We start from the raw sequence: 115,343 nt of genomic DNA, 5'->3' as shown, positions 1-115,343 counted from the left end.
TCTCCGGACGGTCAACCGGCTCGATTTCGTTCTCTCTTACCGCAGCCGTATAAGCTTCCGGAAGAAGAATGTCGATCGCGTCTTGATACAGGCTCTCCACGCCGAAACGGGATTCAAAAATGCCGCGCGGCACTTTGCCTTTACGGAAGCCCGGAACGTTTACCTTCGCGGAAACCTTCTTAAAGGCTTGATCCAAGGCGGACGCGACTTTGTCGGCGTCAACCTCTACATCGATGGATACGATGTTCTTGTCTATTTTTTCCCAAGTAGCTTTCATTTTATGCCTTCCCCTCCAAAAATGCGCTTAACTACACATGTTTTCACGTTCATAAACCATTCCATTATAATCAAGTTGGACAAGCATTTCAAGGCTCGCTTTCGCCGCCGCCCGTTTGCAGCAGCATCGCCACGCTTCTAAGCGTCCTGCAAGCTTGTTCATAACGGAATCTCATGCTGTCGGTAATGCCGTATGTATCGCGGATATCATCGTCGTTCGCCGAGCCGTAGACGGTCAGATGGAGCGTCAAATGGAGCGCGGCGGCGAAGCAATCCACGGTCTCTTCGCTGTCGTCCAGCATCCAGCGATAGGCCGAGGTTCCGTACAGAAACTGCAGACTTTCCTTCCAAAGCTCCCTTGCGAAATGAGGCAATGTAGGGTCGTCCACCTCGGCGACGGATTCGGTCCTCTCTTGGATGCGTCCGATCGGCTCCGGAAAGTCGTCCATCGTAAGAGGCGTCTGCTCGATGTCGAGCACGACCTGCTCGTCCAGGCGATTCAAGGCAACGGCACCTACAGCCCCCCGCTTACGCAGGCATTGAAGAGCTTTGAACTGCACGATGGGATGCACCGAATCCCGCTCCAGCCACTCCAGGATCATTTGCGTCACGCGGCCGTCCTCGATGTACGCCGCCCTCTCGAGCGCCAGCATCTGCTGATCCAGCATCGGATGATGCTGCATGATGTACATGACTTGGCTGATATACGCATCGTCTTGATTCGGCGGACGCAGCAGCTGCTCGCGAATCGCTTCTTCGTCGTCGGATTCTTCCTCCGCGCCTTCCAAAGCGCCTTCGCCATCCGGGAACGCCATCTCCAGCCAGCCAAGCAGGCTATCCCATTCCTCGTAGTGGCGCTTCTCCTGGCCTTGGCACTGAAGCAGGAATCGCAGCAATTGCTTTGCTTCCCGGTATTGCTCCGCTTCCAGCATCCGCGTCAGCTGAATCTGATACTGGTCCAGCATGTTCGGGAATAAATATACGTTGTCCCTGCCCTCTCCATGAGGGTCTTGGGGTTCTTGAGGAGTTGTAATGTTCTCACCGCCTTCGTGGTACTCCGCAAAAATAAACCAGAAGCTTGCATTCTTGCGTCCGATTATACCACGCGCAGTCCCGAGAAAAAAATACCGCCTATTTTTTGAATAACAGCTTGCAAAGACATACTACCTCATGCTATAGTATCAATTACGCGTCCCAGTAGCTCAGTCGGATAGAGCACTCGCCTTCTAAGCGAGTTGTCGGGGGTTCGAATCCCTCCTGGGACGCCATATACCTTCCAATGATTCCGTGATGAACCGATACATAAAACCTCCAACCCCTTGATACGAAAGGGATTGGAGTTTTTTTTCGTTCGTACGATGTTGTCGGGAAGCGAATGATATTCTTAATGTAAAAACCGTTCCTGTCCTGTTTTACGAGTACCGAATTATAATGCCTGCATAGTCGCGAATGGAAGGATACACCATAATGCTAGTGATTCGATCGGCAAAGACTGACGAAGTAAACCATCTCGCTCGAATTGGTCTTGCGGCATGGAGTAAAGGAATTAAGCCGCATGTGCCTGAGCATGTTTCAAGAGAAATCGAAAAAGAAAATCCGTTTCTGCCTTTTCTTCATGAAATGGGATCGAGAGTGCTGGTAGCCGAAATAGATGGGGAGGCTGCTGGCATCGGAGCTTGTGAACGCGCCGATGATACCATTAGCGACATATGGATAGACCCCGCCTTCGAAGGACGCGGCGCCGGAAGTGCTCTTATTAAAGCTCTCGAAGCAGAAATATCCGATCGGGGATATGCGCAAGCTCAGATTCATGTTGCGGCTGTTAATGAGCGCGCCCTCGGACTCTATGAACATCTGGGCTACCGCCAGATATGGAGAAAAACACAGTTCGACCCCATTCTTGAAACAGCACTAGAGAAAATCGGTTTGTCAAAGAACCTTCGATAACGCCAATATAACCTGATGAAATGAGGGTTATCACATCCTCTTCCGCTCTTGCGTCGCAGTATCCCGGCTGGTACGGGTTTCTGCGAACTACGACGCAAGTACAGGGGCCCCTCTTAGCCCCTGTACTTGCGTGACGCGGCGGCTTCCCCCTGCTTTAATCCGTTTTCCGGGCAACTCTCACCTTTTTGGCAGCATGAGAAGCACGATTTGCCGGGTCGTCGGCCGGAGGCTCCCGCCTTGCGGTTCTGCGCTGAGAGCGATGTTCTCCGCCGCCGGCAATATATCCGCTTTTATGTGCAAATAGCCCCTGTCCTCCGAAAGCTTCACCAGCCCCAGCGAATCGCTTCTAGTCCCTTGCACCGCCCAAGCCTGGTAATCCGAATTCGCTCGGCCGTTCAAATGCTCCAGGATGAGAAACGCTTCCTTGCTGTCTCCGCTTAGCCAGAGGAATCCCGATTCCTGACGATTGCCTTGCGGCAAAATGCTATAACGCGACGTATCGGCAGCCTGCATCATCCGTAAAGCGGCAGGCTCCATCTGCTCCACATACGAGATGAGATGCGTGTCCGGCTCCACGACCGGGCCCCTGTTCAACAGAGCGACGGCAATCATGACGGCGGCGGCGGCGGCGGATGCCCCCGCGAGCAAGCTTTTCTTGAGGCGCTTCCCCGCGCGGATGCGCCTTACCTGCCGTTCGAGCGACGAACGTCGTTTCGCCGGCAGCTCAAGCGGCTCTTCCATTCCGCAGGCGCCGGCAGCATCTGCGATCAGAAGCTTGCTCCACTCGTCATGCGCGGCCCGGCAATGCCCGCAGACGTCCAAATGATTCAGCAGCGTCGCCTGACGGCTCCTATCCGTCCGGCCGAGCGCCAGGTCAATCCAATGCTGCTCCGCGTAGCCCGCCTCGCATGACCGGCTCACATCCCCAGGCTTGCTCCATTCCCTCTTCATCCTTCCCGCTCCTCCCTTCCATAGCCTTCGGCGGCCCAGCCTCTTCGCGACAACGCCTTCCGAAGATTTTGGGTGCCGTAACGGATCCACGATTTGACCGTTCCAAGCGGAACCTGCCATTCCTCGGCCAGCTCCCGGTGGGTGCGGTTGCCGAAATAAGCCGTCACCAGCGCGTTGCGCTGCGCTTCCGGCAGCTCTCCGAGCGCTTCCTTGACGGCCCTTTTCTCCAGCGTGGCCAGCGCCTTCTCTTCCGGGCCGGCATCGACCCTCAGCTTATCCTCGCTCTCCTCCGGAGCGATGAAGACGGTTCGGCTTCTCTTCCTGAGCCTGTCCATGCAGCGGCTTTTGGTCATCACGGCCAGCCAGGAATCGACCGAGCCTCTCGCCGCTTCATATCGATGTCCCTTCCGGATCGCCTCCAGGAAAATATCGTGACAGACATCCTCCGCCTCCATCCGGTCCCCGAGCATCCGGCACGCGATGCGCAGCACCAGCGGCGCGTAGCTGCTGTAGAACAGATTGAAGGCTTCGCTCGAGCCCTCGCACATCTCCCGAAGCGCCGCAGCCATCCCTTCCTGATCCCGTTCCAGCCAAGCGTCGGACTCCACTTGACGCACCTTGCATCTCCCTCCCGACATGTTCTTATTTTTTTATTTATCAAAAAATCGTTCGGTTGAAAACTCCAAAAAAATTTTTTTCGGCTATAAATCCAAACGGCTTCCTGGGGCGTACTCCAGATGAAGGGCGCCTAAAAGCCCGACAAAGACTAATTCGGAGGTTGATTGCCATGCGCAAAGCATGCCGCCAGGCGTCGATCCTGGCTCTAGTTGCCGTCATTCTTTGGACGGGAGGGTTGTTTATTTCTCCCCAATCGGCGCGTGCCGCGAGCGCGCTCGAGCTCTATACGCCGTATACGGCCGTGGACGCCGCCCCGGGGGAATCCGTGAGCTACGCGATCGAGCTGCTTAACCGCGGAGGGGAGACGATGAAGGCGGATATCGGGTTTCAAAATGAGACGAACGGCTGGACCTACGAGCTGACGGCCGGCGGGCGGGTCATCAAGCAGCTCGCCGTCAAAGCGGGCGGCTCGGAGTCCCTCAGCCTGAGACTCGACGTCCCCCTCGAAATCGACAAAGGGGAATATCGCTTCACGGTTACCGCAGGGGACGCCCAGCTGCCGCTGCGCGTTTTCGTCGCGGAGAAAGGCACCTTCACCTCGAAGCTGGAGGTGGAGCAAGCCAATATAGAAGGGCATGCGGATTCGAGCTTCACCTTCTCGGCCAAGCTGACCAACCAAACCGCCGAGGAGCAAACATACGCTCTTGCCGCGGCCGCAGATAACGGCTGGGAAGCACGGTTCACCTCCGGCGGCAACGGCGTAACTTCGGTAACCGTCGATCCGAACGCCTCCCAAACGATATCGGTCGAGCTTCTGCCGCCCGATCAAGTGAAAGCCGGCACGTACAGCATTCCGATCATGGCCGCGAACAGCGCGACCAAAGCGGAGACGACGCTGGAGGCCGTCATTACCGGAACATACGGCATCGGGCTCAACACGGCCGACGAACGGTTGAACGCGACGGTGAAGGCCGGCGGCACCCGCTCGCTGCAGCTTATCGTCACCAATACGGGCACCGCCAAGCTGGAGGATATCAGCTTGACCGCGCAGACGCCTACCGACTGGGAAGTGACCTTCGAGCCGAAAACCATCCGTTCGCTCGAGCCGGGCAAGACGGCAAGCGTCCAGGCCGTCATCGAGTCCGCCGAGCAGTCCCTGCCGGGCGACTACGCGCTTAACCTGAGCGCGAACACCTCGCAAAAGTCGGCCGACGCCGCGATCAGGGTCGCCGTCAAGTCGTCCTCGCTTTGGGGCTGGATCGGCATCTTGATCATCGCGGCCGTGGCCGGCGGCATCTATTGGTTATTCCGCACATACGGGAGGCGTTGACAGTGGATCGGGAAATCGCAAATCCTGACGTCGCCGTGGAGCTGAAGGGTCTGACCAAAGCCTACGGCAGCCATCTTGCCGTAAATCGTTTGGACTTGGCCATCCGGAGAGGGGAAGTATTCGGCCTGCTCGGACCGAATGGCGCCGGCAAAACGACAACGATTCTTATGATGCTCGGGCTGACGGAGCCGAGCGGCGGAACGGTACGCGTGTTCGGGCTCGATCCGGCGCGCAACGCCCTGGAGATTAAGCGCCGGATTGGCTACATGCCCGACGATCTGGGCTTCTACGAGGATCGGACCGCCCTCGACAACCTGGTCTATACCGCCAGGCTGAACGGATTTTCGGAGCAAGAGGCCATCTCGAACGCGGCAGACTTGCTTGAGCGCGTGGGTCTCGCGGCGTCCGGAAGGAAGAAGGTCGGGACGTTCTCCCGGGGGATGCGACAGCGGCTCGGTTTGGCGGATGTATTGATTAAGCGCCCCGAGATGATCATTCTCGACGAACCGACCCTCGGCATCGACCCGAAGGGGGTCACCGAGCTTCTGGAGCTGATAACGGCGCTCAGCAAGGAGGAAGGGCTGACCGTGCTGCTCTCGTCGCATCACCTTCAGCAGGTCCAACAAATTTGCGATCGGGTCGGCTTGTTCGTCGGCGGCAGGCTGGTCGCCTGCGGCGGACTTGAGCAGCTCTCGCGGTCGCTCGAAGAAGAAGACGCGATCGTCGTCGAGCTTGAGGTGGCGGATTGGAGCGACCGGCTGCGACAATCGCTGCTGAACGTTGAAGGCGTGACGGCTATACGGGAAGCCGAGGGAGGCCCGAACGGCCTTGCGGCTGCGACAGCCGTGGAAGTCGTTTGCGAGGCGGACGTGACGGGCTTAATCGCTCGCGTAGCGGCCGCCGAATCGATTCTCGTGTCGATTCGCAAGCGGACGTACAGTTTGGACGACGTATACCGGCGTTTTTTTGAAGGAGGCGAAGCAAGTGGAGCGTAGTTGGGTTTGGAGCCGGCTTCCCCGGCTATCGATTTCCAGGAGTCCCGCGTCTGAGAAGCCGGCCGCATCCTCGGCCTTCTGGGTCATGGTTCGCAAGGAGGTCGGGGATCACGTGCGAAGCTGGCGCTTCGCGATTCTGATGGGCATCATTCTGCTCGCCTGCATCGGCTCGGTCTATTCGGCGGTCACCGCGCTGCGCGGCGGAAGCGGCGACGAACAAGGCGCGGCCTTCCTGCAGATGTTCACCTTATCGGACGGAACGCTGCCTAACTTTATCGCGTTCGTCTCCTTTCTGGGGCCGCTTATGGGGATCGCTCTTGGGTTTGACGCCGTGAACACGGAACGGAGCAAAGGCACGCTCAGCAGGCTGATCTCCCAGCCGATCTACAGGGACGATTTCCTGAAGGCGAAGTTCGTCTCCACTTTACTCGTCATCACGGCCGCCATCTTCTCGCTCGGATTTCTTGTGATGGGTCTAGGCTTGATCGTCATTGGCTACCCGCCTACTTCGGAGGAATTCCTAAGAGTGCTGCTGTTCCTGCTGACGGCCGTCGTTTATATCGGGTTCTGGCTCAATCTGTCTATTTTGTTCTCGGTCCGGTTCCGGCAAGCGACGACATCGGCCCTGGCTGGCCTCGCGGTGTGGATCTTCTTCTCCGTCTTCTATGGAATGATCCTGAACCTGATCGCCAAGGGAACGGCGCCGTCCGCGGAATCCGGGGCGTCCGATGTAATGGGCTACCAGAAGCTGATGCTGGCGCTGAACCGCTTGTCGCCCTCCGAGCTCTTTAACGAAGCGAACACGACGCTTCTTATGCCGAGCGTACGCTCGCTCGGCCCGCTCACCATGGAGCAGGTCGTCGGCGCGCTGCCAAGCCCTCTGCCGCTTGGTCAAAGCCTGCTGCTTGTTTGGCCGCAGCTGACAGGCATGCTTTCTGCGACCATGATTTGCTTCGGTCTGTCGTACCTGCTCTTCATGCGGCAGGAAATCCGGTCGCGCTCATAAGAAACAAGAAAGCCGACTCGGCCGAGCACGCTCGGGACCGGGTCGGCCGTTTTCTCTTTTTGGGGTCCATGCAGTCCTTAGCTCAATACGAAAGATCGAAGCCGTTCAACCTTCTCTTCCGTCATTTCGCCGCTGTTGTCGAAAACCATGATGCTGCCGGCCGGGATGTCCCAATTGATTACGGGCACGAAATCCCCTCTGCTTTGAAAGTCGCCCCAATGGGCAAGCTTCCATTGGTCGCGCTCGGTTTGTCTGCCGACGATTCGCTCGCGCTGCAGCTCCTTATTTTGAAGCGTTACAACGATCACTTTTATATCGAGCTGCTCCCTAGTTAGTCCGGCAGCGTTAATCACGTCCTCGATCCACGCTTTGTTTTGCAGCTCCGACGTAAACGGAGAGATCATAAAGACGTTCTGGCCGGCCGCCAAATTCTCGATGCAGACGTCCTTCGTCGTATCATATTCCAAATCGCGCAAGTTCGCCTTGTAAAACGCGGAATCACGGTCGTTTTTGTCCAACCCCTTCATCTCCAGCACCGCTTCCACGAAGCGGCCGCCGATCGTATCCCGGTCGAGGAAGGCAGCCGGCAAGCATTTGCTTAGCTCTCTCGCGACCGTCGTTTTTCCGGTTCCGGCCATCCCTACAAAAAATATAAGCTTCTGCATTCTGGATGCTCCTACTCTCAGTGTCGGACACATTATATCATGGTTCGACATCGGAATAATATTTGCTGAAAGCACAAAAAAGACCGGCTCCAGCCCCTTATAGAGCCGCGCCGATCCCCTCTATCCGAATTTGATCCGAACTAGACCCCTTCCGATAACCGATTCCGGATATCGTCGCGCGCCATCGCAAGCACCTGATCGCCGAACCGCTTCCACTTTTCCGGGCCGTTACCGCTCCCACTCTCTTGGGATACGATGCTAGTCAAGTCAGTGAACGCTTGATGCATATTATTATCGAACCAGTCCAACTCGGTATCCGCGTCGTTCAGCAGCACTTCCTTAAGCTCCGGCTCGGCGCCGCCCCGCGAATAATAAGCCAGGACGACCGGTGACGCGGGGTCATTCGTCTGCACTTCCACTTCGGCGCATGCCTCGCCGCGCCGGTTAACGATCCCCCTAACGCGCGCTTCCAATGGCTCCATAAAACTCCACCTTCCTTATCTTCTCTTTATAAAATGCCCATCGTTTCGATATGCCGTTTTGTTTCCTTGGTGCCGCAGTCATGCAGGACCTTGTAAATTCGGCTGATGATTTCGTCCGACGCGCTATTCATCGCCCCGTCGCCGCTGTCCTCGTATGGAGTCAAACCGAAGTGCGCAACCTCCGCCTCGTCCATCGAAGCCAGCTCCTCGAATAGCTCCCGCAGACGCGCGACCTCCTCGTCATTCGCGTTTATCTCCAGTTCATAGGCTGCGGCTTCGCGATCCGCCAAGATTTGACCGGCCTGAACCGATACGTAAAAGGTTTTCCGGCCTTCATGTCCTTCGTTAAGATGATGATGGTCCACCTGCGCTCAACCCTTCCTTCGTCTTGAAAATGGCTTTCAAGGGATTCAACCTCCAACTAGCATCCCCCTTCGGACAGACATTTTATGCCTTTTTTCAGCATATAACTGTTATTATCGCTACTGGAGTCCAGCATAGAGAGGAATGAGAAGGATGTGCGGAATAACCGGCTGGATTGATTGGAACAGTGATTTAACCAAAGAAAGCGTCAATCTGGAAAGAATGACCGACACGCTTGCCCCTCGCGGCCCCGATGCCGCGGGTACTTGGATATCGGCGCACTGCGCGCTCGGACACCGCAGGTTATCGGTCATGGACCCGGAGAACGGGGCCCAGCCCATGATTCGTTATACGGGAGATGACAAATACGTCGTTGTCTACAACGGAGAGCTGTACAACGCCCCCGAGCTTAAGAAGGAGCTCGAGAGCAGAGGAAGATCCTTCACGACGACTTGCGACACCGAGGTGCTGCTCGTCGCGTTTATGGAGTGGGGCCGTGCCTGCGTGGAACGATTTAACGGCATATTCGCTTTCGCGATTTGGGACGTAACGGCGCAGGAGCTGTTCCTGGCGCGCGACCGTCTCGGCGTTAAGCCGCTGTTCTTCCGGAGAAGAGACGGCTTATTTATTTTCGGCTCCGAACCGAAATGCATTCTGGAGCATTCCGCCGTCAAAGCGGAGGTCGGCGCGGACGGACTCGCCGAAATATTCGTCATCGGCCCCGCGCGGACGCCCGGTCACGGCGTGTACAAAGATATCGAAGAGCTTCGTCCGGGCAAGTGCATGGTCGTCAACCGCGCGGGCATAAAGACGATCACGTATTGGCAGCTGCGAAGCGCTCCCCATACACATAGCGTAGAGGAAACCGCGGAGCATGTCGGCGCTTTGCTCAAGGATACGGTGGAGCGCCAGCTGATTTCCGACGTGCCGGTGTGCACGCTGCTCTCCGGCGGCCTTGACTCGAGTGCCCTAACGACATTGGCTGTCCAATATTACGCCGCGAACGGCCAGGGCAACGTTCATACCTTTTCGGTCGATTACCGCGACAACGACAAGCATTTTCAGGCTCACGCGTTCCAGCCGAACAGCGACGCCCCGTGGATCGAGCGGATGACGAAGCATCTGGGCACCGTTCATCACCCGATTCAATTCGACACGCCCGAGCTGGTAGCCGCGCTGCATGACGCGACGCTCGCGCGTGATTTACCCGGCATGGCCGATGTGGACGCCTCCCTTCTCCTCTTCTGCCATGAAATCAAGAAAGGCGCCACCGTGGCCATCTCTGGCGAGGCGGCTGACGAAATTTTCGGCGGCTACCCGTGGTTCCATCGCGAGGAGGCGCTGGGGGCCGATACGTTCCCTTGGTCTCTGGCAACCGCCATGCGTGCGGAGCTGCTCTCTCCGGAAGTCGCGGCTATGATCAAGCCCGAGGAGTATATCGGAGACAGGTACGCGGACGCCGTGGCGGAGGTTCCGCACTTGGACGGCGAAGACGAGTTGCGCCGGAGGATGCGCCGCATGTCGTATTTGAATATCACCCGATTCATGCCGACGCTGCTCGACCGCAAGGACCGGATGAGCATGGCGGCCGGCCTAGAGGTTCGGGTTCCCTTCTGCGACCATCGACTTGTCGAATACGTGTTCAATATTCCGTGGGAGATCAAAACGGCCGGCGACCGGGAGAAGGGCATCCTGCGCAAATCGCTGCAAGGCGTGCTGCCGGACGACGTCCTCTGGCGGAAGAAGAGCCCATACCCGAAGACGCATAACCCGAATTACCTGACCGCGGTTAAGGGACTTCTGCTGGAGGTGCTGAACGACCCAAGCTCCCCGCTTCTGCCTCTCATCAACGTCAAGAAGGTGCGAGAGCTGGCGGAATCCGATTCGGCCAAATCGAATATCCCTTGGTTCGGTCAGCTGATGTCGGGACCACAGCTGTTCGCCTATCTCTATCAGGTCAATCTTTGGCTGAAGAAGTATAAGGTTTCGGTCGGTTAATCGGCGGACAAAAAAGAGGTTGAAGCAGGCGCATTGCCAGCTTCAACCTCTTTTGGCTTTCGTTATCCGTTCAGCTTCGCGAGGAGCGCCTTCAGCGCTTCGCCTCGATGGCTGATCGCGCCTTTCTCCTCTTTGCTCAGCTCCGCCATCCCCCGGCCGAGGCCAGGCAGCCAGAACAATGGATCATAACCGAAGCCTCCGTCCCCATGCGGCCTGTCCGTAATGATGCCGTCCACTGTCCCTTCCGCTTCCACGAATTCGCCTGTGCGAGGATCGTACAGCGCTAACGCGCATACGAATTGCGCGCGGCTGAGCAGCTTCGAACCGTCCTGCGGCGCGGCTGCCGCGGCTTCGGGCAACGCGCTTCCGAGCGCCTTCAGCTCCGCGAGCAGCTTCGCGTTATTGTCGGCGTCCGTCGCGCCCTCGCCCGCATAACGCGCGGAATAGACGCCCGGCTCGCCGCCGAGCGCTTCCACCCGCAGTCCTGAATCGTCAGCCAACGCGGGAACGCCGAGCGCGTCGCCCGTCGCTTTCGCTTTGATGCGGGCGTTCTCGGCGAACGTGACGCCCGTCTCCGGAATATCCGGAATCGCTGGGTAGTCGTGGAGGCTCTGTACGCCTTTGCCCAGCTTCTCCAGCGCATGCGCGAATTCCTTTACTTTGCCGGCGTTTTTGGTTGCTACCACAATAACGGCTTGATCCGATAACAGATGACGGGACATGGATTTACCTCCCAATGCGGTCCGCGAGCTCGCCGAGCGCTTCCCGCTGCTTCTCAATTAGCTCCGCGATGCCGGCTTCGGCAAGGGCCAGCAACTGATTCATCTCTTCCCTGGAGAACGGGGCTTCCTCCCCCGTACCTTGCACTTCGACGAACTTCCCTTCGCCGGTCATAACGACGTTCATGTCGACCTTCGCCTTGGAGTCTTCTTCGTAATTCAAGTCCAAAAGCGCCTTCTCTTGGATGACACCCACGCTGACGGATGCCAAAAAATCGCGGATAGGATATTTGGAGAACGAGGCCGTTTTGCCGATATGAGCTACCGCAAGCGAGAGCGCCACGAAAGCACCGGTGATGGACGTTGTGCGGGTACCGCCGTCCGCTTGAATCACGTCGCAGTCCAGCGTGATCGTCCGTTCGCCCAGCGCGCTGAGATCGACGACGGAACGAAGCGCCCTGCCGATCAAACGCTGAATTTCCATCGTGCGCCCCGTTAGCTTCCCTCTTGCCGCTTCCCGTTGGTTGCGGGAATGTGTCGCGCGCGGAAGCATCGCGTATTCCGCAGTAATCCAGCCTTTACCTTGTCCCTTCATGAACGGGGGAACGCGTTCCTCCACGCTTGCCGTGCAGATGACCTTCGTGTCCCCGACTTCGATTAGAACGGAGCCTTCCGCGTGTTTGTTTATATTCGTCGTTATTTGTACCGGCCGAAGCTGATTCGGCTCGCGACTGTCATTTCTCATTTCCATGGCCTCCTGAGCATATCTTCCAATTTGAACCCCTCCTATTTTAACAAAGTAACCCGTGAATTGCACCTATGCAAGTATCCATCCCGCAAGCTTCGACTAACTATCCCCTCTGCTCAGTAGTAACGCAGGAACCATGTGCTTTCATGTTCTTTCAATTACGTTATCTTCACTAACCCCCCCTTACTCTACTCCCCTCACCTCTTTAACACCCAATCTCTTGTCTAAGTTAGGCATTTTAGGCATTTGCTCAACAACACATTTACCGACTCAGATTAGTTCTTTTAACTAGTTCCTTTAATTAGTTTTTTTATTAGTTCTTTTAACGAACCGCCTCATGTAGATCCCTTTACACGACTTAGGCTAGTCCATCCTTCCATACCAACATCATCTGCCTCCCCGTTAAACCAATCACACTACTTGATCATCCTTTGAAACCACTTCGGCTAGCTCTCCCTTCAGCTCAGTTAAACCTTCTCTTTGGCTGAACTTTTTTGGATTGAATATGAGTCTTGATTTTGAGTTATTTGATTTAAATTGTTGGATTTGAGTAATTGAATTTGAGTAGTTGAATTTGAGTAATTGAATATGAGTAATTGAATTGAGTTGTTGGGTTTGAGTAGTTTTGGGTTTGAGTAGTTTTGGGTTTGAGTAGTTTTGGGTTTGAGTAGTTTTGGGTTTGAGTTGTTGGGTTTGAGTAGTTTTGGGTTTGAGTTGTTGGATTGCGTTGTTGGATTGCGTTGTTGGATTGCGTTGTTGGATTGCGTTGTTGGATTGCGTTGTTGGATTGCGTTGTTGGATTGCGTTGTTGGATTGAGTTGTTGGATTGCGATTGCGAAATGCGAAGCTTGAAGTTGTCTGTATCGTGCTATTCCCTTATTGGAGCGACCCACAGGAAGCACACTACTTCAACTGGCAAGCTTTAGGCTGGCTCCGCTCATAGTATTTACTCTATTGGAGAGCCCCACAGGAAGCGTTTCGAAAGTACATTGCAGCAAACGGTGAAAAGCTTCACCACTTTTCCCTGCAGCATAGTTCAGTCTGAAACACCCTTCATCCATATAGTGCTGCGCATACTTTAACCCGACCCCATGAAAGGTTTGATTCATCCATTGGAAGACGCCATCGACGATTCTGGATAACGGATACCGCGCGTCCCCTCCATTAAAAGGGACATGCTCCCAGCGGGTAGTCCCGTCTTGCTCCGTTACTGCCACGTATTCTTGTTTTCTGAATCGCTGAAAGCGAGGATTCATTTGGAGCTGCAATAGCTTCTGCTCGCAATGAACGCTCGTGAAATCACGTTGCTCGGCATCGGTTAACGCCACTCTTGCTTCTTTCTGGCGAGAGATAATCTTAATCTTATAATAATCGGAATCAGTAGTCCCGTGTTGCCGGGCAACAATGACGGAGCGTTCCTTCTTCAAACGCTTGTCCGTGAGTATTTCTTGCTTGCCAAAAATCTCATGCTTGGCCTCGACAAGCCCAGAGAGCAGATTGTACTTGTTGTCGGCGCATGAGATCGATAGACGAATGAGGTTGAGCATTCTCCATGCCGTCTTGTATGTGATCTGAAGCAGCTCGCTTAATTGAACTGCATTCACGCTGTTCGTATGATTCGACACCAAATAAATGGCTAATAGCCACTTCCGGAGCGGAGTTCTACTCTTATGCATAATAGTTCCAGAGGTTAACGATATTTGGGTAAGGCAATCCCGGCATTCATACAACGGCATTCTCCTCGTTGTTATGCGGCTAGCGGATCTTCCTCCGCAGTGAGGGCAAACAAATCCACTGGACCATCTCATCCGCTCAACGAACAAGATGCATGAGAGCTCGTCTGTATATGCTTCATTGAACTTTTCCACGACTTTCTCCATTAAATCGCCCCCACAAAAAAAAGAACATACGTTCGTATATCTATATTAGCATTTTTCCCATTCATTAGCAAGCCAATCCTATTAAAAAGTTGGACAAGGATCAAGGAAGCGATTGCGATTACGAAGGGATTGCGTTCCAGACAAGGGTAGAGCCAGCCTAGGATCACCATAGAGATAGGATCCGTTCAAACAGTTCTGCTGAGCTAGGGGGGGGGGAGCAATCGAGGGCACTCATTAAACGAATCCGTTTAATGATTCTACTGAGCTACGGGGAGAGCCGACCAAGGGACACAATCAAATGATTCCATAAAATGATTCTACTGAGCTGAAGGGAGAGCCAACCGAGGCATTAATTATGAAAGGGGATCCTTCGAAACGGTTCTACTGGTCTCAAGGGAAAGCCAGCTAAGGTCTAAGGGGCGCCCTTAAATAAACTCGTTTAAATGATTCAACTGAGCTCAGGGGAGAGCTAACCGAGGGCGCAAATTAAAATAGAAGTCCATCCAAAAACGGTTCTGTTGGTCCCAAGTGAGAGTTAGCTAAGGCACTCCATAGAAGGGATTCGTTAAATGATTCTACTGAGCTCAAGGGAGAACCAATTGAGGCGCACCCTGCTTAGTAAGGATACGTTCATAGCAATCTTCCGAGCCTAGGGGGGAGTTAAGCGCAGCGCAAACAAACCCGCCAATATAAATAAGAACGAACCGGGCAAGTGCCGGCTCGTTCTGATTGTCAAATATTCGATATTCGCTCATCGCGACGTTGACTACAACGCGCCTCTTACGATTCCAGTGCGTTCAGATGATGCGGCCTAGTTGCCGGCGCGCTTTCGCTGTATGTGTTGTTGGAATCGTCGACGAGGTTCGTTTCGCCGTTGATGCTGATTTGAACGGAAGTCGCGCCCGTATTTTCGGTCAGGGAGAGCACGATAGACTGAAGCATTTCCGTCGGAATCGGCTGACCCGATTCGTACGCTTCGTCCTTCAGATCGATTTTGACGAGACCGCCGTCCTGCATCTCCAAGTTCTCCACTTCGACGTTCGGCAGAATCACGCTGGATAGCGTCTTCGAATCAAGCGGTCCTTGGATCAGCTGCTCCATCGCGGCATGCTCCTTAGAATCGGAACGCTCGATCAAACGCGTGACCGGAACATAGTATTCCTCGTTGTTCATCGATTGAGCCGAGAAATAAAGGATGACCGAAGAGGAATTCGCCGGATTGACGCCTTCCGCCGTCTCGATGTTGATGCCGATTTTGCGAGTCAGCTCGCCTTGAATCGGGAATGCCGCGACAGGCATTTCGGTGAGAGGCTCTCCCTCAACAGAAAGCTCTACGCCTTCGATGCCTGGCATCGCTGTCAGCGTCCATGTTATGGATTCAACGATGTCGCGCTCGTCCTGCGAGTTGTACTCAAGGAAGGCGCCCGACAAATTAACCTTCGCGACCTTGCGTTCCTGGTCGTATTCGTATTTCAATACCTGCGTGCCTTGCGGGATCATTGCACGGAAATCTTCCGGAATAAGCGACGCGTAAGCCCCGTTGTCCACCATGATCTCCAGCGCCTTCTGCGCGGCGGTCTCGTTCTCGCCAAGCGTGAGCGGCACGGCGATCGGAGCGAGATAACCGTTCGAATCCTGCAGGTACACCGTCATTCTCGACGACTCTTCGCCTTCAGGCAGAGCCTGTCCGGTTGGATCGCTGTTCAGGTCGCCTGTTTCCTCTACTGGCGGCGGGTCGATCGATTTGCTGGTTTGCTGCGAGAACAGTCCGCATCCCGCGGTTATGACGGGCAGCGCGAGAAGCGCGACGTATGCGGAACGGCGAATCCATTTTTTTTGAATCATGACGATAATTCCTCCCCAATCGATTTTGGCCTGTCGGCTTTGTACAACTCCTCATTTGTAGTAATATGTATACGAGCCCTTCCCTGTTTTAGACCAGTTTTGTCCAAAAATCACGAGGGGGAAATCCTATGAGCAACATGCCCGAAAAATACAGCCTAAATAGCAGCAAGGTCGCTGCGGCTACAAAAGAATGGCTCGCCAAACGAGGCGTCACGAACGAAGCGATCGCGGAGCTGGTCCACTTCCTGCAGAAGGATTATTACCCGGACCTGACACCGGAGGAATGTGTCGTGCACGTGGAGGCCGTCTTGTCCAAGCGGGAGGTTCAGAACGCCGTACTGACGGGCATCCAGCTCGACATTTTGGCCGAGGAAGGCAAGCTTATGGCGCCGCTGCAGGACATGATCAAGCATGACGAGGGGTTATACGGCTGCGACGAAATTTTGGCGTTGTCCATCGTCAACGTATACGGAAGCATCGGCTTTACGAACTTTGGATATGTGGACAAGCTTAAGCCCGGCATTCTCGTTCATCTGAACGACAAAAACGACGGCGAGATTCATACGTTCCTTGACGATATCGTCGGCGCGATCGCCGCATCCGCGGCAAGCCGCATTGCGCATCGCAAGCAGGCGGAACGCGAAGGAGTTACGACGCCCCCGCTCGATTAACGGAACAACATGCAAGAAGCCTCACGGATAACGTCATATCCGTGAGGCTTCTTATTTTTTAGGCCGTTTGGTCCGCCGCGGCTCTTTCCTCCATCGCCGACTGGTGCAGAAGCGGCTTGTTTGGCAAATAATGAAGGGAGCGCACAAAGCGGATGGTTTTCGTCTTTGCCCGCATGACGATAGATTCCGTCTCGGCCCGCTCGTCCGGGAAATATCGGACTCCGCTTAGAAATTCTCCCGGCGTTACGCCTGTCGCGGCAAAAATGACATCCTCTGTTCCTACCATATCATCCATGGTCAGTACCCGGTATGGATCCTCGATCCCCATCTCCAAGCAGCGCGCGTATTCCGCCGCATCCGCCGGCATTAGCCTGCCCTGCAGCTCCCCGCCCAGGCACTTGAGCGCCGCGGCGGCCAGGACGCCTTCCGGAGCTCCTCCGGAGCCTACGTACAAGTCGATTCCGGCTTCGGGGAACGCTGGCGCCATCGCGCCGGCAACGTCACCGTCGGAGAGGAATTTGATCCGCACGCCAACCTTGCGGAGCGTCTTGATGATCGACTCGTGGCGGACACGGTCCAGAATCATTACGGTGAGATCGGACACTTTTTTGCCCAGGGCGTCCGCCGCTTTCGTCAGGGTCGTCTCGATCGGGTCGGTGATGGAGATTTTGCCGACGAGCGCTGGGCCGTAAGCCAGCTTCTCCATATACATGTCCGGTGCATGCAGCAGTTGGCCTTTGCCCGCTACCGCGATGACGGACAACGCGTTGTTCAGCCCCTTCGCGACGATCTCCGTTCCTTCCAGCGGATCAACCGCGACGTCGACCTCGGGCCCCTGCATGTCTCCGACCTGCTCGCCAATGTACAGCATAGGCGCTTCATCCATCTCGCCTTCCCCGATGACAACCGTGCCACGTATCGATACGGAATCAAACATCGCCCGCATGGCCGATGTCGCCGCCCCGTCGGCGCTGTTCTTGTCCCCGCGTCCCATCCATGGCGCCGATGCAAGCGCCGCAAGCTCCGTCACGCGCACAATTTCGAGTGCAAGCTCTCTCTCCATTTTATCCACCCTTTCGAATCGTGGTCTTCTCTATTGATGTGTATTATTGTATTTAATATGTATCATATATTTAATTGTGACGCAATAATTAATGGAGGAGAAGCAAAAGAAATAGGCATCAATATATCCGCACCCTCTTCTTCTCCTCGTCTATACCAGCACAAAAAAGGCGGTGCAAGGGAAATAGTCCTCGCATCGCCTCTTTATTATGACATCATATATCGACTCTAGATCAATGGTACGCTATAGATGAATAGGGAAGCAGAGCGGAAGGTCATAGTTCGTGATCCGATTCGAAACTCGAACCGGATTCCGCCCCTTGATCACTCTCGCTTCCTCCTTCGACTTGGGTGCCGTAAATCTCGAACTCCCACAAGGAGTAGCCGTAAGGCGTTCCGCGTACCGTTCCCACAATGCGAACATGCCGCGCTTCCTGGCCGCCGAGCACAATCGTATCCAATCCGCCGTTACCGTTCGCTTCGGCGAAGACATCGGTCCAATCGCTCTCGCCCGGCACCTCCTCGGTCGAAATTTGCAGCTTGAAGCTTTTGCCGTAGGCGCCTTCCCAGTTCAGAATCACTTCCTCCAGTGTATAGACGCCTCCTAGATCAACGGAGAGCCACTGCGGATCGGAGAAGTTAGACTCCCATCTCGTCCCGCCGTTCCCGTCGAAGGCAAGACCGGCCGTTCCGCTGGAGGCGGCCGCAACGCGGCCTTGCGCGACATTGTCCGCGGCGGTCTTCACCTGCTGAGAAACTTCGCTGATTCCGTAGCCTGCGGCCTCGATCGCGATTTCATACGTTCCTTTGACCGGAAACAGACCGGCTGACAGCGTCAGAGCTCCTTCGCTCCAGGCGTACATCTCTTCGCTCGCTGTCACTCCATTGACCTTCACCGCTTGAACGGCGGAACGCCAAACAGCGGAATCCGGGAAGGTTACCGTGATCGCCTCGCCTACTTTGTTGCCGCTGTCGTCCGCTGACAAGGCTGGAGGGGTGAACACCTCACGCACCATCACGTTATCGATATAAATCGTATGCTCGGCATCCGGCGTCTTGAGCTCGCCGTTCACCACGTTGCCGAGAAGAAACCGAAGCACGAGAGGAACTTGGCCTCCAGGGCGAAGCACGGTTTTGTGAACGCCCGCGCTATCCCCAGTCAAGTTAAATAAGACGGACTGATTGTTGTTATAGCCTCCAAGCTCCACCGCGACGGGACGGTCCGCCGTGCTCCACGCATTGAAGCTGAGCTCGTACGTTTTGCCGCCTTCCAGCTGAATGCCCGACTGGAAAAACTGCGTGGACCAGCCGATCGGAATATTCCATTCCGGATGCAAGCCTCCGTGCCAATGGATGACCGCCTTGGCAGCGCCGTTCTCGACCGTCACCGTCGAGTCGCCGCCCTCGCCTTCCCAACGCTCCCAGCTAGCAAGCCCCTGGTTCATGCCGCCGTTCAGCACCAAATTGCCGTCTCCGGCGAGCATAAGCTGGCGCACCGTCACGTCCGCGTAGCCGGCCGCCTGCACCTTAATAACGTAGCTGCCTTCTTCCGCGAACGCCGCGGCGTCAATGACGACCGCCTCGCCAGTCATCTCGTATGCGCCTTCTTCGAGCGCGTTACCGTTCACGCTAACGCTCGTTACGGCAGCGACCCAGTCGTCGCTTCCGGAATGCTTAAGCGTAACGTCTTCACCTACCCTATTATCCTCGTCGTCCGTCATCATCGTCGGCGGACGAAGCACCGGCGGATATTGGACGTTCAGCTCTACATTGTCGATGATGATATCATGCGCGACGGCCGTGCTCTGAGCTGTTTTGCCAATCATGAATTTCAATGCCGTCAGCTCGTCTATCGGCATGCCGAACGTGAACGAATAACGCTTGGTTTCCGGCGAGACCGCAAGGGAGCCGGAGAAAAATCTCCGCGTGTAGGCCCCGTTCTCGATTGACACTTCGATATCCCGGGCGACGCTCGAGGAGACATCGAACGAAAGCTCATACGTAAGACCGCCGGTCAGCTGGAGGTTCGACTGATTCAGCATAACGTTCCAGCCCGCCGAGCCCACATTCGTCACATGAACCTTCGCCGCTCCATTCTCGGAGCCGAATACGGCGTTGCCTCCCTGCGTGAAAGGCTCCCAGCCGTTCAGGGCAAAGTGGAAGTCGCCGTTCCGAAGCGGATACAGATCGACTCCGGAGTAATCGACGTTCCGGTTCGACGTTCGGATCAGCTCCACGTTATCGAGCTGTACGTCGCCGGAATGCCCGCCAAACAGGAATTGCAGCTGTGACTCAGCATCGGTAACGCCGGTTGGCATCTCAAACGTAAAGGTATAGCGTTCCCGCTCCCCGTCAAGCTCCGCTTCGAACGGTCCCGCATATATGGTCGCGCCGTTTTTGCTTGCCAGACGTACTTCAACAGGCATGCCGTCGGCGCTCCGCGCGTCGAAGCTCAAACGGTAAGAATCGCTCTGAAGCAGCTGCACCCCCTTCTGCGTCAGCATGACGTCGCTCGCGCCAGCTCCGCCGTTCGTTACGTCCACGGCGAGCCAGCGATCCCCTGGATCAACCGACGCATCCGCCGCTCCCGCTCCCGATTCGGTCACGCCCCAGTACTTCATGCGGTCCATCGCGCCGAGATCGAATGTGCCGTTATAGATATGATTGCCGCCAGCTAGCGGCGTCTTCGGGTCATCCGGCGAGCTGAGCATGTCGACCGTCTCGACTCTCACGTTGCCGATCCACACGTCGCTCGTGTTCTGTCCCATATTGAATTCGAGGCGCGCCAGCGGATTGGTGTCGCCCGTCATCTGGAAGCGGTACTCGTAATGGCCGACCGACTCCTTGAGTCCTACGTCGAAATTGTCGGAGTAAATCGCCCAATTGCTGCTGGCGTCCCCGCCGAATTTGACGCTCATATTCCGCTTAGTCTCGGCTTTCGCGTCGAACGAAAGCTTGTAGTAGTGGCCTTTGGTCAGCGTCAAATATTGAATCAGCTGCAGCGCGTAATTCGCGTTGCCGCCGGCCTCGAGCTCAAACCTCGCCATGTCGGTGCCGTCGACCGTCTCGACCGTTGCCGCGCCGGAACCGCCGAATTCATTATCGTGCAGGAAGTTCCAGTACGTCAGATCCATCTCGGGATCAGCGGTCGTTACATCGTTAATGCCTTCTTCGAACGAAACGTCGTAAATCAGATTGCCGTTCACCGGTTCTTTGCCGTTCGCAGGGAACTCTTCTTTGACGAGCGCCGGTTCGACCGGCTCCTTGTACTCCCTTCCCGTCAGTTCGTAGACGCGCACGTAATCGACTTCCATCGTCGCGGGAATGGCTCCAGCCTCCGGCGTCCGGCCGCCATCGTAATTGCCGCCGACCGCAAGGTTCATGATGATATAGAACGGCTTGTCGAACGGAGCCGGGTACGCGTATTTGTCCGGCTGCCCCGCCCCCCAGCTGTGCCAATCGTTAAGCGTCTGGAACAGCTGTCCGTCCACGTACCATCTCAGCTCTCCCGGCTCCCACTCCAGAGAATACGTGTGATAGCCCGTAAAATCCTGGCCTTCGGGGAATTGATATTTCGAGCCGGTCGCTTTGTTGTTCGGGGCGTTCTTGCCGAAATGGATCGTGCCGTCTACTTCAAGCGGAAGCCGTCCGCGCGCCTCCATAATATCGATCTCGCCGGATGAAGCCCAGCCGCCGTATTCCGAATCCTTCGGCATAAGCCAGAACGCCGGCCATAGCCCGGTGCCTTCCGGCAGCTTCATCCTCGCTTCGAACTTCCCGTAAGCTTTGGCGAATGTCGGCGACGTCCACAGCCTGCCCGACGTGTACGACTTGCCGCCCATGCTCTCGTTCTTCGCTTCAATCCGAAGCTTGCCGTCATCGACGGCAATATTGTCCTTCGTATAATACTGCAGCTCGTTGTTGCCCCAGCTGTCGAGTCCAAATTCGCTGCCCGTGCCTTGCTGGTACGCCCACTTGTCGAGATCAACGCCGTTCGCGTCGAGATTATCGCCCGAGCCGTCGAACTCGTCGTTCCAGACGAGCGTCCACTCGGATTCGCTGAGCACCTCTTGCGTCACATACGCCGGCTCGAAGCCCGTTGCCCGAATGACGATGTCATACGTCCCCGCAGCCGCAAAAACAGAAGAGTCAATCGTCAGCTTACCGCTCGACGCCTCATACGCTCCCGCATCAAGCAGGGCTTCGCCTACGTACACCTTCGTGATGGCGGATTGCCATCCCGCGTTCGGCGCGAAGGTGAGCTCGAGAGGCTGGCCGAGAATGTTGCCCGAAGCGTCCGGCGAGACGGCCGGCGGAGCCGCGAGTCCAATATCATGGCCGCTTCTTGCCTTCTCGCCTGTCGCTTCCCGCGCGCCCTTCAGCTCGAAGCGGACGTTATCAATGAAAATATCGTGGGCTGACGTTCCTTCTTCAGGCATTTTGCCGAGCAGGAACTTGAGTGCGGCCGTATCGTCATTCATCATCTTGAACTCGAAGCTATACGACCGCGTATAATCCTCGACCTGGATTCTTTTGTCCAGATAGCGGAAAAACGTGCCGTTCTCCACGGACAAATCGATTGACCGCGGTGTCGTCGCTCTCGCGGCGAACGAAACGGTATACGTATTGCCTTTCTTAAGCTCTACGGCATCCTGGAATAGGACGACATCCCATGGATTCACGCCCGGATGCTCGACAGACGCCTTCGCTCCTCCTCCCGCGGCTGCAAAGCTTGCGCTGGAAGGCGTGTCATCGTGGTCTCCCTGCACATGGGTCGACCAGCCGCTCATGCCGTCGTCGAAATAGCCGTTCTCGGCAAGGAAGGCTGTTGCCCGCGCATCCTTGACCTCGACCCTGACATTGTCGACGGTGACCGTATGAGCGCCGAGCTCCGCGGCATTCTCCAGCTTGCCGAGCAGCAGCTTGAACGATGCCGTAACGTCCGCGTTCACGGGCAGCTCGTAGCTGAACGTCTGCCAGCCCGTCGTAAGCGCTTCCCGCTCGGACAGCAACCGATTATTGGGGATATCAATGACGATTTCCGTCTCGCGAGGAACGGAGGACTTCGCGTCTAGCGTAACCGTATAGGTCTGGCCCTTCTTCAGAGCGAAATCAGTCTGCATCAGCATGACATCCCAAGCGTTGTTGCCGACACTCGAGATCGTACCGACCATCGCTTCGTCCTGAACGGCGAATCTTGTGACCTGATCCCAATTGTCGTACCGTCCCTGGACATGCTCGCTCCATTCCGTCATGCCGTTCGAGAAATCGCCGTTTTGGAGCGGGAATTGATCGGCAAGAGGCAGGTCCCCGACATTGTTGTCCGTCAAGCGCGTCAAGACGATATCGTCCAGATACACGTCTCCGGCAACCCCGCCGAGAAGGAATGCGAGCTGGCTCGATGCGCCCTGCCCTCCTTCAATCCAGAAGGTGAGCTCATGCTCCTCCATCTCGGTGCCCAGAGTGACCGATTTCGAAGCCCCATATGCCGAGCCATTCGGCTTCCGTAATCCCGCGGCGATCATTCTGGATTGCTCTGCTTTGGCGCTGAACGTCAGCTTATACTCGTTACCGTCGATCAGCGTTAATCCCTTCTGCACGAGAACGATATCTTCCGCATTCGCCCCAGGCGCCGTGACCTGCACTTCCAGCTCTCTCGCTTCCGGGCCGACAGAGGCGTCCGCCGCCGCCGCGCCGGTTTCGATAAGCTGCCAGTACGTCATCCGGTCCATGCGCCCAAGGTCGAAGCTTCCATTATAGATATGGTTGCCGTTATCGAGCGGCTCCTTAACGGCATTCTCCGAATACGGATCCGGCGCCGTCGTCTCCTCCAGCCGGACGTTGCCGATCCATACCGGCGCCGTGCTTAGTCCCATATTGAACTCAAGCCGGGCAAGCGTATCGGTGTCGTTCGTCATCTGGAAGGTCATGGCGTAGCTTTGCACCGTGCCCGCCAATCTTGCTTCCAAGCTGTCGGAATAAACGGACCAGCCTCTGCTTTCACCGCCGCCCAGCTTGACGGTCATCGTTCGGTTCGCGTCCGATTTGGCATCGAAGCTTAGTTTATACCATCTGCCTTTGCCCAGCGTCACGTTCTGGATCAGCTGAACGGCATGCGCCGCGTTGCCCCCGGACGTAATCGAAGCTTTGGCGAACCGCTCTCCGTCCAGCGTCTCCACGCTTGCAGAGCCTGCTCCGGCGAACGTGTCCACATGCACAAAGTTCCAATATTCCGGATCAAGAGCTTGCCCGGCAGCCGAGACGTCCGTGAAACCCTCCTCGTAATTCGCATCGTAGACAAAATTCCCGTCAACGGGTTCTTTATAGTCGGATGGGTACGGCTCCGCCTCCACCGCAGGTTCCGCCGGCGTCCGGTACGGCTGGCCGTCCAGCTCATACACGCGGACGTAGTCCACCTGCATCTGTGCCGGCATCAGGTCAGACGGCGGTTTTCTCCCGCCGTCGTAGTTGCCGCCGACCGCCAGGTTCAGAATCATATAGAAGGGTTTGTCGAACGGCGCGGGATATGCGTATTTCGCCGGCTGCCCGGCTCCCCAGCTGTCCCAATTGTTGACCGTCTGGTAGAGTTCGCCGTCGACGTACCATCTCAGCTCGCCCGGCTCCCATTCCAGTCCGTATACATGGAAGCCGGTTATATCGTCATTGCCTTCAAAATGATATTCGTCGCCCGTCGATTTGTTATTCGGCCAGTTGCGGCCGAAATGGATCGTGCCGCCAACTTCCTTCGGCAGCCGGCCTCTCGCCTCCATAATGTCGATCTCGCCGGATGCGGCCCAGGCTCCATACTCGCTATCCTCCGGCATCATCCAGAACGCCGGCCACAAGCCTTCGCCGGCCGGGAGCTTCATTCTCGCCTCGAATTTGCCGTAGGTTTGCGTGAAGGTCGGCTCCGTGAACAACCGGCCGGACGTGTACGGCTTGCCTTGGTGCGTCTCTTCTTTCGCGGTAATCGTCAGCAGCCCGCCTGCGACGGCGATATTCTCGGCGCGGTAATACTGCTCCTCGTTGTTGCCCCAGCCGTCAAGGCCATACTGCGAGCCCGTGCCAAGCTGATAATCCCACTTATCCAGGTTGACGCCGTTATCGTCCAAATTCTCGCCTTCGCCGTCGAATTCATCGTTCCAGACCAGCTTCCAGCCCTCGTCCCTTGGCAAATCCGTCGGGGACGGGCTAACCGTCGGGGATGGCGACGGCGTGCTGACCGGTCCGCCGACAGCCGGGGACGGGCTTGGAGTCGGCTTAATGACCTCGATCCCTTCATCGCCCTTCAACTCCCCGATCTTGCCTTTCGACTGCAGCTTGCTGCCTTCCGCGCCCGGCTGGAACGCAAGCCGGCCAACCGAGGCGCCTTCCTCTACCTCGATGACGGCCTCGTTCTCCACGCTCATCTCCTCTACTTCCGTATCGCCTTCAAGAACGACGCGAACCGGTCCTTCCAGCCTGTCCACGACCACCATCCCGACGTTCGAATCCTCGATATGGACGCTGTTCGCGCCTCCGCCGCCTACATGCAGGACGCCTTCGATGTCCGCGCCGGAGATCGTGACGTCTCCGTCGCCGATTCCCGCGGTCAAATAGACGTTGCCCTCCACCTTGGCGCCCGCAAGAGTGATCCCTTCGGCGTTCACGACGATATGGCCGTCCGTAACCCGATCTTCGTAAATACCCGCCTTCTGCACGACCTCTCCCGACAACGCCCCGAGCATGGCAACCGCTTCGGCGCGCGTCACGCTGCGGCCCGGCCTTGACGTGCCGTCCGGATAGCCCTTCAGCACGCCGTCATCCGTCAGCTTGGCGAACGCAGCCGCCGCGTAATCGCCGACGTCCTCTCCATCCGCGTAAGCCAATAGCGTCTCCTCCGCTTCCGCTCCCGACGGAAGAGGCAGCTTGAATGCCGCGGCCGCTATTTTCGCGGCGTCCTGTCTGCTCACGGGATCATCCGGCTTGAAGCTGCCGTCCGGATAGCCCGCAATGATGCCAGCGGCGGCGGCCTTGGCAATATCCGCGGCAAACCATTCCTCGCCGGTCACGTCGGTGAAGCCCGCTTCCGCGCTTGCGCCGTAACGGAAAACGCCGCCGAGAAGCTTGGCGAACTGCGCCCTCGTCACCGGAGCATCCGGCCGGAGCGAGCCGTCCGGATAACCCGTCATTAGCCCCTGATCCACCCATGCCTTCATATCCGAAAATCCCCAATGCGCCTCCTCCATGCCACGAGCCGGCTTGGCTTCCGCCCCGTATGCCCAGCCCGTCGGCAGCATAGCGGCCAGCATCGACGTCACGAGAAGCATGGAGAGTCCTTTTCTCCTCCGCATTCCAATAAACCCCTTTCGAGATGTAATCGTTTTCATTCGCATAAGAAAAGCGGCCCGCCGCTAAGAGTCCAGTGTTGAAACTTTCAGGGTGGCAGGCCGCTCTCGAACTGTCGTTCTTATATCATCATGCTCTTGAAATGGTTATTGCGCTTTCTCGTACCACTCGTTTACTTCTTGCGTAATTTGTTCGCCGCCGGATTTCATCCAGTTGTCGACCATCGTATCGAAGGAATCAAGCGGCTGCTGGCCGTAAACGATTTTGCTGTACGTTTCGTTCAGAAGCTTGTTCAGAAGCTCGTTTTTGCTTTGCATGGTTTCGGTCAGAGGACCCATGTAGTAGTTCTTCATCCGGATGTCCTTCTGATCGACGACGACCTTCATCGCGTCGATGTTCTCTTTCGTGCGGGTATTGAATTCCTGCTTTTCGTAAGGCGTTTCCGGCTGAGCGCCGCCCGCCAGCTTCACATGCGTATCGGCGTAGAGCGTCGGAATGCGCGCGCCTTCGTATGTCAGCGAGTAGAACAGCGGCGGCGCCGTTTTGTCCTTCAGACCAGGGAACAACTCCGGATATTTGGCGATATCCGCCGTCAAAGTGCCGTCTTCCAGAAGCGCATAATCGTAGCCTTCCGCGAAGCCGTTCGCGAATTCGCTGCCCGGCTGCGGGTTCGCCGTGTTCTCGAAGAACCAGTTGTAGTAATGCAGGACCGCCTCCGGATGCTCGGCGTCTTTGTTAATGAAGAGATAGCCGTTGGACGGCGGGTTGCCGCCGGCGGAGCCGATTTTGCCGTCGTTGCCGGCCGGTACGGGATACGCCTTGAAGCTTGCGCCCGGTACGTTCGTTTTCAAATCCGGGAATGGCCATGCAGGCAGCCAGTTCGGGCCGAACATAATACCGGCTTCTCCTTTGGTGAACAGCTCGGAGCCAGCCACTTCGTCGAAGAGCGCAGCGTCCTGGGAGATGTAGCCTTTCTCCATCCATTCCTTCAGCTTAGCAAGCGCATCTTTGGCAGCCGGATTCACGGAGCCGTGCTCCAGCTTGCCTTCCGCATTCAGATTCCATTGTCCGGGCATCGTGCCGAACGCGCCGAACACGAAGCCGATGTCCGTCATCCAGTTGTTAAAGCCGTTCTTGAAGCCGGTAGCAAGACCGATCGTGTCCGCCGTACCGTTGCCGTCCGGATCCTTGTTGACGAAGGCGTCCATGACGGCTTCCAGCTCGCCGATCGTCTTAGGCGCCTGCAGACCCAGCTTTTCCAGCCAGTCCTGGCGGATCCACATGACATGATCGCCGTTGTACGCGTAGTCGAGAATCGGCAGCGCCATCTTCTCGCCGTCGCGGGTAATCGGCAGCCAGATCGCCGGATCATGCTCGAGACCTTGCTTGTACGTCTCGTTGGCGTATTGGTCCACCAGCTCGCCCACCGGCATGAATTGACCGGAGTCGATCAGCATGTTCACCGTCTCCAAATCGCCGCGGTATGCCACGACGTCCGGCATATCCTCTCCGGAGGAGAGCATTAAGCGAAGCTTCGTCTTATAAGCGTCATTCGTATTCGTGACCACCCAATTATATTTCAGTTCGATGCCGAGGCGTTCTTTGATCAGACGGGTATGAACGTTATCTTCGATGCTTTCGCCTTCCTTGAATACCGATCCGTTCTCGTTGAGGCCCCAAACGGTCGTAAGCGTAATAGGCGTCGTGTACTTGCCGTTCACGAACCCTTCTTCGCCGCCCGCGTCGGCGGTAGCGGTTGCGCCTCCGTTCGAGCCTGCGTTGTTGCTTGGAGCCGCCGAGTTGTTGCCGTTATTGTTGCCCGAGCAGGCCGCGATCGTGACCGCGAACGAAAGCGTGAGCAGCACTGACAGCCACTTTTTCATTCTGATTACCCCCAGTAAGTTAAATAATGTTATTAATAACGAATTTTTCAATATCGTTATGAATTAATCATAATAGCAGGCTTGCAAGCGTGAAAGACCACTTTTTTGTCATTGATGCCATTTTGTCGCCTATTCTTTGACGGCCCCGAGAATAATGCCTTTGACGAAATAGCGCTGCAGGAACGGATAAACAAGCAGGATCGGCAGCGTTCCGATAAAGATCTGGGCCGATTTGACGGTACGCTGGGATATGTTCTTCAGCTCGTTGACGTCGGGATTGATTTTGTTGAAGTCCTGCTGCACGATAATCGTTTGCAAAAAGGTAGATAACGGATATTTACGATAATCGGTAATAAATAATAGTCCGTCAAACCATGAGTTCCAATGCATGACCATCGTGAACAAGGAGATCGTCGCGATCGCCGGCATGGACACCGGCAAATAAATGCTGACGAGCGTCCGGAATTGCCCGGCGCCGTCGATAAGCGAAGCCTCCTCCAGCTCCTTCGGCACGGCGCGGAAGAAGTTCATCATCAGCACCATGTTGAAGACGTTGATCGCGAGCGGGAGCACGAGCGCCCAAATCGAGTTCATCATGTCCAGGTTGCGGATCAGCATGTAGGACGGCACGATGCCGCCGCTGAACAGCATGGTGAACAAGAAGAACCACATATAGATGGAACGGCTCCGGAAGCCCGCGCTATCCTTGGATAACGCATAGCCCGCTAGCGTCATCAGCCCCATGCCCACGGCGGTGCCGAGCAAGGTCCGCTCCACTCCGACGAGAAGCGCGTTGTGGAAGTTGTCGTTGTTCAGCGTTTTCGTGTACGCCTCGAAGTTAAAGCCGATCGGCACCAGGCCGACCAGATTGGAGTTCGCCGGCGCGCTTGCGCTGAAGCTGACCGCGAGAATGTGAATCAGCGGCAGAACGCAAGTCAAGCATATCACGCCGAGGAGCAAATAATTGCAAGCCGAAAAGAATTTGTAGCCCTTCGTTTTATAGTACATGCTTTCCCATCCTTTTTCTCTAGCGTCTCTGGCGTAAACTTAAAAAATGCGATAGCCGGCGTATTTGTAGGCCAGTCGATAAGCGAACACGATCAGAATGAGGCCGATCACCGACTTGAACAGTCCGACGGCCGTGCCGAAGCTGTACTGCCCGTTCAATATCGCCGTCCGGTAGACGAACGTGTCGATAATGTCGCCTTTGTCGTACACGAGAGAGTTGTAGAGATTGAAGATCTGGTCGAAGCCGCCGTTCAGAATGTTGCCTAGCGACAGCGTCCCGACGACGACGGCGATCGGGATCATTGCCGGCACCGTGATATGAACCGTCTGCTTCCAGCGGTTCGCCCCGTCCACTTCCGCCGCTTCGTACAGCGAAGGATTCACTCCGGCGAGCGCGGCCAGGAATACGATCGTGTTGAAGCCGAAATTTTGCCAGATGTCGCTGACGACAACGGTGAACCGGAACCAGTCTCCGTCCGCGAGCCACGGAATCGTCTCCATGCCGAGCGCGTTCAGCGTCGTGTTCACGATGCCTTTGCTGCCGAGCATATCGGTCAGTATGGCGCCGAGAATAACCCAGGATATAAAATGCGGCAGATAGACCAAAGTCTGAACGACCCGCTTAAAAAGCATTTTCCGAATCTCGTTCAGCAGTATCGCGAATACAAACGGCACGATAAGCCCGAATATAATTTTCAACCCGGAAATGATCAGCGTGTTCCAGATGACCTCCTTGCTGTCCGGGTATTCGAACATAAACCGGAAATGCTCGAGTCCGATGAACTCGGAGCCGAATATGCCGTCCTTCGGCTTGAAATCCTGGAACGCCATGACAAGCCCGCCCATCGGCACGTACGCGAATATAAGCGTCACAATGGCTGCCGGCAGGAGCATAAGATGCAGAGGCCAGGTTCGGCTCAGCTTCTCTTTGCTGCGCTGTGCTTGCTTAATTTTCGTATGCGGCTGCAGCGGTTCGTTGATCGCGCTTTCCACTGTGTATCCGCCCCCTTTCAAAAAAATGCAGTTGTAATTTCAGTTCTCTCCTGTATCATGATTTTATCAGCACTCTCTCCTGTGCTTATAGACCACGTTCTTTGGAAGCATGCCAATTTCTTTGTTTTCTGCTTCCTTTTCATCCCTATCCGAGAGCGAGGAGCCCCATGCGGTTAAGAGAAAACACTTTTGCGAAAATCATGACACTGATCATTTTGCTATTAATTCCCATTATTTTATTGTATACGCTTTCAATTCGTACGAGCATTCAAGTCATCAAGGAAGAGATGCATTCGCTCAAACAGAAGGACATTACCTATCTGGCCAGCGAAATCGACAAAAGCGTCACGACGCTCTCCTCCCTCGGCTTCCTGCTCAGCGAGGATATCCATATCCAGCAGCTGCAGACGCTGCATCTGATCGAAAGCGCCTACGAACGGAATGACGAGAGACTCCGCATTATGGAGCGTCTCCGCCTTCTGAACGTATCCCAGCGCTGGGACACGCAGTACAGCATTCTCGCGCCGGAGAACCAAGAGTTCGTGTCCACGAATACATATCTGACCTACAACCTCGACACGGTCAAGAGCCTTCTCGCTCCGACTTGGAGATACGAGGAAATGACGATCCAGAACTTCAAGCAGCAGCGCTTCGTCCGTCATATCGTGAAGCCGAAGAGCAAGCTGGCGAATCTCGAGAAGGCCGGCATCATCGTCGAAATTTCGTTTCCGGAGGAGCATATCATCAAGGATCTCGACGCCTTCAAGGAAACGGGCAAAGGCGACCCGTTCCTGATGGATCCCGAAGGGCGCACGATCCGCAACAAAAACGCGGACAAAGAAATGATCGCCGCTATCGGCGGCTTGATCCAATCCTCCGAGCTGCATCCGAAATCGAGCAACCAAATCGTCAAAATCGACGACAGCGACTATCTGGTCACGTTCGCGCACATCGAAACGCTGAACTGGTATCTCGTCGATTACATGCCGATCGAAGACGTGCTTCAGCCCATCGTGAAAAGCCAGGTGCTGTTCTACGGCTCGGTGGCCCTGCTCCTTATCATGAGCCTGCTCGCGGGCTACCTGCTGTACCGGAACGTGCAGCGGCCGATCGGTCTGCTGATTCGCAACGTCAAGCGGCTTCAGGAAGGGAATTACGCGGCGCGGATTACCGTGAATCCGAAAAACGAATTCGGATATCTGTTCGAACGCTTCAACGACATGGCGGCGGAAACCGAGCGGCTCATCGGCAAAGTGTACGTGGAGGAGCTTAGACGCCGCGAAGCGAACGTCAAGCAGCTGCAATCGCAGATTAATCCCCACTTCCTGTACAACTGCTTCGCCTTGATCCGAAGCCTGGCGAGACTCGATAAGAAGGAATCCGTCATGACGATGAGCATGCATCTGTCCAAATATTACCGCTATACGACGCGGGTCGAGAAGCTGACAGCCACGCTGAAGGAGGAGCTGCAGCTGCTCGAGAGCTATCTCGAAATTCAACGCTTTCACATTCAGCATTTGAATTACGCCATCGACGTGCCGGAGGCCATGCTCGAGCTCGAGATCCCCCGGCTGCTGCTGCAGCCGATCGCCGAAAACGCCGTCCTGCACGGCATTGAACGCTTTGATGGAGACGGTCTTATTACCATTACGGGGACTATGGCGGGAGGCTGGAATACGCTCGTCATCGAGGACAACGGCGTAGGAATGACCGATGAGGCGCTGCAGAAGCTGGAACGCGACCTCATGAATACGCCGGACGACAACACGGGCTGCGCGCTGTGGAATATTCGGCAGCGCATGCTGTTCCAGTTCGGACCGGAGGCGTCTATAAGGTTCCGCTTGCGCCCCGAGGGCGGCGTGAGCGTGCAGCTGGAGTGGCCCGATTCGGACCAAAATCAACCAAGAGGAGCTGAATAATCATGTATCAGTTGTTAATCGTGGATGACCAGCCGGATCTCGTGCTCGATCTGGCCACGATGCTGCCGTGGAGCAGCATCGGAATCGATGCCGTCTACCAGGCGGGCTCCGGTCCCGAAGCGCTGGACATCATGAGATCCACGCCGATCGACGTCGTCATTACCGACATCCGCATGCCGGGCTTGTCCGGTCTTGATCTGATCGAGGCGATTCGGGAAACCTGGAGCCACGTCAAGTGTATACTGCTATCCGGTTACAACGATTTCGAATACGCGCAGCGCGCGCTCAAAAGCCAGGCAACCGATTATTTGCTGAAGCCGGTGGAGGACGAAGAACTGCTCGCGGCCGTCCGGAAGGCGATATCGGAGCTGGAGGCAAGGTGGCGGGAGGTCAGCTCCCATCAAAGCGCGATTGCATCGATTCGCGAGAACCTCCCGATTCTTCGTTCGCATCTTCTTCATGCTTTGCTTCAGGGGGAGTCCATGAGCAGGAGGCAGCTCGAGGAACGGCTCGCCATGGTCGAGCTGCCCATCGGCTGCGATACGCCGTTCTGCATGATGCTGCTACGAATGGAGGATTACTTCTACGAGCAGAACGAAAGAGACAGCTCTCTGCTGGAATTCGCGGTATGCAACATTGCGGAGGAAATATTCGGGGAGGAGCACCGGCTCTGGTACGCGAAGGATGGCTTCGGTTATTATGTCTTCCTTATTTTCCCGAAAAGGCCGACGACTCTTCAGGCGCTTCCGTCTGCCGTGAGCATCGAGACGATCGAGCAGAAGGCGGCCCATCTTCAGCATTACGTCAAGCTTTATTTGAAGGGGACGATCTCGCTGGCCCTCAGCAGGCCAAGCCTGTTCTCCGAGCGGCTGTCCGCCGTGTATGAAGGCCTGGTCGGCAGCTTCCGCCAACGTATCGGCGGAGAGCGGGATTTCCTGCTGACGCTCAGCGAACACGTCCAGCCAAGCGAAGGAGAGGCCAACTCGCTCTCCCAGCTGTATCAGCCGCCGCAGATGAGCCACTTGCTGGAGGCCGGGCAGTGGGAGGCGGCCGAGCAGAAGCTGGCGCTCATATTCGAGGAGCTCGAAGAGAAGCGCGGGGATTCCCACGAGCATATCCTGGAGGCGTACTTCGCTCTCGTCAGCTCGTTAACGTACGCCATCCACAAAAACAAGCTATGGTTAGCGGAATGCCTGGGCGGCGAATTCAATCAACTGCTTGCCGGTCCCCACTTCCATACGATCGCGCAGCTCCGTTCATGGATAGACGAAGCGGTTAGCTCCTATCGCGGCCGCATGACCGATCGCGTGCAGGATTCGCGCACGGGATTGATCCAGAAGGTGCAGGAATACGCGGCCGGCCATCTCGCTGACGCCTCCTTGCAATCCATCGCGGATCATGTGTATCTGAACCCTTCCTATCTGTCCAAGGTCTATAAGCTGGAGACGGGCGAAGGGATCAGCGAATATCTATCCCGACTGAAGATGGAAGCCGCCGCGCATCTTCTCCGTTCCTCGCCGGACAAAATTTACGAGATCGCGTCGAAGGTCGGCTACCAGAAAACCAGCTATTTCATTAAAGTGTTCAAGGAGCGCTACGGCATCACTCCGCAGGAATTTCGGGACAAGTGACCTTCACCGCGGCGAATTCATATACGCCTTGCTCCGTCTTGGAAGAGTCGATAATCCCTTTCAGCTCCAGATGGTAGAGGTGGGCGAGCGTCTCTGACATCGCGAATCTGAGATTATGCGGATTCTCCCTCAGCCTTGCCCCGAACAGCTTCTCGCAGAGCGAGAAGGCGGTTTGGGGCTCTTCCGCCAGTTGGCCCGCCATCGCGTTCAGTCTTCTGGCATGATGGCTTTGCAGCTCCACAATCCGCCCCCGGAAATCGGCGAAAGGGTCCCGGTGTCCGGGCAGCGCAAACTCGACGTCGTACGCCTTCAGCTGCTCCAAGCTGCGAAGGAAATCCGCCAGCGGATCGCGCTCCTCGTCCGGAATGGCGCTGACGTTCGGCGTTATATGCGGCAGCACTTGATCCCCACAGACCATCCATTTCATAGCCGGTTGATAGAAACATACCGCTCCGTATGCATGGCCGGGCGCGTCGATCAGCTCCCAGCGGCGGTCGCCGAGCATAATCGTCTCTCCAGGCTCCATATACTGGACGACCGGCTGCGGCGACACGAGGGCAACAAACCCGTCCAAATTGTCCGCGATGGCGTCCATCACCTCTTCCGGCATGCCATGCGCCATATAAAGCGCGCGCAAATCATCGGGAAAGCGGCTATCTTCGCCCCAGAGGCGGAGCGCATAATCATGCGAGCGCTTCGTCATCCATACGGAAGCGCCGCTCATCTCCTGCACATATCCGGCCAGGCCGTAATGATCGGGATGCTGATGCGTGAGGACGACGCGCCGGATATCCGACCAATCCAGACCCTTCCATTCGAGCACGCCTTCCCACAGCGTCTTCGCCTCCTCGGTGCCAAGGCCCGGGTCGATCAGCGTATAGCCTTCTTCCTCCGGCACGAGATAGCTGTTCACCCATTTCAGCGAAAACGGGAGAGGTACCTTCACCTGCACCCAGCCGTTCGTTAATTCCACTATCGTTTCGTTCATGCTATCGCCTTCCCCGTCATAATCCTTTCTCAGCATATTCATGAGATGGATTATTGCTTTCTAACCAGTCGGTTGGTACCCCGCAGCTTGTCGATGGTCGCAGCGCCGATTCCGAACATCGCGGCGCGAAGCTCGAATTCTATGCGCTCGAATTGCCCAAGCAACCGTTCTACGGATAAATCCATGTCCTGCCCTGCCGCCCGCGGCAGCAAGATTCGTCCGAAGCCCGCGAGCCCGGCGCCCAAGGCTATAGCCTTCGCGGCATCGACGCCGCTCCGCAGACCTCCGCTAGCGATCAGAGATACGCCGGGCAGCCGGTCTCTGATGTCAACGATGCTGTCCGCTGTCGGTATTCCCCAGTCCGCGAACGCCTCCGCCGCTTCCCGTCTAATCGCGTCTTGGACGCGGAATTTCTCTACTTGGCTCCAGGATGTCCCACCTGCTCCGGCGGCGTCAATGAAAGCGACTCCCGCTTCGCTAAGCTTGGCCGCAGTTTCGCCATCGATGCCCCAGCCGACCTCCTTCACCCCAACGGGTACCGGCAGACTCGCGCATACCGCTTCGATACGCGACAGCAGACCCGAGAAATTCGTATCCCCTTCAGGCTGGAATACTTCCTGCATCGCGTTCAAATGAAGAACAAGCGCATCCGCTTCCGCGAGCTCCATCGCCCTCCGGCACGACTCCGCGCCGAAGCCGTAATTCAGCTGCACCGCGCCGATATTGGCGATAACGGGAATCGTCGGCGCTTCCTTCCTAATGCGGAAGGTCGCCGCAAGCTCCTCCTGTTCGATTGCGGCGCGCATCGAGCCGAGTCCCAAGGTCCACCCCCGCTCCTCCGCCGCGACAGCCAATCTCTTGTTGATCGCTCCCGCTTCATCCGTTCCTCCCGTCATGGAACTGACGAGGAGCGGAGTCCGGACGGGCCGTCCCAGCCACTCGGTAGTAAGCTGTATATCCTGGAACGACAATTCCGGAAGAGCGTTATGGATGAATCGGTATTGCTCGAATCCGGTATACACGTCCTTGCCGTTCACATCCTCTTCCAGACAGATTCGGATATGCTCTCCTTTTCGCTTTGCGGTTCCTCCCGCTAGTTCTTGCTGCTGGCTCAATGCGCTACCTCCCATTAATGGATCCGGACCGTTTCTTGTATGGTCAAAGCATAACATAATTTCCCTCAAATTGCTCATGCGCGCCATCGCGGACATGGGGCCCTATAGAACACCGCTTATGTCAAACTAAATTTATGATTTTTTCGATCATTTATTTGAAATGAGCAATCAAAATCATTGTGCAAAATTCCTTTTTCATATACACTTAAATCAGAAGCTATGCAATCCGAACAATCAGGAGGCAGCCATGGAGATTAAAATTTTTGAGACGTCGGAACAGCTTGACAGTTACGCGGCGGAGTTGTTCACGCAGCTGCTTAACGAGAAACCGAACGCGGTTCTGGGCCTGGCCACGGGATCGACACCTATCGGCATTTATGACAAAATAGTAGAGAACTTCAATCATAACAAAGTGAGCTTCAGCGGCGCGACGACGTATAACCTCGACGAGTACGTCGGCCTGACGCCGGAGAACGATCAAAGCTATGCCTATTATATGAACCGTCACCTCTTCTCCCGAATCGACATTCCCTCGAGCCAGACGCATCTGCCGAACGGAATGGCGGAGAATCCGGAGGAAGAATGCACGCGCTACGACGCCCTGCTGAACGCGCATCCCGCGGACATTCAACTGCTCGGTCTCGGGCATAACGGCCACATCGGCTTTAACGAGCCCGACGGGGAGCTGTCGGCCGGCACGCATGTCGTCAAGCTGAAGGAAGAGACTCGGGAGGCGAACGCCCGCTTCTTCGCGTCTATGGACGAAGTGCCGAAGGAAGCGTACACGATGGGCGTGGGCTCCATATTGAAGGCCAATACGATTCTGCTCGTCGTGCGAGGCTCCGACAAAGCCCGTATCGTCAAGGAAGCGTTGACGGGTCCGATTACGACTCAGGTGCCCGCTTCCCTGCTGCAGACGCATCCGCGGGTCATCGTATTGCTTGATCGAGAAGCGGGAAGGATGCTGGAATAGATGATGGAGAAAGCTTCGACATGGACCGTTCATAATGTTCATATCGTTTTGGAGGACCGGGTTGTCAGAGGAAGCGTGAGCGTTGTGGACGGACGCATCGAGAGCATCGCGGAAGCGGGCCTGGATCAGGCGGCCCCTTCTGGAAGCATCGACGGCAACGGGGGCTGGCTGCTGCCGGGCTTCATCGATCTTCATGTCCACGGCGGCTTCGGCGGGGACTTTATGTATGCGAACCATGAAAGCTTCGACCGGATCACGGGCTTTCACGCGTCCCAAGGCACGACCGGCATGCTGGCTACGACGATGACGGCTTCCAGGGAAGCGATCGAAGCCGTGCTTGACGCCGTCACTTCCTATCAGCAAGACGGCATGCCTTACGCAACGCTGCTCGGCGTGCATCTGGAAGGTCCGTTTATTAGCGAGAAATGGCCAGGCGCCCAAAATCCGGCCTACATCCGCGACCCGCAGCTGGACTGGTTGAAGGCATGGACCGAACGTTATCCCGGACTTATTAAACTTCTGACAATGGCACCCGAGAGACCCGGCTCCATCGAAGCGATCGAATGGATGGCGGAGAACGGCATCGTTGCCGCGGCCGGACATACGGATGCTTACTACGAAGATATGAAGAAAGCGGCGGACGCCGGCCTTACGCATGCCGTTCATACGTATAACGCCATGCGCGGCTTGCATCACCGCGAGCCCGGCACGCTCGGCGCCGTATTGACCGACGACCGAATCTACGCGGAGATTATCGCGGACGGCGAGCACGTGCACCCCGCGGCAATTGCTCTGCTCCTTGCCGCCAAGCCGCTGGACAAAGTCGTCATCGTGACGGACGCCATCGAAGCGGCAGGAATGCCGGACGGCGCGTACGAGCTCGGCGGCCTCGCCGTCGTCGTGAAGAACGGCACGGCGCGGCTTCGCGAGGGCAATGCGCTGGCAGGCAGCAGCCTGACCATGATTCGCGCAGTACGTTATCTCCTATCGGCAACGAAGCTGAGCATCGTCGACGTCAGCCGTATGGCAAGCGGCAATCCGGCGAGAGAGCTTGGCCTGTTCGGCCATACCGGATCCATTGCCGCCGGCAAGGCGGCGGACCTCGTCTTAACGGATGCCGACCTGAACGTCGAACGGACTTGGGTTGCCGGACGCTCCGTTTATAGCAACCGTGATTCTTAAGATTTAGATTAGAAAGGGCAGTTCCATGTCGATTTCGACCTCTGGGACTGCCCTTTCTACAGGAAAAAAAAAGCCGGCCAGGAACGTTCTCCTGACCGGCGTCAATCTTTATTTTCCAAGTTAGCTTCATCTAGTCCGTTACATACACGGCAACTTGCTCACGCTGCAATTGGTCCCCCAGCTCGCCATCAAGCTCGGAGTCCGTAATGACGGCCTTAAGCTCGGACAGCGAAGCCACCGAGAATAACGACGTTCTGTTCGTCTTCGTGTGATCGAATACGGCATACGTCTCTTGCGAGCGCTTGATAAGCGCTTTGGCGATCTGGGCCTCCTGCTCGGAATAGCTGGAGATGCCTCCTGAGGCCGATATTCCGTCGACGCCGATGAACATCTTGCCGATATGGAGCTGAGCCACCATTCCTTCGCCGAGCGGACCGCACAGCTCGAAGCTGTTATGGCGCATAATGCCGCCGGTTACGACGACTTGGATCGGGCTGCCCGCCAGCTCCATGGCGATATTCACGGCGTTCGTCACCACCGTAATGCCTTTGCGCGACTTCAGCAGCTTAGCGAGCAGGAAATTGGTCGTACCGCCCGATAATCCGATGACGTCGCCCTCTACGATCAACGTCGACGCTAGCTGGGCGATCTTCTCCTTCTCCAGGATCGACAGCCCTTCCTTCTCGGCGAAGTGCAGCTCTCGCATCGTGCTCATGCCGTCGTACATGGCGCCGCCTATCGTGCGGATGACCGGATACGTACCCTCCATTTGCTCCAAATCCCGACGCGCCGTCGCCTCCGAGCAGCCGAATCGTTCTACCATTTCGGTTATCGTAATGCGCCCTTGCTGCTTCAGCAGCTGGAGAATCGCTTCGCGTCTGCGCTGGCCCTTGGATCCGCTCCCATCCATCATCATTAGCGTTCCACCCACGCTTTGGCCGACATCCGCTGCTCCACGACTTCCCACTCCGGCAGCGCCTCCCAATCGCCGCGCATCTGCACGACAAGCGAGCCGTTAATGCTGGCAAGTCGCACCGCTTCCTCAGGCGACATGCCTTTCATGATGCCAGCCAGGAAGCCTGCGCAGAAGCCGTCGCCCGCTCCTACGGTATCCACCACTTGCTCCGCGGGGTAGAATGGGACCGATGTCTCCTGATCCTTGTCGAGAACGACGGTAGCGTCTCCCATTCCTTTGATGACGGTAATCGCTTTAAGCTCATTCAAGCGGCTCTTGACCACGGCGTAATCATCCCTTTCATAGAGCAGCTTCAGCTCGTCCCAGCCCGGCAGGAAATAGTCCGCGTCCGCCGCCAGAGGCAGAAGCGTTTCTCTGGCCTGCTCGATCGACCACAGCTTCAGCCTCAAATTCGGGTCAAAGCTGACCAGAACGCCCGCTTCCTTCGCGATATCCACCGCCCGGCGGACCGTTCTCCGGCCTTCCTCGCTGATCGCGCAAGTTATGCCCGTCACATGAAGAAGCTTTGCCCCTCTTATGTACTCTTCATCGAGATCTTCGGGCTTCATCCGGCTGGCTGCCGAGCCCTTGCGGAAATAATGGACGGCGAGACGTCCCGCCACATGCTCGCGGAACATCATGCCCGTAGGCGCTTCGACGCTCAGCTTAGCGCGAGAGACGTCGACGCCTTCTCCGCGAAGCGTTTTCAAGACGAGCTTGCCGAACGGGTCGTCGCCAAGCGCGCCGAACCAGCCGACAGACGAGCCGAGTCTCGCGAGACCGATGGCCACGTTGCTCTCCGCCCCGCCGAAGCTTTGCTCCAGCTTGGAAGCCCGTTCAATGGATTTATGCTCCTCCGGCATGAAGAGCGCCATGGATTCGCCGAACGTTATGATTTGAGGTGAAACGTCTCGCACAACTTAGTCCCCCTAATACGTTCTCTTATTTATAAATAGGATCGACCATGAAATAAATGATCGCCACGTATAGAACAAGAATGATCATGCTCATCACTTTGGCTTTGTTGATGAACGAAGTCGCGCTTTGACCCGCTTCGATCGAATTCACGACTTGCTTGAGCGGCTTGGTCATGATGCCGCCGAGCGCTGCGATAGCCAAGAACAGAAGCGTTACGATCACCATCCAGATGACGGCGTATTCGCCTTGCGACATTAAGTAGCCCCCTGTCAGAAGCTGCAGCACGAGGAAATATTGCGCAATCCGGTTAGCGGACAATAAACCTTTGGCGAGGCCGGCTTGTCCAGAACCATCCGCCTTGCTAGCCCCTCCGAGCATAATGGGCAGAACGATATAAAACCCCATCCCCACCGCGCCAAGCACGTGTAATAACATCATAGCTCCGTACATTTCTATTCCTCCTGTATCATTTTTCCTATAATCAGTAGTTTATCAGAAACTTCGCTATTTTCAAATGAACAAAAACGCAACAAACCGCCCTGCCGTATATGCCGGCAAAGCGGTATACGTTAATTGAGCCGAAGCGTTGAAAAATGAATGCCTCCGCGGATGGGTTAGCTGCTACGAATCCCGTGTTTGCATAAAACGCCGTGAATCGCAAAGTATGTCACTTCCGGAGGAAGCTCGTCCTTGATCGGACGGAGCTTCTCCGCGCCGACCTTCTCGATCGCGGCCATAATGAGCTCCTCCTGACCGTCCGGGATGATCCGTTCCCAATCTACAGGATGGCCTTCTCCCGCGCCGCGGATAATATGGCCTTCAACCGTCACTTGGCCGAAGCCTCTTGCCTTCGCGATCTCGCCCGGCTCCATGCCTTGGTTGAACAGCTCGAGCGACTGCAGATGGCTGGGCTGCTCCGAGTCTGAAGCCGGTCTCGCCGCAGACGTCGAAACCGGTCTCGGCGTTCGGGAGGAACGCTCGGCGCTTGGAGACTGATCGCCGGCATGCTCCGTTACGATTGCCGTTATTTGCTCGCCGTATTTCTGCGCTTTGGCTAGGCCAATGCCTTTGACGGCGAGAAGATCGTCCACAGACGTCGGCATCGCGTTCGCGATGTCTCTTAACGTCGCGTCGAAGAAAATCATGAACGGAGGCACCCCTTCCTTGGAAGCGGCATCCCTGCGCCATTGCTTCAGAGCTTCGAACAGCGGCGAAGACGCGGCCGGCGAATCGCCGCCGGCTTGTCTGACGGCGGCTCTCACCCGCTGCGAGATCATCTCCTTGCCTTCCAGCACGGGCAGCGCGCTCGCCGTAAGCGAAACCGTCGGGTACTGGCCTTCGCTAAGCCTCATATACCCTTCCGCCACAAGCCAGTACAGCCAGTCCGCAATTTCCTTCTCCGGCAGATTCCGCATTAAGCCATACGTGGACAACCGGTCCAAACCGAATTCGAGCAGCCGTTTATCTCTTGAACCCTTCAATACCTTCGCCACCATCGTGACGCCGAACCGTCCTTTCATCCGACCTACGCAGGACAGCGCCATTTTGGCGTCTTGCGTGCGGTCGACGGATTCGCTTTTGTCCAGGCAGCTGCTGCATTTGCCGCATGCCGGGACGTCTGATTCGCCGAAATAATCAACAATAAACTGCTGCAGGCACCGCTGCGTCCGGCTGTAATTCATCATCATATGAAGCTTGGACATCTGAATCGACTTCCGATCGGCATCTCCAGCGCCCTGCTCGATCAAAAATCGCTGCACCTGCATGTCCGCCGGCTCGAATAGAAGAACGCAGTCGCTCTCCTCCCCGTCGCGCCCGGCTCTTCCCGCCTCCTGGTAATACGATTCGAGATCGCCCGGCATCTGCCAATGCAGGACGAACCGGACATTCGGCTTGTCAATCCCCATGCCGAAAGCGTTAGTAGCCACCATTACGCGGATTTGGTCGAACCGGAACCGTTCCTGCGTTTCCGCTCGTTCGCTGTCGGACAATCCGCCATGATATTTGCCGGCTTCGACGCCGAGCTGCTGAAGCTTCGAGCATACGTCCTCCACTTCCTTCCGCGTCGCCGCGTATACGATGCCGGACTGCTGCTCCCGCTCCTTCAGAAACCGCTGAAGGAACCGTTTCTTATCCACCCCGCTGACAACGGAGAGGGATAGATTCGGCCTTGCGAATCCCGTGACATAGCGGCGAGGATCGTTCAGCTTCAGCATCGCCGTAATATCGTCCGCTACTTCCTCGGTCGCTGTCGCCGTAAACGCGGCCACAAGCGGACGGTTCGACATCCTCCCGATCCAGCCCGCCAGCTGCCGGTAGCTCGGCCTGAAATCATGGCCCCACTGCGATACGCAGTGGGCCTCGTCGATGGCGATAAGCGGAATATGAAGCTGCTCCGACAACGATTGGAACATAGGCGCGTCCAGACGCTCAGGCGCCACGTAGAGCAGCTTATACTCTCCTTGCATCGCGCTTCGAAGCACGTCGCGGTATTCGGCCGCGCTCAGGGAGCTGTTCAGAAACGCGGCTCGCACGCCGACCCGGCTCAAGCTGTCGACCTGGTCTTTCATCAGCGAAATAAGCGGCGAAATGACAAGGGTCGTTCCCGGAAGCAGAAGCGCCGGAATTTGATAACAAATCGATTTGCCTCCGCCCGTGGGGAGTATCGCCAATGTGTCATGTCCATCTACTATGCCGGCTATTATCTCTTCCTGTCCTTTCCGGAAAGAATCATAACCGTATATCTCCTTCAGGAGTTGTCTTGCTTTCTCCATACGCGGAGCAGCCTCCTTCCCATTGGAACGGAAAAGACCCTGGCAGTGATTCTGTCAGGGTCCTCCCGAATTTCTATCTATTGCGGTCCGCTTGCTTGCTTGATCAGCCGGCTGTTACGACTTGGATAACGCTGCGGACGGATTCGGCGGACTTATCGAGCGCCGCTTTCTCTTCCGGCGTCAGCTCCAGCTCGATCACCTTCTCTATGCCATCGCCGCCGATAATCGCCGGAATGCCCATAAAGAGGTTGTCATAGCCGTATTCGCCCTCAAGATAAGCGATAACCGGAATGATCCGTTTCTTGTCCTTCAGAATAGCCTCGGTCATCTGGACAAGGGAAGCAGCAGGCGCATAATACGCGCTGCCGTTGCCCAGCAGGTTCACGATTTCTCCGCCGCCGACGCGGGCGCGCTGCACGATCGCCTCGATGCGGTCCGCCGGGATCAGCTTCTCGATCGGAATACCCGCCACGTTGGAATAACGTACGAGAGGGACCATATCATCGCCGTGTCCGCCGAGCACGAAGCCGCGAACATCCTCGACCGATACGTTCAGCTCTTGGGCTATGAACGTACAGTAACGAGCCGTATCCAGCACGCCGGACTGGCCAATGACGCGATTTTTCGGGAAACCGAGCGTCTGGTAGGCCGCGTATGTCATGGCGTCTACCGGGTTGCTCAGGATAATGACGTAAGCGTTAGGACTAGTCGCCTTCACGCTCTCGCAGACCGACCGGACGATGCCGGCATTCGTGTTCACGAGATCGTCCCGGCTCATGCCGGGCTTCCGTGCGACGCCTGCCGTGATGATAACGACGTCGGAATTTCTCGTATCTTCATAGCTTGACGTACCGATGATATTGGAATCCACGCCCATCACCGGAGTCGCCTCCAGCATATCGAGCGCTTTTCCTTTCGTCGGGTTCTCCAGCGGCGCGATATCCACCAGCACGATGTCCCCAAGCTCCTTCTGCGCGAGCATCAGCGCCGTAGTCGCCCCCGTAAAGCCTGCCCCGACGACCGTAATCTTCTTACGCGTAATAGCCATTCCAATTGCCTCCCATCGAATAAATACTCATTCAACGCACGAAGCCAACTCGACCGCCATACCAAACATCCGGTTTCTCTGCCCATTAAGTCGTTTTAATCCGTATCGCTTATTTCACTCCAAAAGCTCGCTTGCTCAATTGATCGCTTTTGAACTCCTCCCAACCAAACTCGGCCAGTTGTCCCTCCAGGGACAACCGCCCACAAAAACGAGAAGCCGCGCTCCTCTGTAACTCCGACGTTCTTCAGGCGGGTGTCCAGAGGGCGCAGCGCCTCGGGGCCCTCCCTTGGAAGGGAGGGTTTGGGTGGGTTTGAAAAGCCCTTAATAAGGGTTTCGGTTACTACATGTTTTTAATGATTTCGTCAGCAAACGCCGAGCACTTCACTTCGGTTGCGCCTTCCATCAGGCGTGCGAAGTCGTAAGTAACGGTTTTGTTGTTGATCGATGTTTCCATGCCTTTGTAGATCAGGTCAGCCGCTTCTTGCCAGCCCAGATGCTCGAGCATCATAACGCCGGACAGGATAACGGAACCAGGGTTCACGACGTCTTTGTCCGCGTATTTCGGAGCCGTACCATGAGTAGCTTCGAAGATCGCATGGCCAGTCAGGTAGTTGATGTTAGCGCCCGGAGCAATACCGATGCCGCCTACTTGAGCAGCCAGAGCATCAGACAGGTAGTCGCCGTTCAGGTTCAATGTCGCGATAACGTCGAAATCGGTTGGACGAGTCAGAACTTGCTGCAGCGCGATGTCCGCGATAGCATCCTTCACGATGATTTTGCCGGCTGCTTCCGCCTCAGCTTGCGCTTTGTTCGCAGCGTCTACGCCTTCCGCTTCTTTGATGCGGTCGTATTGGCCCCAAGTGAACGTTTGCTCCGCGAATTCTTGCTCGGCAACTTCGTAGCCCCAGTTTTTGAACGCGCCTTCGGTGAATTTCATGATGTTGCCTTTGTGTACCAAAGTAACCGATTTTCTGCCGTGCTTGATCGCGTATTCGATCGCTGCGCGAGCAAGGCGTTTCGATCCTTCAGCGGAAACAGGCTTGATGCCGATGCCGGAAGTTTCCGGGAAACGGATTTTGTTAACGCCCATTTCATTTTGCAGGAATTGGATCACTTTTTTCACTTCCGCCGAACCTTCCGCGTACTCGATGCCCGCATAGATGTCTTCCGTGTTCTCGCGGAAGATGACCATGTTCACGAGCTCAGGGCGTTTAACCGGGGAAGGCACGCCGTCGAAATAACGAACTGGACGAAGGCAAGTGTACAGGTCCAGCTCTTGGCGAAGCGCAACGTTCAGGGAACGGATGCCGCCGCCGATTGGCGTCGTCAGAGGTCCTTTGATCGCAACGATGTATTCGCGGATCGCAGTCAATGTATCGTTAGGAAGCCATTCGCCGTAAGTGTTGAACGCTTTTTCGCCGGCGAACACTTCGTACCAGGCGATTTTTTTGGAGCCGCCATAAGCTTTGTCTACAGCTGCGTCAAGAACGCGCTTGGATGCGCGCCAGATGTCGCGTCCCGTTCCGTCACCCTCGATGAAAGGGATGATTGGGTTGTTAGGTACTTGCAGCACGCCGTTGTCGATCGTAATTTGCTCGCCTTCAGTTGGAAGCGCGTATTTTTCGAATTGAGCCATTGATAAATCCTCCTAAAGTTTTTTAGTAGTTGCAGCGGATTGCCGCAATGAGAAAAAACTGCCTCATAAGCGTAAACCATTTATTGAATTTGCAGCGGTAGCCGCAAAAAGAAAACTGGCTTCGTAAGCATAAACCTGATTCTGTTTATTGGCAAGCCGTGCCAACCTATGTACCCGCAAGACAGGGAAAAGGAGAACAAGCTTGCCGCTTGTTCCCGCTTCTCCTACCGCTACTATGATTAGCGCTGCTCGATCGGAATGTACTTGGCGTTAACGGGACCGACATAGTCCGCGCGAGGACGGATCAGACGGTTATCCTGGTATTGCTCCAGAATATGAGCGCTCCATCCGGATACGCGGCTGATCGCGAAAATCGGCGTGAACAGATCGCGCGGAATTTCAAGCGCCGTGTACACGGAAGCGGAATAGAAGTCGACGTTCGGCTTCAGACCCTTCTGGCCGGTAACGAGCTCTTCGATCTTGACGGACATTTCGTAAAGCTCCATGTTGCCGGTCAGCTTGCCCAGCTCGCGGGACATCTTCTGAAGATGCTTCGCGCGCGGGTCGCCGTTTTTGTAAACGCGGTGGCCAAAGCCCATGATCTTCACCTTGTTCGCAAGCGCGTTTCCAATATAGCTCTCGACGTTCGCGGAGGAGCCGATTTCTTCGAGCATGACCATAACCGCTTCGTTCGCTCCGCCATGCAGAGGGCCCTTGAGAGCGCCGATCGCGGAGGTTACGCCGGAATAAATGTCCGACAGCGTCGCTACCGTAACGCGGGCAGCGAACGTGGAAGCGTTAAGCTCGTGGTCCGCGTGAAGAACAAGCGCTTGGTCGAGCGCTTTCACCGCTACCTCGGCAGGCTCGTTGCCTGTAAGCATGTACAAGAAATTATAAGCGATCGAAACGCCCTTCTTCGGAGCAACCGGCTCTTTGCCTTCGCGAATGCGCGCGAAAGCGGCGATTACCGTAGGAAGCTGAGCCTGCAGCTTGATCGCTTTCAGCTGGTTCGCCTCCGGGGACATGTCGCCCGCCGACTCGTCGTACAGCGCCAGGCTGGACACGGCCGTGCGAAGAGCCGCCATCGAATTCGTACCCTTCGGATACAGCTTGATGCCTTCGATTACTTCGCGCGGAACCTCCGCATATTGATCCAGCTGCTTCTGCAGCCCGTCCAACTCGGAACGATTCGGTAGCTTGCCGTACCACAGCAGATACGCCACTTCTTCGAAGGATGCATTCTCTGCAAGATCGTCAATGTTGATGCCGCGATATGTCAGAACCCCATCGATGATGGAGCTGATGGAGGACGCTGCTGCGACAATTCCTTCCAGACCCTTAGTTGCTGTCATCGTTCTCTCTCCTTTATACTCGAAATAGTTCATTAATTACCAATGGAAACGGTTTTGTAGCACTGTCTTTAATCATAAATGATTTTTCCAATGAAGCCAACAAAATCGGACATAAAAATGCTTTATCGGCATCATTGATAATTTGAATCGCTATGTACGCAAAGCCGTCTTTTTACGCCTGGAATCCGCTTCCCGACAGCTAATTATTCCACGGGGACTATGGGATTATACTTCGATTCGGCGGCATGATTATGGTAAAATGACCTGAATACAATCGGCGTCCCCGGATCGCCGCACGGAGGTACTACATGACCGGACAACGCATTGGCATTATCGATATTGGCTCCAACTCCGTCAGGCTTGTCGTGTACGAAAGAACCGATAACGGCGCTCACCGCGTCGTCGACGCCAGCAAACGGTCCGCCAGGCTGAGCGGCAAAATAGATGAAGGCGGAGCATTGCAGGACGACGCGCTGTCCGAGCTGATAGACACGCTTCGGCATTTCATGCGAATCTGCTCGCATCACGGCATCGCGCACATCCGAGCGGTAGCCACCGCCGCCGTCCGCAACGCCACCAACCGGGAAACCATCTTGCGCCGGATCAAAGACGAAATCGGGCTCTCGATCGAGCTGCTATCCGGCATCGACGAAGCTTCATTCGGTTTCCTCGGCATGATCAATTCGCTAAATATATCCGAAGGATTCCTAATCGACATCGGCGGCGGCAGCACCGAGCTCTCGCTCTTCCGCGAACGCGAGCTGGTTCATTCGGTTTCCTTCCCGTTCGGGTGCGTCAGCCTGAACAAGAAATTCGATTCGAGAGAGCAGCTGTCCGACGACGCTTTGAAGGCAATCGAATCGATCGTAGGGGAAGCCGTCCGCGGTCACTCGTGGATTCGCGAAGCGCCGGGCTTGCCGCTGGTCGGCGTCGGCGGGACGGTACGCGCCCTTGGCAAGGTGCATCAGGCGGTTCATCAGTATCCTTTTGCCCAGACGCATAACTATGAAATGACCGAATCCAGCGTAGACGAGCTGTTCCAGACGCTTCGCAGGCAGCCTCTCGACAGAAGGCGCAAGACGCCCGGCTTGTCCAAAGACCGCGCTGACGTCATCGTGCCGGGGATCGCCGTGCTGCGAGCGGTATTCCGGGCCGCCCGCGCTTCCCATTACCAAATATGCGGCGCGGGTCTGCGGGACGGTCTGTTCCACGCCACGCGCTTCCCGAACCGTCCTAAACTGGACGACCCGCTGTCCTTCAGCCTCCGGAACATTAGCGCCTTGCATACCGAAGCGCCGAGACAGCACGTCATGCAGGTGAACCGTCTTGCCCTCGAAATTTACGACGACCTGCAGCCGGTTCACCGTTTCGACGCCAGGGCTAGAACGCTGCTGGATTGCGCCTCCCAGCTCCACCGGATCGGAGCATCCATCGAATATTACGATTATGCCAGACATTCCTTCTACCTGATCATCCATTCGCATTTGAACGGACTGACGCACAGGGAAATCATCTTGACGGCTTCCATCGCCTCCTACAAGAGCAAAAGCAAGGTCAAAAGCCAAGTCGCCGAATATCGTTCGCTTATAAGCGACAGCGACATCGAGCTGATCTGCAAGCTCGGCCTCCTTCTTCAGCTGGCTGCCTCGCTGGATCGGAGCGAGACGCAGGCGATCGGCCAGCTGACCGTCCGGACGACCGACAGGCTCATGCTGATTCGGCCTCTGCAAATAAGAGGCTCCCTGGCGGTCGAACGCAGGGAGCTCGAAGAAATCGCGTCTGATTTCAAGAAGCAATGGGAGCTTGAACCCGTGCTCCTCTAAGAGGTTGTTCAACCGGGCATTTTGAACATTCACCTTTAGGCATGGCCTTTCCAAAGCTGGATCTTCTTCGCTTCGAACTGGCTGCGGAAAGGCGTGTCGCTTCGGCTTGCAACAGGCTCATATAAGCCGCTTGGCTTCAGCTCCCTCGCCTTCACGTCATCCTCCAAGTTGAGGCGAAGCATATTGATCAGGATCATGCGAAGGCCCGGATCGAACACCGGACACATGAGCTCGATGCGCTTCATCAGGTTGCGGGTCATCCAATCCGCGCTGGAGAGATACACCTCTTCCTCCCCGCCGTTATAGAAGTACATGACTCTTGCATGCTCCAAGTAACGGTCTACAATGCTGAATACCTTAATATTTTCGCTGCGGCCGGGTACGCCCGGCCTTAAACAGCAGACGCCCCTGACGATGAGATCGATTTTGACCCCCGCCTGCGACGCTTCGTACAGCTTGTCGATCATATCCTGATTGGACAGCGAATTCATTTTGGCAATAATATGCGCCTTCCGCCCGGCGAGGGCGTTGTCCCGTTCCCGGTCGATCAGCCGGAACAGCTTCTCCCGCAAATCCGTCGGCGCCACGCCGAACGCCTTCCATTCATAGGGGGACGAATAACCGGTGACTTCATTAAACAAAGCCGATGCGTCCCCGCCGATAACGGGATGGGCGGTGAACAAACCGATATCCGTGTATAACGTGGCCGTATTATCGTTATAGTTGCCCGTACCGACGTGAACATATCGCCGCAGCGTGCCTTGCTCCCGTCTGACGACAAGCAGTATTTTCGCATGGGTTTTCAGTCCGACCAACCCGTATACGACATGGCAGCCCGCCTTCTCAAGCTGTCTCGCCCAAGCGATATTGCGCTCCTCGTCGAATCTTGCCTTCAGCTCTACGACAACGGTCACCTGCTTGCCGGCCTCCGCCGCCTTCGCCAGAGCCTGGACTAGCGCGGACTGTCCGCTCACCCGGTACAGCGTCATCTTAATAGCCAGAACGTCGGAATCGTAAGCGGCTTGCAGCACGAAGTCGTTCACCGCTTCAAACGATTCGTAGGGATGATACATCAGTACATCGCGCTGCCGAATGATCTCGAACATATCATCGCTTTCGTCGAATTCTCTCGGATAGACCGGCTCCATCTTCTCGTAACGCAAATTATCATATCCAGGCAGACTGCCCACGAACCGGAGCAAGAAGCTTAGGTCGAGCGGCCCGTCGATTTCGAACAGATTATCTTCGATCTCCAGCTCGTCGCGCAGCGTCTCCAGCGCATACGGATGCATGCCTTTGGCTACTTCCAGACGGACCGGAATCCCCCATCTCCGTCTGCGCAGCTCCTTCTCGATCTCCTCGAGCAGATCCTCCGCGCCTTCCTCGTTCAGCGTCAGATCGGCATTGCGCGTCAACCGGAACGGGTGCACCGCAAAAGGCATATAGCCATTGAACAGGGTATCGATGAATTGCTCGATGACGTCTTCCAGCAGAACGAATTCCTGCTTCTTGCTGTTGATGCGGCCTTGCACCGGCACATAGCGGGACAGGATCGACGGCACCTGCACAATAGCGAATAGCGGCTCTTCCTCATCCGTGGCATCCTCGCGCTTCAGCAAGACGGCAAGATAGAGCTCCTTCGTATGAACAAGCGGGAAAGGCCGGCTCTGGTCCACCGCCATCGGCGTCAGTACGGGAAACACGATCTCGTGAAAATAATCCGAAACCGCCTTCTTCTGAGTCGCGTTCAGCTCGTCAACGGCACGAATGCAGATGCCTTCCTTGGCCAGACATCTCGTCACTTCACGGTAAGTACGATACTGCTCGAACACCATGCTCGTCGCGCGTTTGATCAATCGCTTCCAGAGACCCGCGGGCGTATAGCCCGTAAAATCCGTCTTCGTCAGTCCCGCTCTCATCTGGTCTTGAATGCCGGCCACGCGAACGCTCATGAACTCATCCAAATTACTGGATACGATCGACAGAAACTTCGCGCGTTCAAGCAAGGGATTTCGCGTATCCTGAGCTTCCTCCAGCACTCTTCGATTAAACTCGATCCAGCTTAAATCACGGTTAACGTAAGGGGACAATAGCTTGGTCATTAGGTGTTTCCTCCTACAGGGTTTACAAAGTAAACCCACGTCGTAAGCATAAACTTAGGTTTGCGTCAGCAAACCTACAACATCTTCCCTATTATGACGGCTTACTATTATTGCCATATTAACGAAATGTAAAGCCAGCGTAAACAAGCCTAAAATCTTCGGATCGTGAAATTGCCGTTACGCATCCGTTTCTCGAGCCACTGTAACACCATATGACGAAAAATAGGACGGGTGATAGGCAGAAGCAAGACTAGACCGAGGATATCGCTGAAAAAACCGGGGGTCAGAAGAAGCAGCCCTCCGAACAGGACAATAATTCCGTCTACGATAGCACGCCCGGGCATCTGGCCGGATTGAAGCTGTCTCTGGGCTTCCAGCCACACCTTGCGCCCTTCGGAACGGGCGAAATACGCGCCAAGGGCGCTCATGGCCAAAATAATAAAAAACGTGTTCCACCCGCCGATCCATTCCCCCATCTGCAGGATCCCCCATAATTCGATAACGGGCACGATCAAAAATGCCGCAAGAATCCACTTATACATCCTATTCCTCCCTTCTTGTTCTACATGCTTACGATTGTCGTCAGCCCGTCATTCTCCTCCGCTGACAACCGCGTATAATTCCGGCATTACTTTGTTCAGCCTGGCCGGCTGCCAGTCCGTATTCACCCATACGTGCTTCGTGCCTCCTTCGACCAGGAGATCGCCGGGCAGCGCCTCGCCGAATGGAATTTCCGCATTCGCAAAATTCTCTTCCTTGACCTTCCGGACCTGGGACTGGAACGAGATCCGAAGCGGCGTGCACGATTCGATTCTTGTACAGATGACGACGGTATCGTCATACCTTGCGGGAGCGATATACTGGCAAGATAGATCTACGACGGGGAGCAGCAATCCGTTGCTCTCAATCGATTTGTAATCGTAGCCTGCAGCCCTGATCCATTCCGTTCTTCCGATTTCGAACCAGGTCACGTAGTTCCCGTGAAAAACGACACCCATCTGGTCGGTCTCCTGATATCTTACCCGAAGCGGATGCAGCCGCCAAATTCCGTTTAGCGCCATTTCTTATTTCACCTTCTTCTTTCCTTACCGAATATGTGCGTGAATGGAACAAAAAGCGACGGTGACATCACCATCGCTTTCCATTCTAGAGCCATTTATATGGGGTATTACAGTACTTTCGATTGACCGGAGTAGATGAAGCCCGTCTCCGCGTACACGGTTACTTCCATGCCATCCTTAAGCGAATCGGTTGCGCCGCTAACGCCCAGGATAACCGGAATGCCAAGGTTCAGACCGCATACGGCCGCATGGCTCGTAATACCGCCTTGCTCCGTAATAACGGCTCCCGCTTTCTCGAAGGCCGGCATATATTCTTTATCCGTGGAGATAGCGACAAGAATATCGCCTTTCTCGACTTTGGAGACGGCTTCCTGCGGGTTGCGGGCAACAACCAGCTTGCCCGTTACCGTCTGGCTGCCGATGCCTTGCCCTTTGGCAAGCAGCTCGCCAATATGGTGAATCTTCATCAGGTTCGTCGTGCCGGCGCGTCCAACCGGAACGCCTGCCGTAATGACGATCGTATCGCCAAGGCTCAGCAATCCCGTGCTCATGGCGCCTTTCACCGCATTCTCGAACATTTCGTCCGTTGTATCGGCATCCGCGCCTTGAACCGGAATAACGCCCCAGCCAAGTGCCAGTCGCTTCATCACCTTCGAGTCTGTCGTTACGGCGATGATCGGAGCTTTCGGACGATACTTGGATACCATGCGCGCCGTGAAGCCGCTTTGCGTAGACGTAACAATCGCTTTCGCGTTCAGGTCGAGGGCGGAGTTCGCCACCGCTTGGCTGATCGCTTCGGTCACGGATGTTTGCTGCGCATTCGCTTGCTTCGTGAAGATCTCGCGATACTCAAGCGCGCTTTCGGCGCGCTCCGCGATGCGGGACATCGTTTGCACGGATTCGACCGGATATTTGCCGGCAGCCGTCTCGCCGGACAGCATGATCGCGTCCGTGCCGTCGAAGATCGCGTTCGCTACGTCGCTCGCTTCCGCGCGAGTCGGACGAGGGTTGCGCTGCATCGAATCCAGCATTTGCGTTGCCGTAATAACCGGCTTGCCCGCGCGATTGCATTTTTTGATCATCATCTTCTGAACGAGAGGAACTTCCTCCGCCGGAATCTCAACGCCGAGATCGCCGCGGGCTACCATCAGGCCGTCGGATACTTCCAGAATCTCGTCCAGGTTGTCCACGCCTTCTTGGTTCTCGATCTTCGAAATGATTTGGATATGGCTCGCGTTGTGCTTCTCCAGAAGCTCGCGGATTTCCAGAACGTCGCTCGCTTTGCGCACGAACGAAGCCGCGATGAAGTCGACGCCTTGCTCGATGCCGAACACGATGTCTCCCGCGTCCTTCTCCGTAATGCCCGGCAGCGAAATCTTGACGCCCGGCACGTTCACGCCCTTCTTGCTCTTGATCGGTCCGCTGTTGACGATGCGGCAGTGGATTTCCGTTCCTTCGATCGATTCCACCGTAAGTCCGATCAGGCCGTCGTCGATCAGGACGGTCGAACCTACCGACAGATCGTTAGGCAGATTGCTGTACGTTACCGGAATGCGGCTGCGGTCGCCCAGAATTTCTTCGGTCGTGAGCGTGATCGCATCGCCTTGCACCAGCTCGATCGGTTCTTCCTTCAGCTTGCCGAGACGAATCTCAGGTCCTTTGGTGTCCAGCAATATCGCTACGGATGTGCCCAGCTCGCGATTAGCCAGTCCGATGTTCTTAATCCGGTTGCCGTGCTCCTCGAAATCTCCGTGGGAGAAGTTCAGACGAGCTACGTTCATCCCAGCCTGAATCAATTTCTTCGTGTTCTCCAGCGACTCGCTGGAAGGGCCGATTGTACAGACGATCTTTGTTTTGCGCATGTTAAATTTCCTCCGTTTAGTGCCTAAATGTCTTGGTCTAATTCATATGAAATACACGCGGCTACGCGGGCTTGTCCCGCGTAAATCGCGATTGTATACCTAACTAGTTAAAGCGTGGGAGCGGTCTCGTTGCCTTGCGCTTCGGCGCGGGGCGTCTCTCCACGAGCGGCAGCCTGCTCGCCCGCTTCTGCTTCGGCTATTTGGAAATAGCCGACCTTGCGGAATTTGTTGTAGCGGTCTTCAATCAGCTGCTCCGGCGTAAGCTGCTTCAGCTCTTGCAGATGCTTCCATAGGCCCGCTTTGATCTTCTCGGATTGGAATTCCAGATCGCGATGCGCGCCGCCCTGCGGCTCTTCGATAATCTCTTCGATAATGCCGAATTCCAGCAAATCCTTGGCCGTAATCTTCATGGCCTCGGCGGCTTGATCCGCTCTCGATGCATCCTTCCAAAGAATGGATGCCGCGCCGTTCGGCGAAATGGCCGAATAGATCGCGTTCTCGAGCATAAGCACGCGGTTCCCGACGCCGAGCGCAAGCGCTCCGCCGCTGCCGCCTTCGCCGATGACCACGCAAATAATAGGCACGCCAAATCCGGCCATCTCCCTCAAATTGCGCGCAATCGCTTCGGATTGGCCCCGTTCCTCGGCGGTGTTGCCGGGGTAGGCGCCTTTCGTGTCGATGAACGTAATAATCGGGCGACCGAATTTGTTGGCCTGCTGCATGAGACGAAGCGCTTTGCGGAAGCCCTCCGGATGGGGGCTGCCGAAGAACCGGGCGATGTTATCGCGCGTATCCTTGCCGCGCTGATGGCCGATAACCGTGACCGGTACCCCGTTCAGCTTGGCCAGGCCGCCAACAATTGCTAGATCGTCAGCGAACAACCGATCCCCGTGAAGCTCCATGAAATCGGAGAAAATTTCTCCGATGAAATCAAGCGATGTCGGACGCTGGTGATGTCTCGCCAAGTGCATCTTCTGGGCGGCGGTCAGCTCGCTGTACAGCTCTTCTTCCAGCTGCTTGCAGCGTTCCTCCAGCCTCAGAATTTCCTCCGAGAAATCGATGCCTTTGCCGACGCTTAGGCTCTTCAGCTCTTTGATCTTCTGGCGAAGCTCGATAATCGGCTTCTCAAAGGGCAGTTCATTCGCCATGGATCGATTCCTCCTTCACGGCATGCATGTCCAGGAGCTTCGCAAGCGTAGCCTTCATATCTTTGCGGTGAACGACTTTGTCGAGCTGACCGTGCTGAAGATTGAATTCCGCCGTCTGGAAGTTGTCCGGCAGCTTCTGGCGAATCGTCTGTTCGATAACGATTCTGCCCGCGAAGCCGATGAGCGCGCCAGGCTCGGCCAAATTGTAGTCGCCCAAACTCGCGAAGCTGGCGGATACGCCTCCTGTCGTCGGATCGGTGAATACGGATATGTACAAGCCTCCGGCGCCTTGGAATTTCGCGAGGGCCGCGCTTGTTTTCGCCATCTGCATGAGGCTTAGAATACTCTCTTGCATGCGAGCTCCGCTTGACGTGGAGAAGATAATGAGCGGAAGTTTCTTCTCGTGCGCGGCTTCGATCGCTCTCGTTATCTTCTCCCCGGCTACCGAGCCCATGCTCCCCGTGAAGAAATCGAAGCTCATCACCGCGACGACGACCGGGAAGCCCCCGATCTTGCCTTCGCCCGTCACGACGGAATCCCGCAGATTCGATTTCGCTTTCTGCTGCTCGAGCTTATTCGCGTAACCCGGGAAACCTAGCGGATCCACGGACTCCATGCCGGCGTCGTATTCAAACAAATGCCCGTCATCGAGCGTCATCCCGATCCGTTCCCATGCGTTCAACCGGTAATGATGTCCGCATGACGAGCAGACCTTCAAATTTTTCTCTAATTCTTTGGAGTACTGAATGGTGCCGCACTTGGAGCACTTATTCATCAATCCTTCGGGAATATCGCGCTTGGGGCGCTCCGAAGGGATGGTTGCGTACTTCTTCTTCGAAAATAAGTCCTTTATTTGCACGTATGTGACACCTCTCAAGGCGCAATAGTGAATAGACTGTCATCAGGGACGAATGATGGAATTGAACACTTCCTGCACTTCTTCCAACTCGCCTGACGGAACCAGAATTTCATATTGCTGTTTGGACAGATTGACGGGCCGGATCTTGACCAAAAAACCTTCTTCCGTAAGCCGTTTCTTGATGTTCTCTGCCATTTTTGCTGTTGGTGCGATATAGATGACCGTCCACATCCTGGTACCTCCTGAAAACCCGCGTAAAGCAAAGTTATCCTAGCAAGCGTAAACGGCTGTCGCCGTCTTATGGTAAGACACGAAGCGCCGGCTGCGAGCTTCCGCAGCCCGGACCCGTGCCGTTCTATGGTGGCGCAGCTTACGATTCCTTCCGTATCCCGCCAAAAGGCCATATGATGCGATAATGATAACATAGTTATGGCGATTCGGGCAAATGATATCGGATGGCCTTCGGGTCACCGTGCGCGATGCGCGCGGATGCGGCCGCCGCCAGGCCCGCGACTAGATCGTCGAGGAATACGTGAATTTTTTCGCCCTTCAAGTTCAATTGCCGAATGATGCCCGGCTTCATCTTGTCCAAATAGCCGAAGCTGGTGAGGCCGATCATGCCGTATACGTTCGTTATGCCGAGCGCCAGCGTCTCGTCAACGCCGTAGAGCGATTCGTCCTTCTCCATTATAGCTTGAAGAGGCTCGGGAAGGAGTCGCCGTTCGGCCAGCTCATCCAGAGCAATGCCGGTGTACAGGACGTATTGAACCTCCCTTTTCTCCAATACGGCGCGGACGCTATCCCGGCACTCGTCCATTTGGAGATCCGCATTGTAAGGCCTCTGCAAATTGTAGACAATCTCCGCAACGTCTTCAATCGTTACGCCGCGCTTCTCCAGCCATTTCTCTATTCCGTTCACGGGCACCATTCCTCTCGTGGGCTGCTTGTATCTCTATGCATATGCTCGTACAAGCCAATATGTGCATAGAAATCTCGAATACCCGCGAAATCGCCCGTTACCTCACGACAGCCGTCCCCGCCCCAAGCAGCCTTTCGATCGCCTGCCTGAGCTGCGGCGAACCGTTCACGCGATGACTGTCGCTTAGCGCCATCATCTTATTCTCCCTTTCATAGAACAAAACCGTATCCATGGGTCCCGGCTGCGAAATGAGCAAATCCTTTAATTGGCTCAGGACGTCCGGCTGCTCTCTCTCCGCCGTTATCTTAACGAACAATCTTTGCTTCTTGTTCCCGTCGGCGGATGCAAGCGAATCCGCTGTCTGCGGACGCTGGGTTAAGGCTGCCGCCGCCGTGGTCTCGGGACGGCCCTGCCCTGTTCCGTTACGATGCTGGCCGGAAGGTCTTGCTCCCTCGCCCTGCGGCGTTCTAGGGTACGGCTCTCTTGACGCTCGCATGCGGGCGCTCTGGCGCAGCCGCTTGACCTGAGCCGCCAAATACTCGTCCGCCCCCGCGATCGGCACGACGTCTTCCACCAGAAGCTTGTACTCCTCGTCCCCGTGCTGGACGGTCGCTTGCATGATGACAAGGCCGTCCTTGGCGAGCTTACCGTGCACTCTCTTCCAGACGTTCGGGAACACGACCGCTTCGACTCTCATGACGCGGTCCTCGACCTCGAGGAACCCCATCGCGTTGCCCTTCTTGTTCGTGAACGGCTTCAGCCCGGCGATCATGACCCCGATAATCGCGATCGCTCCTTCTTCCACGTCGTTCAGATCGATCAGCCTGTCGAGCTCCAGCTTATCCAGCTGCTCGGCCGCCGAGTCGAGAGGGTGACCGGACAAATACATGCCTAGCAGCTCCCGCTCGAAATCCAGCTTCTGAGACGTTGTGAACGGACGAATGTCCGGCAGCTCGACATCCCAATTCTGAACCTCCTCGAAGCCGAACAGCTCGATCTGCAGCTCCTCCTTCTCCTTGCGCCACTTCACCGCCGCTTCCACTGTTTCTTCAAGCGCGGCGAGCAGCTGGGAGCGGTGCCCCGGCAGCGAATCGAATGCCCCCGCCTGGATAAGCGATTCCAGCACGCGCTTGTTCACGACGCGCAGATCGACCCGCTTGCAAAGGTCGAGCAGGCTTTCGTATGGCCCCGCGGCCCGCTCCTTCAGTATCGCCTCGATCGCCTGCGTGCCGACGTTCTTGATGGAGGCCAAGCCGAACCGGATCGCGCCTTCGGAAGGGGTGAAGGAGGTGCTGCTTCCGTTAATGTCGGGCGGCAGCACCTCGATGCCCATTCTGCGGCATTCGTCGGCATATTCCGCGGTCTTGCGCATGTTGCCCGTCACCGACGCCAGCATCGAGGCCATGAACGGCACCGGGTAGTGCGCCTTCAGCCAAGCCGTCTGGAAAGCCAGCACCCCGTACGCCGCCGCATGCGCGCGCGGGAACCCGTAATCGGCGAATCGAACGATCATGTCGTAGACCCGGTTCGCGTCTTCCTCGCCGTACCCCTGCGCTAGACTTCCCTTGACGAAATGCGAACGTTCCTCGTCCAGCACTTCGCGCTTTTTCTTGGATACCGCTCTACGCAAGAGATCCGCTTCGCCGAGCGAGAAGCCCGCCATAAGCGAGGCGATCTGCATGATCTGCTCCTGGTAAACGATGATGCCGTACGTATCCTTCAGAATCGGCTCGAGCGAAGGATGGGGGTACTCGACCGCGAGCGCGCCGTGTTTGCCTCCGATGTATTTCGGAATAAATTCCATCGGTCCCGGACGATACAGCGCCAGCACGGATACGATATCTTCGAACGTCGACGGCTTCAGTTCCCTCAGTACGCGCCTCATGCCGGTCGACTCGAGCTGGAAAATGCCCGTCGTATCGCCTCTCCCGAGCATGGCGTACGTGTCGGGATCGGAATCGCTTATATTCCGGAAATCGATTGTCCTTCCGAATTGCTCCTTCACCCAGGCAAGCGACCTCTCCAGAATGGAGAGCGTGCGCAAGCCGAGGAAGTCCATCTTAAGAAGGCCAATCGCCTCCAGGTTCTCCATGGAGTATTGCGTCAGCGGAATCGATTCGCTCCCACCCTGCAGCGGGACGTAATGAGTCAGGGGCTCCTGCGAAATGACGACCCCCGCCGCATGGGTAGAGGCATGACGCGGCATCCCTTCGACCTTCAGCGCCATCTTCAGCATGGCGTCCGTCTTTGGCTGGCGCTCGCAAGCCTCCCGCAGCTCGCCGCTAATGCGAAGGGCCTCCTCCAGCGTTATGCCCAGCTGATTCGGAATAAGCTTGGCGGCGCGGTCCACCTCTTGGAACGGAACGTTCATCGCCCGGCCGACGTCCCTGACCGCCGCTTTGGCCGCCATCGTGCCGAAGGTAATAATCTGTGCGACATGCTCATCGCCGTATTTGGCGGAGACGTACGCGATAACCTCGTCCCTGCGCTCGTCGTTGAAGTCGATATCGATATCCGGCATCGTGACCCGCTCCGGATTGAGGAAGCGCTCGAAGAGCAGCTTGTACTTCAGAGGGTCCACATCCGTAATCCGCAGCGTGTAGGCGACGAGACTGCCGGCGGACGAGCCCCTGCCCGGCCCCGTCCGGATGCCGCGGTCGTGCGCGAACCGGATGAAATCCCAGACGATGAGGAAATAATCGCTGAAGCCCATATTTTCGATGACGTTCAGCTCGTAGGCCAGTCTGCTCTCCGCCTTGGCGCGGAAATCCGAGCCGTCCATCCACTCGGGCAGACCGGCGTATCTCGCCTGCAGCCCGTCGCGGCACAGCTCGGCCAAGTAAGAAGCCGAAGTGGCGCCCTGCGGCACGGGTCGGAATACGGGGAGCGCGGCGCGGCCAAGCGTAAGCTCCAGGCGGCATTTGTCCGCGATCTCAACCGTATGGGCAATCGCTTCGGGCACATGGCGGAACAATGACGCCATCTCGTCGCCGCTCTTCAAATACAACTGATCCGTAGCGATGCGCATCCTATCCTGATCGTCAATGGTCTTGCCCGTACCGATACAGATCAGGACGTCTTGCACGGCCGCGTCCTCGGGACGCAAATAATGTACGTCGTTCGTCGCGACGAGCTTGATGCCGGTAGCGCGAGCGAGCTCGATCATGGCGGCGGCCACTTTCTTCTGCTCCAGCATGCCGTGATCCTGAAGCTCCAAGTAGTAGTCGTCCCCGAAAATATCGCGGTAACGAAGCGCGGCCGCCCGCGCTTCATCGGGACGATCATGCAGCAAATGCTGGGACACTTCTCCCGCTAGGCAGGAGCTTAATACGATTAGTCCTTCCGAATGGGCCGCCAGCGCTTCCATGTCGACTCTCGGTTTATAATGATGGCCTTCCAAGTGGCCGATTGTGCACAGCTTCATCAGGTTTCGGTAGCCCGCGGCGTTTTTCGCCAGTACGATCAAATGATAGATCGGGTTATCCTTGCGGGAGCCCTTGTCGAACCGGGAGCCGGCGGACATATACAGCTCGCAGCCGATAATCGGCTTAATGCCGTGCGCCAGACACGCGCGATAGAACGGAATGGCGCCGTACATCACGCCATGGTCCGTCAGCGCCAGCGCCTCCATGCCGAGCTCGGCGGCCCTCGCGACAAGCTCCTTGATCCGGGCCGCCCCGTCCAGAAGGCTGTATTCGCTATGGGCATGCAAATGAACGAATGAGGTGCCCTTGCTTGCTGCTGCGTTCATTTCTATCACTCCCTTCTTGAAAAAGCTAGACTTTTTCAACACGCGCTTAAAGTTAACGCTATTTTATCATAATCGGGATGGACACGCCCATAGAATGGTACAAAGCGCTAGGGGGAACGAGACGTGGAGACAAGCGGGATGACTTATTTTTTGTCCAAGGCGGGCATGGACTTTTTTATCGCGTTCGGCGTCGTGATCGGCGGATCGATGCTGGCGGGAGTTGGCGCGGTGTTCATGCTGATGCCGCCGGCGACAGTTATGTTCGATACGGCGATGCGGCTGAAAATATGGGCGATCGTGGCGGCCATCGGCGGATCGATCGATCCCGTCAAGGTGATCGAAAGCAATCTGACGCTCGGCCATCTGTCGCCTGCCGCGCAGCAGATCTGCTTCATCCTGTTCGCGTTCCTCGGGGCGCATATGGGAACCGAGCTGGTCAAACTCGTCTGCAAAGGGGGCATTTAACCGATGAGAGTGCCTCCGTTCGAGCGTTATGTCCGGGGGATGCAGGCGTTCGGCGTTTTTCTGTTGGGAATGATCGTTGGGGCCGTCGTGCTCCACTCGTTGTTTGTCGCTCAATTCGAAGCGCTCTACCAGACCCAGAACGAGCTTGAGGCGAAGCTTGAGGAATACGACCAGGAAGTGAAGGAGCTCACCAAATACAAAAACCAGCCCACCGTCATAAAGAGCCTGCAAGTTCGGGTTAGCCGCGAGGACGGCGGAACCGTCTTGGACAAGTCGGCCGAAGCCGAGCTTATTAAACGGGTGAAAGCGGATTTGTCGACTTTCATCGGCCGCAGCATCTACGAAATCGACTCCGACGCCAAATTCGCGAGAAGACTGCTGGAACGAAATGTATACGTGGACGTGTACGGCAAAGACTACGCGGTCGAAATCCAAACGGTGCTCCTGGCCGAATACAAGCTTCAAATCTGGATGACGGCGAAGCCCGTTGCCAAACCTCCCACTTCCTAACACAAGCGGGTCATTATCTGCTACAATAGATGGCGGTTGACCAACTGCACAAGAAAGGACCGTTCCCCATGTGGGACCGGTCCTAATCGCATAGTAAAGGAGCTGCTATTTGTAATGGATCAATTGCTGCAATACGGGCTGTACCCGGCGATCATGATTACGCTGACATTGTCCGCGTTCTTCAGCTTAAGGGCGCGGCGCACGAACGACATGCGAACCAAAGGCATGCATACCGCCCGAATGAACATCAGCATGGGCTTCCTGCTCATCTTTATCGCGCTCGTCCAGCTGTTCCTGTCCGAAGACTCCACGCTGCGGATCGTCATCGGCGGCATCTTCATCGCGATCGGCGTCTTCAACCTATTCGCCGGCCTTCGCAACCTAAGCGTCTACCGCTCCATGAAGCAAACCTCGGAGGGTTAAACTTCACGGTAATTCGATATTGCAAGTGATGAATTAAATGCCCTTGATTCTATTCCAATAGAGTTCAAAAAATCGCTTTTCAGCACCGAGAAAATTGGATGAAGCTAGGATCTGAGGAGCGGAGCGTAGTGGAGCTACGTGAGCACCGGAAGATCCGGCTGAATTCAATATTCGATGTCGAGCTTGCCTCCTGAATTCTCATCGTGATCAAAAGCGTTTTTTTGAACTTCCTCTTAATAGGGGTCGATCATTTGGGCTGTGAGCATGGCTTTTGCTGCTAATCCTTGGCGGTCCTGCACTTCGATCTCCAGCTTGGAGAACTTCCGGCTCAGCTCGAGCGGCTTCGGCTTAATCGTAATCTCGCTGTCGATCTGCACCGGCCTTACATAATAAGAAGTCATGCTCTCCAGCAGGAAATCCCTCTTTCCAGTCTCGCGAATCATTCTTCTTGCCGCTTGGGTCATCAGCGTCGACAGAAGTCCTTCCGACGCCATGCCGAGAGCTCCCGACATTTGGGGAGTAATCGATCCCCTGTAGCTGATCCCCGCGTCGTCCGCTGCCTTCTCCTCCGACTGAACGAAGCCCGTCCACATCAGATCCTCGAACGTTTCACCCGATTCAGGCTGCTTGCCGGCGAACCGCATCGCGTCCAGCACCTCTTGCCGGGTTACGACCCCTAGAAGCTTGCGGTGACGGTCGACGATCGGCAGCAAGTCGATGCCTTCGGCCGCCATCGTATGCGCGGCGGACGTCACCGTTATATTCGGCGCTGCCGTAATCGGCTGTCTCGTCATGACCTTCTCCACGGGAATATCCTCGGCGATGCCGACCGCATCCTTGGCGGTCATCATTCCGACGACTCTGCCGCGTTCATCCACGACGGGGAACCTGGAGTAACCGGATTTAGCGGACAGCTTGACGTAGTCCGCCACCGTCTCGCCGCTCTTCATCACGTCCGCGGGACGGCTGAACGTCACGATATCCTCAATCAGCATAATTTTTCGTTTGATCAGACGGTCATACATCGCCCTGTTGATCAACGAGGCCACCGTAAACGTATCGTGGCGGGATGAAAGTATAGGCAGAGACAGCTCATCCGCCAGTCGAATGACCTCTGCGCTCGGTTCGAAGCCGCCCGTAATAAGCACGCCGGCCCCTTGTTCCAGCGCGCATCGGTGAGCGCTAACCCGGTTGCCCACAATGAGCAGGCTGCCTTCGTCGATGTAGCGCAGCATCGCGTCCAGCTCCATCGCCCCGATAACAAATTTATGAAGGGATTTCTCGAGTCCATCCTCCCCGCCGCAAATTTTGCCGTCTACGATGCGGGCCACTTCTCCGAAGGTCAGCAGGTCGAGCGCTTCCCTTCGCTTGCGGTCGATGCGGACGGTGCCGATCCTCTCCTTCGTGCTGACAAGCCCGGAAGCCTCCGCCTCCTTGAACGCCTTATAGACGGTACCCTCGCTCACGCGCAGCGACTTCGCGATCGCTCTAACCGAAATTTTTGTTCCGATCTTCAAGCTCTGGATATGCTGCAGGATCTGTTCGTGCTTCGTGCCGGATTCGTTTCCCTGTTCATGATTGGTAGCCACGTATGCTCAACTCCTTGTCTCCTTCTATTATAGAGCAAGGCCGCCCTTCTTCGGAAACGGGGCTACCAATGGAATTCAATTTTCTCCACCTTCAATCCCGCGTCCACGGCTTCGCCGTTTGCGCCATGCAGCTTCCACTTCCTGAACAGCTGCCCGATCGTGCCCGGATTGATGGCGTTCTCCGCCCCGCGCACGACAAATTGCTGCCAGTCGTAATCGATCGGCACCCGGTACCGAACCTTATATATAGGATAATTCTCGAATTCTATCATTTGGGATGGAATAGCCTCGTAAAGCGTAGTGAAAAGGAAGGAGCCGCTCTCGCTGCGGGGGCGCTCGATCGGGTCGGACTTCAGCTGCATGACGTACTCCACCGTCTGCGACCGCACGTTCACGCCGCAGCCGAACGAGCCTCTGGCCATTACCCTCTTCGAATGCCGGTGCGAGAAGCGGTAAGTGAAGGATACCGTAAACTTCACATGGCAATAATAGGACCGCACATTGCGGAAAAACTCGAACTCCTCTACCATTCTCCCTCACTCTCCCTTCCGCGTTTGCATTCCACTAGTCTAACACAACTGCATATTTATGTTAATTATAATCATTCGACTATTTCACAGTCAATGACTATAGTCACGATTTTAGAAGCATTCTATATAATGTTGTTGCATCCGCGGTAACATTCTATCGTTAGGCTGAGGTGAAAAAATGAGCGACATCGGACAGAGGATCGGAGAGAACATCCGCATTCTGCGTAAGGCCAAGGGACTAAGCCAGGAGCAGCTCGCGCTGAGAGCGGATATTAACGCATCGTACATGGGACAAGTCGAACGCGGCGAAAAAAATCCGACGATCGACGTGCTGAACAAAATCGCCGCCGCCCTGCACACCCCGCTCGAAGACGTCGTGAACATCCGCGCGAAGGAAGCGCCAGCCGTCCCCGCCGAAGCGGAAGAGTCGCGATACGCCGAAAAGATCGCAATTCAGCTGCAGGGCTTGAACGTGAAGGAGCAGGAAGCCGTCTACAAATTCGTCAAGCAGCTCGTGCAATTCAAGGAATTGCATTCGTTCGATTCATAGAGTTCTCTTAAGAACAAACAAAAAAGAAGAATCCGCTTCCCTGAAGCAGGTTCTTCTTTTTTTCCTTTCGTGTTCGGGACGCTCCTACTGCCTGGCTCTCGCCGAACGCTTGTCCTTCTCGCGCTTCGCGAAGGTCCGCTCCAAGCTCCGCTCCCATTGCAGAGCCTTCGCCTTCTTGATGCGCGCCAGCTCGCGCCGCTTCTCCTCGTTTACGAACAAGAGCATGTTCACGTTGGCAGCGATGATCACGGCCGCGAATCCAAGCCAAGCATACCAGAATACTCGAAAGCCCTCACCGGTTCCGCCCTGCTCGAGCCGAGCCAAGGCATAGAACAGCATAGCCAGCGCCGCAATCAGGTACAGGAGATGACGCCCCTTTTCTTTCCATCTGCTTCGTTGCTCCATTCTATTATTCCTCCTTGCTTGATACGCTCTCACCCTTCATTCTATGAATTCCCTCCTCCCTCTATGACTGCGGAATCTCCCTCCGGCAAGGCGCCTCCTCTTCGATACAATCACAAACACCCATAAGGCTTCATATGATAAATTAATTCGTTTCAAAACAACTTATGCCGTTACGCCCCCGATCGCATGAGCTCCCGTGGTTCGGAAGGAGAAATAAAAGAAATGCTCAAAACGAAAGTTGCCATACAGGTGATCAGCTCGGATAAGCTGCCGGAAGACACGATCATGCTGGGCGAAAGCTACATCCGATATTGGAAAATCCCCCGCGGCCAGCATGTGCGGCTGAAATTCGGCTCCCTCCGCCAGCATGTCAAAATTATACCCGTCGCGAGATTTTCGGGCATGCGCGTCAGCCAGTCTCTGGCGAAAAAGATGGGACTGCCGGCCGCCGGCTCCGATCGTCATCATCTGCGGCTCCACTATAAGCCGGGCACAGGCGTGCTTTCACTCGGCCCCCTAATCGGCGTTTTGATCAGCCGGGACTTTCCTATGACGCCCGATAAGCCGTTCGGGAGCATTACCATGTTCTGCAAGGAGCTGGTCGAGGCTTGCAAAGCGCAAGGCGCGTTCGTCTTCTTCTTCGCCCCGCATCATATCGGCGCGGACACGAGCAGCGTGCAGGGATGGATTTATGCCGGAGGCTGGAAGCAGACGACGATGCCGGCCCCGGATGTCGTGAACAACCGGCTGACGACCCGCAAGCTCGAGAACAGCGAATCGGTGCAGCGCTTTTTGCGGGAGACCAAGCAAAGCCATTCGACGATCGTATTCAACGAGAAGTTTCTGGACAAAACGGAGGTGTTCGACGCGCTGAAGGCGGACGAAAACCTGACCCGTTATTTGCCGGAATCCCATCTGCTTCGCAATTACGCCACGCTTCGCTCGATGTGCGGGAAACACGCCAATGTGTTCCTGAAGCCCGTGCGCGGAAGCCTCGGCAAAGGCATCATACGCGTCTCGAATCTGGATGGCTCTAGCTATCAGGCGCTTCACGCGACTCCTACGGGATCGAAAAAAACAACGTATGCGAGCCTCGCTAAGCTGTACGCCTCACTTTCCGTCAAGATGAAGTCGGTGCGCTATCAAATTCAGCAGGGCCTGCAGCTGATCGAAATTCAAAAACGCCCCGTCGATTTCCGCGCGCTCGTCCAGAAAAACGCGAGCGGCAATTGGGTCATCACCTCGATCGTCGCGCGGACGGCGGGAAGCCAGCATTTCGTATCGAACCTGGCGCGAGGCGGGACGCTCAGCACGGTCAGCGCGGCAGTCGCCAAGAGCAATCTGAGTACAAGCGTAAACCGCTTGGACACGTCCGGCCGGCTTCGAAGCGCGGCGCTCCAGATCGCCAAAGGAATCGAGGAGCATATTCCCGCCCACTTCGGCGAGCTTGGCATCGATCTCGCGCTGGACACGAACGGGAAGGTCTGGCTGCTTGAAGTCAATTCGAAGCCGTCGAAGAACGACAATACGCCTCTGAACGAAGGCAAGATCAGACCGTCCGTACGGATGATGATTCAATACGCCCGCTATGTCGCGGGCTTCTAAGGGAGGGAGTATTCAGATGAAGCTGCCAGCTTCCGCCGTTTTCGGCATATTCGCTTCGCCTCCAAGCCGCGGGAACGAGCAGGCCTTCCCGTCCGAGCCGCGGCTTTGCCGCGAGCTGCTCTCGGCCTCGATTGCAATGGGCATGCAAGCTTACGTGTTCACTGCGGCCGACTATAACCCGCGGACTCAAACGCTTTTCGGCAGCCGTTACGCGGACGGCGCATGGGAGCGGCAGCCCGTCCCTCTTCCCGATGTCGTCTACGACCGCAGCTTCTGCCGGAGCGCAGAGGAGAGGCGAAGCGCCGCCATAACGCTGGCCCGCATGGGGGAGCAGCGCCGGTTCCAGTTCCTGAACGGCAAGCTACCCGGCAAACTGACGATCTACCAGGCGCTGCTGGAGGACGATGCGCTCGCCCCTTATCTTCCTAGGACTACCCCCTACACGGCGGACGCCCTTAGGAACCGGCTGCCGGAGCGCAAATCCGGGCTCGTTCTGAAGCCGGCCGCCGGCATGCAGGGCCGAGGGCTTGTCCATATCTCGCTGGCGGCGCTCTCCGGCGAGCTGCTTGCGCGGGGACGCACGGGCAGCAACCGCCGGTTCAGCCGTTCCTTTGCGGAGATAACGGAGCTTTCGGGTTGGCTGAAGCCGTTCATGCGGGGATCCGCATTTCTTATTCAGCCGTATCTCGTCTTGCGCGATATAGAGAATCGTCCCTTCGATATAAGAGTTTTGCTGCAGAAGGACGGGAGCGGCGCTTGGAAATTGACAGGCATGGCGGCGCGGCGCGGGGAATCGGGTTCATTGACCTCGAATTTGCACGGCGGCGGCGCGGCGATATCGGCTGGGCGTTTGCTGGAAACGAACTTTGGCAAGCCCGAAGCCGAACGTTTATACAGGAAAATCCATACAATATGTGGGCATACAGCAAAACGACTAGAAGACAGCTTCGGAAGATTCGGCGAGCTGGCCTTTGACTTCGGCATCGAACCTTCCGGCAAGCTCTGGCTTCTGGAAGCCAATTCCAAGCCGGGGCGCGACGCGTTCCGCCAAATCGGAGACGACTCCGCCATGAAGCTGTCGATCGAACGTCCCCTTCGCTATGCCAGTTACTTGACCAATCGCGCAGCGCCGACCTTTGTATCCGCTGAATCCGCATACGACCTCGTTCAGCCGCAGCGTTCGATCGCTATTGCCGCCAGGCTGAGGTCCTCAAACGTTCAGGAGGTTCATCGATGAGTTTGACAACTTGTAACGTACACTTCTCCCAGCAGTCCGATAGAGTCGTTTATTTGTCCAGCCCTCTCTACAAGCAGTTCAAGCTAGCCGGCAAAAGGTCGATTCGCATCAAGCTCGGCAATGTCGCGATTTCAGCGCCCGTCAAGCTGCTGAGGCGTGCCGGCAATCATGTCTATCTGTCGGCTGGCGTCAGGAACGCCATCAAAGTGCCGAAGACCGGCAACGTGTGCCTGATAAGCACGGGCGATAACGAGATCCAGCTCGGCCCGCTCGTCGGCATTCTGACCGATACGATTCATCCGGCGGAAAGCTACCCGTTCGGCAACCGCTCGGGCTTTATCAAGGAAGTGATCCGCACGGGCTCGCGCAAAGCCTATATGTTCGGATTTACGCCGAACGACATCAACTGGCAGAAGGAAACGGTCAACGGCTATTTCCTCAACGCGCAGGGCGGCTGGTTCCGCAAGGTCGTGCCTCTTCCGGACGTCGTCTACAACCGGCTGCCGAATCGGAAGGCCGAATCAACGTCCTATATCAGCTCCGTTAGGGAACGGTTCGTGAAGAAGCAGATCCCCCTCTTTAACTGGAGCTTTTTGAACAAGGCGGACGTCTACAAGCTTCTCGACAACGATCCCGAAGCGCTCGCCCATCTCCCCGAATCCGTCGCCAATCCTTCGCCTGCCAAAATCAAGGAAATGCTGGAGAAATATCAGTTCCTGTATTTCAAGCCGGGCGGAGGCAGTCTCGGCATCGGCATCTACCGCTTGACGTACCACCCGGTCCGCGGTTATTTCGTTCGATACCGCAGAGGCAGCCAGAACGTTCTGGTCCGCTATCCTAGCTTCTCATCGATGATGAGAATGCTTCAGGCCAGACTCGGCGGACGCATCAGCCAATACGTGGCGCAGCAGGGAATCCGGCTGGTCGAGATCGACAAATGCCAACTCGATTTCCGGTTCCACATGCATAAGAACGGCCACAATCAATGGGTTCCCGCCGGCATCGGAGCCAAAAAAGCAGGACGCGGAAGCGTCACGACGCATGTGAAAAACGGCGGTTCGCTCATGACGCCGGAGCAAGCGCTGGGACGCACGTTCGGCAGCGAAGCGAATGCGATTCTGGAGAAAGCGAAGCGCGTAGCCGTGAAGCTCTCCGAGGCGATCGAGCGCAACTATCCGCATCGGCTGGGCGAGCTCGGACTTGACATCGGCATCGACAAATCCGGCGACGTATGGATGTTCGAAGCGAACGCCAAGCCGGGACGCTCCATCTTCAAGCATCCCGCACTACGATCGGAGGGCAAGGCCTCCGTCTCCTATATATTCGAGCATTGCTTGTATTTGAGCCGGTTCCAGGGAGGGGACGCTCTATGAATGAGCCCATTCAGGAAATTAAGCAGCTCAAAGAGCCAATGAAAAAAACGCTTGTTCTCGCTATTCTGACCACCGAAGACCCGGACGGAGATTTCCGCGGTAACCGCAGCAACTTCGCGGATTTGATCCGGACCGGGCAAACCATGGGCTTTCTAGTGTATGTGCTGACCGTCAGCAACTTGCTGTTCCGCCGCAAAATGCTTCGGGGCTACGTCTACCACGCCGAATCGAAAAAATGGCAAAGGAAGCTCATGCCTTTCCCCGATATCATCTATAACCGCATCCCCCACCGTGAGGACGAGATGCAGCCGGCCGTCAGACAGAAGATCAACGCCTGCCGCAAGCACCCGCGCGTCATGCTGTTCAATCCGTCTTTCTTCAACAAATGGGATTTGTTCGAATGGCTCAAAAAGTCGAGAAACACGAAGCCGTTCATTCCGACGACGAGAAAGCTTATGAACGTCAGCAGCCTCAACCGGCTGATGCGCAAGCACCCTTATCTTTACCTGAAGCCGGTTAGCGGCAAAGCCGGCAAAGGCATCATGACGGTACGCCTTCACGGAGGCAAGAGCTTGCCGTACAGGCTCAAGATTCAAGAGAACCGGAGCAGCTCGACCTATAACTGCTCTTCGCTCGAGAAGCTATGGGCGCGTATCCAGAAGGAAAGCGGCGGCGAAGCCTATATCGCCCAGCAAGGCATCCAGCTTGCGTCCGTTAATGAACGGCGCTTCGATCTCCGGGCGCTCGTGCAGAAAAACCGGCGGGGCTATTGGGAGCTGACCGGACTAGGCGCCCGGCTGGCCGGGGAATCGAGCATTACGACCCACGTCCCAAGGGGCGGGCGGATCGAGGACCCGGAGAAGCTGCTTACGTATTCATTCGGCGCGGAGCAGGCACATAAGCTGTTGCATAAGGCCAAAACGACCGTGCTCCTGATCGCCAAGCAGATTGAACGAGCCTCGGGCCAGCGCCTCGGCGAGATGTCGATGGACTTAGGCGTCGACCACAACGGAAATCTGTGGTTTTTTGAAGCCAATTCCAAACCGATGAAATTCGACGAGCCGCATATCAGGCAGAAATCGCTGGAACGGATTTTTCAATACGGGTCTTATCTCGCGCGCAAAAAAACGAGAAGAGCAGGAGGCGTCTAACATGGAGCTGCTTCGGCTGACACCTGAGGAATGGATGAAAGAGAAGAGGAGATTGCTCGGCTTTATCATTCGGTTCGGGGAGAAGCGGATTACGGTAGCTTCGCTCCATGCGCTTCGCAGCCTGGAACCGTCTTGGCTGTTGCCGGACGAAAACGGATTGTCGAGAGCGGCCGTCGTTGTCGCCAAACAAAACGGACGCGTAGCGGGACTTGGCTTCGCGGCGGACGGGGGAGACGGGGGCTGTCTCCTCGTCGTCCATCCCGGCGCGCGGAGAAGCGGCACGGGAAGCATGCTCATGCGGGCCATGATGAATGCGCTGGGGCATCTGGCCTGCCATGTCGCCGCAGACAATATTCCCAGCATGGCGCTCTGCTTCGCCTTGGGAATGAAGGCCGTGTCGATTCACAAAGGGCCTACCGGCAAATCGACGCTTCGTTTCGAAAGGGGAGTCCAGCATGACGCAGCCCGTCCTGGGCATATTGACGCTATATCTCAATGACGCGGGCGTACTCGAGGAGCGGGATTACTATCAGAAAATGACGGTGGAGGGCCGCAAGCTCGGGCTGAACGTTTTCGTATTCACGCCTCAAGACGTGCATGACAAAACGAATTTGATCCGGGCCCTCTTCTACGACCCCGACACGAAGCTCTGGCGCAGGAAATGGACGGCGTTTCCCGATATGATCTTCGATCGTTGCCGGATTCAGCGTTCGCCGAGATTCGATCAGCTGCTCAAATTCCGGGCCAAATACGCGAGCCGTCTGTTCCTCAACCGGCCGCTGCGGAACAAATGGACGATTCATTCGGTCTTGTCGAAGGACTCCCGATTCCGGAATTATTTGCCGAAAACCCGCTATTTCGAAAGCTTGCAGGACGTCTACGATATGCTTCGCGCCTATCCCTTGCTCTATCTCAAGCCAATCAACGGAACGGGAGGCCGCGGCATTCTGCGAATCGAACGCGAGAAAAACGGCATGCTGCTCGTGCAAGGCAGGGATCAAAAAAGACGCATCGTTCAGCCCGTCCGAATGAAGGCCGAGCGGCTCAGCGGCTATTTGGCCAATTGGAATCTCAAGGATACTAAATACATCGTGCAGCAGGGCATCCAGCTTAAGCTTGCAAGCGGGCGCGTTCACGACTACCGGCTCCTCGTTCAGAAGGACGGCACGGGCGAATGGACGGTTACCGGATGCGCCGGCCGGATCGGCGCCTACGGCAGCATCACCGCCAACCTGCACGGCGGGGGCAAGGCGGTGAAGATGGATAAGCTGCTTCAAGCCTGGTTCCGGGAAGAAGACAAAATCGCGCGTATCAAAGAGGAAGTCGAAAGCTTCGGAATCGGCGTCGCGCAATACTTGGAGCTGTGTTATGACGCGCTTTGCGAGCTGGCGATCGATATCGCGATCGACCGCGGCGGCCGCATTTGGATGATCGAAGTCAATCCGAAGCCGGCGAGGGAAGTATTCATCCGCGCGGGCGAGGAGGATGTCTACCGTCAGGCGATCGCGAAGCCTCTTGAGTACGCCCTATGGAAATATAAACGAATGAAGACGCTGAAGAGCAAGAGGAACGGCATAGACGAACAGACCGGGCGGTAATAACGTCCGGTCTGTTGCGTTGCGGCTATTTCATTCAACTGTTTTCTACCCGAGAAGCTCGCGGAAATCGGTGATAAGGACATCGGCCTCCTCCAGCTCGGAAGCTCCGCCGTACTTGGCATAGGCGCAGCCGACGGTCTTCAAGCCGTTGCCTCTTCCCGCCTCCACGTCGGAGGAGCGGTCTCCGATCATCCACACCGTCTGTCCTGCGAGTCCATGGTCGGCGATCAGCCTGGAGACAAGCTCGACCTTGGTAGCCGTGCCGTACTCCCCCGCGCTGTATATGCCGTCGAACAAGCCGGCGATGCCCCGGTGCTTCGCGACGCCTTTCACGTACGCTTCCAGCCCGTTGCTCGCGACGAACAGCTTCGCGCCGCCTTCCTTCAGCTTGCGCAAGGTTTCTTCCACGTGCGGATACAGCCGCCCTTCCCCGGCAGCGAGCCCTTCCAGCTCGTACTGAAGCAGAAGCACATCCGCTCTTGTGCGGGCTTCGGCGCTGGCGTCCGGCATTACCTTTCTCCACAGGTCGTCAAGCAGCATGCCCAGGCAGCCGAGCAGCCGCTCGACGGGCGGCGTCTCCGCCGTATACAGCCCTTCCTCCCGCAGCGTTCGGAACACTCGCTGGTGAACGGACACCAGCAGCGTGTCCGTCTCGAATAAAGTGCCGTCCATATCGAATATGAGCGCGTCTGGGCGCCGTTCCGTTGTCATGATCGCTACATCCCTTCCAGAAGATGTAACCATCATATCGAAAGGCTCCGGTATCCTGCAACTATTGATAAAATGAAGACGATATGTCAAACTGTTCTTACTTCGAGAAAGGACGTGAAGGTGCCGCAATGACCAGATGGCTGCTACGCGCCATGACGGAGCTCAGCTCCCGCAAATGGATTTCCCGCATGACCGGCAGATTCGCCCAGTCCGGCGCCAGCCGCGTCATGATTCCCCGCTTTGCCAAGCTGTATGGCATCGCGACCGAAGAAGCCGAGAAGCATCTCCATGAATATAAGAGCTTAAACGAGTTTTTCACGAGAAGATTGAAGCCGGGCATGCGTACCGTCCATTCCTCTCCAAGCTCGGTCGCAAGTCCCGTGGACGCCGTCATTACCGGTATCGGTACCATCCATTCCGGCACGCTGCTCGGCGTCAAAGGGCAAGATTACACGATCGACGAGCTGCTCGGAGGTTCGTCCAGAGCAAGCCGCTATCATAACGGATTCTATATGGTCCTGTACCTCAGCCCCACGGACTATCACCGGATCCATGTCCCCGTCACCGGCCGGGTCGTGGAGCGCGAGCATCTCTCCGGCAAGGTATACCCGGTTAACGAATTCGGCTTGAGACATATGAAGAGGGTGCTTAGCCGGAACGAACGGCTGATTACATATATTAGGCACGAGCGCGGCGAGGCTGCCGTCGTCAAAGTCGGCGCGATGAACGTAAGCAGCATCAAATACGTGCTTCCTCTTCAGGACGACGTGACCAAGGGAGACGAGCTGGCCTATTTCGAATTCGGCTCGACCGTCGTCCTGCTGCTGGAAGACCACACCTTCGTTCCTCGGAAGGATCTTCAGCTCGGCGCCAAGGTTCGCATGGGCGAATCGCTGGGCGACTTGTCGTAGATAACGGGGACGTTAATTACAGCACGACACAAAAAGACTGCTTCGCTCTTCCCTGACGGGATGAGGAAGCAGTCTTTTGGCGTGGCGATCCATGGTGCTACCTGATTTCGGAAGGACTTCTTCCGGTATATTGCTTGAACTGGCGGCTGAAGAAGAAGATGTCCCGGTACCCGAGCGCGTCCGCCACCTCGGTGACGTTCATTCCCGCATGCATAAGCAGGTGCTGCGCGCGTTCGATTCGGGTTTGAATCATATACGTCTGAACGGACATGCCGATCAGCTCCTTGAATTTCATCGAGAAATAACGCGGGGACAGCTGCGCCCTCATGGCCAGATCCTCCACCCGGTGGGCGATGCCCGGATTTTGCCGGATATAATTGGCAACCTCGTGAATCGCTTCGGTCAGCTGATTGCTCGCTTTCTTCTCTATCGGAGCCTGGTTATCCGCGCGCAGCAGTTGAATCATCAGCGACTTGAGCACGAGTCTCGCTTCCTCTTGCGCCGCATAAGTCTGAACCAGGAACAGCCTGACGTATCGGGACAGCATATATTCGAAATCGACCGTATCGTCCAGCACCCGGTAACGCTCCGGCACCTGGTTGATCGTCTCGTTCACCGCAAAATGAATATACGTGAGCACAAGCGGCTTCTGCGGGTTATGGGTCGCGCTCGTATAATCGCCTGGCCGGAACAGAAAACAGCTGCCCTTGCCAACCTGATAATGAACGCCGTTCACCTCAACCTCCCCTTCGCCGCTCCATACATAGAACAGATCGAAGTTGGCCATCGGCTTCTCTCGTCTGGCCCATCTCCAGCCCGGCTCGCATACGATTTTGGCGAACGCGGGAAGCAGACTCAAGGAATCGGGCGATACATGAAGCATAATTGTTCCTCCCTCGCAACATGCGGGCGGCGTTCGGCGTTGCCGACAAAGCCGCTGTTCTCATCTTATAATAGCGCCCTCAAGCAATCAACCATGATTAACCGCGCATAAGCAACAATTTTAAGATTAAAATTCTCATTTGAGAATGGTTTGCAACGGATAAAGATGGTATAATATCACGAACATTAAAAGAACTAAAGAACTGATTTCGGAAGGATGGAATGAAGTCCATGAACCCACTGGCACAGCAGTTAAACGAGACGTTGCAGAAGGAGAGCCCGAACGTCTACGCCATGTTGTCTAACTTAGGCAAAGCGATTTATTTCCCCAAAGAAGGCATTCTTAGTCAATCCGCTGAAGCGAAGACGAAAGCGAACAAATATAACGCTACGATCGGCATCGCGCTAGAGGGCGGCCAGCCGATGCATCTGAAGCTCATTCAAGATACGCTGAGCGCTTATCAGCCGAAGGACTTGTACGAATATGCGCCGCCGGGCGGCAAGCCGGAATTGAGGAGCGCTTGGCGCGCCAAGATGGTGAAGGATAACCCTTCTCTTGAAGGAATCGGATTCGGAAATCCAATTGTGACGAACGCCCTGACGCACGGCCTCAGCATCGTGGCCGATCTATTCGCGGACAGCGGCGACGCCGTCATCATCCCGGACAAAAATTGGGAGAACTACGAGCTGACCTTCGGCGTCCGCCGCGGCGCAGTCATCGTGGAATACCCGTTATATAATGAGAAAATCCGTTTCAACAGCGCAGGTCTGCGCGAAGCGCTGCTCGCGCAGAAGGACAAGGGCAAAGCGATCGTCGTCCTGAACTTCCCGAACAATCCGACGGGCTATACGCCTGACGCGCACGAGGGAGAAGAGATCGTGGCCGCCATTCGCGACGCGGCGGAGGCCGGGGTGAATATCGTCGCCGTAACCGATGACGCTTACTTCGGCTTGTTCTTCGAAAATTCGCTGCAAGAGTCGCTGTTCTCGAGACTGGCCTCCCTTCACCCGCGCGTTCTTGCCGTTAAGGTAGACGGCGCGACCAAAGAGGAATATGTGTGGGGCTTCCGGGTCGGCTTCATTACGTACGCGTCCGAATCGCAAGCGACGCTTGCGGCTCTAGAGCAGAAGACACTCGGCATCATCCGTTCGACGATTTCCAGCGGTCCTCACCCTTCGCAGACCTTCGTCCTTCACGCGCTGCAATCGCCGGAGTTCGACGCGCAGAAGGCCGAGAAATTCGAGATCATGAAGGGCCGCGCGAACCGTGTCAAATCGCTGCTCGACAGCGGGCGCTACGGCAACGACCTTGCCTATTACCCGTTCAACTCCGGCTACTTCATGTGCTTGAAGCTGTCGACCGTATCCGCCGAAGCCGTTCGCCAGCATCTGCTTAACCAATATGGCATCGGCACGATCGCCCTTGGCGAAACGGATCTTCGCGTCGCCTTCTCTTGCATCGAAGAGGAGAACCTTGAAGAGCTGTTCGATACGATTCACAAAGCCGTAACCGAGGTTGCGGGACGTTAATAGAAGGAGAACCGCCCCGGGACTGGTCCCGGGGCGGTTTGTTTGTATTTGCAGTGTTAACGCTGCGGTAGCTGCACGCCAGGGCTTAACACGACTTTTTCGTGTTATTGCTCTCCCCAACTGCCTCGCAGGCTCTGTAACACGACTTTTTCGTGTTAATTCCACCTCGCCAAGCTTCAGTCCTCATCCGCTTCTACGCGAAGCTTCCGGCGGAGACGGGCCGGCCGCGTGGCCGCGTATAAGAAAGCGGCGGCGAGCGCCGCAAGCGGCGGAGCGAATAATCCGCCGATCAGAAGCGGCAGCGCGGCCGGCAGCCAGAGCAGCAGCAAGCCCGCGATCAGCGCAGCGCGATCGACCCGCAGCAGCTGTTCGATCTGCTTCTCTTCCGGAAGCGGATAGACATGCTTCCATACGGAATGGCAGTGCACCGCGCGAAGCCCGCTGAGCTGAAGGCCGTAGACCAGCCCCGTCAGTACATAGGCGAATACCGCCGCCCAGCCGGCCAAATTTTGCGAATCCGCAGCCATATAACAGACGAGTCCCCCCAGCAGCAATATGCGCACCAATATGCCGCCCAGCTCGGAGCGAATCAGCGAAGCCCCGTATAAGAAAACAAAGGTTTGGCTGTGGGCGTAACGGATCCGGGGAATGATCCAATCCAGATAAGGTCGGCGGGACACGCTCGGCGCCAGAACGGGAACGTCGATAAACATGCCAAAAAACGCGTAATATCTTTTTCTCGTCATCGTCTCTTCATGAATCAGTCTTTCCCAGTTCAGCCGCTGCTTCTTCGGAAGCGAGCAGCAAAGCCATGCGAGAAGCCCGCACAACACCATAAATGCGGCAGCCTGCCACCAAAGGGCCGTTAGCCACGCGGCGACGGCAAGCGCCGTCAGCGTCCACCGCAGCAAGCGGGAAATTCGCCTTATGCCGCTCCAGGCCATGCGGCGTTCCTGACAGGCTCCCGCCATATTGCCGCCCTTCACGAGCAGCAGACCGATCGCGAGCAGCCAGGCCGGAATATTCGCGTCGCCTTGCAGGTAGATGGGCATGTACAGCATAAAAACAGCGGCCGCAAGCCATCCCGTCTTAAAAAAGGAGCCTCTTAAAGACTTGCTCAAATATTCGCCCATCTCGGCTTCTCTCGGCATAATAAAAACGATGTCGGCCGGGAATAAGTAGGTTCGCAGCGGGCTCCAGGCGAGCAGCGGAGTCAGCGCGATCACCCCTACCGGCACGATAGGGAAATCCGCCGGCAAATGCCGGATCAGCTGCACGTAACCGATTGCGGAGGCAATGAACAGTAACGACAAAAAGGACGGAAAACCGCTTTGCCCCATGTAACGAAGATACGGCAGCACCTCCTTCCGGAACGCTCGGGCCCGCTCTTGCCGCAGCTCCGCTAGGCGGCTTACCTCACCCCTCATCGGTCCCCTCCAGTGACGAGCCGGTAGAACGCGTCCTCAAGCGACCCGCTCCTCTGCTCCATGCCGGCCGCCGACCGAATCGCGTCCAAATCGCCTTGCGCCGCAATCCTGCCTTGATGCATCACGATAAACCGGTCGCAGTAGGTTTCCACCGTGGACAATATATGCGAGCTCATCAAGATCGCCGCGCCCCGCCTCTTCACCTCGACAAGCTGATCCAGCAGCGACCGAATGCCGAGCGGGTCCAAGCCGAGGAATGGCTCGTCGATAATATAGAGCGGCGGCGCGGCGAGCAAAGCGCTCATGATCATCACCTTCTGCTTCATCCCTTTGGAGAGATGGGAAGCGAACGCCTTCCGTTTCGGCACCATTTGATATTGCTCGAGCAAACTGGCCGCGGACTGTTCATATTGCTCTTCCGGCACCTGATACGCCATTGCGCTGAGCCGAAGATGCTCCTCCACCGTCAATTCGTCGAATAGGACCGGCGTCTCCGGCACATATGCGAACGCGGATCGGTATTGCTGCGGCGATTCCTGCAAGCTCACGCCCGCCACCTTCACGTCGCCCTCATGAGGATGCATTAATCCGAGAATATGCTTAATCGTCGTGCTTTTGCCGGCTCCGTTCAATCCGATCAATCCGACCATCTCGCCGGCCCTTAGCTCGAAATCGATGCCGTGCAGCACGGGTCTTCGCGGGGTATACCCGCCCGTTAATTGACTGACGCGCAATATCGTTTCCATACGCCTTCCCCTTCTGCTGCCAATATGTACCTTACTCCTCCAAGCATACCGAATCCCGCCGCCAATTTCAAAAAAGAAGCACCCCGCTGCGTTTCCGCTGGCGGGGTGCCTCTTTCAACCGTTCAAACATTTATTTAATCGTGATCGTTTTAACGATGTTGTTTTCGCCTTTCACTTCGACCGCTTGGTTAGCCGTCAGCTTCGTGACGTCGCCGACGATCGTTACGTTAGGATCTACGTTATAGATAAGGACGGTTGTCTGCGAATTGACTTCTTTGGTGATGGAAATCGTCGCCAGCTTCGCTTGAGCGTTGAACGTCAGCGTATTCACTTTGCCCGTTTCGGTGAACGCCGTGCTGACCGGCGCCTTCTCCGTTACTTCGATGAATACGATTTTGTTCTGGTACGTGCGTACGAACAGCTTATCGCCGGCTTGCAGGTCGCTTACCGCAGCCTTCTTGCCGTCTCTGAAAATAAAGACGGTCGGATCGATCGCCAGCGCAAGCTCCGTGTTATCCGCTTTAACGACCGTCAGTTGGCCGTTAGCCGGAGCGGCTTTCAGCGTGCCTGTAATCGCTTGAGCGTCGTGGTCCGGCATTTCGCCGTCCGTGCGGTCAAGCAGGGCGGCAAGCTCGGCGCGAGTTACCGGTTGGTTCGGACGGAACGTTTTGTTACCGTGCTTGTCAACGTAACCGGTAATGATGCCTTTATCAAGTGCGAGCTTCACATAACCAACGGAGCCGGCCGGAATTTGATTCGCGTCCTTGAAGTCCAGCTTCTCATTGTTCAGCTTTTTAGCTTCGTCTTCCAGCTTAAGCGCTTTAATAAGAAGGATCGTCGACCACAGTCTTGTCGCGTTCTCCTCCGGCTTGATTTCCGATTCCGTCTCGGCGAACAGGTCGTTCTCCAGCGCTACGGCTACGTAGCCGACAGCCCAAGGATATTTTTTCTCCAGCTTGTCCGCATCCTTGAATTGCAGCTCCGTGCTCATTTCGGCAGCCGATTCCGCTTGCTCGCGAAGTCCCATCAGACGAACGGCCGCAGTCAATGTTTCAATGCGGGAAATTTTTTGCTTCGGCTTGAATGTACCATCTTCATAACCTGTGAAGACGCCTTTGGCAGCCAGACGCATAACATACTCAAGCGCCCACTCCAGCTGCTCCTCGTCCTCGAAGTTCCAGCGAACCGTTATTTCGTCATCGTCATCTTTATCGTCATCATCATCGTCGCGGTCACGGTCGCGGTCGTCGTCGTGCCAGCCGTTTCCTTTTTTATAATCGTCCCCCCGGCCGTTGCCTTTTCCGTCCGCGAACGCAGCAGTCGCTCCCGTAGTCAGCATAATAAGAGCCATAGCCGATATTGCCGTTTTTCTCCACTTGTTCATCAAAAAAGCCACTCTCCTTTAGTACGATTTACGGAAATATATTCCGTTTGTTACCTTCGACCATAACATTCGTGGGCTCGGGCTCGTTTAAAGGGGGTGGCTCGAAAAAAATATTTTTTTAATCGGATTTCGTCGACTGGCGTTTCTCTTTCAGCCATTTCGGAGCGCCTTTGTCTTTGGCGTCGCGCTTCTTGGCGGCTTTCGATTTAGCTGCCGTCAGCGGCTTGTCCGCCTTGCCTGAACGGGGACCCGCGCCCGGCTTCGTCTTGCCGGAAACGACGGCAGCTTCCCGCTTAACCGTACCGCCGGTCGAGCGGGCAAAAGACGCGTCGCTCTTGACCGCCTTCGCAGGAGAAGACTGCGGCTTCCTGTCGCTTGTCCGGGAGTCTCGCAATATCGGCTCGCCGGGAGCGGATGCCGTTCGCCCATCATGTTTCGCGCGTTCCTTCGCCAGCCGTTCCAGCTTCGGTTTTGTCGCCTCGCGGAGCTCCTCCTCGGACAACAGCTCGCCGCGATACATCGCGCGTTCGCTAAGATCGATGCCGAGCTGCTTGCGGAATTTCTCCATAATAAACAGCTCCTGCGGCGTCACGATCGTAATGACCGTCCCGCTGCGGCCCATCCGGCCCGTGCGGCCAGCTCTGTGAACATAATGATCCGCGTCGACGGCCGGATCCAACTGCAGCACTAGCGGCAGACCCTCGATATCGAGTCCGCGCGCCGCGACATCCGTCGCGAGCAGAAGCTGGCAGCGACCGTCGCGGAAACGCTCGAGCGTTGCCGCCCTGCGCTGTTTATCGGCGTCGCCATACAGCATTTCCACCGTAAAGCCTTCATAGGCCAGCTTGGATTCCCAGTTGGCAATCTCGTTCGTATCGTTCAAGAACAGAAGGGCGGATTTCGGATTCAACAGACGAATGAGTCTTCTGGCCGTGTCCGTCTTATCCCGTTTGTCGCTAATAATATAATAGTTCTCCACCGTTTGAGACACGCGATGCTCCGGGGTCAGCTGTACGCGCGTGGCCGATCTCATCCAGCGGCCTTCGAACCTGGCCATCTGCTCCGGATGCGTCGCGGAGAAAAAAGCCATCTGGCGATCCTTGCCCATGCCGAAGAGGACCGCCTCGACTTCCTTCGTAGATCCGAGCTGGAACACTTGATCCGCTTCGTCGATGACGACATGACGCACATCGCTCAGCTTCAGCTTGCGAAGCTTCAGCAGCTCGTGAAGCCGGCCCGGCGTTCCGATTACCAGCTGCGGACGCAGCTTCAGCTTCTCTACCTGCCGCTTCAAGGCAGCGCCGCCGATCAGCTGCTGGACGCGTATGCCGAGCGGCTCGGCATAGACCTGCGCGACCCGCACGATCTGCATGGCCAGCTCTTGCGTCGGCGATAAGATGACGGCCTGGATCGCTCCCGATTGGGTGTCAATCTTCTGCAGGACCGGCAGCAGAAAAGCAAGCGTCTTACCTGTTCCCGTCTGCGAACGAGCGCTTACGTCATGCCCCGCCAGAAGTGCCGGGATCGTCTCCGCTTGTACGCCCGTCGGCTGGTTGATGCCGTTCTGATTCAGCGTCTCGATTAATTTCGCGTCGATTCCGAGCTCGCTCCATGTTTTGTTGCTCATTCCATTCCCTCGCTTATCTCATGCCTATTTTCTATTAAACAATCCGCCGAACATGCGGTCGGCCACCCTTGGGAATAATCCGTACAGCTTAATGCCGACCGATGCCGCGCGGGGCAGATCGAGCTCGTGCGTCTTGCGTTCCATGACGCGGACGATCGCTCTCGCCACGTAATGCGGCTTCATCATAAACCAGCTGACGTTCTTCACGTAAGAGCCGGACGGATCCGCAATGGCGAAAAATTCCGTATCGATCGGACCGGGGTTAATCGACGATACGTGAATGCCAAGCGGCTTCAGCTCCATGCGCAGCGAATTCGTGAAGCCTAACACGGCGTGCTTCGTCGCCGTATAACTGGTCGATTTGGCCGAGCCGATCTTCCCCGCCATGGAAGCCACATTGACGATGTGGCCTTCTCCGCGCTTCTCCATATGCGGAAGAACGGCCTTCACGCATCGGACGATCCCCATATAATTCGTATCCATCATCGCTTCGAAGCTCTCCACCGGCATGTTCGATATCGTCTCGAACTGTCCGTATCCCGCATTGTTAAGCAGGATATCGATTCTCCCGTAGCGTTCGATGACCGCGTCGACCGTTTGCCGGACCTGCTCCATGTCCGTGACGTTCATCACGTAATAGGCGCATTCGCCTTTTATCGAAGCCGCTTGCTGCTTCAACCGCTCGACGTTCCGCCCGGTCAAGATCGGTATCGCTCCCCGTTCCGCTAGGATCGCTGCCGTGATCGCGCCGATTCCGCTGGAAGCTCCCGATATCAATACAATCTTGCCTTTTAACATCCAACATCACCCACTCTCAAGTGTACTTCATCCCTTGCCCAATAAGCAAAAAAAGCCCCCCGCAGGAGCTTCTTTCGCATTAGGACGCTATCAGCACTTGAATATCCAGCTCACCGATTCCTTCCATGATAAGAGGAATCGTCAGCGCTTGGGAGGCGTTGAAGCCGGCCGATTGCGCGGATTGAATAAGTTTTGGCGGCGTGATGTCGACACGTACTCCTTGATTGAACAGTATCGTGCTGGCATTGCCGCTGATCATGTTGCCGAGCTCGGAAATGGCGCTTCGGCCAATTTCGTCGATTTCGGAAATCGCGTATCCGCCCATCATCGCGGAAACCATCTTGAGCGCAACCTGTTCACTAAGTCCGAATACAATATCCCCATTCATCTGTCCGTTGATCCCGATTTGAATCCAAATATAGTTTTCAACAAACTTAATGTCCTTGATCCCTAGTTGTCCAGTAGCAGGTCTGATTTGCACGACTTGCTCGATTACGATTTTTGCTGATTCAAGAAACGGATTTATATATTCTGCCTTCATAAAGAGGATGCGCTCCTTTTTCGACAAAATTCGCAATTTGTCTGTTTGCAACTATTATACTTGAAATCATAGGACAAGTATACTACCAAAACTTTATATATGACTTTCGGCCTACGTGTTAAATGTATCCATTCAATAGATTAAACCGCTTTTTCGTGCTTTTTTCTCCGATAACTCATGCGCATCAGCCGAAGCCTCTCGTATAATTGCTCAACGGGACGTTCAGCATGCGCCTGCGGATCCTCTCCGTATACTTGCGCGAGAACCGGCTTCAGATAACGGTCGCCAAATGTCGACAGCGCCTGCCAAATCAGCTCTCGTTCTCCTTCTTCTACTAGACTAAGCTCTCTATCCAGCAGCGGGTCGATATCGTAGCCTTCCTGCTCCAGCTGCTCGATCCGAAGAAGCAGCTCTCGCCGGGACAGCTTCAGCTCTTTCTGAAGCTGGTCTAATCCCCCTGCTTGCTGCAAAATGTGCAAAATTTGTTTTTTCTCCTGCTGACGGTCCATCATGCCTTTATATTTGTTCTCCTTCTGCTTGTAGAGCCAGGCCGTATATTGTTCCGCGTCCAGAGCCCCAGGCACCCAATCCAGCGGGAAGCCGGTCGCGCGTTCCGCTCCGGCCGTAATATGAAGCACCGCTTCGCCGTAAGCTTCTTGCTTCGCTTTGCCCCAGCCCGGAATTTGCGACAACTCTTCCCCGCTCTGCGGAACGAACGCGCTGATCATCCATAGCATGCGGTTGGTCGCTACCAAATAGGCGGATTTCTTCTCGGAGGCGGCAGTCTTGCGGCGCCAGTCCTTCAGCAGCTGGAACAATTCATCATTCGCATGCATTTCTCCATAGCACTGAAGCATCGTTAAGTAGCTGCCCGGTCCTCGCTCGCTCTCGAGCATCCCGTCCACGATCGGCGCGAAGCCTTGCCCCATCATTCTGGCTATCCCATAACGGAAGGCCGTCATCATCTCCTCCCAGGACACGCCTTCGAACCAGCGCTCCGTCTCGCTTCCTTCTTTCTCTTCCAGCCAATCCACGCCCCATACTCCCTGTTCCTCGCTGATAGTCAGCTGCGCGCTTACATTGGCGCCTTCCTCCGTTTGCCTCTCGAACGTGTTCAGAAATACGATTTGCATGCCTACACTCTCCTCGTCGTTTTTTCGATTGGTCCTCACGAATGACGGAAAAAACGCAAAAAAGCACCCCTTCTGCCGCAGCAGAAGAGGTGCTTCCTCGGTCCGTACCTTCATTCGATTGCTTTTATGCTACCATAACGCGAGGCAGGATTCAATATATTATTGTATAATGATACCACTACTTTATTGAACAGCGGAGGTACAAATCATGCAGCTCCCAAATTACGACTTCATGTCGGATTCGACGGAAGAGACGACGACAAGGTTTACGACGTTTATTTCCCCCAGCCTGGCGAGGTTCGATCTTGCCATAACGACGACCAACCGCTTTTACGGCAAAAAGCTTGTTACGGATTTGCAGTCCGGCAAGACCGCGATTATCGGACCGGATGACCTGGAGGAGGAAGGCTACATCGCGCATACGTTTAAATTAACGGAGGAAGAGGCCTCCGAGCTTACGCAATTTCTTTATTTTGTGGTAGGAACGGTGAATTTTACGGATTAATCTAGGTAATCCTATGGTCGTAGCTGACTATGCTTTCAGGAGGAGCTTGCCATGGACCGGTACGAATCGGAAGAACGCGATCGTTACTACAAGGATGTGTCGACTGTTGAATCTCAGCGGAATGACCTTGCACTCGAAGAGTTCCCCGAAGGACCGTACGGCTCTTCGCTTCTAAGCGAAACATTCGCAAAAAGCTCGCCGTGGCGGATGAGCCAGAGATCCTCCGAACGATTCGGCTACGAGAACCGCACGCTTCACCGCGGGATCGGCCGAGATTATCCGGGCGAAGACGACTACGCGAACGCCGCCGTTCCGGAAGTGCAGGACGAACCTTAAATAGCAGAAACGCCCTTGGCTCGTTTCGGCAATAGCCGAACGTCCAAGGGCGTTTGTCTTTTCTTACGCTATTACGCGGGATTAAGCTCCATTTCGTCTTCTTCCCCGCGATTGAACGATTCGCGGTCGAACTCTCCCTCCGAATTCGCAACAAGAAGCGCCGTAACTGTCGTGCCCGTCGCATTCACCGCGGTGCGGCCCATGTCGATGAGGGACTCGACGGCGACAACCAGCGCGATCCCCTCCAGCGGCAATCCGATGGCCGTAAGCACAACCGTTGTCGAGATCGACGCAGGTCCCGGCACGCCGGCCACTCCTATCGATGAAATGACGCTCACCAGCACGATCAGCACATAATCCGTCATGCTAAGCGTGATGCCGTACACTTCCGCCACGAAGACGGATACGACAGCCGGCCAGACGCCGCCGCAGCCGTTAAAGTTCATCGACGCGCCAAGGGGCGCGACGAAGCTTGCGATTTTGGGCGACACGCGCAGTCGTTTGGTGATGACCTCCAAATTGATTGGCAGCGTGGCGAAGGAGCTTCGCGTCGTGAACGCGACGGCGACCGTCGGATACGCTTTTTTGAAAAACTTGATCGGATTCACCTTGGCTACGAAGGACACCAATCCGCCGAACACGAATACGAAATGCAGCAGCAGCGCGATATACGATACGGCGATCAGCATCGCCAGCGGTTCAAGCGTCTCCCAGCCATACTTGGCGGCCATAACCGCGATCAGCGCGTATACCCCGTACGGCGTAAAACGAAGCACGTATTTCACGACCTGATGCATGATGTCCGTCGCGGAAGCGATGAACGCCCTGAACGGCGCCACGGCCTCCGGCTTTTTGCTGCCGACCTTCACCACCGCTATGGCGATGAACAGCGCGAAGATCAGAATCGGCACGACCTTGCCTTGAGCCGCGTCATTAATCGGATTGGACGGCATTTGGTCCAGAATGACTTGGAAGAAGCTCGGAATTTCCCTTGCTTCGAAGCCTTCCGGCTGCGAGGCGTGGAAACCCGCTCCCGGATTGACAAGAACCGCGACCAGGAGGCCGATAATGGCCGCTACGCCCGTCGTGCCGAGAAACCAGCCAATGGTCTTGAAGCTAAGCTTTCTTAAATAGTTCATATTCGTTATGGAAATGATGCTGTTGATGACAAGCACGAACACGAGCGGAATTACGATCATTCGGATAAAATTAATGTAGATGGAACCGATCGTCGCAACGCCTTCCGTCTCCAAGGCAAAGTTATTGAAGATCAAGCCGGCGGCAAGGCCCAGGCCGAGAGCAAGCAGCACGCGGGTGCCGAAGCCTACCCGTTTCTTCGCAAGCACGTAGAGCAAGCCGAGCAGAACGGCCGAGATCAGCAACGAAACGCCGTTCGTTTCGAATGCGGTAATCAGATTATTTTCCATGACTCATTCATCACTCCTTCTAGATGTTCAATACTAAGGATTTCCAATCTCCGCTCCAAATAAAAAAGAGATTCCCCGAAATAGGAAATCTCCGCTCGAACGGTCGATTATGTATGAAAAATAATATCAACGCTCATGCGAGCAGTCAATACTTTTATTATTTAAATCAAGTTCAAAAAGTTCAGTTTTCAGCACCGAGAAGCTTGGATGAAGCTAGAAACTGAGGAACGGAGCGTAGTGGAGCTACGTGAGCACCGGAAGTTTCGGCTAAATTCAAGATTCGATGTCGAATATACTCCATGGTATACCTCGTGATCAAAAGTGGACTTTTTGAACATCATCTTATAGCTCATGCAACGTCACTTCGCTCCGTACCAAAAAACGGACATTGATACCGGCCTGGCCGATTCCTTTCGAAATATAGAAGGGTCCGCGGTCATGACGGTGAAGCCCCTTGTAAATACCCCGCGCGGGGAGCGCGCCCTTATGTTTGAATTTGAAAAAAAACGGGATGTTGAACTGCTTGCCGTGCAAATGGCCGGACATAAGGTAATCATAGTCCCTTCGAATCTTCAGCACGACGTTCGGGTCATGCGTGATGACGATAATCGGCTTGCCCGATTGCTCGCGTACCCGTTGGAACGACGCTTCGGCGCGGCTATGGCCGGTGCTGTCGTTGTCGATGCCGACCAAGTGGAACTGAGGGAGCTCCAGCGATTCGTTGCGCAGCACTCTTATTCCGTATTGGTCGAATAGACCAACCATCCGGCTAATCTTCGCCAGTTGATGGTCATGATTGCCGAGCACCGCGTATACGGGAACGCCTACGCCAGCGATCGCGCTCAAATAACGGCCGAGCTTCGGAAAATCCGCCAACGTATGCGTATAGTCGCCGGTAAGAAAGATATAGTCCGGCTTCTCTCTCTCAATAACTCTTCGAAGCTTGCCGCTTGATATTCTCAGCATGTCCACATGCAAATCGCTGATCTGCAATACTCGAATGCCAAGTCCAAGCGGCTCCCGAACTCTCTCCACCTTGAGCCATTGCGCAGGGAATATGAACAATAAATAAAACAAAACGGCTCCCGCGGAAGCCGTTCCGATTATAGCGGCGATATCATGCATGCGCATCTTCCTTCTGCTCGTCTATATACCGAATCGAATAAGCTGTTCTTCTGATAGTTTAGCAAAAAAAGAGAACACTTGCGACTCGCACGTCATGCGGTCTACGTCGTATTCCTCCATTAACCGGTCAACGACGTATCCGACGGTCGCCGGCTCCTGCACAAGCTCCCATATTCGGCTGCCGGGATAGCCCAGCTCATAACATTTGTCGAGCGTAGTATTCAGCAGAGCGATTCCGCGGATCGGATCGGTGCAGGCGCTTTCGATAACCTCCTTATTCCGAAGAACAAGGAGGCTGGACGCCAGGCACAGCGGATATGGTTCACAGCCCATCATCACATCGCGATTAGCTTCCATGGGCCATGACCACTTCCTTCGCAGGTTCGCTCGGACCGTTCATCGCCTGACTAATAACAGACAGCCTATTCCGGTTCCACTCCGAGTCTCCGCGCTGCTCGAACAGCGCATTCATTCCATAATAAAGGATGCATTGCTGAAGACGTTCTTCATCGGCACCGGCAAAAGGCGAAACGACGACGCGCTCCCCGTTCAATATGCGAAGCACCCCGACCTCCGGTATACAGACGGTCGCGATGGACGGGCTCCAATCCGAAACAAAACGTCCCGCATCTAAGCCGTTCTTCAGGAACGGATCGATACGAATCGTAACATCCGGCTTGCCGGCGCAGCGTTCGGACCGAAGCGCAGAGGGCATCGGCACCTCGCTTGTCAACGACAATCCTTTGACGGAGTACCAGCATAATGGCATCCTTTGGTCACCTCGATACCTAGACTTTAGAATGATATCGTTCTTAATTAAGAACATAATCGGATTCTATCACTCCTCCTTAAGCACTGTCAATGCCGCTTGACCTCATGAGACTAGACGACCAAATATTTAATTTTATAAAAATGAAACCTCCCCCGTTTCTGACAATATTTTGTTGACAATGAAATAGCGAGATGATAACCTAAAGGCAGTTCTCAATAAAGAACAAAAACTCGGAAAATCATTCACTATTCAGGTATGAAACCGACTTTGAGCGCATAGGGGCTTCGTCTGCGAGCTCCAAAGCGATTGCGCATAATTGTTCTATATCAAGAACGTTTTGTCTATTATACTGTATGTCTGTGCACATGTCACGTTAGTTGACTTCAGGAGGTCCCATGAGCGCGATTTGCTGCCTTCATCATCTTCAATCTCAGCCGCTTCCTACCGGGCTTGGCCCGGCTCTCATGGAGAAGCTTGCGCATTACCCTGCCGATTCCATCGACAGCTGGCAGGAACGGGACGTGTTCCTTGGCTGCCACGGTCAATGGATTACGCCCGAAGCCCGTGACGAGAAGCTCCCCCGCTATGACCGGGACCTGCAGCTGGCCATCACGTCGGATGCGATTATCGATAATCGAAGCGAGTTGTTCGCCAAGCTTCAAGTGCCCGCAGCGGAACGTGGGGGGATGACGGACAGCAGGCTTCTCTTGCTCGCTTATCGCAGATGGGGACAGGAGATGGCCGAGCATCTGGTTGGCGACTTCGCTTTCATTATCTGGGACGGACGCGATCGCTCGCTGTTCGGGGCGAGAGACTTCTCGGGAACGCGCAACCTCTATTTTGCCGAGAGGAACGGGCTGGTTGCGTTCTGCACGGCCATTCGTCCCTTGCTTTCCCTGCCCGGCATCGATCGCGAGCTGAACGAGGGCTGGATCTCGGAATTTCTGGCGATCCCGATAACGACGGAAGCCGTCGATCTGTTCTCGAGCGTGTATAAGCACGTGCGCCAGATCCCGCCCGCTCACTGCTTTACGATTAGCGGCGGACAATTGACGTTCCGCAGATACATTACGATCAGACCGGGTGAAAGCCTAAAGCTGAAGTCGAACGAAGAATACGAGGAGGCATTCCGCGACGTATACCGGGAAGCGATCTCCTCCAAGCTTCGCACCTTCAGGGAGGTCGGAGCCAACCTTAGCGGCGGACTCGATTCCGGATCGGTCGTCAGCTTCGCGGCCAGGGAGCTCAAGGAGCAGAACAAGACGCTGCACACGTTCAGCTATGTTCCCCTGGAGGATTTCCAGGACTGGACGCCGCGCAGCCGGGTTGCCAACGAACGCTCTCTTATTCAAGAGACGGTCGGCTATGTAGGGAATATTCGTGACCGGTATTTCGACTTTCCCGACATGAATCCCTTGTCCGAGGTCGACGAATGGCTCGATATGATGGAAACACCTTATAAATTTTACGAAAATTCCTTCTGGATGAAGGGCATATATGAGCAAGCCAGCCAAACGAACGCGGGCGTGCTGCTGACGGGAAGCCGCGGCAATTGGACGGTCTCCTGGGGACCCGTCATGGATTATCAAGCCGGGCTCATGCGGCGGTTCAGGTGGTTCAAGCTATATCGCGAATTCAACATGTACAGCAATAATTTGGGGGCTAACCGGTCCAGGCTGTATCGCTATCTCGTGAAGAAAGCCTACCCCGGCCTCGCCAAGAGACTCTCCCGGGCGCCTCAAGAAGAGGATCCTATCGTTCCCGATCTAATTAATCCCGAGTTCGCGAAACGGACGAACGTGTACGAACGGCTCGAGCAGTATGGCTACGACTTCTGGGGGCAATCCTCGCAGGATGTATACGAAGTCAGAAGAAAGCAGTTCGAGAAGCTCTATTATTGGACGATTACGGGGACGGTCGGCTGCAAGCAATCCTTGCGGCACAAGCTATGGGAGCGGGACGCGACCAACGATCTGCGGGTCATCCGGTTCTGCCTCTCCGTGCCGCAGGACCAATTCGTTCAGAACGGCTACGGCCGATCCTTGATCCGCCGATCGACAAGCGGTTATCTGCCGGACAGCATCCGGCTGAATCAGAAGGTCCGCGGCATTCAAGGAGCGGATGGGCTCCACCGGATTTTGCCGATGTGGCCGGCATTTATCGGCGAGGCCGAGCAGCTGGTCGCGGATCCGGAGATGAAGGACTTCCTCAACATGCAGGAGCTCACGAAGGCGCTGGAAGCCGTCAAGCATTCGCCGGACCCGAAACGCGTATTCGATACCGACTTCCGCATCCTTATGCGAGGCTTGATCTTCCGCCGTTTCGTCCGTAAGCACGCATGACGGACTCCGACTCCCATTCGCCGCTTGAAAGGAGGTGATTACATGAAAAAAACATGGCAGCAACCTCAACTGGAAGTGCTTAACGTAAACCGTACGATGGCGGGCCCTGGTATCGCGAAACCGGATGCCGTTCAGCCGGATCCGGACGCTAACGAGCACGACGTCGTCAACTACAGCTAGTCCAACAGGCATCCTCGCATACGTCAGAGAAGGATGCCCTTGTACATTGCTATAAGGGCATCTCCTCCTGCGCCTACCTTCTTTCCGAGTAGAGGTGATCTTCGTGTTAATGGTTGACAGCAACTACGTATACCGCTCCTTCGGCCTGCGGATCGATAGCGAAATCCCGCTTCCCGAGCTGCCGCAATGCCTGCCTGGACGGGATGGAGAGTCACCGGATCTCGTTATTTCCAAGCAAAACCTTACGGCTGTCTGGCAGTCCATAGAATCGTCAAGCGAATACCTCGCGACGCGGGGCGAAGCCGTCTACGTCAGAGTCGCGGATACCGGCATCTTCGGCATGGAGAGCGGCCGCTCGATTTCGGTCTCGTTGTTCCCCGAAGCGAATCCCGATAAGGTCCGGCTCTATCTGCTCGGGACATGCATGGGCATCATTCTGCTGCAGAAGCGCATTCTCCCCCTGCACGGCAGCGCGATCGAAATAGGCGGCAAGGCTTATGCCATCGTCGGCCAATCGGGGGCCGGCAAGTCTACTTTATCCACTTATTTGCTCGATCAAGGCTATCGTCTGCTTAGTGACGACCTTATCGCCGTTACGCTGAATGAACAGAATACGCCTATTGTTACTCCTTCCTATCCGCAACAGAAAATTTGGCAGGAGACGATCGATCTGCTCGGGATGTCTTCCGCCGGCTACAAGCCGTTATTCGAAAGAGAAACGAAATTCGCCGTCCCCGTCGCCGAACGGTTCTGCCATGAGCCGCTTCCGCTAGCCGGCGTATTCGAGCTCGTCAAAGTCGAACGCGACGCAGCGCTGATCCCGATCGATGGGATGGAACGATTCCACGTGCTGCTTCAACATACATTTCGCGGTTCTCTTGTTCAGCGCCTTGGTTTAATGGAATGGCATTTCGGAACGCTCGCGCGTTTCGCGAACCGCCTTCCTATGAATCGGCTGACCAGACCGCAAGGCCGGCCATGCGTGCGAGAACTGGCAAGCCTGCTTCTGCAATCCATACCCGATGAAGGAGAGTCGATCCAATGAAACCATCATTAAATGAATTCGATGTCATTACGTCCAGCAAAGAAAACATCGTCAGCGACATGGGCGGCGAGAAAGTGATGCTGAGCGTTCAAACCGGCAACTATTACAATTTGGGGCAAGTCGGCGGACAAATCTGGGACGCGATCGCGGAGCCGATTGCGATTGGCGACCTGATCGAACGACTAATCACCGAATTCGACGTGGAGCGCGCGCAATGCGCGGAGCATGTCTTCGCGTTCCTCGATCATCTGATGAAGGAAGGGTTAATCCTTGTTCATTCGCAGAATGAGAGCATGGCTGGCGCTTGATAGGCGCACTCTCCTCCTCTATCTCGAAGCGTATATTTGCCTGGGGCTGGCGCGAATCCAGCTCTATCGGCCGTTCGCAAAGGTAGCGCCGACGCTGGGCGTTCGAATGGAAGTGACAACCGAGACATGCGACGACCTGCTGAAGCGGCGCCAAATCAAACAGATCGCAAGCGCGGTCGATATCATGAGCCGACGCACGATCTGGGAAAGCAAATGCTTCGTTCGCGCCATCGCGAATATGAGAATGCTCGCAAGGCGGGGCATCGAAAGCACTTTATATTTAGGGACGGGCAAGGATGAGCATGGCCGGCTGGCCGCGCACGCTTGGCTTCGAAGCGGTCCCATCTACTTGAGCGGCGCGGACGTGATGAAGGATTTTGTTGTCGTGGAGACGTTCGCGAACAAAGCGTGTTAGGGCCGATAGACCCGGGAGGAGAGCCGTATGAAAGCCATTATGCAATTTTTGAAGGAGCTGCATCAGTTTGCGGGTGCCGCCCTATATCGGAATATGCTGGGCATGGTGACCAGCAGCTTCTTGGAGAGCATCGGCGTCCTGCTGCTCGTCCCGCTGCTCGGCCTGATCGGTCTGGTCAGCCTGGACATGGGAGGCGGCTACTTCTCCTGGGCGGCGGGCATGCTTGACGGCTTTGAACCGTTAGCGGGACTCGGTATTGTACTAGGCATCTACGCCTTGGCAACGATTGCCCACAGCCTTATTCATCGCCGCGTCATGATCCGGAACGTAGAGCTGCAGGGCCAATTCGCGAAGAAGCTCAGGCTGGAGGCCTACCGGGAGCTGCTGCAAGCGAACTGGCCCTTCTTCTTGCGCAAGCGGGGCTCGGATATCGTCAACGTTCTGACGATCGAGCTCGCGCGCGTGCTTGGCGCCGTCAACACCTTCCTGCAGCTGGTCGCATCCGTCATCTTCACCCTCATTCAGATCGGCATCGCCTTCTGGCTGTCGCCGCTTCTCACATTGTTCGTCCTTGCTTGCGGAGCCGCGCTCGCCTTGGTGTCGCGCCGTTTCATCCGCAGCGCCAAGCAGCTTGGCAGCCAAACCTCGCAGCACGCCCAACATTATTTGGCCGGCATCACGGATCAGATCAATGGGATGAAAGATATTAAAAGCAATACGATGGAGCTTGCCAGGCTGGAATGGCTGCAGGAGCTCTCGAGCAGCATGCTTCGCGAGCAGGTCGCTTACGTGAAGCTTCGGATGAACTCGCAATTCGTTTACAAGGCGTCGTCCACCCTGCTTATCGCCGCTTTCATCTTCGCCTGCTTCGCCATGTTCCGGACGCAAGGGATTCAGCTGCTTACCATCACCGTCATCTTCGCGCGGCTGTGGCCGCGATTCACCTCTATCCAATCCAATCTGGAAACGCTGTCCTCGATGATTCCGGCCTGCAGAGCCGTCCTGGAGCTTCGCGAGGAATGCCGCGCATCCTCAGAGCGAACCGAAGCGATGGAGAATACAGGCGGCGGCCGACTGCCTGTCTTGAATGAAATCAATGTTAGGAACGTCAGCTTCAAGTACGACAAATCTGGCTCCGACTATACGCTCAAAGGAATGAATCTGCGCATCAAAGCGCATTCGACGACCGCGATCGCGGGCGCCTCGGGCGCCGGCAAGAGCACGCTCATCGATCTGATTATGGGATTGATGCGTCCCGACGAAGGTCATATTCTCGTAGACGGCGAGCCTCTGAACGACCGCAATCTGCTCGCGTACCGGCGAACGATCAGCTACGTTCCCCAGGATCCGTTTCTGTTCAATGCGTCGATCAAAGAGAATATGGAGCTGATGGCGCCAGGCGTAACCGAAGAAGAGATATGGGGGGCTTTGGAGTTTGCATCCTGCGCGGAGTTAGTCAGAGGATTGCCGCAAGGGCTGCATACCGTCATTGGAGACCGGGGCATCCGGCTATCCGGGGGCGAGCGCCAGCGGCTCGTGCTTGCGAGAGCGATCGTCCGCAAGCCTAGCATTCTCGTTCTTGACGAGGCGACTAGCGCCCTCGACGCGGAGAACGAATACAACATTCAAGAAGCCATCGACCGGCTCAAAGGGTCCATGACCATCATTATCGTTGCCCATCGCTTATCGACTCTGCGCGGCGCCGACCAGGTATACGTCATCGGTCAGGGCAGGCTCCTCGAGCAAGGCGCATTCGATCAGCTCGCCGCCGATCAAGGCGGGTATTTCGGCAGATCCATCCAGCTGCAAACCGGCTCGCAGGCCTCTTCATTCTAGGACCGGGCCGATTCCCAGCTTTTTTCTTCCGTTGTAGACTTAGATTCGTTATAATAGATGAAAAAACATGCATCCAGCAGTTACGGAGGAGTCAGCCATGATCGGACAACGTATACAGATGCTTCGCAAACGAAAAGGCTTTTCGTTAACCGAGCTGTCCCAGCGTGCTGGAGTCGCCAAATCGTATTTAAGCTCGATCGAACGCGGACTCCAGCAAAATCCTTCCATACAATTTCTCGAAAAAATTGGCGAGGTTCTGAATATACCAGTCGAGGAGTTCGTGAATAGCGACCAATCCGAACGTGCCGTTGCCGGCTTGGATCGGGATTGGGAGGAGTTGGTCCGTGAAGCGATGGCTTCCGGTGTCAGCAAAGAACAATTCAAAGAGTTTCTCGAGTTCAACAAATGGAAATCGAATAATAACCGCGAGTAGCGCTGTATACGTCTTATACAGCGCTTTCCTGTATAATGGTTTGCCCTTCCTCTTGAAGGATACGCAGTACCTTGCTCACTTCTTCTACCGTGAGACCTTTCGCGCGAGCGCACAACATCAGTTCTACCCACTCCGCATCCAATTCCTGCTGGTTGTCCGATATGACTCGATTCATCCTTGATATCCCCCATTTCGTCGGGGCCGGTTGCACCACTGACTCCATGCGTTTAAGGTGCCCAGATACTAAACGCACTTCACCGTCTCCCTTTTCCATTTATGTACCACAAGATGTATATTATCCTATCGCCCATGCACATGCTGTCGATTTTTGTACCTAAATTTTGGGAGATTCCCTCTCAATTTGTCGAATCTGTCAGAAGGATAGAGATGCGACCGCCTTCATGATCAATCTTCTGGGAACGGCCTTAAAATAGTTCGTTTTCCCTAGTCGGTATAACGATTCGCAGTCTGCTTGCAGAATGGATCGGATAAAATCCGGACAGAAGGAGCCGGCTGCTTTTTCGTCATTCGCGCAATCCAGAACTTCGAGCTGGTTGCAGTAGCGCTTAATCGTCCGATGCCGTTCTTCCTTCGAAAGAGAGCTGAAAAACAAATAGTGCACGCAGGTCATTAGCGTGTTCAGCAGCATCACCCTCGCGCCGAAGAGATGGCTGATCTGATCCTCCTGGCGATAATACGCCTCGATCACTTCTTTTTGGATCCGGTAGCCGTTCACCATATCCTCGAACAAATGCGGCATGTACCGGCTGGTTGCCCCCCCGATTCGATAATAGTAGTGCCGCTCGGGAAGCAGGTGAATCGATCCGGCTTTCAGGAACATCTCCAGATTGAAGAACAGATCGTCGCCGAAGAAGCGGACGCGCGACGAATAGGAGCCGCCCTCCCGCAGCAGCTCGCGCTTGTAAAGCTTCCCGTGGAATTGAACCGGGAATGGATGGCCATGAAGAAAAGCCGGCACGAGCTCGCTTCGTATCTCGGGTTCGGCGAGCACCCTTTCCGCTTGACAATAAGGGCTGGGAGACACTTTGCGAAGGAGGCCGAAGCTGCCCGCGACCCGCGTCATTTCGCTGACCACGATATCCGCTCCCGACCGAACCGCCGTTTCGTAAAGCCGTCGAAGCGCGTGCTCGCCGATCCAATCATCCGAATCGAGAAACGCAACGTAAGGGGATGCAGCGAGCTCGATCCCCTTCTTGCGCGCTGCCATGCTCCCCATTCGCTGCTGGCTATGCATTTGTATACGGCCGTCTTTTGCCTGATACGACTTGCAACGCTCGTAACTCCCGTCCGTGGATCCGTCGTCGATCAGGATCAAGCTCCAGTCGCTGAACGACTGCGCCCGAATGGATCGGATGCAGCGACGCAGTTTGCTTCCGGCATTATGGACCGGCACGATCACGCTAATCTTGCTCATGGGCAGCGGCTCCTTCGCATCAGTCCCCGTCCTATAGGCGCTGTGCAACAGGCTCGGGCACCTTATAGCCTCTCGGATTCATGGACTGCCAGCGCCAAGTATCCCGGCACATCTCGTCGATCCCTCTCTCCGCTCTCCAGTCCAGCTCCTCCAAGGCCTTCTTCGTATCGGCATAGCATACGGCAATATCGCCGGGTCTGCGGTCCGCGATTCGATAAGGAACCGGGCGGCCGGAGGCCTGCTGGAACGCCGAGATCATCTCGAGCACGCTGTAGCCTCTGCCCGTGCCGAGATTATACGTATGTACCCCTCTGACATGGGCAAGCTTCACGAGCGCTCTCAAATGACCGTCAGCGAGATCGACGACATGAATATAGTCCCGGACCCCCGTGCCGTCCACCGTATCGTAGTCGTCGCCGTAAACCGATACCTCCGTCAATCGTCCGACCGCTACTTGCGCGATATACGGCACCAGGTTGTTCGGGATGCCGTTCGGATCCTCCCCGATGCGACCGCTCTCATGAGCTCCCACCGGGTTGAAATAACGCAGGATGCCGACGCTCCACTCCGGACTCGCCGCAGACAGGTCCTGAAGCATTTGCTCAATCATTTGCTTCGTCCGTCCGTACGGGTTGACCGCTCCGATCGGAGCGCTCTCGTCGATCGGAACCTGCTTCGGCAAGCCGTAGACCGTCGCCGAGGAGCTGAACAGCATTTGCCGGACGCCGTTTTTCTCCATCACTTCGCAAAGCGTCGTGGTGCTCATCAAATTGTAATGGTAATACTTCAGCGGGTTTTGCACCGACTCCCCCACTGCCTTAAGTCCCGCAAAATGGATAACCGCTTCGATCTCGTGTTCTTGGAACACCTGATCCAGCGATTCCCTATCCATCAAATCGATGAAGTAGGAGGGAAAGGTGCTGTTCGTTATTTCGGACACCCGCTTCAGCGCCTCCGGATGGCTGTTCGATAAATTGTCCACTACCACGATGTCGAAGCCCGCATTCAGCAATTCCACGCATGTGTGGCTTCCGATGTAACCTGCTCCGCCTGTAACGAGAATGGCCATTGTCGATCTCCTCCGCAACCTTTAGTGAGAACGTTTTTGCGTTCCATTCGTTCTTTATAAAGAACATTATAGCAGAGGTTATTGTTTTTGTCTTCAATAACGAACAAATAAGACGCGACTTGTTGGTTTCTATTTGTCTTTACTTGTCCTCATTTAGATTGCATCGGTATCCTTCCACACCCAAATATCTACTAATTCGGACCTCTCATTAAAGCCATAGAAGACTGTTACCGATGTAGTAAAGTATAAATTGGGTAAACTACTGTATTGCCCTATATGGACGCGAATAGACTTAACTCCTACTTCTACATACGAAGGTTTACCTGGGGGAGTAACCCCATGTTCATGATTGATGTACCATATCTCCCACTCACCTTTTGATTCAATATATCGTACAACTTCATCCATCGATGTCCCTACAGGTGTTTGGTTCAATAATTCCCTTTTTAACTGAACATCAGAAGCCGAAAGCGGGTTTATCAACGCCCTGACGATCTCAAAAATTACGGTTAGCAATAAAAACATGACAATCGTATAAACGGTTCGCTTGATACTTACCACCTCCTCGTTATAAGAAATTGTAGATTTCGTCCGCGCCAATATGCATTGGAGAAAACTCTTTTATAATTTGAATAAGCTCAAAAACTTCGCTATTTGTATGAGTATGATCAAAGCTTCTATAACGCTTTCCGTTTATTAAGACTGTAAAGTACGCGTTACCATCCACATCCGCTTTCCAGGAGCCGTCAGAGATAAACCAATCTTGCCAGAAGGCTTGGTTCGCTTTTGTTTTTATCATCTTTAAATCTTCTTCAGGAATCATAACTTCTTCTTTTTGGTGCACTTCCTCTAACCATCTGTCCCGATAATAGCCTCTATGTCCGCCTTGTCCAAGAAACACTTTTAACTTCCCGGATTGCGATAAAGATAATACGTACACCGATGGACTATCTCCTTCATAATTTATTCTAATATCCATCAGTTTTTCATCGTTGAAACTCCAGGTAAAATAAGCGGTAGTTGCGGCAATTATGAATGCTAGTAGGACAATTAGTATCTTTTTCATTCAATGACTCCATTCATTTTTACCGGAATAGTGATCGATCTTCTGAACGGGTACTCGCACATACGCATTTATAACTTCAGACATATGTTAGTACATATTGATAAATATTAGAATTGAGGTGGTTTTATGGCTGAAAATGTTAATGGCTATCTCATTTTAAACGGGCAACAGATTCAAGTATACGATGATTCTGAAATACAGGCGGCAATTGGTCAAATCTATGATCCTACAACAAATAGAATAAGAGCTTCAGCGCTGCCGGAAGGCGTCGGCACGACACCGGGTCCCGCTGGACCAGCAGGGCCACAGGGGCCGGTTGGTCCTCAAGGACCGGCCGGGCCGCAGGGGCTGAAGGGGGCCACGGGAGCTCAGGGTCCTGCAGGACCGCAAGGACCGGCAGGGCCAGCAGGTCCGCCCGGGCCGCAGGGGCCGCAGGGGCCTGCCGGCACAGGCAGCTTGAGCGCTAACGGTTATGCTTATACGATTGAATTATCCCGATGGGGAATTCAGGCGGGATTGCCGGACAAACCGTATACCGCGTCGGATTTCCAAATGGCGAACGCGAATGTGCTCGGGATCAATAACGCGATGAAATGGGCGGTTGAAAACGGCTACAAAGAAGTCATCTTGCCTCAAGGCCCCTACGCCATCTGTTATCCAAATCCGATTCTGATCACCTACGACTATTTTACTTTTGACTTTAACGGTTCAACCTTGAAGGTTATCTATGATTCGGACCAAAAATCGCCGTTCGATTCGCGGGCTAACGCGACGGATTATTATAACTTCCCCGGATCGTATTCGGGTACACCGGACGGAATCAGCTTACAATTCCAAGACGCAAAACATTCCCACGTCAAGAACCTAACTCTTATCGGCTGCAAGGCCGATCGCAGCTTCTCGAATGCCGCCGAAGCGAAGGTAGAATGGACGCACGGCATTCAATTAGCTAGAAGCACCGCATTTTGCACCGTTAGTCATTGCACGATCAGCAGCTATATGGGTGACGGAATTTCAATCAATAATACCGCCGCATCCGAATATGCCGAGTTTTCCTTAGGATTAACTGCGAATGAAGTTGATGCTGCGGGAGTGTTGATTCCTCCGACGAATCAATCGATGGTGTCACAATTTATTAATCTTCCAACTACTTCCTATGACAGTTTCCTAATTGCAGGAGCAGGATATACCCGCCTAACGGCGCTTAACGTAAAAGAAGTCGATGTTATTTATTACAATGCCAATAACGAATATTTATCGCGCTATTCCAACAAAAGAATCTACACTCCAATCTCAATACCACCTGATGCCCGCAAGTTCAGGCTGCTCTTCCGCAATGAAACGAATGCCTTCAAAAACATGCAAATTACGTTAAAGTATGGACTAACTCCCCATTACAATACGATTGAAAATAATGAAATTTATAACACACACCGCGGTGGAATTATGCTCGGCGGCAATTATAACGTTGTTCAAAATAACAGCATCCATGATGGGACGGGGCTACTCGACAGGAAGCCGCTATTTCCAGATTCTACTCGTTACGGTATTAACCAGGAAGACGCCTATGGTGATCATTCTATCATTCGGAACAATTTGTTCTATAATGTAAATCACGGTATTCTGATCGGATGCTGGTCCGCCGAAATTCATAACAATCTTTTCTATAACCTGACTGGCATAGCCGTCAATATTTACATCATGCAGTCCGTTCATATTACGCAGAATCAAATGTACCGCTGTCAGACGGGAATAGGTTTAATGACGGCAAATCTTTCAACGGCAGTCGTCTATATCGAAAATAATATATTAGCTTACGTAACTACCCAGTCGTTAAACGGAGTCGGATACGAAGTCTGGTTTGAACGCAACACTCTAATTGACGTTAATACGTTCTTTATGCAAGATGATGAAAAACAAATATGCCGCGGTAATCGTTTCTTCTGGACCGGCAATTTCTCCGGGATACCTTTTGTCACCGCCAATCGAATCGAATCATGCATATTTATTGGATTGGTCGCTCAGAGAGAAGCGTATTTAAGAGTGTATGAACACATCGGAAGTGTCTTTAGCAACATTCATGCCCGATTAGAAACGAGAAACCAAACGACCAAGTCGGAGTCCGTGATGATCAGAGATTGCAAATTCACGAACAGTATCCTTAGCAATCGCGTTTATTTAATGAAGCAACGGCATGTGGATATTCGGTTGAGCAAATTAACCGACTCCATTCTGAAGATCGGAAATATTAACACTCCCGATCAAAGTGCAACGACTACCGTCACGGAAAGTGAAATCGTGTTAACGACATCGTCCTATTTAATTCTTAACGAATCCAATTCCGGACATGGTTGGATCGAAGTTAATAACAGCTCCATTCAAATCAACAATGCTGCTTTCGGATATTTTGTAAACAATGTTTACCTCTCTGCCAACACCGTAAGTATTTTCCTGAAAAACAATGAGATCACTTATACTGGCGCTACTCCACTTGTTCTTCCTAACTTCTATGAACAGACCAAAAAAACGTCGATCAGAGTCTTCGTGAACGCCCGGAATCAGTATTTGAACATGGTATTGCCGTCTGGAGAAGCAGGCCGCTATGTAGATTACGATCCAGCCATCGAAGGATTGGCACCTCCTTCTACCGGCTATTGGTTTAAAGGTGACACTTATGGTAACGCCGCTCCTGTTGCAGGAGGCTACGCCGGCTGGATATGCACGACCCAAGGATTCGCGAGCGCAACGCCATGGAGAGCCTCTACAGCGGTTCGGATCGGCGATCAAATCAACGCTGGCGGCAGAGTATATGAAGCCCGGACATCCGGAACAACGGGAAGCACTCAACCGCCATGGCCAAACACTTCAAGAGGGACGGTCAGTGATAATGGAGTGACTTGGCAGGAATCAGGAGTACTGGCTCAGTTTAGGCCGTACGCTCCAATCAGCTAGATTTTCAAAAAGAAAAGGCTGCATCCTCGTTAGTCTTAACTTTCGAGGGCAGCCTTTTTTGTTCGAATTCCAAACTTACCCATCATCTTCGCTAGCAACGCCAATCCGATGCGGTATAGATATTGGTATTCAGGTGTCCGGTAGAAAAGAGTCACGAGTATCAAATTTGGAACAAGCAAAGAGATTGTCGTCTTTCCGAGCAATGGAAGAAGGCCAGATTCAGGCAGGATTCCACATATCATATCGGTTAACATGACGACAGCAAATCCAATACATGCGTATAATGTATAAGTTTTAAAATACCGCAAAAGCGGCAGCTTAAATACTTTTTTAAATACCAAATAAGGAGAAACCCAAAATGGCACGGAAAGGGTGCTGATCAGCGTACCGAAAAACACGCCGGCTATGCCAAACTGCTTAACGAGTGCGATTGAAATCACAAGGTTAATAGCCGCTTCAACTATCGGTGCAAATCGGTCCTCGTGAAAAATGCCCGAGGTTGATTTCACCATATTGATAGATCGCCGCATTCCCGTAACATAAAAGTTAATTAACACAATAATAAGTACGGCTTTGCTTAGTAAAAATTCGGCACCTAGCCAGACCAAGATGAGATGATCCAAAATCGTGTATAGAACAGTCCCCAATAAGGCGTAAATCCAAAAATTAAAAAGCATCGTCGTACGGAACACTTCGTAAACGCGATCCTTGCTTTCTTTTGCGATAAGATTGCCTAGGCTATGGAGAACGTTATCAAAGACCTGATTAATAAACGTTCTGCAAATGTTGATGAACATATAATAATTGGAATAAATACCGACTGCTATGACGCTGACGAAACTGGCAATGATTATATTGTCTGTACCGAAAACAATATAGTTCCCTATGTGCTGTAAGATAGCAGCCTTTATGTTTCTAACAATAGTGGACTTTGTTTCAACATCCAACTTCTGCACATTCTTTGCCTTAAGAAAAGGATACATACGGTCTACCTTTGCAGCAAGAAATAACGAGGTAGCAATTGTAACAAATACTTCAATTAGCAAATATAAAATGAAATTTTCTGTAAGGTAAAGGATACCGATTTTTAGGCAAGTGCTAATTATGGATGAGATAGAAAACGTAATTGTGTTTATATACGTCTTTTGATTTACGTTCAACATCGATATTTTATAGGTAAATAAATAAGATACTGCAGAATTCACCACAAAGATAAGATAAATTGTTGTTACGTTATCAACGTTTGTCTGGCCAGTAATCCATGATAAAAACGGTGTAAGCGATAATCCTAGTACTAATACTACTACCGCGATAATTCGGAATGAATTTCGGTATAACCTCATTAGCGACTTAACTTTTTCGTGGTCTCCTTCGGCTACAGGCTTGTATAGCGCATAAATGATGCTTGTACCAATACCTGCTTCCGCCAGCGCGAGCATCCCGAGTATATTTGTAAATAGACCATTAATCCCAAGATACTCCACCCCAAGGATAGCTATAAACACAGTCCTGGAAATGAAGCTTAGTAGTGTAATTATAAGTTGACTGCCTATTCCTGTTGCGACATTTATCATCGAATGTTTAACTCTCATCAGTGCTCACTCTTCTCAAAACATAGTCGCTATACAATATAACCCATATTATTTTGAAGCTTTGTAATCATTTCTTGCTTTTTTTCCAATGTAGGGCATTGTGACAAAGTATAGGCTAAATCAAATTGAGGGGAAGTATTTACGGATGTAAGAAGTTTATCCTTATAATCAGATAATAGGGTGATCACTTTTGCAGGGTTTCCACCGACTATCGCACCTGCCGGTACGGATTTTGTGACTACACTACCTGCAGCTACAATTGCTCCTTCACCTACAGTTACACCTGGCATAATTATTGCTCTCGCTCCGATGAATGCATTATCTTCAATAACAACTCTACCTATTTTGGTGAACCCAACTAAGCTTTTGCTGCTTGCATCATGAGCCAACAAATATGCCTCGGGGGCAATCGTAACACTATTGCCGATCTCGATTAACCAACAATGAGAATAATCAAATACGACGCCTGGCTGTATAGAACAACCTTCCCCTACCTTCATCCCTAATCGAATATAGTCTTCGAGCCACTTCTCCTCTAGTAACCATTTTCTGATTCTTGATCTGGCAAAATTCAAAATTCTCCCTATCATCTCGCACCTCGATTAATTAGCACACGTTTGCTAATCTGATTGAGAAACCTTGTGTAAACGGTAAGATGCTAAAATGCATGGAATAGACACCTAGATCTTTGGTGTCGCCTTGCGAGAAGTCAACTGAACCATCTCGTCTTGTTACCTTCATCAAATACTCTGAAGCTTTCCTTACACCCTCGCTACAACTATCTTTTAGATCAGGTATAAGCGATGCTTGAGACAAGAACCATCCTAGTGTAGCCGTAGTCGAGGAATCCGAACGGGATTCACTCCGATTAACCGACCAATTCCAACATCCAGATGCTTGTTGATATCGTAATACAGTAATAGAGAATTTACGTACCATCTCTTGAAGGATTGCCTTAGCGTAATGAGATTCAGGCAGCTCCATCCAAGAATCAATAAGTCCGATCGCATACCAACCGAGCCCTCTCCCCCAACCAACAAGTCCGGCCGGAACACCGTTCTTGATATGATAAGCATGACCAGGTAAATAATAATTTGTGAGCATACCATATTTCTCATAGGATTCCAACTGCTTCACCGCCAACATTATACACTCTTCATTATCAAACTGAATCCCATATCTTATTAAAAAAGGGCAAATGAATCCAATAGTATCTACATATCGATAATCCCCCATATGCTTACGATATGCAACGGTCCCATCTTCTCCGATATGTGATTGAATTAATCGCCACACTTCATCGAAAGCAGGTTTATAACGCTTTTCCATATTGAACGGCAATTTCATCATGCCATATGCAAGTATTCCAACATCTATAACCTTAGGTTGCACCTTCCAATTTCCGCTCGGCTTAAAATGAGCCTGAAGGTATTTCTCGATTTCTTTTATCAACATTTCATTTGAGTTGGCCTTCAAGTATTCGGAGAGTCCAAGTAACAGAGCTGCTTCTTGCCAATGTTGTATCGCCTTTCGTGTATAGTTACCTCTTAACATATCAATTATGATAAGCCGTGACTGATCTGTAAGTTTAATAGTAGGCGTATGATTGAGCCACTTAATTCCTGTTTCGGTAATAGCATTGCTCCACTCTTGTTTTTGTTTAAACCGACCTATCCGAATTCGACCGAACCAATCCCTAAAAATTGGAATTGCATCAATTATTATGATAGCTAAAATGAGCAGCAATATCGCCATGCTTATCCACACTAGCATTTAGTTCTCCTCCATTTTTTAAGCCAACAGCTCATAAAACTTATGAATCTCGTGCTCAGTCCCGTGCGTTTCGCCTTGCAACACCTCAATGCATCTCCTGCGAAGAGCAGCATCATGGATAAATCGTTCGATTTGACTAGAGATCGCTTCAGCATGGATTTCGGCGATCAAACCGTTCCGCTCATGGGTAATCTGGTCGGCCGCCGTAGTAAAATTGGATACGACAATCGGTTTGTGAAGGATCTTCGCTTCATCGACAGCAATGGATTTCCCTTCGAAGCGGGAAGGCTGAACATATATATCGGCCATTGCAACATACGTATACGGGTTATCGCGGAGGCCTAAGAGAACAAACCGGTTTTCGAGGTTCTTTTCCGAGATCATTTGTTCCAGATGTGGGCGTTCCGTCCCTTCACCAATAACATACCAAACGACGTCCATCCCCTTATCGACCAATATCCGGCACGCTTCGATCGCCATATCAAAACCCTTCTGCGGAGCCAGCCTACCGACGGAAACGATCGTAATCTGCGATTGTTGGGGAAGCGGCGGAACGGAGGTGAAGGCCAATTTCGCAATGGCAGCTGGCGATATGATATTGTGCATGACTCTCACTTTGTGCCGGTACTCCGGAAAAACCTTCTCCAGTACGGCTCCACATTCATTCGACACGGTCATTAAATAATCCAGTTTTTTGAAAGGTTTAACATCCAAATGACGGTCCATTCCTAGCTGTTCATAATCATTATGGATGAACCCAATTTTTTTGCCTGCGCTTACTTTATCAATACAATAATACACTGGATTTTTTTCCAAATAACCAATCGCCGCATCATAGGTTTTCGGTGCGTTAGGCAATCCGTAACCCAAGAACCTCCATGCCAATTGTTCACGTCTTGCGGCGTTTTTCTCATATCGGAATACGATTCCGGCATTTAGCCTTGCAAGAGCCAAGCCCCATTTTTTTTGCTTTAAACACTCCGTCAAAGCATTCTTCAATGGCATGTCGAAGTAATTATAGGCCTTGGGCTCCTCCAGTATATTTACTTGTCCGGGAATCTGATCAAAAAACATCCCTTCCCGCTTGAAAAGCAAGAGATCGACCTCAAAACGGGAGTAGTCGATGGTTTGAAGCAGCGAAACCAAAGCCTTTTCCGCGCCGCCGCAATGCAAATGGTTCATGACGAATAATAACTTTTTCTTCTCCATGGCTTCCCCTAACCAATGACCTGATATAGTTTATGTATTTCGGACTCCGTTCCAAGATTCAATATTGATAATTGTTCGGACAATCGTTTTTTTAACCGTTGATCCTCGATGATGGCTGCCACGGCTTCGGACAGCCCCAAGGGGTTCATCTCCGCGATTAGACCATCTACTCCATCGGTAATCTGATCTCTCGCCGTGCTAAAGTTCGTAATGACGATAGGCTTATGAAGAATCTTTGCTTCATCGATGGCTATTGACTTTCCCTCGTAGCAGGAAGTCTGTACGTAGATATCCGCTTGCTGCAGATAGGGATAAGGATTCGATTTAAGCCCCAGCAATTTAAAGTGAGCTCCTATCCCCTCTTCGCTAATCCGTTTCTGCAGCTCTTCCCGCTCTTCTCCTTCGCCAATAATATTCCATTGGACGTCATAGCCTTGATCAAGCAGCAACTTGCAAGCCGATATGGCTAGTCCAAAGTTTTTATCGGGATGCAGCCTGCCTATGGATAAAATAACGATCTGATCCTTTACCCGGGAGTAGACATCATTTTTCTCGACGGCAGCCATTTTTTTGATTAACGTTGGAGACACAATATTGTAAATCACTTGAACTTTGGGTTCCTGAGCTGGGAATCTGCCTTTGAGAACATTCGCGCATTCTTCGGAAACCGTAATGATATGATCCAGCTGCTCGAAATATTTGCGATCGAATTCCGGATCCATTCCCATTTTGTCGTAATCGGTATGCACCCAGCCGATTTTATTGGAGGCGATCACTTTATCCACGCAAAAATAAATCGACGTTTTTTCCAAATAGCCAATGGCCGCATCGTATTTTTTGTTCAGCTGCTCGAGCGCGTTAGCTAGATACTGCCAGCTGGCTTGCTCCCGTCTCGCAATATTTTGCAAGGAACGATTGCGCAGCGCATACAGGAGACGGCTAATGGCCAGATGAGGCTGGCCATGAGAGAGGAACCTTTTGAGAGACGATGTCAGCGATAAGCTGAACGTCTGGAAGCTTTGCGGCAAGGGAAGCACGTTCACTTCTTTAGGCAATAGCTCCAAAAAAAGACCTTTATGGCTTAATAAAAACAAATCCACGTTAAACCTATCGTAGTCGATGTGAGAGAGAAGATTAACGAGACTTCTCTCCCCTCCCCCAGCGTCCAAGCTTGGCATGACGAACAATAAGTTTTGCTTCATAGAACACCTCAAACCAGTTCTTTAATATATTGGGCGGCTTGGCGGGACTTCGTCTGGATAGAGGGGAGCACGTTGCGAAGACGGTTCCGAATGCTCTCCTCCTCGCTTACCAACTCACGGAACGCGCCAAGAAGCTTTTTGGAATCGGACAGTTCCTTAATATCCAGTACCAGCTTCACTTCCCCGAACAAATCCTTTGCAATGCCTTTGGATTTGACGCTGTACCCTAGTACCATCGTAGGAACGCAATTGGAGTATGCCGCTATTGTCGCGTGCGTCCTCGCCCCGATGAAGAACCGCATTCTAGCGATGTAGCCTTTGTATTGCGTGGCTGTCAAATCATCCGGCAATAGAATGACTCTTCCGGTATGCCTGAACGTTTCGAATAATTCCTTCAGAATGGCATAATCATTATTGCCTTGATCAATGACATGAGGCGTTAACGCAATCGTCATATCCGTTGTATCGATAATATGCTGAATAAGGCGGATGACGGCCGTTTTGGATTCCGGATTCTTCTTCCAGACAAGAGGGCTATAGTTAATCCCGATCGTATTCCCTTGCTGCCAGCCTTTCGGAAGCGCCAGCTCCTCCTTCTCCATCGTAAAGGCGGGATCGGCTACAAGCTTGATATTTTGAAGCCCTTTTCCTTTGAGCATTTCATAGGTCAACGTCTCGCGAGTCAAGATCAGATCGAATGTCCGCAAATCCGCCAGCTTCTGCTCCGACATATCCTCCTCGCCGATCGAACAGCCCCAGAGAACGAGTTTCTTTCCTTTGGCCTTCACCCTGCGGTCGATTTCGTACCAGCCTGGCTGCTCCCCGTAACAGTAATTATCCCCGCCGATGGACATGCAGACGTCTACGTCGTCGATATGTTTGATTATATTTTGATGAATCCGGCCTAACGCGTACGACTCGTCGCGGAACAGCTTGACGCGGAGAGACGAGATGAACCAGTCGAACGAAAAACGGTGAATAGGCATCGAAGATCCGTCATAAATCCCATCAAGCAGCGGTATGACTTTGTCCGTCTCCGGCCTGCCGGATGCTAGATATACTTTGGATTCTTTTATTTTGTCTTTCAAGAGGGAAGCGGAAGACCGAACGATCGCTTCGCATCCCCGGTTTAAGCTCCCGTCATGGGCGAACATTAATATTTTCATGCCAATACCCTCCGACTCTTTCGATTTCTAAATCTGCTGTAGCCTGTAACGAGATACAATCCCCAAACAAAACGCCGCTGCATGAATAACAGAATAGTTTTATCATATCTGCCAAGGCTGGAAACGCGTTCTTTCAAATAGTAAGGCAGCGCTCTTTGCACCTCTCGATGGCTGACCATGCTGCTTACGTAGGATAGTCTCGACGCCAAACCCATTCCGTTCCCCTTGTCCAAATAGATATGAATGTTAGCCATAACACTGTGGATAAGCTTAGTGCTTTTCAGGGAGAGGATCTCTTCCTTACCCAATAATTCGTCGTATATGTGCGGGGGAGGCGTAAGGAAGACCTCCAACGCCCGTGCGAAGTAATCTTTGCCCGAAGCGTTGCGCGTCGCGCTTCCGATCGCCTCGCAATAGCGGTAACCTGCATAGTCGAGGTATCGAATACGATGCGCATGGCTCAAAAAAAGCACATTGAACATGCCATCCTCGCCTAGGGCTACGCCCCTGGGGAATTCGATGCCATGCTCTTTAATCAACGAGCGTCGATACAGCTTGTTGCATGCCGAATTCAATTCCTCCGTTTTCAAGAACAAGGGCAGCACATGCTCAAGAATATAAGGTTTTTCGAGATCCGCGTCTTGAGGCAACGGATGTTTGGTCTCGATTAAGGCTCCACTCAGCTCGCTTAGCAAATTGGAAAAAACCGCATCGCAATTCCGATCCGCCGCTGTCCGATAGAGACGTTCATACATCTCCCGCTCGACATAATCGTCAGCGTCGACAAACCCGATATATTCGCCTCTTGCCGCTTTCAAGCCGCTATTTCTGGCGACACTGACGCCTTGATTCGCCTGATTGATCAGGATGATTCGTTCGTCGTCCTGCCGGCGCTGTTCGATAATGGCACGGCTTTCGTCCATGGACCCATCGTTCACGAATATAAACTCGCATTCTTGAAGCGTCTGGGACGTAAGCGAGTCGATGCATCTAGGCAAATAATCGGCTGCATTATAGACCGGGATCACGATGCTGACCTTAATCATGAGGCGTACTCCTTTCTCTTTGAGCCCATCAGTTCATACAGCTTCCTTAGCTCATCTCGATTATGGAAGGAGTGCGCCCCGCAATACTGAGCCAATCCATGTCGGACAGCATCGTTTGAATAAAGCTCTTCAATACCGTCCGCCAGCCCTTCAACGGACAGCTCGGCGATATAACCGTCCACCCCATGATTCACTTGACTAGCAGCGGTCGTATAATTCGTAATCAGAACAGGTTTCCCCAAAATTTGCGCCTCTGTGACGGTGACCGCCTTACCCTCGTAGCGTGAAGGCTGCACATAAAGATCGCACGCCTCCATAAAAGGATAGGGATTCGTTTGTTTGCCGAGCAATATGAAGTGATCGGTCAAATTGTGCTCCGCGATCAGCCGCCTGATCTCCGCTTCGTCTCCTCCATACCCAACCACGTACCAAGCGATACGGCCATAGCCGCGCTCCCTCAGCGTTTTTAGGGCAAGAACGGCTTGATCGATGCCTTTGGCATGCGACAGTCTCGCGACCGTCAACAGCTTAAACCGGCTGTCCGTTCGCATGGGATTAACCATTTCCGCTGTCGATGCCTGTGATTGAATACTCTCCGGGGATACGATATTCTCTACCACTTTCACCCGGTCTGCTAAGGATCCGTACTTGGCCAAGAAGGCATCCCTGCATGCATCGGAAACGGCGATGATCGTGTCGAACGATTGCCACATTCGCAAGTCCATCTTAATGTCCGTATCCACCGTGGAATAATCGGTATGAATCCAGGCGATTTTTCGCTTGGCTTTCACTTTCTCCGCCACAAAGTAATGGGGCCATAAATAACTGATGGCGACGTCGTATTCAAGATTGAGCTTCGGAAGGAAAGGCAGCGCGAGCTTCCACATGAATTGTTGTTGGATATATCCTATCTCGCTTATGCTCCGCAGCTTCCCGTAGATGCCCGAGATTATTTTCGATAAAAGCCTCGTCACGCCTATTCCGTAATGCTTGCTTCGAAAAGTCTCCGCGATCGAATAACGAAAGGTAGCATATTGAGCAACCTCAGCCAGAAGGTTCGCGCGGTCAGGCAGCAAGCCCATAAAATCTCCCTGATGGCGGTAAAGCAGCAGGTCGACTTGATGATTGTCGTAATCGAATTGATTCAGCATGCCTGCAAGGCTTCTTTCAACGCCGCCAACTTCCATATCGAAAGAAGAAATTAGTAGTTTAGTCATTCCGATCTCCCTCATTTGCATCCTATCAAACAGGCAGCCTTCTCGTTTTCCGCCAAGCCCAAAGCAGCGGCCTCAGCGGAAAATAGAGAAAATGAAGCCGTTTGGGAAGAGGAAGCGTCCTGGCATCCTCCGGGAATGGATATAGAAAGCTAGCCATATACTGCAGCTTCTGCCGTTTCGACATTAACGCGAACAAATATTGTCGATGATAGCGTTCGACATCCTTCGGCAATGGCGGCGTATGAAGATTAACCATGCGTTGTATGTAGAACAGCGTATCTTCGGCCAGCCATTCCGCTTTCCTCGAGGCAAGCAGGGGCCGCATCTCCTCCTTCAGAGGAGCGGCTAACAGCCTGGCGGCAAGGAACAAGGCCTGCCCGCCAATGTTATGATAATGATGTTTTTTCAACAGGTGCGTCAGCCTCGGCCAATCTACACGCTGATTCATCAGCTTCTTAATATCGAGCAGCCAGCGCAGCCGGGACCAGCCATGTCTAGCTCCGTGGGAAACCAGAAACAGGAACAAATCCTCCCTGCCTAAATAATAAATCGGCCGGCTAATCAGCGAGCTCTTGCGCTTACGGCTCCACAGCTCGTCAAAGCTAGGTTCCTTGGAAGGGGCAGGATTGAGCCTCCAATGCACCTCCACCTTGATGCCTTTGGACGGATGATGAAAAGTCAGATGGTGATGACGCCATTTCCAGTCGTTCAGCACGGAAGAGATATAATCGTCCTTCTCGTATCCCAAGCTTATTAGCAGCTCTTCCGTCGTTTCGAGTTGACCCATCGGAACCAGCAAATCAAGATCGCATGAAGTGCGTAACGAAACGTCTCCATATAGGTCCGCCGCAATGACCGGCCCCTTTAAGAACAACGCCCGAATATCCTTATCCGCAAACCGGCTCGACAATTGCTCCATTTCGCCGCTTAACGCTAGCATTTGAAGCGTATTGCGATAGTAGTCTCTTTGAAACATGCCGGAGACGAACAAAGGAATATGCGGCGTCTTCAATTCCTGCAGCTTCAGGTGAATCGTCGGAAAGACTCGGTGGTGCCTAGCCAATTCTATAAAAGCATGCCAGTCGATTTCCTGAAGCAATTCCCATTGCTCAAAGGTCAGCTCCGACCCTTCTTCCATTTCTAACATGGCAAGCAAAAGGCGAAGTTCCTGCGAAAAATTCCCGATATGGAAGCTAACATCACTTATCATGACGATCTCCTTCATTCGCATAAGCAAATAACGAACAAATTTATAATTTCGTTCTATAAAACGAACACAGATAAAGAGTATCATCCCGATTTTGTTCTGTCAATTGATTTCCGACATCTTTTTCAATAACAATATAATCGCGGGATGATCAACATTTGCACGCCCTTATGCTAGAATAAAGCTGTTCCTTATTTCGAACAGCAGGAGCTGATTTATGGTGAAGAACATTATCGTATTCGGAGCCGGCGGCCATGCCAAAACCGTAATCGATACATTGGAAAAGCAAGGGCTTTACCGGATTGCCGGACTTCTGGACGGTGGCAAGCCTGCCGGCTCGGTCATATATGGTTACGAGGTTCTAGGGAATGAAGAATGGTTGGCCGATCGCGCCGGCGAGATAGAAGGCGCCATCGTCGCGATCGGCGATAATTGGCGGAGAAGCCAAGTGGCAGATGCTATTCGTTCTCTTGCACCCGATCTGCCGTTTGTCTCGGCCATTCATCCGGCTGCCCATATAGCAAGAGGAGCCCGCATAGGCGCAGGCTCGGTCATTATGGCTGGCGCCGTTCTGGGCAGCGACGCCGAATTAGGTGAACATGGCATTATGTACCCGGGAGCCTCCATCGATCATGACTGCCGGATCGGCCGATTCGTCAGCTGGGCGCCAAGATCCGTTTCAGGCGGAAATGTTACCGTCGGCGACTTTTCGGCTATTGCCATCGGCGCCGTCCTTATCCATAGTGTGACGGTTGGCGAACATTGCGTCGTCGGCGCCGGCTCCACCGTCATTCGGTCCATCCCTTCCAATACCGTCGCATTTGGCACGCCGGCTAAACCCGTACGGGAGAGAGAACACGGCGAGCGATACCTGTAGACCGGTATTATCGCAAACTTATGGATTCCTGAGCAAACGGTGAAGCGAAAATAGCTTGAACAATATCGATCACACGGTCCTGCTCCTCCTCCGTCAGCGAAGAACCGGAAGGTAGGCATAGGCCTCTGCCGAACAGCTCCTCGCACACGGCCGTGCCATCAATGAAATGCGCGAAGAAGGTAGTCCCTTCGAACAAGGGCTGGAGATGTAACGGCTTCCATAACGGACGAGCTTCAATGTTCGCATTTTCCAATTCCGCCAGCAGGCAGTCGCGAAGCTGCTCCGTTTCCCCGCGATTAATCGTCATAGCGGTTAACCAACGATTCGATCGCGTTCCCGGAAGTTCGGGCATGAATTCAATGCCATCCATCCCGCCAAGAGCTTCGGAATAACGACGGAATACGTTCCGTCTGGCAGCTACTCTCTCCTCCAGCACTTCCAGCTGCGCTCTTCCTACGCCTGCCAGCAGGTTGCTCATTCTATAGTTGTAGCCCATTTGGCTGTGCTGGTAATGACGGGCGGCATCCCTGCCTTGCGTCGCCAGAAACTTCGCCTTGCCAAGAGCCTCGGTATCATCCGATATCAGCATGCCTCCGCCGGAAGTTGTTATGATCTTATTGCCGTTGAACGAGAATACCCCGAACTTCCCGAATGTGCCGCTTTGGCGTCCCCTATAGGTGGAGCCTAATGATTCGGCGGCATCCTCGACTAGAGGCACCCCGTATTTTTCGCATAATCCTATTATTTCTTCCATTTTGGCCATGCCGCCGTACAGATGAACAACGAGCACGGCTTTCGGCAAAGATCCGCTCGACGCCGCTTCTTCAAGCGCTCGGCCCAGTGCTTCAGGCGACATATTCCAGGTTTCGGGCTCCGAATCGACGAAGACCGGCTCCGCGCCTAAATAACGGATCGGATTGGCGGTCGCAACAAACGTAAAGCTTTGGCAGATAACCCGATCTCCTTCGCCGACTCCCAGAAGCTTCAGAGCGAGATGAATGGCCGCCGTTCCCGAGCTTACCGCCGCCGCGCCGCGCGAACCGGCATAGCTTGCGAGCTCGGTTTCGAAAGCGTCGACATGGGGACCGATAGGGGCAATCCAATTCGTCTCGAACGCTTCGTTTATATATTGCTGCTCGTTACCGCTCATGTGCGGCGGAGATAGATAGATTTTGTTCCGTTTAGCTTGCTGCGCTGACATGTAAAACCTCATCCTTCCTGATTGCGAGTCGTCCCTTCGAACACGGGCATCGTTATATGGGCTCCGTTACTTACTCCATCAGAGGTCACCACTTTTTTGAGCGTCATGAACAATATTTTCATATCGAGCAAGAAGCTCTGGTTCTTCACATACCAGACATCCCGCTCGAATCGTTCTTCCCATGTCACCGCATTTCTTCCGTTCACTTGCGCCCAACCTGTGATCCCCGGTTTTACCAGATGACGCTTCGATTGTTCTTCGGTATATAGGGTCAGGTAATCCATAAGGAGCGGGCGGGGACCGACTAAGCTGATGTCACCTCTTAGGACATTCAAGAGCTGCGGAAGCTCGTCGAGGCTGGTCTTGCGAAGCAGAATGCCAAACGGGGTGAGCCGAAGATGATCGGATAACAGGTCGTCGTTCGCGTCCCGCTCATCGGTCATGGTGCGGAATTTGAACAAATAAAAAGGTTTGCCGTGCAAACCCGGCCGCTTTTGCTTGAACAGAACGGGCGTCCCCAGCTTGAATCGCACGAGGAGCCAGACGATGATCATAACAGGAAAAGTCACGAGTAGAAGTATAATGGCAACGGACAAATCGAATAAACGTTTCAGCATGATTCTATCCCCTATTTCTCTCTTTTGGCCTTCTTAAGAGTTCGGAGCCAACAGCTTCCTCATCCGCGAGATGACCCTTGGACCGACGACTTTACTTGCCATACGTTTCATGTTGCTCTTCACTCTTACGTGGAGGGGCAGCCAGGACTGGGCAAAGTGATGGATGGTATAGCTTTCGCCCGTTATATAATTGCCTCCATTGATATAATCGTAAGGACTGAAATATTGTCTCGGGTAAAATACGACGCCGTTTTTCAACGTCTGTTGCGTACCGTTCAAGTTGAGGCCTTCCGCCTCGCATAGTTTGGAGATAACGGCCGTGTTGGTCGTCGTATCATAGGTACCGTCTGGCTTCTTGAACACCCGGTCCTCGTAATCCTCCAGCAGCATGGCGATCCAAGGATGCTTCGGCATAGCCCCCATCGTTCCGGATTGCAGGTAACGTTCGTCCTCGAAGCCCGTGAACGCGTCATGATGGAGCAATGGATTTAATGTTTTCAGTACCTCCACGTCCGTATCGAGATAAATCCCGCCGTGATGGTAAAGCGCGTAAAGCCTGACATAATCGCTAACGAAGGCAAATTTGCGAGCCTCATAGGCTTCCTGGACATAACGGTTACTGCCGATGTCGAAGTTATCTTCGTTCCATTCCACAAACTTGTAGTCCGCCAGATGCTTGTTCCAGCTCTTGATGCAATTTGTCATGATCTTCGGCTTCTCTCCCCTGCCGAACCAGCAATAATGGATGATTTTCGGTATCCGTTCCGCGGTCAACTTCATCGCCCTCTCATGAATAGGAGACTATTCCATTCCATTTTGTTAGAATGGCCATTTAAGATAATCACTTGTGTAGTTAATATCCAACACAATGACATTCTCATAGAAAAAATAGATAAAAAACAAACAGACGATAATAAAATAAACAAATCGCTGATCCTTCTCCCGGAACAACTTGACTAACCAGCCAATCAAGATGAGCTGATATAAGTTAAAGTAAATGCTAAGCCTCGCGAAAATCCAGTTCTGGGTAGCGATAATCATTAAAATAGTAGATACGATCGATAAATTAACGAAGACGTCGCCTGTCGGAAATACCGCTCGTAATCTCTCTCTCCCCATAAAGGCAATTAAAAGCGGCACCAGACCGACCAGAACCCGCACGATATTTGCTCCGCCCTCCTGGAATTCCTGATAATGACCGTATTGGGTATCGGCTATTGCAGCGAAAAGGATATCCGAGAAGTAGTTGTACCCCAGGACAATAATAATAGCGACAGTCAGATAGATCATGGTTACTCGTGTCCAAGCCTGACGGCGTACAACGAAGTAGATAGGAATCATAATCAACGCACTTTGATGAAACAAGGATGCGAATATTACTAACAGCATATATGGCTTCCAGCGGCCTTCGACAAGAAATTTCGTACCGGCGAAGATGATCGCTGCAGCTAAATACTGCCTCAGACCGTTCATGGATACGATAAATGCTCCCGAGGTAATGTACACAAACAAACTAATTTCGAACAGTCTCGAGTAGCTGTACATGACGCTTACAATCAAAATATTCGTAACAAGTGCTGTAATGGCGATTAATATTTGAGGATCGCTTGTAATTTGCTGGAGCAACAACTGCATAATGTTAAAAGCCACGTCTTTACGCTCAAAGACAGTTTCCCATGTAAGCCGATCGACCTGATAACCATGCATATACAGGAAGGTATCGCCGATATTGTTGCGTAGACCAGCTACAATTACGAGCGTAACGGCAGCAAGCCCCGCCGCAAATTTATTCGGTTGTATGGGAAGGTGTCCTATTACAGCAGGCACTGAGAAATACCTTGCCATAAAACCGAAAAAAGTAACGGCTGCAAGACTAGCCCACAGAATAGTCATTTGTTCTACCTCTCGGGTTGATAATCTCTTTTGTTTTCCTTCGAATATACCAATATAGCAGAAATCCGGGCGGAGCCGCTGCAAGTGTTAACCATTTCCTGGGGGACTCGGAAAGCCATTTGATATTTTTGGATAACATACAGCTTGAGACATAATGAATAGCCTGCTTGTATTTAAAGGTTAAGCT

102 protein-coding genes, 1 tRNA gene, 1 pseudogene and 1 riboswitch (2 of these 105 only partly in view) are annotated in these 115,343 nt (G+C 54.2%); of the genes and pseudogenes, 35 read left to right on the top strand and 69 right to left on the bottom strand.

The window, feature by feature from the left end; translation table 11 throughout:
- Positions 1–277 carry the 5' end (the start) of a trigger factor gene (gene tig, locus NQZ67_RS01795; RefSeq protein WP_257442173.1) on the bottom strand. 1,013 nt of this gene lie to the left of the window's left edge, so the window shows 277 of its 1,290 coding nt (coding positions 1–277); it begins with the start codon at positions 275–277; the stop codon falls past the left edge of the window.
- 88 nt (positions 278–365) lie between these two features.
- On the bottom strand, positions 366–1,241 hold the full coding sequence (locus NQZ67_RS01790) for a hypothetical protein (RefSeq protein WP_257442172.1): 876 nt from the start codon (positions 1,239–1,241) through the stop codon (positions 366–368).
- A 226-nt stretch (positions 1,242–1,467) separates the two neighbouring features.
- Between NQZ67_RS01790 and NQZ67_RS01785 the strand changes: the two genes are divergently transcribed.
- Together NQZ67_RS01785 and NQZ67_RS01780 are read left to right on the top strand one after the other, a co-directional pair.
- A tRNA-Arg gene (locus NQZ67_RS01785) sits at positions 1,468–1,544 on the top strand.
- 199 nt (positions 1,545–1,743) lie between these two features.
- On the top strand, positions 1,744–2,223 hold the full coding sequence (locus NQZ67_RS01780; protein WP_257442171.1) for a GNAT family N-acetyltransferase: 480 nt from the start codon (positions 1,744–1,746) through the stop codon (positions 2,221–2,223).
- Between the two features lie 177 nt (positions 2,224–2,400).
- Here NQZ67_RS01780 and NQZ67_RS01775 read toward each other — a convergent pair whose 3' ends face one another.
- Together NQZ67_RS01775 and NQZ67_RS01770 are read right to left on the bottom strand one after the other, a co-directional pair.
- Entirely contained in the window at positions 2,401–3,174 is a 774-nt protein-coding gene (locus tag NQZ67_RS01775; protein ID WP_257442169.1) for an anti-sigma factor domain-containing protein, read from the bottom strand.
- Positions 3,171–3,791: an RNA polymerase sigma factor gene (locus NQZ67_RS01770; protein ID WP_257442168.1), complete on the bottom strand. Its 621-nt coding sequence runs from the start codon at positions 3,789–3,791 to the stop codon at positions 3,171–3,173. The genes NQZ67_RS01775 and NQZ67_RS01770 overlap by 4 nt, the downstream gene beginning before the upstream one ends.
- 170 nt (positions 3,792–3,961) lie before the next feature.
- On the opposite strand from NQZ67_RS01770, the gene NQZ67_RS01765 reads away from it, so the two are divergent.
- From NQZ67_RS01765 to NQZ67_RS01755, 3 genes are all read left to right on the top strand, one after another.
- Positions 3,962–5,122, top strand: a complete 1,161-nt coding sequence (locus NQZ67_RS01765) for a COG1470 family protein (protein ID WP_257442166.1) — start codon at positions 3,962–3,964, stop codon at positions 5,120–5,122.
- A 2-nt stretch (positions 5,123–5,124) separates the two neighbouring features.
- Positions 5,125–6,117 carry an ABC transporter ATP-binding protein gene (locus NQZ67_RS01760; protein WP_257442164.1) on the top strand — a complete coding sequence of 331 codons (993 nt, stop codon included), beginning with the start codon at positions 5,125–5,127 and terminating at the stop codon, positions 6,115–6,117.
- A gap of 85 nt (positions 6,118–6,202) precedes the next feature.
- Positions 6,203–7,123 carry an ABC transporter permease gene (locus tag NQZ67_RS01755; RefSeq protein WP_257442407.1) on the top strand — a complete coding sequence of 307 codons (921 nt, stop codon included), beginning with the start codon at positions 6,203–6,205 and terminating at the stop codon, positions 7,121–7,123.
- Positions 7,124–7,200: 77 nt separating this feature from the next.
- On the opposite strand, the gene NQZ67_RS01750 is transcribed toward NQZ67_RS01755, so the two are convergent.
- From NQZ67_RS01750 to NQZ67_RS01740, 3 genes are all read right to left on the bottom strand, one after another.
- Positions 7,201–7,788 (bottom strand): P-loop nucleotide/nucleoside kinase family protein, encoded by a 588-nt coding sequence (locus NQZ67_RS01750; RefSeq protein ID WP_257442162.1) that lies wholly within the window; start codon positions 7,786–7,788, stop codon positions 7,201–7,203.
- 140 nt (positions 7,789–7,928) lie between these two features.
- Positions 7,929–8,270 carry a hypothetical protein gene (locus NQZ67_RS01745; protein WP_257442160.1) on the bottom strand — a complete coding sequence of 114 codons (342 nt, stop codon included), beginning with the start codon at positions 8,268–8,270 and terminating at the stop codon, positions 7,929–7,931.
- 26 nt (positions 8,271–8,296) lie between these two features.
- On the bottom strand, positions 8,297–8,635 hold the full coding sequence (locus NQZ67_RS01740) for a hypothetical protein (protein ID WP_257442159.1): 339 nt from the start codon (positions 8,633–8,635) through the stop codon (positions 8,297–8,299).
- Between the two features lie 151 nt (positions 8,636–8,786).
- Here NQZ67_RS01740 and asnB point away from each other — a divergent pair, with 151 nt between their 5' ends.
- Positions 8,787–10,631, top strand: coding sequence for an asparagine synthase (glutamine-hydrolyzing) (asnB, locus tag NQZ67_RS01735; RefSeq protein WP_257442140.1), 1,845 nt, complete (start codon positions 8,787–8,789; stop codon positions 10,629–10,631).
- 62 nt (positions 10,632–10,693) lie between these two features.
- Here the strand turns inward: asnB and rdgB are convergent, their stop codons facing one another.
- The 5 genes and pseudogenes from rdgB to NQZ67_RS01715 all read right to left on the bottom strand — a co-directional run bounded on the left by rdgB (position 10,694) and on the right by NQZ67_RS01715 (position 15,823).
- Positions 10,694–11,353, bottom strand: coding sequence for an RdgB/HAM1 family non-canonical purine NTP pyrophosphatase (rdgB, locus tag NQZ67_RS01730; RefSeq protein ID WP_257442139.1), 660 nt, complete (start codon positions 11,351–11,353; stop codon positions 10,694–10,696).
- 4 nt (positions 11,354–11,357) lie between these two features.
- On the bottom strand, positions 11,358–12,095 hold the full coding sequence (gene rph / locus NQZ67_RS01725; RefSeq protein ID WP_257442138.1) for a ribonuclease PH: 738 nt from the start codon (positions 12,093–12,095) through the stop codon (positions 11,358–11,360).
- Between the two features lie 911 nt (positions 12,096–13,006).
- Positions 13,007–13,645 carry a hypothetical protein gene (locus tag NQZ67_RS01720; protein WP_257442136.1) on the bottom strand — a complete coding sequence of 213 codons (639 nt, stop codon included), beginning with the start codon at positions 13,643–13,645 and terminating at the stop codon, positions 13,007–13,009.
- A 165-nt stretch (positions 13,646–13,810) separates the two neighbouring features.
- Positions 13,811–13,978: pseudogene (locus NQZ67_RS30550) on the bottom strand (transposase family protein); the annotation flags it as partial.
- Positions 13,979–14,758: 780 nt separating this feature from the next.
- Complete coding sequence (locus NQZ67_RS01715) at positions 14,759–15,823, bottom strand: GerMN domain-containing protein (RefSeq protein ID WP_257442130.1); 1,065 nt, start codon at positions 15,821–15,823, stop codon at positions 14,759–14,761.
- A 128-nt stretch (positions 15,824–15,951) separates the two neighbouring features.
- On the opposite strand from NQZ67_RS01715, the gene NQZ67_RS01710 reads away from it, so the two are divergent.
- Positions 15,952–16,494, top strand: a complete 543-nt coding sequence (locus NQZ67_RS01710; protein ID WP_257442128.1) for a phosphatidylglycerophosphatase A family protein — start codon at positions 15,952–15,954, stop codon at positions 16,492–16,494.
- A 58-nt stretch (positions 16,495–16,552) separates the two neighbouring features.
- On the opposite strand, the gene glpX is transcribed toward NQZ67_RS01710, so the two are convergent.
- The 5 genes from glpX to NQZ67_RS01685 all read right to left on the bottom strand — a co-directional run bounded on the left by glpX (position 16,553) and on the right by NQZ67_RS01685 (position 29,669).
- Complete coding sequence (gene glpX, locus NQZ67_RS01705) at positions 16,553–17,557, bottom strand: class II fructose-bisphosphatase (RefSeq protein ID WP_257442127.1); 1,005 nt, start codon at positions 17,555–17,557, stop codon at positions 16,553–16,555.
- A 274-nt stretch (positions 17,558–17,831) separates the two neighbouring features.
- A complete protein-coding gene (locus NQZ67_RS01700; RefSeq protein ID WP_257442126.1) occupies positions 17,832–25,889 on the bottom strand; it encodes a carbohydrate binding domain-containing protein in 8,058 nt (2,685 codons plus the stop codon).
- Between the two features lie 141 nt (positions 25,890–26,030).
- Positions 26,031–27,767 (bottom strand): extracellular solute-binding protein, encoded by a 1,737-nt coding sequence (locus tag NQZ67_RS01695; protein ID WP_257442125.1) that lies wholly within the window; start codon positions 27,765–27,767, stop codon positions 26,031–26,033.
- Between the two features lie 129 nt (positions 27,768–27,896).
- On the bottom strand, positions 27,897–28,775 hold the full coding sequence (locus tag NQZ67_RS01690) for a carbohydrate ABC transporter permease (protein ID WP_257442124.1): 879 nt from the start codon (positions 28,773–28,775) through the stop codon (positions 27,897–27,899).
- 39 nt (positions 28,776–28,814) lie between these two features.
- Positions 28,815–29,669, bottom strand: coding sequence for an ABC transporter permease (locus NQZ67_RS01685; protein ID WP_306812661.1), 855 nt, complete (start codon positions 29,667–29,669; stop codon positions 28,815–28,817).
- Positions 29,670–29,935: 266 nt separating this feature from the next.
- Between NQZ67_RS01685 and NQZ67_RS01680 the strand changes: the two genes are divergently transcribed.
- On the top strand, positions 29,936–31,687 hold the full coding sequence (locus NQZ67_RS01680; RefSeq protein WP_257442122.1) for a sensor histidine kinase: 1,752 nt from the start codon (positions 29,936–29,938) through the stop codon (positions 31,685–31,687).
- 2 nt (positions 31,688–31,689) lie between these two features.
- Positions 31,690–33,318, top strand: coding sequence for a response regulator (locus NQZ67_RS01675; protein WP_257442121.1), 1,629 nt, complete (start codon positions 31,690–31,692; stop codon positions 33,316–33,318).
- Here the strand turns inward: NQZ67_RS01675 and NQZ67_RS01670 are convergent.
- The gene (locus NQZ67_RS01670; RefSeq protein WP_257442119.1) at positions 33,290–34,306 is read right to left on the bottom strand and encodes an MBL fold metallo-hydrolase; all 1,017 of its coding nucleotides are present in this window, start codon (positions 34,304–34,306) and stop codon (positions 33,290–33,292) included. The genes NQZ67_RS01675 and NQZ67_RS01670 overlap by 29 nt on opposite strands.
- 50 nt (positions 34,307–34,356) lie before the next feature.
- Positions 34,357–35,436 (bottom strand): type 2 isopentenyl-diphosphate Delta-isomerase, encoded by a 1,080-nt coding sequence (gene fni / locus NQZ67_RS01665; protein ID WP_257442117.1) that lies wholly within the window; start codon positions 35,434–35,436, stop codon positions 34,357–34,359.
- Positions 35,437–35,668: 232 nt separating this feature from the next.
- Here fni and nagB point away from each other — a divergent pair, with 232 nt between their 5' ends.
- Entirely contained in the window at positions 35,669–36,394 is a 726-nt protein-coding gene (nagB, locus tag NQZ67_RS01660) for a glucosamine-6-phosphate deaminase (protein ID WP_257442115.1), read from the top strand.
- A 3-nt stretch (positions 36,395–36,397) separates the two neighbouring features.
- Positions 36,398–37,576, top strand: coding sequence for an N-acetylglucosamine-6-phosphate deacetylase (gene nagA / locus NQZ67_RS01655; RefSeq protein ID WP_257442406.1), 1,179 nt, complete (start codon positions 36,398–36,400; stop codon positions 37,574–37,576).
- A gap of 130 nt (positions 37,577–37,706) precedes the next feature.
- On the opposite strand, the gene NQZ67_RS01650 is transcribed toward nagA, so the two are convergent.
- From NQZ67_RS01650 to citZ, 7 genes are all read right to left on the bottom strand, one after another.
- Positions 37,707–38,489 (bottom strand): DeoR/GlpR family DNA-binding transcription regulator, encoded by a 783-nt coding sequence (locus tag NQZ67_RS01650; protein ID WP_257442404.1) that lies wholly within the window; start codon positions 38,487–38,489, stop codon positions 37,707–37,709.
- A 2-nt stretch (positions 38,490–38,491) separates the two neighbouring features.
- The gene (locus NQZ67_RS01645; RefSeq protein ID WP_257442113.1) at positions 38,492–39,448 is read right to left on the bottom strand and encodes a sugar kinase; all 957 of its coding nucleotides are present in this window, start codon (positions 39,446–39,448) and stop codon (positions 38,492–38,494) included.
- A 25-nt stretch (positions 39,449–39,473) separates the two neighbouring features.
- A complete protein-coding gene (locus tag NQZ67_RS01640) occupies positions 39,474–39,899 on the bottom strand; it encodes a hypothetical protein (protein WP_257442111.1) in 426 nt (141 codons plus the stop codon).
- Between the two features lie 164 nt (positions 39,900–40,063).
- A complete protein-coding gene (recQ, locus tag NQZ67_RS01635) occupies positions 40,064–42,223 on the bottom strand; it encodes a DNA helicase RecQ (protein WP_257442109.1) in 2,160 nt (719 codons plus the stop codon).
- Positions 42,224–42,326: 103 nt separating this feature from the next.
- Positions 42,327–43,271, bottom strand: coding sequence for a malate dehydrogenase (mdh, locus tag NQZ67_RS01630; RefSeq protein WP_257442108.1), 945 nt, complete (start codon positions 43,269–43,271; stop codon positions 42,327–42,329).
- A gap of 340 nt (positions 43,272–43,611) precedes the next feature.
- Complete coding sequence (gene icd, locus NQZ67_RS01625; protein WP_257442106.1) at positions 43,612–44,907, bottom strand: NADP-dependent isocitrate dehydrogenase; 1,296 nt, start codon at positions 44,905–44,907, stop codon at positions 43,612–43,614.
- Between the two features lie 239 nt (positions 44,908–45,146).
- Positions 45,147–46,259 carry a citrate synthase gene (gene citZ, locus NQZ67_RS01620; RefSeq protein ID WP_257442105.1) on the bottom strand — a complete coding sequence of 371 codons (1,113 nt, stop codon included), beginning with the start codon at positions 46,257–46,259 and terminating at the stop codon, positions 45,147–45,149.
- Positions 46,260–46,567: 308 nt separating this feature from the next.
- Between citZ and NQZ67_RS01615 the strand changes: the two genes are divergently transcribed.
- Entirely contained in the window at positions 46,568–48,082 is a 1,515-nt protein-coding gene (locus NQZ67_RS01615) for a Ppx/GppA family phosphatase (protein WP_257442104.1), read from the top strand.
- 35 nt (positions 48,083–48,117) lie between these two features.
- Here the strand turns inward: NQZ67_RS01615 and ppk1 are convergent, their stop codons facing one another.
- The 9 genes from ppk1 to NQZ67_RS01570 all read right to left on the bottom strand — a co-directional run bounded on the left by ppk1 (position 48,118) and on the right by NQZ67_RS01570 (position 59,784).
- Positions 48,118–50,184, bottom strand: coding sequence for a polyphosphate kinase 1 (gene ppk1, locus NQZ67_RS01610; protein ID WP_257442103.1), 2,067 nt, complete (start codon positions 50,182–50,184; stop codon positions 48,118–48,120).
- Positions 50,185–50,333: 149 nt separating this feature from the next.
- A complete protein-coding gene (locus NQZ67_RS01605) occupies positions 50,334–50,726 on the bottom strand; it encodes an FxsA family protein (protein ID WP_257442102.1) in 393 nt (130 codons plus the stop codon).
- 48 nt (positions 50,727–50,774) lie between these two features.
- Positions 50,775–51,245: an acyl-CoA thioesterase gene (locus NQZ67_RS01600; protein ID WP_257442100.1), complete on the bottom strand. Its 471-nt coding sequence runs from the start codon at positions 51,243–51,245 to the stop codon at positions 50,775–50,777.
- Between the two features lie 107 nt (positions 51,246–51,352).
- On the bottom strand, positions 51,353–53,107 hold the full coding sequence (pyk, locus tag NQZ67_RS01595) for a pyruvate kinase (RefSeq protein ID WP_257442099.1): 1,755 nt from the start codon (positions 53,105–53,107) through the stop codon (positions 51,353–51,355).
- Positions 53,108–53,214: 107 nt separating this feature from the next.
- A complete protein-coding gene (locus NQZ67_RS01590; protein WP_257442098.1) occupies positions 53,215–54,255 on the bottom strand; it encodes an acetyl-CoA carboxylase carboxyltransferase subunit alpha in 1,041 nt (346 codons plus the stop codon).
- On the bottom strand, positions 54,245–55,114 hold the full coding sequence (gene accD, locus NQZ67_RS01585; protein ID WP_257442097.1) for an acetyl-CoA carboxylase, carboxyltransferase subunit beta: 870 nt from the start codon (positions 55,112–55,114) through the stop codon (positions 54,245–54,247). Before accD ends, NQZ67_RS01590 begins: the two co-directional genes overlap by 11 nt.
- 42 nt (positions 55,115–55,156) lie before the next feature.
- Positions 55,157–55,345 carry a glutamate decarboxylase gene (locus NQZ67_RS01580; protein WP_119603116.1) on the bottom strand — a complete coding sequence of 63 codons (189 nt, stop codon included), beginning with the start codon at positions 55,343–55,345 and terminating at the stop codon, positions 55,157–55,159.
- A gap of 196 nt (positions 55,346–55,541) precedes the next feature.
- Positions 55,542–56,042: a phosphatidylglycerophosphatase A family protein gene (locus NQZ67_RS01575; protein WP_257442093.1), complete on the bottom strand. Its 501-nt coding sequence runs from the start codon at positions 56,040–56,042 to the stop codon at positions 55,542–55,544.
- 88 nt (positions 56,043–56,130) lie between these two features.
- Positions 56,131–59,784: a DNA polymerase III subunit alpha gene (locus NQZ67_RS01570; protein WP_257442092.1), complete on the bottom strand. Its 3,654-nt coding sequence runs from the start codon at positions 59,782–59,784 to the stop codon at positions 56,131–56,133.
- 138 nt (positions 59,785–59,922) lie between these two features.
- On the opposite strand from NQZ67_RS01570, the gene NQZ67_RS01565 reads away from it, so the two are divergent.
- The 3 genes from NQZ67_RS01565 (at position 59,923) to NQZ67_RS01555 (ending at position 61,182) form a co-directional block, all read left to right on the top strand.
- A complete protein-coding gene (locus NQZ67_RS01565) occupies positions 59,923–60,249 on the top strand; it encodes a YtrH family sporulation protein (protein ID WP_257442403.1) in 327 nt (108 codons plus the stop codon).
- 3 nt (positions 60,250–60,252) lie between these two features.
- Complete coding sequence (locus NQZ67_RS01560) at positions 60,253–60,759, top strand: sporulation membrane protein YtrI (RefSeq protein WP_257442091.1); 507 nt, start codon at positions 60,253–60,255, stop codon at positions 60,757–60,759.
- Positions 60,760–60,873: 114 nt separating this feature from the next.
- Positions 60,874–61,182, top strand: coding sequence for a YtpI family protein (locus NQZ67_RS01555; protein WP_257442090.1), 309 nt, complete (start codon positions 60,874–60,876; stop codon positions 61,180–61,182).
- Positions 61,183–61,415: 233 nt separating this feature from the next.
- Here NQZ67_RS01555 and NQZ67_RS01550 read toward each other — a convergent pair whose 3' ends face one another.
- Both NQZ67_RS01550 and NQZ67_RS01545 read right to left on the bottom strand, forming a co-directional pair.
- Complete coding sequence (locus NQZ67_RS01550; protein ID WP_257442089.1) at positions 61,416–62,771, bottom strand: DRTGG domain-containing protein; 1,356 nt, start codon at positions 62,769–62,771, stop codon at positions 61,416–61,418.
- A gap of 62 nt (positions 62,772–62,833) precedes the next feature.
- Positions 62,834–63,301, bottom strand: a complete 468-nt coding sequence (locus NQZ67_RS01545; RefSeq protein WP_257442088.1) for a hypothetical protein — start codon at positions 63,299–63,301, stop codon at positions 62,834–62,836.
- 178 nt (positions 63,302–63,479) lie between these two features.
- On the opposite strand from NQZ67_RS01545, the gene NQZ67_RS01540 reads away from it, so the two are divergent.
- Complete coding sequence (locus NQZ67_RS01540; RefSeq protein WP_257442087.1) at positions 63,480–63,851, top strand: helix-turn-helix domain-containing protein; 372 nt, start codon at positions 63,480–63,482, stop codon at positions 63,849–63,851.
- An 84-nt stretch (positions 63,852–63,935) separates the two neighbouring features.
- Here NQZ67_RS01540 and NQZ67_RS01535 read toward each other — a convergent pair whose 3' ends face one another.
- Positions 63,936–64,256 carry a hypothetical protein gene (locus NQZ67_RS01535; protein ID WP_257442086.1) on the bottom strand — a complete coding sequence of 107 codons (321 nt, stop codon included), beginning with the start codon at positions 64,254–64,256 and terminating at the stop codon, positions 63,936–63,938.
- 222 nt (positions 64,257–64,478) lie between these two features.
- On the opposite strand from NQZ67_RS01535, the gene NQZ67_RS01530 reads away from it, so the two are divergent.
- Genes NQZ67_RS01530 through NQZ67_RS01505 form a run of 6 tightly spaced genes read left to right on the top strand, consistent with a single transcriptional unit; the run spans position 64,479 to position 71,220 of the window.
- Positions 64,479–65,861 carry a YheC/YheD family endospore coat-associated protein gene (locus NQZ67_RS01530; protein ID WP_257442085.1) on the top strand — a complete coding sequence of 461 codons (1,383 nt, stop codon included), beginning with the start codon at positions 64,479–64,481 and terminating at the stop codon, positions 65,859–65,861.
- Positions 65,862–65,877: 16 nt separating this feature from the next.
- Positions 65,878–67,098, top strand: a complete 1,221-nt coding sequence (locus tag NQZ67_RS01525) for a YheC/YheD family endospore coat-associated protein (RefSeq protein ID WP_257442084.1) — start codon at positions 65,878–65,880, stop codon at positions 67,096–67,098.
- Positions 67,095–68,471 (top strand): YheC/YheD family endospore coat-associated protein, encoded by a 1,377-nt coding sequence (locus tag NQZ67_RS01520; RefSeq protein WP_257442083.1) that lies wholly within the window; start codon positions 67,095–67,097, stop codon positions 68,469–68,471. The genes NQZ67_RS01525 and NQZ67_RS01520 overlap by 4 nt, the downstream gene beginning before the upstream one ends.
- Positions 68,468–69,622, top strand: coding sequence for a YheC/YheD family endospore coat-associated protein (locus tag NQZ67_RS01515; protein WP_257442082.1), 1,155 nt, complete (start codon positions 68,468–68,470; stop codon positions 69,620–69,622). Before NQZ67_RS01520 ends, NQZ67_RS01515 begins: the two co-directional genes overlap by 4 nt.
- A 1-nt stretch (position 69,623) precedes the next feature.
- Positions 69,624–70,121 carry a GNAT family N-acetyltransferase gene (locus NQZ67_RS01510; protein WP_257442081.1) on the top strand — a complete coding sequence of 166 codons (498 nt, stop codon included), beginning with the start codon at positions 69,624–69,626 and terminating at the stop codon, positions 70,119–70,121.
- On the top strand, positions 70,078–71,220 hold the full coding sequence (locus NQZ67_RS01505; protein WP_257442080.1) for a YheC/YheD family endospore coat-associated protein: 1,143 nt from the start codon (positions 70,078–70,080) through the stop codon (positions 71,218–71,220). Before NQZ67_RS01510 ends, NQZ67_RS01505 begins: the two co-directional genes overlap by 44 nt.
- Before the next feature lie 45 nt (positions 71,221–71,265).
- Here the strand turns inward: NQZ67_RS01505 and NQZ67_RS01500 are convergent, their stop codons facing one another.
- Positions 71,266–71,931, bottom strand: coding sequence for an HAD family hydrolase (locus NQZ67_RS01500; protein ID WP_257442079.1), 666 nt, complete (start codon positions 71,929–71,931; stop codon positions 71,266–71,268).
- A gap of 128 nt (positions 71,932–72,059) precedes the next feature.
- Here NQZ67_RS01500 and asd point away from each other — a divergent pair, with 128 nt between their 5' ends.
- Positions 72,060–72,842, top strand: coding sequence for an archaetidylserine decarboxylase (gene asd / locus NQZ67_RS01495; protein ID WP_257442078.1), 783 nt, complete (start codon positions 72,060–72,062; stop codon positions 72,840–72,842).
- 97 nt (positions 72,843–72,939) lie between these two features.
- Here asd and NQZ67_RS01490 read toward each other — a convergent pair whose 3' ends face one another.
- On the bottom strand, positions 72,940–73,725 hold the full coding sequence (locus tag NQZ67_RS01490; protein WP_257442077.1) for a helix-turn-helix domain-containing protein: 786 nt from the start codon (positions 73,723–73,725) through the stop codon (positions 72,940–72,942).
- A gap of 230 nt (positions 73,726–73,955) precedes the next feature.
- Between NQZ67_RS01490 and NQZ67_RS01485 the strand changes: the two genes are divergently transcribed.
- Positions 73,956–75,254 carry an aminotransferase class I/II-fold pyridoxal phosphate-dependent enzyme gene (locus NQZ67_RS01485; RefSeq protein ID WP_257442076.1) on the top strand — a complete coding sequence of 433 codons (1,299 nt, stop codon included), beginning with the start codon at positions 73,956–73,958 and terminating at the stop codon, positions 75,252–75,254.
- Positions 75,255–75,430: 176 nt separating this feature from the next.
- Here NQZ67_RS01485 and NQZ67_RS01480 read toward each other — a convergent pair whose 3' ends face one another.
- The 7 genes from NQZ67_RS01480 to NQZ67_RS01450 form a co-directional block, all read right to left on the bottom strand.
- On the bottom strand, positions 75,431–76,681 hold the full coding sequence (locus tag NQZ67_RS01480) for an ABC transporter permease (RefSeq protein ID WP_257442075.1): 1,251 nt from the start codon (positions 76,679–76,681) through the stop codon (positions 75,431–75,433).
- The gene (locus NQZ67_RS01475) at positions 76,678–77,427 is read right to left on the bottom strand and encodes an ABC transporter ATP-binding protein (protein ID WP_257442074.1); all 750 of its coding nucleotides are present in this window, start codon (positions 77,425–77,427) and stop codon (positions 76,678–76,680) included. Before NQZ67_RS01475 ends, NQZ67_RS01480 begins: the two co-directional genes overlap by 4 nt.
- Positions 77,428–77,557: 130 nt before the next feature.
- Entirely contained in the window at positions 77,558–78,811 is a 1,254-nt protein-coding gene (locus NQZ67_RS01470; RefSeq protein ID WP_257442073.1) for an S-layer homology domain-containing protein, read from the bottom strand.
- A gap of 118 nt (positions 78,812–78,929) precedes the next feature.
- Positions 78,930–80,438, bottom strand: a complete 1,509-nt coding sequence (locus tag NQZ67_RS01465; protein ID WP_257442072.1) for a DEAD/DEAH box helicase — start codon at positions 80,436–80,438, stop codon at positions 78,930–78,932.
- A 24-nt stretch (positions 80,439–80,462) separates the two neighbouring features.
- Positions 80,463–81,236 (bottom strand): SDR family NAD(P)-dependent oxidoreductase, encoded by a 774-nt coding sequence (locus NQZ67_RS01460; protein WP_257442071.1) that lies wholly within the window; start codon positions 81,234–81,236, stop codon positions 80,463–80,465.
- 79 nt (positions 81,237–81,315) lie between these two features.
- Entirely contained in the window at positions 81,316–81,777 is a 462-nt protein-coding gene (locus tag NQZ67_RS01455) for a chemotaxis protein CheX (protein ID WP_257442070.1), read from the bottom strand.
- A gap of 140 nt (positions 81,778–81,917) precedes the next feature.
- A complete protein-coding gene (locus NQZ67_RS01450) occupies positions 81,918–82,910 on the bottom strand; it encodes an HRDC domain-containing protein (protein WP_257442069.1) in 993 nt (330 codons plus the stop codon).
- A gap of 208 nt (positions 82,911–83,118) precedes the next feature.
- On the opposite strand from NQZ67_RS01450, the gene NQZ67_RS01445 reads away from it, so the two are divergent.
- Positions 83,119–83,415, top strand: coding sequence for a DUF3055 domain-containing protein (locus NQZ67_RS01445; protein ID WP_257442068.1), 297 nt, complete (start codon positions 83,119–83,121; stop codon positions 83,413–83,415).
- A gap of 51 nt (positions 83,416–83,466) precedes the next feature.
- Complete coding sequence (locus NQZ67_RS01440) at positions 83,467–83,751, top strand: hypothetical protein (protein ID WP_257442066.1); 285 nt, start codon at positions 83,467–83,469, stop codon at positions 83,749–83,751.
- A gap of 71 nt (positions 83,752–83,822) precedes the next feature.
- Here the strand turns inward: NQZ67_RS01440 and NQZ67_RS01435 are convergent, their stop codons facing one another.
- The 4 genes from NQZ67_RS01435 to NQZ67_RS01420 all read right to left on the bottom strand — a co-directional run bounded on the left by NQZ67_RS01435 (position 83,823) and on the right by NQZ67_RS01420 (position 87,072).
- The gene (locus tag NQZ67_RS01435; RefSeq protein WP_257442065.1) at positions 83,823–85,178 is read right to left on the bottom strand and encodes a dicarboxylate/amino acid:cation symporter; all 1,356 of its coding nucleotides are present in this window, start codon (positions 85,176–85,178) and stop codon (positions 83,823–83,825) included.
- Between the two features lie 342 nt (positions 85,179–85,520).
- On the bottom strand, positions 85,521–86,309 hold the full coding sequence (locus NQZ67_RS01430) for a metallophosphoesterase (RefSeq protein WP_257442064.1): 789 nt from the start codon (positions 86,307–86,309) through the stop codon (positions 85,521–85,523).
- Positions 86,310–86,324: 15 nt separating this feature from the next.
- A complete protein-coding gene (locus NQZ67_RS01425) occupies positions 86,325–86,660 on the bottom strand; it encodes a PqqD family peptide modification chaperone (RefSeq protein WP_257442063.1) in 336 nt (111 codons plus the stop codon).
- On the bottom strand, positions 86,650–87,072 hold the full coding sequence (locus tag NQZ67_RS01420; RefSeq protein ID WP_257442062.1) for a hypothetical protein: 423 nt from the start codon (positions 87,070–87,072) through the stop codon (positions 86,650–86,652). The genes NQZ67_RS01425 and NQZ67_RS01420 overlap by 11 nt, the downstream gene beginning before the upstream one ends.
- A gap of 398 nt (positions 87,073–87,470) precedes the next feature.
- On the opposite strand from NQZ67_RS01420, the gene NQZ67_RS01415 reads away from it, so the two are divergent.
- The 7 genes from NQZ67_RS01415 to NQZ67_RS01385 all read left to right on the top strand — a co-directional run bounded on the left by NQZ67_RS01415 (position 87,471) and on the right by NQZ67_RS01385 (position 93,634).
- Complete coding sequence (locus NQZ67_RS01415) at positions 87,471–89,417, top strand: asparagine synthase-related protein (protein WP_257442061.1); 1,947 nt, start codon at positions 87,471–87,473, stop codon at positions 89,415–89,417.
- A 42-nt stretch (positions 89,418–89,459) separates the two neighbouring features.
- Positions 89,460–89,597 carry a paeninodin family lasso peptide gene (locus NQZ67_RS01410; RefSeq protein ID WP_257442060.1) on the top strand — a complete coding sequence of 46 codons (138 nt, stop codon included), beginning with the start codon at positions 89,460–89,462 and terminating at the stop codon, positions 89,595–89,597.
- Positions 89,598–89,706: 109 nt separating this feature from the next.
- Positions 89,707–90,642: a phosphoenolpyruvate carboxykinase (ATP) gene (locus NQZ67_RS01405; protein ID WP_257442059.1), complete on the top strand. Its 936-nt coding sequence runs from the start codon at positions 89,707–89,709 to the stop codon at positions 90,640–90,642.
- Positions 90,639–90,950: a lasso peptide biosynthesis PqqD family chaperone gene (locus NQZ67_RS01400; RefSeq protein WP_257442058.1), complete on the top strand. Its 312-nt coding sequence runs from the start codon at positions 90,639–90,641 to the stop codon at positions 90,948–90,950. Before NQZ67_RS01405 ends, NQZ67_RS01400 begins: the two co-directional genes overlap by 4 nt.
- Complete coding sequence (locus NQZ67_RS01395) at positions 90,928–91,365, top strand: lasso peptide biosynthesis B2 protein (RefSeq protein WP_257442402.1); 438 nt, start codon at positions 90,928–90,930, stop codon at positions 91,363–91,365. Before NQZ67_RS01400 ends, NQZ67_RS01395 begins: the two co-directional genes overlap by 23 nt.
- A 27-nt stretch (positions 91,366–91,392) precedes the next feature.
- On the top strand, positions 91,393–93,201 hold the full coding sequence (locus NQZ67_RS01390; RefSeq protein WP_257442057.1) for an ABC transporter ATP-binding protein: 1,809 nt from the start codon (positions 91,393–91,395) through the stop codon (positions 93,199–93,201).
- Between the two features lie 97 nt (positions 93,202–93,298).
- A complete protein-coding gene (locus tag NQZ67_RS01385) occupies positions 93,299–93,634 on the top strand; it encodes a helix-turn-helix domain-containing protein (RefSeq protein ID WP_257442056.1) in 336 nt (111 codons plus the stop codon).
- A 13-nt stretch (positions 93,635–93,647) separates the two neighbouring features.
- Here the strand turns inward: NQZ67_RS01385 and NQZ67_RS01380 are convergent, their stop codons facing one another.
- From NQZ67_RS01380 to NQZ67_RS01365, 4 genes are all read right to left on the bottom strand, one after another.
- Positions 93,648–93,809 (bottom strand): hypothetical protein, encoded by a 162-nt coding sequence (locus NQZ67_RS01380; RefSeq protein ID WP_257442055.1) that lies wholly within the window; start codon positions 93,807–93,809, stop codon positions 93,648–93,650.
- 15 nt (positions 93,810–93,824) lie between these two features.
- Positions 93,825–93,908: riboswitch (cyclic di-GMP riboswitch) on the bottom strand.
- A gap of 99 nt (positions 93,909–94,007) precedes the next feature.
- Positions 94,008–95,069, bottom strand: a complete 1,062-nt coding sequence (locus NQZ67_RS01375) for a glycosyltransferase family 2 protein (RefSeq protein WP_257442054.1) — start codon at positions 95,067–95,069, stop codon at positions 94,008–94,010.
- Positions 95,070–95,100: 31 nt separating this feature from the next.
- Positions 95,101–96,138 carry a UDP-glucose 4-epimerase GalE gene (gene galE, locus NQZ67_RS01370; protein ID WP_257442053.1) on the bottom strand — a complete coding sequence of 346 codons (1,038 nt, stop codon included), beginning with the start codon at positions 96,136–96,138 and terminating at the stop codon, positions 95,101–95,103.
- 568 nt (positions 96,139–96,706) lie between these two features.
- Complete coding sequence (locus NQZ67_RS01365; RefSeq protein WP_257442052.1) at positions 96,707–97,204, bottom strand: hypothetical protein; 498 nt, start codon at positions 97,202–97,204, stop codon at positions 96,707–96,709.
- 126 nt (positions 97,205–97,330) lie between these two features.
- On the opposite strand from NQZ67_RS01365, the gene NQZ67_RS30265 reads away from it, so the two are divergent.
- Positions 97,331–100,156, top strand: coding sequence for a right-handed parallel beta-helix repeat-containing protein (locus NQZ67_RS30265; protein ID WP_306812643.1), 2,826 nt, complete (start codon positions 97,331–97,333; stop codon positions 100,154–100,156).
- Positions 100,157–100,191: 35 nt separating this feature from the next.
- Here NQZ67_RS30265 and NQZ67_RS01355 read toward each other — a convergent pair whose 3' ends face one another.
- Genes NQZ67_RS01355 through NQZ67_RS01315 form a run of 9 tightly spaced genes read right to left on the bottom strand, consistent with a single transcriptional unit; the run spans position 100,192 to position 110,571 of the window.
- A complete protein-coding gene (locus tag NQZ67_RS01355) occupies positions 100,192–101,748 on the bottom strand; it encodes a lipopolysaccharide biosynthesis protein (protein WP_257442051.1) in 1,557 nt (518 codons plus the stop codon).
- A 29-nt stretch (positions 101,749–101,777) separates the two neighbouring features.
- Positions 101,778–102,338, bottom strand: a complete 561-nt coding sequence (locus tag NQZ67_RS01350; protein ID WP_257442050.1) for an acyltransferase — start codon at positions 102,336–102,338, stop codon at positions 101,778–101,780.
- Between the two features lie 16 nt (positions 102,339–102,354).
- Positions 102,355–103,521 carry a glycoside hydrolase family 88 protein gene (locus NQZ67_RS01345; RefSeq protein ID WP_257442049.1) on the bottom strand — a complete coding sequence of 389 codons (1,167 nt, stop codon included), beginning with the start codon at positions 103,519–103,521 and terminating at the stop codon, positions 102,355–102,357.
- 18 nt (positions 103,522–103,539) lie between these two features.
- Positions 103,540–104,730 carry a glycosyltransferase gene (locus NQZ67_RS01340; protein ID WP_257442048.1) on the bottom strand — a complete coding sequence of 397 codons (1,191 nt, stop codon included), beginning with the start codon at positions 104,728–104,730 and terminating at the stop codon, positions 103,540–103,542.
- 8 nt (positions 104,731–104,738) lie between these two features.
- Positions 104,739–105,932: a glycosyltransferase gene (locus tag NQZ67_RS01335; RefSeq protein ID WP_257442047.1), complete on the bottom strand. Its 1,194-nt coding sequence runs from the start codon at positions 105,930–105,932 to the stop codon at positions 104,739–104,741.
- An 8-nt stretch (positions 105,933–105,940) separates the two neighbouring features.
- Complete coding sequence (locus tag NQZ67_RS01330; protein WP_257442046.1) at positions 105,941–107,098, bottom strand: polysaccharide pyruvyl transferase family protein; 1,158 nt, start codon at positions 107,096–107,098, stop codon at positions 105,941–105,943.
- A complete protein-coding gene (locus NQZ67_RS01325; RefSeq protein WP_257442045.1) occupies positions 107,095–108,144 on the bottom strand; it encodes a glycosyltransferase in 1,050 nt (349 codons plus the stop codon). The genes NQZ67_RS01330 and NQZ67_RS01325 overlap by 4 nt, the downstream gene beginning before the upstream one ends.
- The gene (locus NQZ67_RS01320; protein ID WP_257442043.1) at positions 108,141–109,361 is read right to left on the bottom strand and encodes a glycosyltransferase; all 1,221 of its coding nucleotides are present in this window, start codon (positions 109,359–109,361) and stop codon (positions 108,141–108,143) included. The genes NQZ67_RS01325 and NQZ67_RS01320 overlap by 4 nt, the downstream gene beginning before the upstream one ends.
- 25 nt (positions 109,362–109,386) lie before the next feature.
- Complete coding sequence (locus tag NQZ67_RS01315) at positions 109,387–110,571, bottom strand: nucleotidyltransferase domain-containing protein (RefSeq protein WP_257442042.1); 1,185 nt, start codon at positions 110,569–110,571, stop codon at positions 109,387–109,389.
- Positions 110,572–110,785: 214 nt separating this feature from the next.
- Between NQZ67_RS01315 and NQZ67_RS01310 the strand changes: the two genes are divergently transcribed.
- Positions 110,786–111,445: an acetyltransferase gene (locus NQZ67_RS01310; protein WP_257442041.1), complete on the top strand. Its 660-nt coding sequence runs from the start codon at positions 110,786–110,788 to the stop codon at positions 111,443–111,445.
- Positions 111,446–111,452: 7 nt separating this feature from the next.
- On the opposite strand, the gene NQZ67_RS01305 is transcribed toward NQZ67_RS01310, so the two are convergent.
- The 5 genes in view from NQZ67_RS01305 to NQZ67_RS01285 are tightly spaced (at most 39 nt apart) and all read right to left on the bottom strand, a layout consistent with a single transcriptional unit that may run on beyond the window.
- Positions 111,453–112,646, bottom strand: coding sequence for a DegT/DnrJ/EryC1/StrS family aminotransferase (locus NQZ67_RS01305; protein ID WP_257442040.1), 1,194 nt, complete (start codon positions 112,644–112,646; stop codon positions 111,453–111,455).
- Between the two features lie 8 nt (positions 112,647–112,654).
- Positions 112,655–113,260 (bottom strand): sugar transferase, encoded by a 606-nt coding sequence (locus tag NQZ67_RS01300; RefSeq protein ID WP_306812659.1) that lies wholly within the window; start codon positions 113,258–113,260, stop codon positions 112,655–112,657.
- A gap of 36 nt (positions 113,261–113,296) precedes the next feature.
- On the bottom strand, positions 113,297–114,043 hold the full coding sequence (locus tag NQZ67_RS01295; RefSeq protein WP_257442038.1) for a glycosyltransferase family 32 protein: 747 nt from the start codon (positions 114,041–114,043) through the stop codon (positions 113,297–113,299).
- Positions 114,044–114,082: 39 nt separating this feature from the next.
- Positions 114,083–115,156, bottom strand: a complete 1,074-nt coding sequence (locus NQZ67_RS01290) for an EpsG family protein (protein WP_257442037.1) — start codon at positions 115,154–115,156, stop codon at positions 114,083–114,085.
- On the bottom strand, positions 115,137–115,343 hold the 3' end of the coding sequence (locus NQZ67_RS01285) for a glycosyltransferase family 2 protein (protein ID WP_257442036.1). Its footprint extends 717 nt past the window's final position; 207 of the gene's 924 nt are visible here — the last part of the coding sequence; its start codon lies beyond the right edge, outside the window — the gene reads right to left on this strand; it ends in the stop codon at positions 115,137–115,139. Before NQZ67_RS01285 ends, NQZ67_RS01290 begins: the two co-directional genes overlap by 20 nt.

The organism is Paenibacillus soyae, from assembly GCF_024623455.1.
Taxonomy (GTDB): Bacteria; Bacillota; Bacilli; order Paenibacillales; family Paenibacillaceae; genus Pristimantibacillus; species Pristimantibacillus soyae.
This window is presented reverse-complemented; position numbering and strand designations above follow the sequence as displayed.

What these genes read in the sequence shown, in the direction of transcription:
- NQZ67_RS01580 (WP_119603116.1), bottom strand. Translation starts at nt 55,345, where the DNA reads ATGTGGACGGTCATCTATATCGCACCAACAGCAAAAATGGCAGAGAAC.
- NQZ67_RS01690 (WP_257442124.1), bottom strand. Translation starts at nt 28,775, where the DNA reads ATGTACTATAAAACGAAGGGCTACAAATTCTTTTCGGCTTGCAATTAT.
- NQZ67_RS01530 (WP_257442085.1), top strand. Translation starts at nt 64,479, where the DNA reads ATGCTCAAAACGAAAGTTGCCATACAGGTGATCAGCTCGGATAAGCTG.
- NQZ67_RS01560 (WP_257442091.1), top strand. Translation starts at nt 60,253, where the DNA reads ATGAGAGTGCCTCCGTTCGAGCGTTATGTCCGGGGGATGCAGGCGTTC.
- NQZ67_RS01435 (WP_257442065.1), bottom strand. Translation starts at nt 85,178, where the DNA reads ATGGAAAATAATCTGATTACCGCATTCGAAACGAACGGCGTTTCGTTG.
- NQZ67_RS01590 (WP_257442098.1), bottom strand. Translation starts at nt 54,255, where the DNA reads ATGGCGAATGAACTGCCCTTTGAGAAGCCGATTATCGAGCTTCGCCAG.
- NQZ67_RS01395 (WP_257442402.1), top strand. Translation starts at nt 90,928, where the DNA reads ATGAGAGCATGGCTGGCGCTTGATAGGCGCACTCTCCTCCTCTATCTC.
- NQZ67_RS01700 (WP_257442126.1), bottom strand. Translation starts at nt 25,889, where the DNA reads ATGCGGAGGAGAAAAGGACTCTCCATGCTTCTCGTGACGTCGATGCTG.
- NQZ67_RS01455 (WP_257442070.1), bottom strand. Translation starts at nt 81,777, where the DNA reads ATGAAGGCAGAATATATAAATCCGTTTCTTGAATCAGCAAAAATCGTA.
- galE (WP_257442053.1), bottom strand. Translation starts at nt 96,138, where the DNA reads ATGGCCATTCTCGTTACAGGCGGAGCAGGTTACATCGGAAGCCACACA.
- NQZ67_RS01510 (WP_257442081.1), top strand. Translation starts at nt 69,624, where the DNA reads ATGGAGCTGCTTCGGCTGACACCTGAGGAATGGATGAAAGAGAAGAGG.
- NQZ67_RS01670 (WP_257442119.1), bottom strand. Translation starts at nt 34,306, where the DNA reads ATGAACGAAACGATAGTGGAATTAACGAACGGCTGGGTGCAGGTGAAG.
- NQZ67_RS01575 (WP_257442093.1), bottom strand. Translation starts at nt 56,042, where the DNA reads ATGGTGCCCGTGAACGGAATAGAGAAATGGCTGGAGAAGCGCGGCGTA.
- NQZ67_RS01315 (WP_257442042.1), bottom strand. Translation starts at nt 110,571, where the DNA reads ATGATAAGTGATGTTAGCTTCCATATCGGGAATTTTTCGCAGGAACTT.
- NQZ67_RS01310 (WP_257442041.1), top strand. Translation starts at nt 110,786, where the DNA reads ATGGTGAAGAACATTATCGTATTCGGAGCCGGCGGCCATGCCAAAACC.
- NQZ67_RS01640 (WP_257442111.1), bottom strand. Translation starts at nt 39,899, where the DNA reads ATGTACGGAGCTATGATGTTATTACACGTGCTTGGCGCGGTGGGGATG.
- NQZ67_RS01490 (WP_257442077.1), bottom strand. Translation starts at nt 73,725, where the DNA reads ATGCTTCATGTATCGCCCGATTCCTTGAGTCTGCTTCCCGCGTTCGCC.
- NQZ67_RS01605 (WP_257442102.1), bottom strand. Translation starts at nt 50,726, where the DNA reads ATGTATAAGTGGATTCTTGCGGCATTTTTGATCGTGCCCGTTATCGAA.
- NQZ67_RS01470 (WP_257442073.1), bottom strand. Translation starts at nt 78,811, where the DNA reads ATGAACAAGTGGAGAAAAACGGCAATATCGGCTATGGCTCTTATTATG.
- NQZ67_RS01345 (WP_257442049.1), bottom strand. Translation starts at nt 103,521, where the DNA reads ATGCTAGTGTGGATAAGCATGGCGATATTGCTGCTCATTTTAGCTATC.
- NQZ67_RS01460 (WP_257442071.1), bottom strand. Translation starts at nt 81,236, where the DNA reads ATGTTAAAAGGCAAGATTGTATTGATATCGGGAGCTTCCAGCGGAATC.
- NQZ67_RS01715 (WP_257442130.1), bottom strand. Translation starts at nt 15,823, where the DNA reads ATGATTCAAAAAAAATGGATTCGCCGTTCCGCATACGTCGCGCTTCTC.
- NQZ67_RS01500 (WP_257442079.1), bottom strand. Translation starts at nt 71,931, where the DNA reads ATGACAACGGAACGGCGCCCAGACGCGCTCATATTCGATATGGACGGC.
- NQZ67_RS01340 (WP_257442048.1), bottom strand. Translation starts at nt 104,730, where the DNA reads ATGGAGAAGAAAAAGTTATTATTCGTCATGAACCATTTGCATTGCGGC.
- icd (WP_257442106.1), bottom strand. Translation starts at nt 44,907, where the DNA reads ATGGCTCAATTCGAAAAATACGCGCTTCCAACTGAAGGCGAGCAAATT.
- NQZ67_RS01350 (WP_257442050.1), bottom strand. Translation starts at nt 102,338, where the DNA reads ATGATAGGGAGAATTTTGAATTTTGCCAGATCAAGAATCAGAAAATGG.
- NQZ67_RS01375 (WP_257442054.1), bottom strand. Translation starts at nt 95,069, where the DNA reads ATGAGCAAGATTAGCGTGATCGTGCCGGTCCATAATGCCGGAAGCAAA.
- NQZ67_RS01295 (WP_257442038.1), bottom strand. Translation starts at nt 114,043, where the DNA reads ATGAAGTTGACCGCGGAACGGATACCGAAAATCATCCATTATTGCTGG.
- NQZ67_RS01600 (WP_257442100.1), bottom strand. Translation starts at nt 51,245, where the DNA reads ATGGCGCTAAACGGAATTTGGCGGCTGCATCCGCTTCGGGTAAGATAT.
- NQZ67_RS01535 (WP_257442086.1), bottom strand. Translation starts at nt 64,256, where the DNA reads ATGGAGCAACGAAGCAGATGGAAAGAAAAGGGGCGTCATCTCCTGTAC.
- NQZ67_RS01765 (WP_257442166.1), top strand. Translation starts at nt 3,962, where the DNA reads ATGCGCAAAGCATGCCGCCAGGCGTCGATCCTGGCTCTAGTTGCCGTC.
- asd (WP_257442078.1), top strand. Translation starts at nt 72,060, where the DNA reads ATGACCAGATGGCTGCTACGCGCCATGACGGAGCTCAGCTCCCGCAAA.
- NQZ67_RS01305 (WP_257442040.1), bottom strand. Translation starts at nt 112,646, where the DNA reads ATGTCAGCGCAGCAAGCTAAACGGAACAAAATCTATCTATCTCCGCCG.
- citZ (WP_257442105.1), bottom strand. Translation starts at nt 46,259, where the DNA reads ATGACAGCAACTAAGGGTCTGGAAGGAATTGTCGCAGCAGCGTCCTCC.
- NQZ67_RS01385 (WP_257442056.1), top strand. Translation starts at nt 93,299, where the DNA reads ATGATCGGACAACGTATACAGATGCTTCGCAAACGAAAAGGCTTTTCG.
- NQZ67_RS01720 (WP_257442136.1), bottom strand. Translation starts at nt 13,645, where the DNA reads ATGCTCAACCTCATTCGTCTATCGATCTCATGCGCCGACAACAAGTAC.
- ppk1 (WP_257442103.1), bottom strand. Translation starts at nt 50,184, where the DNA reads ATGACCAAGCTATTGTCCCCTTACGTTAACCGTGATTTAAGCTGGATC.
- NQZ67_RS01555 (WP_257442090.1), top strand. Translation starts at nt 60,874, where the DNA reads ATGGATCAATTGCTGCAATACGGGCTGTACCCGGCGATCATGATTACG.
- NQZ67_RS01430 (WP_257442064.1), bottom strand. Translation starts at nt 86,309, where the DNA reads ATGCGCATGCATGATATCGCCGCTATAATCGGAACGGCTTCCGCGGGA.
- NQZ67_RS01695 (WP_257442125.1), bottom strand. Translation starts at nt 27,767, where the DNA reads ATGAAAAAGTGGCTGTCAGTGCTGCTCACGCTTTCGTTCGCGGTCACG.
- NQZ67_RS01750 (WP_257442162.1), bottom strand. Translation starts at nt 7,788, where the DNA reads ATGCAGAAGCTTATATTTTTTGTAGGGATGGCCGGAACCGGAAAAACG.
- NQZ67_RS01440 (WP_257442066.1), top strand. Translation starts at nt 83,467, where the DNA reads ATGGACCGGTACGAATCGGAAGAACGCGATCGTTACTACAAGGATGTG.
- NQZ67_RS01335 (WP_257442047.1), bottom strand. Translation starts at nt 105,932, where the DNA reads ATGAAGCAAAACTTATTGTTCGTCATGCCAAGCTTGGACGCTGGGGGA.
- NQZ67_RS01755 (WP_257442407.1), top strand. Translation starts at nt 6,203, where the DNA reads ATGGTTCGCAAGGAGGTCGGGGATCACGTGCGAAGCTGGCGCTTCGCG.
- NQZ67_RS01290 (WP_257442037.1), bottom strand. Translation starts at nt 115,156, where the DNA reads ATGACTATTCTGTGGGCTAGTCTTGCAGCCGTTACTTTTTTCGGTTTT.
- NQZ67_RS01515 (WP_257442082.1), top strand. Translation starts at nt 68,468, where the DNA reads ATGAATGAGCCCATTCAGGAAATTAAGCAGCTCAAAGAGCCAATGAAA.
- NQZ67_RS01540 (WP_257442087.1), top strand. Translation starts at nt 63,480, where the DNA reads ATGAGCGACATCGGACAGAGGATCGGAGAGAACATCCGCATTCTGCGT.
- NQZ67_RS01365 (WP_257442052.1), bottom strand. Translation starts at nt 97,204, where the DNA reads ATGAAAAAGATACTAATTGTCCTACTAGCATTCATAATTGCCGCAACT.
- NQZ67_RS01390 (WP_257442057.1), top strand. Translation starts at nt 91,393, where the DNA reads ATGAAAGCCATTATGCAATTTTTGAAGGAGCTGCATCAGTTTGCGGGT.
- NQZ67_RS01445 (WP_257442068.1), top strand. Translation starts at nt 83,119, where the DNA reads ATGCAGCTCCCAAATTACGACTTCATGTCGGATTCGACGGAAGAGACG.
- NQZ67_RS01790 (WP_257442172.1), bottom strand. Translation starts at nt 1,241, where the DNA reads ATGCTGGACCAGTATCAGATTCAGCTGACGCGGATGCTGGAAGCGGAG.
- NQZ67_RS01485 (WP_257442076.1), top strand. Translation starts at nt 73,956, where the DNA reads ATGAACCCACTGGCACAGCAGTTAAACGAGACGTTGCAGAAGGAGAGC.
- asnB (WP_257442140.1), top strand. Translation starts at nt 8,787, where the DNA reads ATGTGCGGAATAACCGGCTGGATTGATTGGAACAGTGATTTAACCAAA.
- glpX (WP_257442127.1), bottom strand. Translation starts at nt 17,557, where the DNA reads ATGGAGAGAGAGCTTGCACTCGAAATTGTGCGCGTGACGGAGCTTGCG.
- NQZ67_RS01330 (WP_257442046.1), bottom strand. Translation starts at nt 107,098, where the DNA reads ATGAAAATATTAATGTTCGCCCATGACGGGAGCTTAAACCGGGGATGC.
- rph (WP_257442138.1), bottom strand. Translation starts at nt 12,095, where the DNA reads ATGAGAAATGACAGTCGCGAGCCGAATCAGCTTCGGCCGGTACAAATA.
- recQ (WP_257442109.1), bottom strand. Translation starts at nt 42,223, where the DNA reads ATGGAGAAAGCAAGACAACTCCTGAAGGAGATATACGGTTATGATTCT.
- NQZ67_RS01325 (WP_257442045.1), bottom strand. Translation starts at nt 108,144, where the DNA reads ATGATTAAGGTCAGCATCGTGATCCCGGTCTATAATGCAGCCGATTAT.
- NQZ67_RS01565 (WP_257442403.1), top strand. Translation starts at nt 59,923, where the DNA reads ATGACTTATTTTTTGTCCAAGGCGGGCATGGACTTTTTTATCGCGTTC.
- NQZ67_RS01465 (WP_257442072.1), bottom strand. Translation starts at nt 80,438, where the DNA reads ATGAGCAACAAAACATGGAGCGAGCTCGGAATCGACGCGAAATTAATC.
- fni (WP_257442117.1), bottom strand. Translation starts at nt 35,436, where the DNA reads ATGGGAGGTAGCGCATTGAGCCAGCAGCAAGAACTAGCGGGAGGAACC.
- NQZ67_RS01505 (WP_257442080.1), top strand. Translation starts at nt 70,078, where the DNA reads ATGACGCAGCCCGTCCTGGGCATATTGACGCTATATCTCAATGACGCG.
- NQZ67_RS01775 (WP_257442169.1), bottom strand. Translation starts at nt 3,174, where the DNA reads ATGAAGAGGGAATGGAGCAAGCCTGGGGATGTGAGCCGGTCATGCGAG.
- NQZ67_RS01425 (WP_257442063.1), bottom strand. Translation starts at nt 86,660, where the DNA reads ATGGAAGCTAATCGCGATGTGATGATGGGCTGTGAACCATATCCGCTG.
- NQZ67_RS01680 (WP_257442122.1), top strand. Translation starts at nt 29,936, where the DNA reads ATGCGGTTAAGAGAAAACACTTTTGCGAAAATCATGACACTGATCATT.
- NQZ67_RS01520 (WP_257442083.1), top strand. Translation starts at nt 67,095, where the DNA reads ATGAGTTTGACAACTTGTAACGTACACTTCTCCCAGCAGTCCGATAGA.
- NQZ67_RS01675 (WP_257442121.1), top strand. Translation starts at nt 31,690, where the DNA reads ATGTATCAGTTGTTAATCGTGGATGACCAGCCGGATCTCGTGCTCGAT.
- nagB (WP_257442115.1), top strand. Translation starts at nt 35,669, where the DNA reads ATGGAGATTAAAATTTTTGAGACGTCGGAACAGCTTGACAGTTACGCG.
- NQZ67_RS01650 (WP_257442404.1), bottom strand. Translation starts at nt 38,489, where the DNA reads ATGATGGATGGGAGCGGATCCAAGGGCCAGCGCAGACGCGAAGCGATT.
- NQZ67_RS01420 (WP_257442062.1), bottom strand. Translation starts at nt 87,072, where the DNA reads ATGCCATTATGCTGGTACTCCGTCAAAGGATTGTCGTTGACAAGCGAG.
- NQZ67_RS01400 (WP_257442058.1), top strand. Translation starts at nt 90,639, where the DNA reads ATGAAACCATCATTAAATGAATTCGATGTCATTACGTCCAGCAAAGAA.
- nagA (WP_257442406.1), top strand. Translation starts at nt 36,398, where the DNA reads ATGGAGAAAGCTTCGACATGGACCGTTCATAATGTTCATATCGTTTTG.
- NQZ67_RS01615 (WP_257442104.1), top strand. Translation starts at nt 46,568, where the DNA reads ATGACCGGACAACGCATTGGCATTATCGATATTGGCTCCAACTCCGTC.
- NQZ67_RS01685 (WP_306812661.1), bottom strand. Translation starts at nt 29,669, where the DNA reads ATGCTCCTGCCGGCAGCCATTGTGACGCTTATATTCGCGTACGTGCCG.
- NQZ67_RS01480 (WP_257442075.1), bottom strand. Translation starts at nt 76,681, where the DNA reads ATGAGGGGTGAGGTAAGCCGCCTAGCGGAGCTGCGGCAAGAGCGGGCC.
- NQZ67_RS01320 (WP_257442043.1), bottom strand. Translation starts at nt 109,361, where the DNA reads ATGACTAAACTACTAATTTCTTCTTTCGATATGGAAGTTGGCGGCGTT.
- NQZ67_RS01710 (WP_257442128.1), top strand. Translation starts at nt 15,952, where the DNA reads ATGAGCAACATGCCCGAAAAATACAGCCTAAATAGCAGCAAGGTCGCT.
- NQZ67_RS01355 (WP_257442051.1), bottom strand. Translation starts at nt 101,748, where the DNA reads ATGAGAGTTAAACATTCGATGATAAATGTCGCAACAGGAATAGGCAGT.
- NQZ67_RS01745 (WP_257442160.1), bottom strand. Translation starts at nt 8,270, where the DNA reads ATGGAGCCATTGGAAGCGCGCGTTAGGGGGATCGTTAACCGGCGCGGC.
- NQZ67_RS01475 (WP_257442074.1), bottom strand. Translation starts at nt 77,427, where the DNA reads ATGGAAACGATATTGCGCGTCAGTCAATTAACGGGCGGGTATACCCCG.
- NQZ67_RS01570 (WP_257442092.1), bottom strand. Translation starts at nt 59,784, where the DNA reads ATGAACGCAGCAGCAAGCAAGGGCACCTCATTCGTTCATTTGCATGCC.
- NQZ67_RS01410 (WP_257442060.1), top strand. Translation starts at nt 89,460, where the DNA reads ATGAAAAAAACATGGCAGCAACCTCAACTGGAAGTGCTTAACGTAAAC.
- NQZ67_RS01380 (WP_257442055.1), bottom strand. Translation starts at nt 93,809, where the DNA reads ATGAATCGAGTCATATCGGACAACCAGCAGGAATTGGATGCGGAGTGG.
- NQZ67_RS01405 (WP_257442059.1), top strand. Translation starts at nt 89,707, where the DNA reads ATGGTTGACAGCAACTACGTATACCGCTCCTTCGGCCTGCGGATCGAT.
- rdgB (WP_257442139.1), bottom strand. Translation starts at nt 11,353, where the DNA reads ATGTCCCGTCATCTGTTATCGGATCAAGCCGTTATTGTGGTAGCAACC.
- pyk (WP_257442099.1), bottom strand. Translation starts at nt 53,107, where the DNA reads ATGCGCAAAACAAAGATCGTCTGTACAATCGGCCCTTCCAGCGAGTCG.
- mdh (WP_257442108.1), bottom strand. Translation starts at nt 43,271, where the DNA reads ATGGCTATTACGCGTAAGAAGATTACGGTCGTCGGGGCAGGCTTTACG.
- NQZ67_RS01780 (WP_257442171.1), top strand. Translation starts at nt 1,744, where the DNA reads ATGCTAGTGATTCGATCGGCAAAGACTGACGAAGTAAACCATCTCGCT.
- NQZ67_RS01415 (WP_257442061.1), top strand. Translation starts at nt 87,471, where the DNA reads ATGAGCGCGATTTGCTGCCTTCATCATCTTCAATCTCAGCCGCTTCCT.
- NQZ67_RS01450 (WP_257442069.1), bottom strand. Translation starts at nt 82,910, where the DNA reads ATGCAAATCGTATTTCTGAACACGTTCGAGAGGCAAACGGAGGAAGGC.
- NQZ67_RS01545 (WP_257442088.1), bottom strand. Translation starts at nt 63,301, where the DNA reads ATGGTAGAGGAGTTCGAGTTTTTCCGCAATGTGCGGTCCTATTATTGC.
- NQZ67_RS30265 (WP_306812643.1), top strand. Translation starts at nt 97,331, where the DNA reads ATGGCTGAAAATGTTAATGGCTATCTCATTTTAAACGGGCAACAGATT.
- NQZ67_RS01525 (WP_257442084.1), top strand. Translation starts at nt 65,878, where the DNA reads ATGAAGCTGCCAGCTTCCGCCGTTTTCGGCATATTCGCTTCGCCTCCA.